Origin of the sequence: Gimesia chilikensis (genome assembly GCF_007744075.1) — a bacterium.
Lineage (GTDB): Bacteria > Planctomycetota > Planctomycetia > Planctomycetales > Planctomycetaceae > Gimesia > Gimesia chilikensis_A.
Genome location: NZ_CP036266.1, coordinates 7,961,636 through 8,076,978 on the forward strand (window position 1 = coordinate 7,961,636; position 115,343 = coordinate 8,076,978).

Below are 115,343 nucleotides of genomic sequence, written 5' to 3' on the forward strand. Positions count from 1 at the left end.
CTGAGTATCTCACCGAATATATGGAAGCAGTGGCCGATTCCTCAGTCACAGAGGTTACTCTGGACTACAACGTTGAGCGTGGCATATTTGAAAAAACATTCCGCATCCTCAATGCATCGATGGCTGAAGATGCATTTGCAATTGTAGACAAGCGTGGAAGAACACTACCGTTTGGAGTATATCATTTTGAAGCATTTTCATTAGGGTTACAACCGCATCTTGATGCACTCGATCCCGATAACGCAGAACAAATGGAGCAACTTTCTAAGTGTATTTGGGAAATTAAACGTGACGATGCATTTCGAGAAATTACAACAGGAGGAGGGAAAAACTTCCTTAATAGACTAACAGAGCGAATCGACTTTGTTTCGAATCGCCTAGGAGCAGAGAAATGGACGTAGCAGAAGTGAGGGCCGAGCTTGAGGAGGAGATGAGCCGTCGCCTTAATGAGATTCGCTTTTTTCGCAATCAGTTGAGTGAACTTGATAGTAAAGAAGAGAAAGAACGCTATTGCCAGTGCCTAGTTGTAATGCTCTATGCTCACTTTGAAGGTTTCTGGAAGGCAGCGTTTAGTATTTATCTAAAGGCAATCAATCAGGAACAAATAATGTGTAAAAATGCTGTCGAACAACTCGTTGCAGCCAGCATGAATGATCTGTTTACATCGTTATCTGATCCGCACAGGAAATGCACTTTCTTTCGGAATCCCGCACCTGATGACACAAAATTACACCGATTTGCACGGCATTCGGAGTTTGTGGCTAGGCTCGACGATGCGTTGTCGACGATTGTGTCAATCCCAATTGATGATGTTGTTGACACAGAATCGAACCTCAAACCCGTCGTAGTGAGAAAGAATCTGTTTCGGCTTGGATTCTCACACGAAGAATTCAAATCAGAGGAAGGAACCATAAACGAGTTATTGCGTCGGCGGAATGACATTGCACATGGAAGTTCAAGAATAGGAGTTCCTGTGGACTCGTATTCTAATCTTGAGTCCTCAGTTGTAGGTGTTATGAGGCGTATCGTCATACTAATTTTTGAGTCGCTCCGTGAACGTCGATTTGAAAAGCAGGTGGATTCCACGCCATCAGAAGTGGGAACGGAATTCATCTAATAGAGATCTTTGTGACATCGACTGGCAGCTTTCGGGTGTTTGAAGAAACGTCGTTGAGCAACGCAAGCTTCGTAGAAGCTCTTATCCCAGACATATAAAGTATCTGGAGAAATCTTTGTGGCCAAAAGAAATGCAATAAAAACTGTTCGAACTTTTTGCACCAGTAATGTTGGTGCCAATGAAGACACCAAAACTGTGTGGATATTTGGTGCGGGAGCTTCTCAACATTTAAATGATTTTCCAATGTCTTTTAATTTCTTTGACAAATCGATCGCTCTCTGCACAAGTAAAATGAAAACATTCTCGCGAAAAAATGACCCCAGATATATGGGGCTCTGTTTGGGAAAAACTAGCAATAGCCCACAAGTTCCAAGTATTAATAAAATCAGGAGCTTCAAAAGAGATTCACGCCTTGCTCTCTCGTACATTGACATCTGGAACTATTTAACTCCCGAACACAATGTTATGGCAAAAATACAGTACCTCTGGAATAGTTGGAAACTACTACCAACCCTACTTGAAGAAATTGGATTATCACTTACTCCTGATCAATTAATATCAAAGTATCCTGAAGAACTGATTGCAGAAGTCAGAAATATCACACCCTCATCATTAGTTAAACATCACGGTTTTTATGATTGCAAATCTGCTCGTAGAAAATTAGATGAAACGCTTGAAACACTCCAAGATATCTATTTCTATACCCTGTCCGAATATAACCAAGCTGCCCATACTAAATTTGCAAATAATAATCTGTATTCCAAACTCGTAGAAAGTTTTATCCTTGAGAAAAATGCTCGTGTCATATCTTTCAATTACGACACAATGCTTGATGAAGCTATTTTCAATTATTTTACACGAAGCTGGCATTACGGAGGTATGACAGTAGCGGGGATTAATGGGTATCCAGTATCGAGAGGGGCGAAGAGTGACTTAGTCCTGATTAAACCCCACGGATCTCTACATTTCCTTATTTGTCCTAATTGCAAACGAGCACACGTTAACTGGTTTTGGACTTTTCGCAAAACGGGACTTGGAGCATTTGCATCAGATAATAGGCGTTGTGTTAAATGCAAGAAGACGATGCCGGGGCGAAAAGAATTGCTTGAATCAATGATAGTCTCACCACTATATGATAAAAAGATTATTAAGAGATCACACCATGCTATTAAAGCAGCTTTTTCGTGGTGTGATAACATCGTAGCTATTGGATACAGCTTCCCTGAACAGGATACATACTTTTTCGAATGCATTCAAAAAGGAGTGCAATCGAGGAATGGTAGGCAAATAAAAGTTCGAATCGTTTCCCAGAATCACGGTAGTGCAAAAAAAATAAAGAAACGTTTAGACAACCAATTAAGAATTCGGGGGATTATGGCAAAGGATATAAAAGTAAAAGCGGAAATATTGAATGGATTCAAGGATGTAAAAGCTGGACTCGAGGCTATTCCCGCTTAACTCAATTGAATTAAAATATTACATGATATTTATCATCGAGTCATCGATATTGAAACTCGACACATTGCCCAATCGTGTCCATCAGCATCTGTGACGGACCATGATTTATATTCACTCCATAAATAGCCAGCAGGGATCGGGCACGAGTCATCGCCACATACAAGTTGTTGGCAAGAATATCTCCATCCCCAGTCACATACTGATCCACGCACGGAATAAAGACCACTTCTGACTCATACCCTTTGTAAGAATGTGATGTTGTCACAATCAATGTATTAGGTCGTCGTTCAAACGCTCGGTTGGTCTGGATGGATAATTCAACACCGATCTCAGACAACAGTGGTCCTAACTTGGATTCAAGAAGTTGGACGACAGATTTTGAATTGTAGATCAGGCAGATGTCACATGGCGAGATCTGCTCGACTGTGATTAAATGCTTTAAGTGTCTGAAAATAGCGTCCAGTTCAGTCTGTCGATCATCAAATGAATGAAAAATTGGATCGGGTCCGCCAATCTGGTTGTATTTGATTTTCAACCATTCTTTTGATCCATTCTGAGTTCGTTCCATCAAACCCATCTCGATCAACTCCTGCTGATCTTGTCTTTTGTCCTTCGGAGTGAGGCGATCAAGAATGTTGACTGCGAGTTCTGTAATTGGCGTGGTCGAACGGAAGCTCTCACGCATGATTGTTGAGCGACCACGCAGATCCAAGCCAAATTCTGTCCATTTCGGTGTTTTGCGACCGTAAATGTTCTGGGCATTATCGTAGAAAATGTGTGCTGAACGACTATTGGGATCTTCTGCATCAGATTGTTCCACTAGCGATAGCAACAGTTTCAATGTTGATGGTCCCATGTCCTGAGCTTCATCAATGAATAAAGCCGAACAGCGTGGGAGCATTTCAGAGTTATCATGACAATTTAGGAACTCTTCCGCTGCACGATCATAATCAAATTCGAACCGATTCATGGTCAATGAAGCAATCGGTAATATTTCTGTGAGAACATCTTTAATGTGCAAGAGAGATACTGATTCCCACGGAAAGTCACTGCGATCAAATAATTCTCCATCAGACATAGAACTCCATGCTGATTCTACTGACTCCCGTAGCAGTTTATGTAAAGAACGATTTGCATAAACCGCCCACACATGGAACTCTTTCGTGTCGCTCATTCGCTTAACAGTTTTTGCCAGCCAGTTACAAAGGACTATGGATTTTCCGCTTCCAGCTACTCCACGTACAAGACGGGGTTTTCCATCTAGCTTTAAATTTGTAAGCCGTTGTTGTTCTTCTGAAAGAATCGGTTTCATCGACTGTCTATTAGCTATTTGGCCCCCAAGCGAATTATCGGTCCCCTGCTCCTTTTGTTTTGATGGACCATGATCAGAATTATGAGTATTGCCCGCTTTAAGATCGACTTTTTGCCAGCGAACGGTTGCACCTTGCTGGGCCAGTATGCTTGGAGTCAATTCCATAGCAAGTGATTTCAGATAGGGTTCTTCTATCTCGCTTCGACTGGCAAGGACGATGAGAGCTTCTCTGGCTCGGCTCAGAGCCACATTCGTAAGCCGTTTCCACTCTTGGAATGGCCAGCTATAACTGCTGGCATTCACTGTATCAAATATTATGATATCGGTTTCTGCCCCCTGTTGACTATGAACTGTTGACGCTTCCCAGTTTGGAAGATCCCATTGTGAAAACAGTTTCGAAATTTCTTGAGCCTGTGCCTTAAATGGAGAAATAAACAATCCTTTAGTTTCCCTGATAGAAGAATCCGAGAACAACTTTTGTAATATGTCAGGAGTGATGGATCTCATCCAGCTATTGTTGCCCGGACCTCTCTTTGCACGAATCGAGATTAGATCAGAATCTTCCTCATCGAGTACATACCAGATTGTTCTGGAGTAATCTGAAATAAATGTAGGAAGTAACGATTCTCGGTCTATCGTCTCCTTTGCTGTTTTCAGAAACCCATCGTATTGGTAATGTGAAACGATTTTGCATACATCTGGGTGCATCCTTCTCTGTTCTGAAAGGACATGAACTGCTGATGGAGTTTCTTCAATGTCATCCAGATGGCTCAAACCACTGCTGGCCAGCCATGTCTGTTGTCGGGTTGTCAGAATTCTAGTAATGCGACTGATCGGTGCTAGTTGCTTCGAATCACCGACTAAAACAACTCGTTTAGCGGCGAGTAATGACAATGCAGCAACCGCTGCTCGTGATATCAAACCAGCTTCATCAATGAAGATAGTAGTGAATGGTGCTTCATTATTTTCAATCATTTTCCTGATCGTGGAATCGTTTAGAAAGCTCATCGCCTTGAAAGCTGTTGAAACAACGACTCTCACATCTGGATCGTAAAATATGAGTTTGCTCTGATCGTTTGTTTTCGACTGCAGTTCTGTGATTTGCTTTCTGATAAATGCTTTATCATCTGAGGATTCAGTTAATTTAAGCTCCTGTGTCAGCTTTTCAACTTTTGAAAGCAATTCTGACTCAGTGCCTTCCAACAGTTCTTCCAGATCATTTGCTTTGAACTTCTGGGCAGAAGCTCCCTTGCCAATTCGAAGTATCTTTCCATTCTCCAAGTAAGTTGTATCAATTGTTCTTGTTGCATTTCCAATCGAGAGTGCGACAGCATCGGTTGCTCTGTTGGTTGTCGAAACAACAAGGATACGTTCTGTTTGATCATCCAATATTGATGCGATTTGCAATCCAGTGGTGTATGTCTTACCTGTCCCCGGAGGCCCCCACAGAATACCCCAAGAGTGCTTCCATAAGTTGTTTAAATGTGGAAGTCCTTCTGAGTCTGATTCTGCAATCTGTGGATGAATATTACCTTTGGTTGCTTCTAATCTGGCTGGTAGATCTTTCCTGACTTCTCCAAATTCGGGTTCGTTGTAGACCGCATCGAGAACTGAAAGAAATTCAAAAGGTCGAACAAAGAAAGCTCCTGCGTGTGGAGGATGCTCTGGATCTCCCAGCGTAATGAATAGACAGTTATTCTGCTCATCGACTTCTACTATTTCGCCGGACCACAGAGCTTCATTTTCGTGAGCGATATTCTCGTGATAGAAGTCAGGAGAATCTTCATTGTCAGCAAGTGACTGGGGCCGAAAAGCAAAAGCCCCCTCCCACGTCCAATCGAACTCAACTGAACCATCTAAATGGATTGCATAGACTGTTCCCCGCCTCTGCTCGGATAGGATGCTGATTTCTTTGCAATAGAGTCTTTGCCATTTTGCTTGGTTTCGGAACTCTTGTCTGACGGCATAACTGGCGTCATCCAGAATAGAAGGATCTGCTTCTGGTAATTTTAGATCAGAGTTGAATCTCGCTGGTTCAAAATCAGGGATTTCCATCGATTCTGGATCGTCAAAGTCGTCACCGAATTCATCATCCATTTGAAGCCATTTTCTAAAGATCACGCTGAATTATTCTATTCAATGTGAACATTTCGATCATTTTAGTGTATTTTGATGCAATACTCGATAGTATACATTCAATACCTTTGGCACAATTATATGGACTCTATTTAAACCAGTATTACTGGCTTTTCAGTCAGTTGCTTCTATTCGAATTCAATTCCAGAACCCTTATTAATTTTGATGTGGGATGTTTTATGGTCTTGATCGCAATTTTTCTGTCTTCGTCTTCGAGTAAACAAGTGGCATAAGAATCTTTTAAGGGGCCAAAAATGAGTGGTATCTGGATGGCTTATCTAATCACATTTGGGTGGGCTTTGGTTGGATCAGTTTCGATGGGACTGGGAATTATCATCGCCATCAAAATGTTTGATCTCTCTACGAAAGATGTTGATGAGTGGGAGCTGGTCAAGCAGGGAAATATTCCAATCGCGATCATCCTCGCTTCAATGATCATCTCTTTAGGCATTGTTGTTTCTGCCGCAATTCATCCTTAGAGGAGTGATGAAATGAAGAAATTACTTTCATGGATTTTCATTTGTCTCATCGTTTCAGTGAATTTTTCTTTCGCTCATTCCGGTCGGACTGACTCAAAGGGAGGGCATTACAACCGCCGGACTGGAGAATATCATTTCCACGGGAGAGGGAGCTCTCCATCAACTTTGCGATTGGTTAGAACGGAACCAAGAACTACATCTCCATCAATTGCAAGAACCACAGCAAGGTCTTCCGTCTCAACGAAGAAAGTTGAAGTTATTAAACCTGATCCCGAAAAACTGGCTCAGGAAAAACTTGATAGAGCTCTCACTCTTTTGAGAGAAACCGTGAGTGACTACGGAAGCACGAAAGCTGGTGAAAAAGCAAAGAGGTTATTAGAAGTTGATCATCAAGTATCACAAGAACAGCAAGCCTTTGAACACGATTTGGAAGAGAAAAAAGCACAAGAGGCGTTGGACGTTGTAAAGTGGTTGATGGATAAGAATATGAATTCATCTGCCGAGAAGAGAATTCAGGATCTGATCAACGAACATCCAAATACAAGAGCCGCTACAGAAGCGAAAGAGATGCTGGAAAAGTTAAAAGAATAGAGCACACCTTTTGAGTAGAGCTCTGGCCCCCCCATCGCCATTGGGCTTCCTGTATTACAGAAGGCATGTTCAATTTCTACTGGAAATGCATCATGACACCACTGGCGATCATTGAATATTTCGTCGTCAATGAACTCGCTCATATAATTCATGCCAACCACACGGAAGTGTTATGGAAAGAAGTGGATAAGTTTCTGCCTAATTATTTAGAGCGGAAGCAGTGGCTAAGAGTGAATGGTGCTGTGATGAGTTTGTAATCTGCTCAACCAACAACGAATAAAAGGCTGTCAAATGACACTATGTGTAGCATGGATACGAACCGTTGGGGACTCTCAGGAACTTGTACTCGCTTCCGATAGTCGTCTCTCGGGGTGCGGCGAGACTTGGGATGCGTGTCCTAAAGTATTATGCTTACCACGAAGTGATGCTGCAATAGCTTTCGCAGGGTCCACTCTTCGTACGTACCCTCTAATGCTCCAACTTGTTTCTTCAATTGCATCGTTCCCAGAGTCTCGTCGTCGTATTCTGGATTTCGATGAAATGAAAGGACACACAGTTCGAGTCTTTAATTTCATACTTAGTAAAGTTGTTCACGAAGTGCATGATGGCGAGTTAGAATTCCGCCGCGAACTTGCTGCGTCTTCTTTTTTGCTATGCGGATATTCATGGAGAAATAAATGTTTCCGTGTTATTCGACTTGCATATGACGAATCCTCTGGCTCCTACTCCGCTCATAGCTATAAGGTAAAAAAACGTACTTGTGTTTTTATAGGAGATGTTGACGAAGACAAGAATATTGATATCCCACAAGAAGCCAAGAAGCGGCTGGAACAAATACTTCTTTCAAAAGATAAGTTTCCGGATGGTAATCTTGACTGGGAGCCGTTTGCGGTACTGAGAGATATAATTATTGAAGCGAACCACCGAACAATCGGCGGACCACCACAGTTATTAAAAATATACCCACACATGAATACCCAAATGTTTGCAGTTTATTGGCCATCACGATCTCAAGGAGCCCTGACAATTGGAGGTCGTGATACTCTGGATTACGAGAGAACAGACTGGCCTCGACTAGATGCAACTTCTTTAGAAGTATCGGGAATTAGTTTAGATGATTCGACATATATGTTTTAACTGTATCAATAAATATGTCAGATATGGTTCTTGGTATACCATCTACTGAAACATCTTGAGAAGTGCGAAGAAACTTCTGAGGCCGTGAGTGCTGCCTTGCAGGGAGACTCGCCGCTTTTCGAATTTCCATCGTATCGAGTAATCCAGATAGGAAAGCCAGATTTGGAGGAAAGGATGTGAAGGTTTACGGTCTTGATTTCACGAGTGCTCCAGTGATTAGTTCGCCATCACGAGTTTCTGACAAACTTCTAATGGTGGCGGAATGTGAACTGACAGGTTCAGTGTTGTTGGTAGAAAAGTTCATTCCGCTAACAGGAGATGCAAACGCACCGTTTGGGAAGCTCGAAGAGTTTTTTGCAAAACAAAATGAACAATGGATCTGTGGAGTTGATTTTCCGTTCGGGATGCCGCTTGGTGCTATTGATTACTTCGGGTGGTGTAAAAATAAAGAACCGGCAAATTGGGAGCAATACGTCAAACATATTCATAAATCTCATGATACAGCAGATGAATTCATGGTTGAGGTTGAACAATGGATGAAATTTCGGCTCAGTGGTGAAGCGGTTCGAGTATTTCTATTTAGATATGCCGACAGAATTGCTTCGTTTGGTGGAAGCACTGCGAGTAGCCCTATGAAAATCAACAAACAGTGCAACCCACCAGTCGGGAGAATGTTTTTTGAAGGATCAAAAAGGCTTCTTGACACAAGCATTTCTATTCTGCCAGTTCGGCCTACAGATGATCTCCGAATACTAATAGAAGCGTATCCACGTCTTGTTGCTGACAAGTTCATCAACGGTGGTAAGTATAAAGATGCTAAGAAATCAGATGACAAATTAAAGATCACCAATAATCGAAAAGAAGTCGTTGAAGGTCTGGAAAAGGAAAATCCATATGGCATTACTATTCGGTTTATTTGCGACAAAGATCGTGAAAAGTGCTTGAATGATGGTAAGGGAGACCATCTGGATTCAGTTCTGTGTGCGATTCAAGCAGGTTGGTCTGCTAATCAAACCACTCATGACGGTCGGTCTTCTTATGGTATTCCAGAATTTTCATTAAACTGCCTTGGCCAACAAGTTGCTCTCGAAGGATGGATTCTTGATCCATTGACTCTAGCGGCAGTCCAATGTGATTCACGTTGAATAACATTAGCAAACTACTTCTCAGCAAAGAAAAATCGATTGAGAAATCGATCAGAAAATTGTCAGAAAAAGAAACATGAGCTTAATGGAAATCTAACAATGGATATTTTTCAACTACAAAATGGGAGATATCTCCTGTATTTAGATGTACTAGGATTCAAACAGGTAGTGCAGAATCGACCTGCACATGAAGCTTACGAAATCATTAACAAGGCACTCGCTGAATTCCACCAACGAGGAATGTATATTCGAGAATTTAAGACTCTTTACTTCTCGGACACAATAATCTTTTATCAAGACCCAGTCGGCTGGGGCCGTTGGGCGTTTTCAGATATATATGCAATTGCGGGGTTAGTATGGACTGCCCTTGCAGCCAATGGTATACCATGTCGAGGAGCGATTTCGTTTGGGGAATTCTTTGTTGAGCTAGATTCGAATAAACAGCATTCAATTTTTTTTGGAAAAGCACTGATAGATGCTTATGAGACTGAATCAAACAAGATAAACAGAGAGTGGATGGGCATAACGCTCTGCCCCTCTGCATGTCAGGCTGTTGATTATGCGGAATCTGGAGTTATCGATGTATTAACAAGTGAAAGAAGGTTTTTCCAAGTGGACGAAGGTTTGCGTTTAAACCCGTTCATGAAGCTTCCCAGCAGTTATTTTGATTATCAGATTGGGGAAATAACTGATGATGATCTCAGCACGTGGGATGCACCTGATTTTCCAAACGATGTGAAAGCTTTAGAATTCATTCTGAGTAAGAAAGAGCACTACCAACAATCATCAGATTCAAACAAGCAGATTACATCGAAGTATGTGACAACAAGTCAGATGTTTACTGATATGCTCGGGCCTGAGTGTGTAGAATGGGCGAGAAACATCGCAAAGATAATATGATCATAGTTTAATATATTTATCTCACGCTAAAGTAAGAATTGAGCAACTTACTTGATTACTAGGAGTTGCAGAATTTTAATACCTGCTTTACACAAATCAGTGGTGTGGTCTCCGATTACTTTTCAACATCTGTTTAAATTATAGGTACGCATCAGAACAGAATCACAGATGGTAGAAATGGGACAACCTCAACCAAACATCATCCTCAGCTTCGGAACCAATTCATACTCGCCTTTTAGGTGCTTAGTCATATCCAATTGAGCCTCAATTTCGTTCTGAATCTGCGTTTGCTCAAACAGAGTATCTGGTGAATAACTGGTATCACTCTCTTCGATCGTGCATTCAAGGCTACCAATCACTGACTGAGAAACAGTCTGAGCCAACCCAACATCGTTTCTGCGACAACACAAAATGCACATTCCAACGCTCTGTTGCACTATCGATACGACGGGATGAATGCCTTCCATTGGTGTGTCCCATCCGTCATCGATTGCCATGAAATCCATTTCGAGGGCATTCAACTGGTCTTTCTCAGGGATTATCCCGCTCAACAATGCATCCCATAGTTCATTTAAAATATCCTGTAAAATTCGCAGATCAGATTTCGACAGATTTTCTGCGAGGAGATCGGCATGTAATGTCAGCAGATGGTCGGCACACCAGACGGAAAACAAGCATCTTTCAAAATGACGGAGCGTGCGAAGCTGCTTCGTAATAAATTCGGAATAGTCGTCAAAATCGTGGATTTGTTTTTTCATCAGCAGTGAGATTCTATGTTTCTTTTGATTGGGACTTCATTAAAGTACGAGTAGCCATCAAAAGATTATCACGAAACTCGTCATCTTCTAGAAACTTTTGAATCACTTCACTATCAGTAGAAGGAGATTCATCTTGCACGAGTAAACGTAGATCCAAATCGTTTAGATCAGACACAATATTTTCATTCATAGTTATTTCACTGGCTGGATCTAAATGATGTTTCAGACGCCGTAGAAACATCTCCGCGTGTATCTGGTGCAGAATCTCCTGATAATCATTTGGAATATCATCTGGCATTTCTATTCTCCCTGTTGGGGGCGGTTCATTTACTTGAGAATGAGATCTAATCAAATTAGAGCGTTTTGGGATGGGCATTCCATTTATGGCCCCCACCACTAAAATCATAAATACACTCTAGCCCATCCAGTGCTCTGGAAATTTCAGCAATCCGATTCAAAACCGGTTTCAAGTCATTTTCATCGTCGATGTGATTTGGATACACGCCCTGCCAGATGTCATGACATCGACGACAGACCAGAATGAGCCATTCTTCGTTGTAAAATCCCTGATCGTAACGAAGATGATGGGTATCGATTCCGGGTCTGCCACAGAGTTGGCATAGCCCGTGATCTCTCTCATAAACGCGTTCGCGGACACGTTGCCATTTTGTTGTCTTGTAGAGTGACTTCTCGTGCATATTTTATTTATACAGATGAGATCGATTTCTGATTTTAGAATCCTTCTTCGAGCCAGTTGATTTTCTCCAACTTAGATGGCCTCCGTTCCTCATAGTAAGATAGATATTCCAGTCTCACGGAAAGCTGTTCCGCATCTTCTGGTGAAAAGTGTATGTCGTTTACTGTAATGGTATCATTCCGATCAACACCAATGTTCGCTTCTATAAATGCAGTAAGTCGTGCATTCTCAATTTCAATCCGAAAATTCTGTGCCTCTTCGAAAGAAAGAATTAGTTGATCGCCTTCATCTGTCAGAATTTCAATTCTATCGTCATCTCGAATCCATGCTTGGCTACTCATCGGTTTATTCCCGTTCTAAATACTTATAATTCACAACCCAAATGGCTTCTCTACATAATTCAAGATTGCGGTCTGGAATACGTGGTACGTAATGCGATCCAGAAAAGAGAAGTTGGGATGCCAAACCATGCGATGGTTCGGCGGACGCTTTTGAGCTCAAACCAAAGAGCCGAAGCATTCCAGTAGAAGAAAGTAAATCAATGTAATTCGTGGTAATTCAGAGAGCGAATATTAGCAGAAATGAAAATTCTAATCCAGAGGAATTTCAATCATTCAGTTCTTGGAATAAAAATCTGAGATCGATTTAAAATGCGAATGTCATCCAGAATGAGATTCAGAAGAACTTTATAATTCATCCTCCCCTGCTCCACACAAAAAACATCCTTTCTTATTCCTTTCATAATTCTTCCGACTTTGTGTCCAAAAAAGATTAATGAAAACTCTACTTAATCATAGGACAGTGTTTTTGTTAAACTGCTCACTGAATTATGAAAGGAAAAGGGGGAGCCACTCTGAAAACAGCTCCCCCATAAAATAAATGATATGTCTTACAAGTATAATAGTGCTGAGAGCACAATTTCAGTCCACGTATCTGAAGTATTTCAGAACAATCTTTCAAACACAAAATCAAAAGTCCCAGTGCATGATGACTGGCGTATCGTTCCAAAGGAATACGCCACCAGAAATAGATGGACTTTGCAGTTTCGAAAAGTGAAGCCAAAACAATCCCCAGCAGCACAATTCCGAATTGTGCAAACACGTAAGCTGGAGACAGTAGATCATGAATTCGATTCTGAAAAGTACATCAGCCTGTATCACGTCAGCCAGACATCACCAGTCAAAAAGACTCCGTTGAATGTGTCACGCCATCTGTTTTACAGATGTTTCGTCGAGCCTGCTGATCGCAATAAATTAATTAAATGGACTCAAGGAGCGTGGGAACATGATGGTGACGATAAGTATTGGGATGCTGAGGCTGACAACTGGAGCTGGAGACATTTCAAGGAAAGCTTTGGTCTCCAAAATTCAATAGACCACATCTGGGGAAAAGAGATTTATGGAATCTTTGGGGCCAAAAGTTCTTATTGTTTAATTATCGATCTCGATTACCACAACAAAGGTCTTGTTTTATTTTTAAACCGTCTGAGTGCCCTTCTGGAGCTGTTTCATGGGCAACATCGATGTCATTATCAGGTTTCTGAAAACAACGCGGGAGGCGTCCATCTAATATTGTTTTTCGGGAACAATTCATCTTTAGAATCACGTCGTCGTTGGTTGTGGAGACAACTGGCTGGTGCAGACAGAAAAGACCCAGAACTGAATTTTACGAAAGGTTCTGAGTATGACCCTAAGTTCAATGTGGAGGTTTATCCAGACACTCAAAGAGGTGTTCGGTTGCCACTAGCTCGCGGCAGAACGATGTTGCTAGACAGACCACTGGATTTAATCACAAGTCGTGGCAAGGAAACACAGGATGTTGTCGGTTACATTCAGTGGTTGGGTGATTCCAACAGACAATACTTGCCCAAAGATGATGTTTACCAGTATGTTGTTGAGCGATTGGATGTTCGTCCTGCAGAAATTAAAGAACAGAAACAACAAAAGACGGTTGTTCAAAAAGCAACAAAGCCACAAAAACAGGAAAAAAGATCGTTAAAAGGAAAGACTCGTGGTGCCATTGTTGGATTCTGGAAAGATGGAAACTTGGAATATTTCATACATCTAAATTCTGCCATAAACACAACATTACATGCGATGCGTGCTGAAGGTTTGTCGGAAGAGGACGCGGTTGATGTTGTGATGTCTTACGTGGAAGGATTACCAGACAAAACAGTCAGTTCCCGGCTGGATGATTTACCGGAAGTGAGGCGAGTTGCAGAGAGGACTGCTAATAAGATCTGGGATTCGCCTGTTTCTGGTAAATGGCAAAAGTCACAAGAGCGATGGAACAACATTGGTTTTCGGGTTTCTGATAAAACAACATGGGTTGTTACATCGAAGAAGCATGAAGATGTAGTTGTAGACTGTCCCCAGTTAGAGTTTTCTGAGGAAGAAAAGTCTCAGTTAATAAGGGAAATGACTCCATTATTAGTCGGAAGTAAACAGGCCCAAAAACAGGAGAAGCAGGACGAAGTGATTCGGGCAGTTGCCTATTTTTTAAGGTATGTACGATGTTGTCCTCGTGAAATACCGGTAAGTGCCCTGCCCCATGTTCTGTGCGATTATGACATCAAGATTAAAAGTCATGACAAACAGACACAGTTTTTGCGACTATTAACTGAATGGGACTGGATTTATGTTCGTATAGAGTATTGTCATCCAGAAAAACACAGGACTAAAACGGGAAGTAATCGTGCTAGAGCATATGGTGTAGGTAAAGCATTTACGGAGCGATTACAGGCTGTTGTGGTAGAGACAGAAACTGTAATTACTAACAATACAACAAAATATAAAAGTGATCTATATACTGTCTCCTACTTTTTGAGGAGACCTGAAAGATTGAATATTTCTTCATTTGATGATCAGCTTAATAATCAGTTTTTGACTACCAATCCGCGAGTAACGCACAGGGAGTCTGTGACCTGATGAGAAATTGTATATTTTAGAACAACATTCTGAACTCAATTCAGGTTGGTGCTTTTTTCTCATTTCCATGCCGCCCCCAAACAAACACATGCTAGAGTTGGTACCACATCATTTTCCCACAAGCATCCAGCAAGAATTAGTTCACAGTACAAAAAATGCTTTACCTACAGTCATTCTATTCTGTGAACAGTTTCCGTGGCATCAACCTCCATGAAAGCGGTTAGAAGTTCGTTATTAATCGAATCCCTGATGTTTTCAGGCTGTTCAGGAATTAAAACAACAAACCCCTTGATTACAATGATAAAGCCCCTGTGAAAAATGAATTCACAGAGGCTTTTGAAACTTTAAGTTTCTCATATACTTCTCGTTGCAATCCACACGCTACGAATAGCGGATACTGCCCGCGAAGCAGGCAGAAAAATATTTTGGTCCAAAAATTACAAATGCGAATCAATGAGATTCTCAACTGATTCGTCAATCATCAAAGCAAAATCACCACCAGAAGCATCAAACGCATCACGAAAACCAAATCTGTCAAACCCGAAATACTGCTCAAGCAATATTTCAACATCAGTTGCCAGCTCGGCAGAGACTGAGTTTGTATCTGGGATATCTTCAGACATATCGCCATAAATATCAGTTCTGCCTTTATACTTTTTGGTTAAGGCTTCCAGTTCTTTTGATTTTTCGGCCCAAAAGTTTTGCATTGCCTCTGTTGTGATTTCTCTTTTAATTGTTTTTGTCATCTCAAATCCCCTTTGAGTTGAGAAAATTATGGATCAATAATGAGCGTATTTCGGTCTTAAAAATTGCGGTTGGCTCATCAACCCCAGTCAACCAAGGTAAGCTGTCGTTTGGCTTGATTGCACTTGCACAATCATCACATAGATTGATTTGCCCTCTATGCATATCATCACCTATATTTTCGAATCCTTTGTGCAAGTCTGATTTACTGCACTCCACAATGACAGATACACGTTTGTTATATCTTTTGCACCCGCAACGATAGCAGATAGATTTATTATTACTCATCTCTCAAATTCCCCTCATAAAAATTAAAGTATGATTGTCTGCCCCAAAAGCAGCAGGGCAACCTTATATCTGATCTGCCATGATGGTGCCGAGAATCATTTTTGACTTTTTGTGTCACAAAGATGCTTAGTTTTTCGAAGCATCAATTACTTCATCATTCACGATCTGCTTTATGCAGTAGATCAAATAGGATTCAATGTCTACTTTTGATAAACCGCTAGTGATCTTGTTGTAGATATATTCTTGGTCATCATCATCCAAATCAGTAGCATCCAAAATCTTAATTAAGATGACTGTTAGTTTGTCTCTGTCTGTCATCATTTCTGTTTTCCCTCACATTTTGAAAGTTTCCATGTAGAACTGATCAATCATGTCTTCCATCTCATCCATATCTGTCAACTGGTAAGACATAACCAACGCAGGGAATCTACCGGAACCAGAAGTGCGGGACGACCGAAGAAAATATTGAGTACGTCCCTCACTCTTTGAGGGAAGTTAGGTGATAACCTTTCCAGCAACTCTCGATATAATCACCGATGCCTGATTTGTGGGTAAATATCTTACGGCGAATCACATCATCGACGCGGTTGTTCACAATATATTCAGGATATTTCTTCTGCATTTCAGTCGTTGTAATCCAAGCCCCCTTGGCATCAACTATGCATTTAACAATCGCAGCCATTTCCTGATCGATATGGTAGTTCTCTCCATTCATCTGGATGATTTCTTTTTTGATATTGACTCTCGCAGGAATCTCCAGTCGTGGTTCCTCTGAATTATGCAGCCAGTCATTCCAAGCTATGACTTCACTTTTGGGAATAACTGAATTCGATTCCAGATCGAGCCCAGCTTCAACTATCCTCTCTATTGCTTCGTTCCCAAAAAATTCGAGCAATTCATTTTCAGACCAAAAATCAGGTAGACCGCCTTTGCGTCCAAAAGGTTTTACAAATTCCAGCACTTCATGTTTGCCATCCAGAACATAGTTGTTTGAAACTAATCGACCGTCTAAGTAGCTGATAAACTGAGACGGAACATTTAAAATATCCCTTAGTTTTTCGGCAACTAAATAAATTGGGTGACCGGATAACTCGAACGACGCTTCACTCGCACCATGAATAATTCTGATAGACATCGCTTTCTCCTTCTATGGAACAATTGTTGGAAACACTGAAAAGATGGGGAGCTGGCTTAAACACAAGCTCCCCATACAGCACACATCCAGCACTAATCCGTTTTCAGCAAAAATACTCTTTACGGAATAGCATTTATGCTGTGAACAGTTTCTGATCTGCCAAAGACTCACACAGCAATCATTGGTTCGCTATTAACCGACTCCCTGATGCTTTCCGACAGTTCAAGGACCAGACCAGATGCAAGAGCGGGACTGACTGCATTGATTTCAGACCAGTCTTGAAGCATTTCATTGATATCAGAACGCCCCAACTCCACAGCGTCCTCAACGTATTCAGTCAGCGATTTGGTCAACTGGAGCCGTCTGTGTCCGTTTTGCACACATTCTTCATCGATATCGCAACCGATAAATCGACGGTTCAAATTCCGGGATGCAACCGCAGTCGTAAATCCTCCGCTACATGTGTCGACGACAAAATCTCCAGCGGAAGAAAATGAACGAATTAAAAACTCAGCCTCCGTGAGTGGCTGCTGCCAGTCGTGCCAATCTTTCTCTTTTGATTCAATATGGCTAACGTCTTGAAACACACCTTTCCCGTTCATTTTCCCCTTTGAGAAAACCAAGATAGGCTTCCAACTATTGGTGATGTTGCAGTTCCCAATATTGATCTGGTTTGCATCCCCGCTCCAACAGGAAGCGATCATCCATCGGTAATCGAGATGTTTACCAAGCATTTCCATTACCTGCGGGAGCCAATACTGACCGCAGTAGGTGACTAACACGCCACCATCAACAAGGACTCGTTTTGCGAATTCTGCAAGCTCTTCGATTTGTGGAAGAAATGATTTGTCATAAGGAATGTCAGTGCAAATAAGTTGCACTGATTCAGGCTCGATTCCAGCGACTGATTCCAATTTTTGGAATGGTGTATGAAAAAGTCGAATATCATCATCTGTGACTGGAATGACAGATTCACCTTCTACCTTTCGTTTCTGTGCATTCTGATTGCGTTTGGCGTGCCGTTGGGCACTTATGACATCGTGTGTTTTCCCCGAACTCTTCTCAGGCAACTGGAGAATCATCTGACACGCTTTTTCGGTCTCCTTGGGTGTGTTCGTAATAATGCGTTTCTGCTTTTTGGGCCGCTTTACGCCATCCTTCCCACGAAGCGTTTCGTGCTTGTCAATTTGACAACTTGCCTCCAATTTCTTCCGCACACTGGCGACAGTGTTTTTGGACACCCCGATAATCCCTGCGAGGTGGTTATCTGCAATTTCTGCATCACGGAGCAGATAGTCTTCGATGAGTTTACGTTTCTGATTCTGGTTCAGGTGGCGTCGATTGCAGTTGAGGATAAGTGCCAGTTCCAGTTTTTCAGTTTCATTTACAAAATCACGAACTTCGGTTAGGCAGTCGATCCCCAACTCTTCGCATGCACGTTTTCGTTGAAATCCATCAACAACTTCCCCGGACTGATCGACGATGATGGGTACTTCGACACCTCGATCAGCAATAGAAGCTTTAAGTGCTTCGAATTCCTCTTCACTCATTACTGGGAAAAACTGAACCTTGTTTTTGTTGATCACCTTGCTCATTCATCTTCTCCTTTTTGTGTAAATTTGAATTGAGTGTCTCTTTGACACCTGACTTATGGGTGTCAGCGGGTGTCGTGGGAGTGTCAGCGAGAAAGCTTTTCCGGCGAAAACCGGGGAATTCCACATCCAAAGTTGGGGCAATTTCCCCAAAACCTGATCAAAGGCATTTTTCCATGTCTCCTGTTTCCAACGGTTTAAACTGATTATTGATGAACTCGATTTGGATCCACATATGGGTGTCAAATACAGGAAAACTCGATACAATGAACAAAATGACAGACCACCCTGCATCCAATCGATCTTCCACCTTCCACAAAAATCTGGAGGCATTTCTTCAGTATGAATTCCTTAATCAGCGGACCTTCGCTGATGAACTGGGAGTCGATTACAAGTGGATGAGAAGGCTGTGTCACCGGGGACTTGAGCGGGTAGACAGGCGAACTCAGAAAGATCTGGAGAGAATTACTGACCGCTATGGGCTCCAAATTTCTGATCTGTGGAGAGAGCAAACCACAGAGAATTTCAGTCCGATTCAAGATCAGGTATTGATCAAATGGACTGGCAGCAAACGTCTGCAAGCAGAGGAAATCATTAGTAGATTTCCCCAAAAGATAGAGACATACTATGAGCCATTTGTGGGTGGTGGATCTGTCCTCTATCGGCTCTTGAAATCCGATATCAAAGTCAATCGATATCGCTGCTCAGATACCTGCAAACCATTGATAGGGCTTTGGAGGATGGTGAAAGAGAATCCCCGGAAGCTGGTTCTCAGATATGACGAGATGTGGAGAAAGCTTCAAAAGGAAGGAGCGTCATTCTACCAGTCAGTCCGAGATGAATTTAATGATTCGCAATGCCCTGCTCTCTTCTTCTTTCTATTGCGAACATGCAGGAATGGTTTGATTCGTTTCAATCAACAGGGAAATTTCACTGCTGCATTTCATCATGGAAGAGGCGGTATGAAACCAGATACCGTAAGAAGAATCATTCTGGACTGGAGTAACTTACTTAGACAATATGATGTGCGATTCTACTGGCGGAACTACCAGCGGATTCAGGCATCAGAAGGCGATCTTTTATATCTCGATCCACCGTACAGAATCAGTCCACGTTTCGTTTTATATAACGGACCATTTGATTTTGAGACATTCTTCTGTTGGCTGAGAAAGCAATCGTCAGATTATCTTCTTTCACTGAATGGATTCTCTGGAGAGGAAGATCGTAGAGTTGATGTGCCCACTGATCTTTATGATGAGCATCTTTTGATCGATTCTGGATCCTCTTCATTGGCGAGAATGAATGGAAATGCAGGTGGTGACCTAAGAGATAGTCTTTACATTTCCAGAAAGTGAATTTTTGGAAATCTGGAAAACTGGAATCTGGCAATTTGTCAAAATGACAGGTTGCGGTTTTCAGATTTGGGTTTTGGTTTGAAAAACATCTTACAACAAGATTCAGCTAGACATTATTTTTTCATTAGAAAACCACATGTCGGAAATTCAATTTTAACCTCCCACCATCTGAGGAATTGCCTTGCCCGGTTGTATGTGTTTCGTGCAGTACCCTGACTAATATCTTCTGTTTTGATTTTCTTTAAGAGATACTTTTGCCACTTGAATTGTATCCCATCCTTGAAATGGCTTTTCCTTGTGATTTTATTTTTTGCAGTGAATTCCTTAAACCTAGCGATCTGCGGAATAATCACTCTGAAACTACCTTTTTTCTGTTCAGCTCGTTGGATGTTTATCCAAACGTCAATAGCTTCATTTAAGGTTGCTGGTATTTTATCTGGCAATTCATAGGGTTTAATTTCATTACACTGCTTGGCTAATTTATGTAACACCATTCTGTTGGCAGACTTTTGATCTCGTAGATCAAAAGCGAAGAGTTTCGGAGATGCAGGAGTTCCAAAGTTGTGATGAATTGCTGTCGTACCTTTAATCGATACATCAGCAACACCGTGGCCAATAACGAATTCTGTCATCGTCGTTTTGTTGGCCCAGAAAATCTCAACTAATGCATAGACTTTTCCGTAATGCTTTTCCGGTTTGATCCATATTTTGTCAATAGCGTCCACCATTTTACTATGGAGTCTCTGGCGTAATTCATTTTCATTCGGGCTTTTCGAGAGAAACTCTGCCATATACAACATATCAATAGCATTATTGTGCTGTTGTGATTTCAATTCAGATAGTCGTTTCTTGTATTCTTTTTTCTGTTCTTCAAGTTTGTTTAATGAGGAGACAAGAATACTAATAGGGCTACCGGCGGCATCAATCATCGCCGTTTCAACTTCTTTCATTCTTTTTTTAATATCGATCAATGCAGATTCACATTTTGAAATGTCTTTTTGTGAATTAGTTTGAGTCGGTGAGATGTCAGAAGGTTGGATCGCGAGTAATGTTTCCAAAAACATTCGATTCAGTTCGGATAAATCGACAGACACGGAGTCCGAATCATCTAATTTTCTGATATGACCATAAGAAACCAACCGTCTCTGATAATCACTTTTCCGTCTACTTCGAATCATATGCATAGAATGACGATCATTAGCATTAAAAACCAAACCCTTAAAAATATTGACATATGGATCATGTTTAGCAATGTTTGGTTTTCTTTTTCCTTTTTCATTTTGGGCCATGTACCAAAGATCTTGAGAGATTGCGGCGGGATAATAATCTTCTATTGGTTGGCCTGCTGGAACTTTCTTTCCTTTTTGGTGATCATATTCCATGGGCTGTAGTTCACCATAAGTGGCAGTATCATTTAATACTTTAGCAATGTAACTCAGGTTCCATTTTCCAGAAGTTCCGATTGGATTAATTTGCTTTTGCAATGATTTTAGGATCTGTTTTTGGCTTTGTCCTTCGGCTGTTTGCTCAAAAATGAATTGAATTGCTTTAGCTCCACTGTTGAGTACAAAACATTTTTTCTCATCATCATAGCCGATCCAAGCAGGACAACGTTTATTGAATATTTCCTTCTTATCTCGTTTATTGTTCCAACTTGATTTAAGCCGATCGCTTTTGTTTTTGGATTCGATATATGCTATATGAAAATACATAAGAGGCATTAACAGAGAAAAGAAATCCTTAATCGATTCTTTTGTGTAGAGTCTTTCATCTGGTTTTAAAACAGCGATATTAACGCCAGCAGAAAGAATTTGTTTAAACATTACAAAAGCTTCGTCAGCCCCTTCTCTTGAAAGCCGATCAAGATTTTCAACAAGCAGAATTGCACCCGGTTCAATATCACCTGCCTGACACATAGTTATGAATTTCTTGAGTGCTCCCGAGTGCTTATTTCTACCTCTAAAAGCAGATACACCCAAGTCTTGAAATTTAAGATTGCTTTCAGTGTGCTTGTTGCGAGCGATCCATTTCTGTCCGAGTTCAAGCTGTCTGCGTTTGCTGTCCCCGAGTTCTTGTTTTTTTGATGAGAATCTCAGATATGAATAAACCAATGCCATGCTATACTCTTACTTAATACTGGTATAATAGAACGAAAGGGTTAAATTCTATCAGATACTCCTAGAACTACAATATCTTGCTGTTTCTGGACGAGCTGCCCGAATTCAATCGCCGTACCCTGGAAGTGTTACGACAGCCACTGGAAGGCGGGGAAGTCACCATCTCCCGTGCGATCGGCAGCGTTACGTTTCCTGCGAACGTGATGCTGATCTCCGCGATGAATCCCTGCCCCTGCGGCTACCTGTCTGATCCGAGACGAAAATGTTCCTGCAATCCGATGCAGATCGAGCGTTATCTTTCCAAAATCAGTGGACCGCTGCTGGACCGGATCGATATTCACATCGAAGTTCCCCCGGTCCCCTTTCGCGAACTGTCAAACCAGACTTCAGGCACCAACAGTCAGACCATGCGCGAGCAGGTGTCGGCGGCCCGTGAGATTCAGGCGCGCCGCTTCGCAAATGAAAAGACGTCGCATAACGGTCGAATGACACCTCGCCAGTTGAGGAAATTTAGCCAGCTGGCCTCGGATGCTGAGGGCCTGTTGAAAACTGCGATGGAGGAGATGGGCCTGTCTGCCCGGGCACACGATAAAATTTTACGCATCAGTCGCACGATTGCAGATCTCGACCAGAGCGATCAGATTACTGCAGCGCATGTCAGTGAAGCTATCAACTACCGCACTCTGGATCGTCAGTTCTGGTCGTGAAACTCAGTCTGCCTGTTCTGATGCCTGCGGCGCGGCCAAGTGCGAGATGGTCTCCAGCAGTTTCTGTTTATTGACCGGCTTGGTTGCATAGGCATCACAGCCCGCGTTCAGACATTTTTCCATATCGTTTTTCATCGCGTGGGCCGTCAGTGCGATAATCGGACGCTTATAGCCCGCCTCTCTGAGTTTGCGTGTTGCCGTGTAACCATCCATGACCGGCATCTGCATATCCATCAGCACGAAATCATAGGGGTGCCCGGCTTCCTGGGCAGCCAGTGCCTGTTCGGCCCCGAGCTTTCCATTATCTGCCAGTTCGACTTCCATGCCCTCTTTCTTCAGCAGAAACGAGATGAGTCGCTGATTGTCGAGGCCGTCTTCCACGATCAGTACACGCCGGGAGGCCACACTCCGGCCAGACTCCATAGGATGCTCCTGTTTCTGTTCCTCTGTGGCTTTGCGGAAGGAACTTTTATCCAAGTGCAACAGACGCACTCCTTCGAGAGAGCCGGTGTTGACCGTGATGGTGAAAGTACTTCCCACGCCGACTTTACTCGAGACCTTGATCTGTCCACCCAGCATTTCGACCAGGCGTTTGGAAATGGCCAGCCCCAGACCGGTGCCGCCATATTTCCGGGTCGTTGAATTGTCGGCCTGTGTAAACGGTTGATAAATCTGAGAGAGTGCTGCTTCCGAGATGCCGATGCCTGTATCAATGACGTCGAATTGGAGTTGCGCACAGGAGTCTTCCAGGTTGATGGTCTGGATGCAGAGTTTTACGTAACCGGTCTCGGTGAATTTGATCGCATTCCCCAGCAGATTGATCAACACCTGACGCAGTCGCGTTGGATCAGTAACGATTGTTTCCGGAATCGGATTCTCAAATTCAATCTGCAGTTTGAGCTGCTTCAAGTCAGCCTTGACCTGCATCAGAGCAGCAATGTCCCGCACGATCTCTTGAATATTGACCCGTACCTGCTCGAGTTCGATCTTGCGGGCTTCGATCTTGGACAGGTCCAGAATGTCATTGATCACGCCGATCAGATACTCGCCATTGCGTTTGACAATGTGAGCTGCCTCAATATCTTCTTTCTCTTTCAGATTACCGAGCAGGATATCAGTGAAACCCAGAATGGCCGTCATCGGAGTGCGGATTTCATGACTCATATTGGCCAGGAATTCACTCTTGGCATCACTGGCAGCTTCGGCCCGTTTCCGTGCTTCGTTCAATGAGCGTTCGTATTCTTTGCGTTCGCTGATGTCCTGGATAATTCCGGTGAAGATTTCCCGGTCCGCCAGAACAACTGAACTCACCGCCAGTTCGGCGGGGAACGTTGATCCATCCTGTCGCTGGGCCACGATTTCCTGCCGCGAACCGATCGCGCGAACCAGTTGCGGATTCAAGTCTCCTTCGGAGTATTTGTGCTGCAGACTCTGGTGCAGGGGAGGAATCAGCAGGTTGATGTTCTGCCCGATCACCTCGTGATTCAGATAGCCAAACAGGTGCTCCGCTCCCAGGTTGAACTCTTCAATCCTGCCTTCCAGGTTAATCGTGATGATGGCATCCATCACGTTGTCCATGATCGAGCGGTAACGCAGCTCTCGGTCTTTTACATCCGATAACAGGACTTCCTGGGCGTCCAGCACACGGTTGTATTGATATCCCACAATCCCGGCTTCGGTAAAGTCGTCGACCTCGGCCCGAGAAGTGTTGTCCCCCTTTTCGTGGGCAATCATGGTTTCCAGCAGACTGTGCAATTCGGTAGAAGCACCATGTTCGGCCACGTTGAGACCAATTTTTTCGTCCCCCGCGGAAACCCGGATCGGCAGGAAGCGATTCAGCGTCCACATACAAACCCAGATAAAACTGAAGCTCCAGACGAAGCAGACAGCCACCCCAAGGGCTTGAATTCCCAAGAGGTGCATGCGTGTGATACCGTGCGGTACGTGCTCCATTTCAGCAAAGAGGGCGACAGCCAGGGTCCCCCAGACACCCGCGAATCCATGCACGGGAATCGCTCCCACGACATCATCAACTTGCATGCATTTTTCGAGCAGATACGTTGCTCCCAGCATGACCGCGCCGGCGATCAAGCCAATCAGAATCGCGCTGGGATAGGAAACAACGTTACAGCCCGCTGTCACAGCCACCAGCCCTGCCAGTGATCCATTGAAGATATTTTCTACCGAAATCTGTTTAGACGAGAACATTTCCCAGAGGAGTGCAAAGACGCCCCCCGCGATCCCGGCCAGAATCGTATTTAATATGATAGAGGGAACCTGTCCGTTTAATGCCAGCGTGCTCCCGCCGTTAAAACCAAACCAGCCAAACCACAGAATCAAAAATCCGAGTGCCGCCAGGGGCAGGTTACTTGCTGAGAAGCGGGATTTATCAGCGCCCGCGCCAAAGCGTCCCGTGCGTGGTCCCAGGATCAACACTGCTGCCAGCGCAGACCAGGCTCCGACGGAATGCACGACACTGGAACCGGCGAAGTCCATGAAGCCCAGCTTTCCCAGCCAGCCTGCCGGGGCACCTGCGGCATCCCGGGCCCAGGCCCAGTGACCGAACACAGGATAGGCAACCGCACCAATGGCACAAGCCAGGATCACATAGGAGCGAAACCGCATCCGCTCTGCGACCGCGCCCGAAGAGATCGTCATCGCGGTACTGCAGAACACAAGCTGGAACAGAAAGACAACGGTGGCCCAGTGAGTGGTGCTGTTGTCAGCAAAGGCGAAACCGGTCGTTCCGATCAGACCCTGAAAGGACTCGCCAAACATGAGTCCGTAACCGAAGAGCCAGAACAGGAACGTTCCGATAAAGAAATCGACGACATTCTTGGTCGCGACATTAATACTGTTTTTCGAGCGTGACAGTCCTGATTCCAGGCAACAGAAGCCTGCCTGCATCAAAAATACCAAGCTGGTACAGATTAATACCCAGATCGTATTCGTGGTTAACTCGTAAGACATTGAATGAGGGGGCCTTCAAGTCATGCAACCACAATCATTTCGAAGCACAAAATGATTGTCATATGAGGGAAATAGAATTGTTAAAATTTAGATCCACTTCAGAGACAGTCAAAAGAATTCTGAGTGGAACACCTCATATTTCGACCCGCCAGTCCGATTTGTCAGACATCCGCGTTCAATCCAGACAATCGCCCCCTTCGCCCCAGGCAGAATCCTCTGCACAACCGGAAAGAAATCATTCGCGAAAGGTCGCTGCGGAAAGCATCCTGCCAGCATGTTCTGGATCAGTGTGCCTCACCGCTGGCTGCAGCAACCGCCTCCAGCGAGAGCGGGTTCGGCGCTTCAACCGGGGGAAAGCAACCCGGCGCATTGTTTCGATACCATTGTTCCAGAACGTTCAGCCACTGGTCTGAAGTTTTGACGGCGATAAACGCATCGCGGACTGCTTTGCGCTGCGGATGCAGCTCCGAATAGAAGATGCCAAACTTGCGCATCGTGTTGCAGACTTTTTTCTCGCCGTAGAATTCACGAGCGAGTGCAAAATGCTCTGCGATTACGGTCCGCTGTTCATGAACATCGGGAGGCGTAATCGATTCCCCCCGCAGCAGGCGTTCGGTCTGTTGAAAGATCCAGGGATTCCCGATGGCACCCCGGGCAATCGAAACGCCGTCCACTCCGGTCACACGGAGCATATCCAGGCAGGCCTGGGGAGAGAAGAGGTCGCCACTGCCCACCACAATTCTGTCGCCCGCCTGTTGCTTGACCTGTCTGAGAAATTCCCACTTGCTGGAGCCGACATATTTTTGTTCGACCGTGCGGCCATGCACGGTGATCGCCGCCAGTCCCCGCGCGTAGGCACCTTCAAAGATACGAAAGAAGTTTTCTTCCGATGCAGAACTGTCATCAATGCCACGTCGCATTTTAAGTGTCACCGGAATCGAGTCGGGGACGGTATCCCGGACCCGGGAAATAATCTCCAGCGCCACTTCAGGCTGTCCCAGATGATAGCCACCCCGACAGCGGCTCATTACTTTTTTCACCGGGCAGCCAAAGTTGATATCAATCACATGAAAGCCGGCGTCAACGAGTTTCTGTGCCGCAGGCCCGAACTCTTCCGGCTCGGAGCCCATCAACTGTCCGCCCACCGGAAATTCATCCGGATGACAGTACATCATCGAGAGCTGTTTCCCCTGACGTGTCTGATTAATCAAGCGGTCAATCATCACTTCACAGAGTGTATAAGCCGCCCCCAGGCGCGCCGCAATCACGCGCATCGGATAATCGCTGTAGCCACTCAATGCCGCCTGACACAGGGGAGATTTGAGCTGGTAAGGCCCCAGGCTGACCGGTTTTATTTTCGTTTCAGACGTCATTTTCAGCTTTGTACTTTCACAGAATAATCAACGGGTAAACTGGTCTAATAATGCGCGTGTGATCTGCCCCGGCTGCTCATGCCTGCAGATCACACCACTGACGGCAACACGCGTCGCTCCGGCCTGCAGAACTTCCGGAAGGTTCTCTGCGTTAATGCCGCCGATCGCAAACCAGGGCAGGGTGATCTCGGCAGCAACCTGCTTTACGAAATCCAGTCCCGCATACTCTTCTTTGGCAAATTGTTTTGTAGCCGTGGTAAAGGTAGGGCCGACGCCGATGTAGTCGGCTCCATCCAGCACGGCCTGTCGTGCCTGTTCGATATTATGCGTCGAGACACCAATCAGGCGACGGGAACCGACGATCTGTCTGACTTCACGCACCGGCAGTTCGTCCTGTCCCACATGCACGCCATCAGCGTCTATTGCTACCGCAAGATCCGGACGGTCATTCATGATCAGAATGGCTCCTGCTTCCCGCGTCCATTCCCGGGCCCGCCTGCCATGCTCGAGCAGTTGACGATCTGACATTTCTTTTTCGCGGATCTGCACGATGCGGACACCGGCTGCGACAGCCTCACGAATTGCAGGTCCGCAACCATGATGACACATCGATTCTGTCGCCAGCAGATAGAGCTGACAGTCCTCAAGCCGGTGTTGGCTCGAGACACAGGTCAGCACGCTCTTTTCCAGAGTATAAAGTGAGTACCGCATCTGTTTAAAGATAGCGGCTGCCTCTACGGAGATCAGTTTCCCGAACTCTTCCAGCGTCCGTGCTGCTTCCTGCACCCGCTTGAGGTTGGCCTGAACCAGGTGTTCCAGGGAAGGGCGGTCAAACTCGGAAGTCGAACTGATGGCGGTTCCCACATCGTTGAGCGTATCGCGGCTGGCGATCAGGGAGTCCTGGCCGATGAACTGCAGTGCTTCGGTCAACTGATGCCGGGTGGTTTTCAGCAATCTCGTCAGATGAGCATCGTCCAGCGCGAATCGCAGAAAGTCTTCGACCACCCGCAGTCCTTCCCGCAGACGATTCGCGGCGGCATCGATGGTGCGGAATGTATTCGTCTGATCGCAGACAGTCGCGGGGACCGTGCGAAAAGCGAAATCGACATCGATCGGATCGCCTGCCTGCTGATGTTCGCCCTGAAATGATGCTGCCAGCGAATCCGAAGAAATGGCCCCCTGATTCACCAGCCAATCCGTGTGAGGTCCTTCGGTCTTCAAGACGCCCCACAACAGATGCTCGCTGCCGATTTCGACCGGCAGACTGGTCTGACTGGCCTGTTCCAGCGCTCGATTGAGAACGTCCTTTAACTGAGGAAACCGAAACAGGGCCTGGGAGAGTTCCAAGGGAACTTCTGTCATGAACAGATCGGATTTGGCCTCTGAGTCCGGCAGGGTCAGTTCAAATTCCTGCAATATCAGGTTTTGCACGATTCCATGCGACTGCAGAATCTCGGCAGCCCGGGATTCCTCATGTGCCAGAGCCGCCAGCAAATGCCGGGGATTCGTTACCTGATCATTTGAATTATTGGCGATCAGTTCTGCCAGCGCCAGGGCACGCTGTGCGCCGGCGGTAAGTAAATGTTGCATCGGTCTCAGGTATTTTCTCAAAACGGGAGAGGTAAGTAGACTTCGAAAGACGTCCCAACAGGCAATCGTAACTTATTTAGCTTAACCGATTGAATGCTTATCTTGCTACATTTGGGTATGGGTACTAGAATTAACTTTACCGGACCTGTCGAATTTGCGGATTTTGCAGGTTTCGTACTATGAAAAACTCCGTTAACCCTCATCAGGGAAGAGAGGGGGTATTTCCAATGTGACACCCGCTGAAAGTCGACGTGTTAAGATAGACAGCTTATTTTAGTAAGTTGTGATTATTCAGTTACTTCCTATGATGAACTGACAGTAGTTTGGGGAAATTCCTCGACGTTTTTTTGTGAGTGACGTATTATTCTCAGGGAACCATTCCTGAATCACTGTCAGCAACGAATCCATTCAGTGCGTTGTTTGTTGTTTAACGCCGTTCGGGTTAAATAAACAGCGTTTTTGAATTTTAAAAGACAAGAAACAATCGAATTAGCATTATAGTTTGGGAGAAATGCTCCCTGCGACTGAACCCGCCGGTTTCCAGTCAGGGGAGTCAGTGTTCATCCAACAGCGCCCGCAATGGTACTGGGCCATAGGAGAAACGAGTTATGTACGAGCGGTTTACAGATCGAGCTCGAAAAGTGATGCAGCTGGCCAATCAGGAGGCCCAGCGGTTCAATCACGAATATATCGGGACCGAACATATCCTTCTGGGTTTAGTCAAGGAAGGCTCAGGAGTCGCAGCCAATGTATTGAAAAATCTGGATGTGGATCTGCGCAAGATCCGTCTGGAAGTTGAGAAGATTGTCCAGTCCGGACCAGACATGGTTACCATGGGCAAACTCCCCCAGACGCCCCGCGCGAAGAAAGTCATCGAATACGCGATGGAAGAGGCCCGCAACCTGAATCACAACTACGTAGGTACAGAGCACCTGCTGCTCGGCCTGCTGCGTGAACAGGACGGCGTCGCCGCTCAGGTCCTGATGAACCTGGGTCTGAAACTGGAAGAAGTCCGCGAAGAAGTTCTCAACCTGCTGGGTCACGGCCTGGAAGGGGGTGAGGCTGGCGAACGGACTCCTGGTACCGGCAGCCAGAAAGCCGGCAAGAGCAAGACTCCCGCTCTGGACAGCTTTGGTCGCGACCTGACCGAACTGGCCAAGCAGAAGAAGCTCGATCCGGTCATCGGCCGTTCCAAAGAAATCGAACGCGTCATCCAGATCCTCTGCCGTCGTCAGAAAAACAACCCCGTTCTGCTGGGTGAAGCAGGCGTTGGTAAAACCGCGATCGTCGAAGGGTTCGCCCAGATGGTCGTCGACGGCGAAGTTCCCGACCTGCTCCGCGATCGTCGCATCGTCGTACTCGACCTCGCCATGATGGTCGCCGGCACCAAGTACCGCGGTCAGTTCGAAGAACGCATCAAAGCCGTCATGAACGAAGTCCGTCGTGCCAAGAATACGATTCTGTTCATCGACGAGTTGCACACCCTCGTTGGCGCCGGTGGTGCTGAAGGAGCGATCGACGCTTCTAACGTACTGAAGCCCGCCTTGAGTCGTGGCGAACTGCAGTGTATTGGTGCCACCACCCTGGACGAATACCGTAAATACATCGAGAAAGACAGCGCCCTGGAACGTCGCTTCCAGAACGTGATGGTCGAACCTCCCACAGACGAACAGACCGTTGAAATTCTGCGTGGTCTGCGGGAACGCTACGAAGAGCATCACAAGGTACAGATTACCGACGACGCGCTCGAAAAAGCCGTCGAACTCTCTTCACGTTACATCACCGGCCGTTGTCTGCCCGACAAAGCGATCGACGTGATCGACGAAGCGGGTGCCCGGATCCGTCTGAAATCAATGGTGCGGCCTCCCGACCTCAAAGAACTCGAAGAAGAATCAGAACGCCTCAACCAGTCCAAGGAAGAAGCGGTCGCTAACCAGGACTTCGAACTGGCAGCCAATCTGCGTGATCAGGCTGACAAGCTGAAGAAACGGAAAGAGACCCTGACCCAGGAATGGCGTGAAAAATCCAAAGAAGTCGACGGCGTCGTCGATGCGGAAGTCGTTGCAGAAGTGGTCGCCAAGATTACCGGCGTTCCGCTGACCCGGCTCTCCAGCGAAGACACCGTGCGTCTGCTCAACATGGAAGACGAACTGCACAGACGCGTCATCAGCCAGGACGAAGCTATCAAGCAGGTTTCCAAGGCCGTCCGCCGCAGCCGCAGTGGTCTGAAAGATCCCAAACGGCCGATGGGGGCCTTCCTCTTCTCCGGACCGACCGGGGTTGGTAAAACCCTGCTGGCCAAGACGCTGGCTGAGTTCATGTTCGGCGACGAAAACGCTCTGATTCAGATCGACATGAGTGAATACATGGAGAAGCACAACGTCAGCCGTCTGATCGGTGCTCCTCCGGGATATGTCGGTTTCGAAGAAGGGGGTCAGCTGACCGAAAAGATTCGGCGTCGTCCATACGCGGTTGTGCTGCTTGACGAAATCGAAAAAGCACACCCCGACGTCTTCAACATGCTCCTGCAGATCATGGAAGAAGGCCACCTGACCGACAGCTTCGGTCGCAAGGTCGACTTCAAGAACGTCGTTCTTATTATGACCACCAACGCCGGTGCTCAGGGTATGGCTCACGGAGATGCCTTCGGGTTCCGCAAAGCCGACGATGACACCAGCTACGATGCCATGAAACGAAATCTGATGCACGACCTGCAGAAAGAGTTCAAACCGGAATTCCTGGGACGTCTCGACGAAGTCGTCGTCTTCCGGAAACTGACCCGCGAAGAACTCAAGCAGATCGTCGACATTGAACTGGCCAAGGTTCGCAAACGTCTGAAAGAACAGGGCGTAGTCCTGGAACTGACCGACCAGACCCGCGAGTTCATCATCGACAAAGGCTCCGAAGGGGGCGAACTCGACTACGGTGCACGTCCGCTGCGTCGTTCGGTCGAACGCTACATCGAAGACCCGCTGGCAGAAGAACTGCTGCGGGGTGCCTTTGAAGGCAAGAACAAAGTGCTGGTTACCGTCGCTGAAGTCGGCGATGAAAAACGGCTCGAGTTCGAAGGTTCTTACGAAGCCGAAACCGAAGAGCTGGCAACCGTCGGTTCCAGCGAAGGCGGTTCTTCAGAAGGCGAAGGTTAAACTTCACTTTTTGAATAACGCTTGAGATAAAATTTCAGAGCCCTCACTATCACGGTGAGGGCTCTTTTTGTATCTGCATTCAACCGGAAGGAGCTGGACCATGCTTTCCCGACGACTCGAACCCGAAGTCATGGACACCCGCGAAGAGGCCCTCGGCTACAACACCATGGACAATCGCGAAGTCAATCGGCGCTTCGCGGATGAAATCCTCTCACTCATCGCGGATTCGGAATTAGATAGCTCGCAGCCGCTCACACTGCTCGACCCCGGCACCGGGACCGCGCTAATCCCCATAGAAATCTGTCAGCGTAACGCGCAGGTTCAGATCATCGCAGCCGACCTCGCCACGGAAATGCTCAAAGTCGCCACAAACAACCTGCGCAGCGCGGAACTCTCCAACCGCATCTCACTGGAACTCGCTGACGCCAGACAGCTACCCTGCCCAGATAGCTTCGTGGACGGCGTCATCGCCAACAGCCTGATTCATCACATCGCGGATCCGTTGCCCATCCTGCAGGAAATGCTGCGTGTGATCAAACCGGGTGGCTTCCTGTTTCTCCGCGATCTTGCCCGACCCGACTCGCTGGACGATCTCGAATCGCTCGTCAGACAGTATGCCGCGAATGACACACCGCATCAGCGTCAGATGCTGACCGACTCCCTGCACGCAGCCCTCACCCTCTCAGAAATTCGGGATCTGCTGCAGACCTGCGGCCTGCCCCCTGAAGCAGCACAGTTGACCTCCGATCGGCACTGGACCGTCTCGCATCGACTCGCGCAAACATAAAAACAGGGGAAAGACTGACTTCGTATCAGTCTTTCCCCTGTGGCGTTTTCAATTAGTCTTTAATTGAAATCAATCCCTGATCCGCCTGGCGAACGTCTTTGTTCAAAGCCGATCACTCGCTGGCATTCTTGGATGGCGACTGAGATGGGGTACGCTGCGCTTCCGCTTCTTTCATCGCGTTTTCACGCTGAATCGCATCATACACTTCCTGACGGTGTACTGGAATTTCTGTAGGGGCCTGGATTCCTAACCGTACTTTATCACCCCGGATATCGACAATAGTAATGACAATATTGTCACCGATGATGATGCTCTCGTCGCGTTGTCTCGACAATACAAGCATCGTAGTAACTCCTTCCGTAGATCTTATTTTTTCTGGGCCAATGAGGTGATATCTGAAGAGGCGACAAACCTCTTATCGATTTGACTAAAAGCTTGTCACCTGTTGTCATTTCGTAAGTAAGTAAAAACAATTCAGTCCGGTCGGAAGGGACTCCATCTTGGAGAACCGTGCGGTTCCTGCACGAAACTCCCGATCCGGCAATGACCCACATCCCTGCATCTGAGTAATGAGTTCCGCGGGGGTACTAACTACATCGACCTTTCCACAGAGAAGATTCCTTTTAAGATAGGATAAATGAGCACATTAAGAAAAGATGCATACCGCTCTGCCGGATAGCCCAACCGTACCGCCTGTAACGATTTTAACGCCCTGCTGGCGATTAATAATGAAATTATGAACACATGCGAATATAAACAGGACCTCAAGGGGCTAATCTGAATTGCCAATTCCCCGGCAGATGTATAACCTTGTAGGTAGCGCTCTGATTTGACGCACATCGCATCCCACCTTGATTTACTGCGGCGAAAATCAGAACCTGCCTCGTGTTTCACCCTCTGATTAAGCAGACCTTCCGGATCAAGTCCGGTCCTGACCCCCACTTTCGGGACAAACGCTGGAGTAAATGACCAATGGCCACACTGTTGATTGCTGCGGGAGCCTTTATCGGTTACATCATCGCTTACCACACCTATGGTAAGTGGCTCTCCCAGAAAATCTTTAACGTCGACGCAGATGCGGAAGTTCCCAGTAAACAGCTGCGTGACGATATCGACTTCGTCCCCACCAAAAAAGAAGTCATCTTCGGCCACCACTTCACCAGCATCGCCGGCACCGGACCCATCGTTGGTCCCGCGATTGCCGTCTTCTGGGGCTGGCTGCCTGCACTCCTCTGGGTGCTCTTTGGGTCTATTTTCGTCGGCGCCGTTCACGACTTCGGTGCGCTGATGGTGTCGCTGCGCAACCGGGGACAAACCGTTGGTGAAGTGGCCGGCAGACTGATTGCCCCCCGCACCCGTATCCTGTTCCTCTTGATCCTGCTGCTCGCTTTGACCGTGGTGCTTGCCATCTTCGGACTGGTGATTGCCATCATCTTCTCGCTCTATCCCGAGACGGTCATCCCCGTCTGGATTACTATGCCCATCGCCATTGTGATCGGCCTGATGGTCTATAAACAGAATGCAGAACTGCTCATCCCCTCGCTCGTCGCGCTGGTCGTTGTATACGCTTCGATCTACATGGGTGCCTACTACTGGCCCATCAATATCGCCACACTGTTCGGCATCCCCGACATGGGACCGTTCCCCAACGCGGTCATTCTCTGGACCTTCGTCCTGCTGGCGTATTGTGCCGTCGCTTCGGTCATGCCGGTCTGGCTGCTGCTCCAGCCGCGCGATTTCATCAACAGCCACCAGTTGGTTCTCGCGCTGGGACTGCTGCTCATCGGAGCCCTGGTCGCCGGTGCTACTGGAAAAGCAGACCTCGTCGGCTCCGCCCCCGCGGTTGCCACCAACATCCCCGCCGATGCCCCGCCCATCTGGCCCTTCCTGTTTATTACCATCGCCTGCGGTGCCTGTAGCGGTTTCCACTGCCTGGTCAGCAGCGGTACCAGTAGTAAACAGGTCGAATCCGAAATGGACGCCCAGTACGTCGGCTACGGTGCCATGCTCCTCGAAGGGGGCCTGGCTGTCATCGTGATCCTCGCCTGCTGTGCCGGCGTGGGCATGGGTGATTTCACCCGCGTCGGAGAAGGAGCCGCCTACAGCTATCAACCCACACTCGCCACAGGGACCGACACCCAACTGGCCGGACTGGCTGCCTGGGAAACCCGTTACGACGCCAGCAAAGGCTGGGGCGCGTTCGGCCTGAAAGACAAAATCGGTGCCTTCATTCACGGAGGTGCCAACTTCCTGGGTGCCATCGGCATCCCGATGAAGCTCGGCATCAGCATCATCGCCGTCCTTGTGGCCAGCTTCGCTGCCACCACCCTCGATACCGCCACGCGTCTGCAGCGATACGTCATCCAGGAACTCGCGGCGACCGTGCACATCAAACCGCTCACCAACAAATACGCAGCCACCGGATTGGCGGTCGCCCTGGGTGGCATGGTCGCCATGATGCCCGCCAGCGCCACGGCAGGTCCCGGTAGTGGCGGCCTGATTCTCTGGCCCCTCTTCGGTGCCACCAACCAGCTGCTCGCCGGCCTGGCCTTCATGGTCATCGTCTTCTACCTCCGTCGTCGCAACAAACCCATCATCTTCGCCCTGGTCCCCATGATCGTCATGCTCATCATGCCCGCCTGGGCCATGCTCTGGAACATGTTCAACGGCCAAACCGGCTGGTTCTTTAACCCGGAAAAACAGCACCTGTTCCTCTTCGGTGTCGCTGTCATCGGCCTCCAGGTCTGGATGATGATCGAAGGCCTGCTCGTCTGGTCCAAGTCCAAGGGGCACCTCGAAGAACAGCTGCCGGAACTCTCTACAATCCGCCCCGCGGTCGCTACAACCTCCGCCGGCGGTTCGAACTGAGCGTAACCAACCCGAGACAACCTGCTTAGCCGACGGGCGCTCCGCCCGTCGGTTAATTACTTTCCCGGGTGAGCACGCACGTAATTTGAACCACGCAGGGGGTGCCACTGTCGGCTCGTCCGACAGTGATCGAATCAACGTAGCAAAAAATCGCATCTCACACTCTCTCTGGAGAGTCCATCGCCCGCTCCACAAATCCCCATCGCTTAAGTTTCTGCACTGAACTTCGCCTGCACTTTCCTGAACAAACTGACCTTGATTCGCACTTCCCGAATCGTAAAGTGTCGCAATTGTGCTTCGCGCGCGAGGCGGACGATGCGTGCACCGGAACACGCGACACAAGTCACGTAAAAGCACCTGAATCGCCGTCGATTTTTGGCGTTTTTCACCGAAACAAACGGCACCGGTTCGATCTGTCTCGTACATTTTCAACTCATTTCGGAGCATACTCAGAGCACTTCGGAGCACAATCGCCGTGAACTCAAAGGAATTCACTATCATTTCACTCCCCGGATTCTGCTTGACGCCTGCGTGCCGATCGAAATAATCCTATTCCACATGACGAACTTTCCCAGGAATTGACCAAGAGAAAAACCAGCACCGGCAACACGCTCCCCCACCACCGGCGCTGATCAAGATACTACCCACTTGATGCAAGAGGAGCGCGCACTCATCCTACAGATCGGCACCAACAGGAAAAGCTGCATATCAGCCAGCACAAAAAACAGAGCGGCAAAGCGCTAGTAACTCCGATTACAAATAGTTTCCCACCAGAGCAAATTGTTGCCATTGCTTCCTGGTTTTCCTGAGTTCTCTCCATGTGCGGGGGCGTTCGACCTGCTGTTTTTTCTGTGTGCGGTGGCCGGTATACGTCCAGCGCATGGGTCGGGCCAGATGCTGGTTGAAGTATTCAATGAACCGCTGTAATTTCTCGATCAGATCCTGTTTGGAAGTGAAGCTGCCTCGACGCAGTGCGCGGCGTTTGATGATGCCGAACACGATTTCGATCTGGTTCAACCAGGAACTGTGGTTGGGCAGATACACAAAACGAATGCGATGTGCCGGGTCGGTCAGAAACTCACGCCGACTGGTCATCGTTTTCAGCACACCTTCGCGTTTGACCTTTCCCAGGGTGTCAGGATCGATACCCAACTGTTCTGCCACCAGCTTGACCAGTGGCGCGCCGCAGTGCGTATTTAAATTATCGACCACGAACACCCAGCCCGCCTGTGGATCAGTGGAGATGGTCTGTGCGATGTGTCGGGCGAAGTCATGATTGTCACGTGTTTCGGTAATCGTCGTGGCCAGGAGTTGCCCCTGGGTCACATGCCAGTTGGCAGTCACGCAGACGGTACCATGTCGCGTATATTGAAACTCTTCTCTGGCCGGCTGTCCGGGACGTGCCCGTTTTGTTTCAGCCCGCCGTTCGTTGGCCTGCAGGCTGGTCATTTCATCAATGCAGACCGTGTGCGTTTGCTGCTCGTCAGCTAACTGCTGTGCTTCCCGATAGGTTCGACAGACTGTCTCTACCTCTCGTTGAAACTTTTCAGGATCCTGTTCAGTCGTGTTGCACCAGTAACGGCTGCGATGCGGCTTCAGAGTCACTTCGCGCAGGACACGGTTAACATGGCTGGCGGAAATCGCATCGACCAGTTGGCGTCGTTGTGCTTCATCAGCCAGCTCGGCTCCCGTCCAGGAAGTCACCGGGCGACCACTGTTCTGGGGATCTTTACAGGCGAGAGCAATCAGCCCCGTCAGTTGCTCGTCAGTAAAACGTCCCGGCGATCCACTGCGGGGCGCATCACTGAGGGTGTCGATGATTGCCCGTCGGAAGGCGCTCTGGTTGAGGTCGAACTGCATCTGCAGCAGTGCCTGAAAAGAGTCACGCCAGCGACGTCTCCAGATCCCGATTGTTTTAGCGCAACGATCGACGGCAGTGGCAATCTCCTGGTTTTTCAGTTGATCGAAGCCCAGTAGTATGATCCGGGCGCGAACAATAATTGCCTGACTGGCATTCCGACTCTCAGTCAGTTGCGTTAGAATCTCGTACATACGCGTCGTCAATTCAATATGGGCAGCCTTGCCTGACATTGCTCTTCCCTGGTTCTGGTGGGTGAGGTGAGATTCCTCATCAGACCTCGGAAGAGCATTTTTGTCACCAGTAATCTGGTGGTCTACAAAAAACAGGAAGACGGCGTAAATATTCTTTCTGGTGAGAACGAACTTAAGAGCGGAGTTACTAGCGCCATTCCGCTCACATGCAGGCCATGACCAAATAAGGATCACCCTTTGCGCAGTTCCCCGAACGCTGTCTGCATCGCGTGGGTCAGCATCAGGCCATCGTTGGCGTACACGACAAGTCGGGCGCCCTGGCGGATTGTGCGCAGGGCTTGCTGGGTGGTTCCGAACCAGCAGCCTGCGGCGACGTGTTGTGCGTTCGAGACGTCGATCACTTTCTGGATCGCGGCGATGAGTTCCGGGTTGTCGTACTCGCCGGGAATGCCCATGTTGGTCGTCAGATCGCCGGGACCGACGAAGACCGCGTGCACGCCGGGTATCGAACAGATCTGTTCCAGGTTCTCGATACCGGGCACCGATTCGATCATCGGTATGAACAGCGTGTTCTCGTTCTTTTTCTCGATGTAGTCGGCCGTCTTCTGATTGACGAACTTCCCCTCTTTCAGGGCTTTCTCCAGCACAATCCCTTTCAACGGTCGATAGACGGCCGCCGCCGCCAACTGCTGTGCCTCTTCGTATGTTTCAACATAAGGCACGACCACGCCGTCAAACGTATCACAAACGCGGGCCACATCTGCAGCGTCGCGACTGTGCGTGCGGGCCAGGCAGACAATGCCTTTGGATTTCAGGGCATATCGCAGCGGCAGAAACTCCGCGAGGTCGAGCGTGGTATGCTCGGGTGTGACGATCACAAAATCGAGCGAGTTGTCGGGGATCGACTCGACCATCGCCGGCACTACCGCATGCTGAAACAGCGACCCATATACGGTCTCGCCCCGAACCAGTTTCTCTTTCAGTTTCTTCACCAGCATAACCGTATTTCCTCGACTGCAGGAACAGAGTAATCATTCGAAAGACGTTCACTCCATCATGCCGGGCGAAAAGTTGCATGTAAAGAAAATGTCGAGGTTTTGTGGAAAACAACTGTACAAACTAAGTCAAGGAGTTAACCTGAAAGGTCTCATCGAATACATCTGAAACTCACTCGCCATTTTCTATCATCTACCTTTGATGGGCATACAATACAGACAGTCGTATGAAATTCAGATCTCCCAGGAATTGTTAACCCAAACTGGAACTGATACAGCAATGAATAAATGGTTTTCTCTGTGGCTGAGTCTTGGATCATCACAAAGACGATTCCCTCAGATTCAGGTGGCTCTGGTATTCATCCTGTTCTGTCTTTTCGCTGACCTGGCATTGGCTCAACAGGAAGATCAATCCAAGGTCCAACCTCTGATCACGTTCCTTTCCCATCGTACGGGGCACAATGTCCTGTATACGATGCACCCCGATGGATCACAGATCACACCCGTATTGGGAGGTCCCGTTTCTGACCAGCCCGTATTCACAAAAGGCGTGACCATGTTCCGGTCACCACACTGGACACGACAGAGTCCCAATGGGAAATACTTTGCTTCGTGGGTGTATGAAGAAGGTCACCCTTTTTCAAAATGGCAGGGTGACCTGCGTGCCATGCTCTGGGTGGGAGATCTACAGGGGACATGGACCCGCATTCTGAATCCTGACTGCACAGAACTCTTTGCCTGGTCACCTGACAGCAGACAGATCGCCTGGTCCACGAACTTTGCAGACTCCCGGATCCGCTTCCGTCAGAAAAATCAAGCCGAGCTAAGTCGAATTTATGTGGCAGGAATTGATGGTTCACATTCCAGACAGGTGATGGAAAAAGAGGGATCGTGGCTTGTGGAAGACTGGTCGCCAGACCAGCAACGATTGTTGATTACACACCCCAGCGACGGTGCAGAACTCAATGACTCACGATGTGAACTGTATGAACTTCTTCTGTCTGAGACGTCGCCTGCGCAAGATTCCGATAGCCAGGATAAAACATCTCAATCAGAGAAAAAGATCCTGAAGAGAATTTCATTCTCTGCAGAAAATCTGGTGATCAGTTCGGCCCGTTACGCCCCTGATGGCAAGAGTCTGGCATTGGTTGTTTATAACCCGGAGAACATGTACGCCTCGAATCTGGCAGCTGATGATGAATGGGGACGCATGCGGATGATGCGTCTGCTGGGAAAGATCGCTGTCCTGTCGCTGGATACGGGTGAGGTTAAAGTCATTTTCGATCCAGACTACGGACTCCGCGGTCCTATCTGCTGGACTGCAGACGGCAAAGAAATTCTATTCTCACGCTATCTGTCACCAAACGACGTACGTGAAAAATTTCAGTCGGACAAATCACATGGTCTGGCAATCTGGGCTATCAACCGACAGGGGAAAAAACCAAGATTTATCACCACAGGCTGGAGTCCGGATTGCAGTCGTGTTGTGAACGGAAATTAATTCCATGACGGGTTATAGCGGAAACAGCGACCCATACACGGTCTCGCCCCAAACCAGTTTCTCTTTCAGTTTCTTCACCAGCATAGCCGTATTTCCTCGACTGCAGGAACAGAGTGATCATTCGAAAGACGCACACTCCATCATGCCGGGCGGGGAGGACGATGTAAAGAAAATGTGTCTGACTTCGAAAAATAGAGACGTGCATCCCACTGATTCTGATACGATGAAACTGGTTAGAAATACATTGCAGCATTTGCGAGAACAATAATGAAGGAAGATCATGACGTCGAGATGCCGTGTTGATTTGACAGGAATTCTGCTCAGCCTGTTGAGTTTAATCCTGCTCCCTGCAGGCTGTCAGCGGGCGGGTGATCCAGTACCGTTGGACGCTGCGCTGGAACTGCAGGAAACGGGACACAGTGATCAGGCAATCCAAATGCTTGCCAGGGAAGACATTGAAAAAAATCTTCATGCGTCTTCTCTGCGAACGCTGAAAATCAATGAGAACGAATTTAAAGAGTTACCCCAGTGGAAACGCGACTTTTTCTCAGAGGAATCTTTGTTACTGGTCCCCCTGCTCAAAAGAGCCGCCTATCTGCAAATTGAACAATTACAGGCAGCCGAAGATGCAGGCGCAGCGGAGAAAGAGAAAGCATTGCAATCACAACTGCAACGTCTGATCGGTTTTCTGCAGGACAAACAGAGACTTCAGCTCTATCAGCAATTGGGCGGCGGCATTCAAATGAAGCTGAAGGAAGCCACATCAGACCAGGTAGATTCATCTCAAGAATCGACGTAGAGCCTGCAAGCTAAAGAGAGAGTAGATCACTCCGGCTCATAATCCTCAAACAGCCGGTAGTCCCGTTCGCATACCCACTCGGTCAGCAGCGACTTCAGTTCCTCGTCCTGTAGCGGTCTGGTCTGTCCGCTCTGAATATATCTGATCGACCAGCCAGCGGCTGCCTCCTGCAGATAAACCGCGTCTTCCCACCCCGGGATCGGTACCGGAGAATCCGATTCCGGCAAACGTCCTACCAGGACAGCAATCGTCTCTGGTTCATCCGGCTTGTACCTGCGCACAACCACGTCGGCTCCCAGCCCCTCCAGAAACGAAATCAATTCCGCCTGCGTCATGCCTCTGTCTCGTCATCACCGTAGCGTTGCAATTTTTCTTTCAACTCCTCGTAGGCATCCCGGGCTTCGCGAATCGTGGTGCCGGGATGGAGTTCCTGGTAGATGCGGATCGCAGCGACTTCCTGTTCGTCTTTGACCGCCTGCAGTAATTCCATCGACACCTCTTTTCTGGACTCCAGACCGATGTTCGGCAAATCGGGTGACCAGTGACCCCAGTCCAGTGTCTTCCCATAGCGTCCCCAGATCTGATCATCTTCATGACAGCGAAAGCCAAAGACCGCGTGATATTTAAGATTGAAGCAGTCTCTGCATTTCTCAGGAACATACACCTTACTTTTGATATACTGATCTTCAAAGAGAACGGGATTGCAAAGCCCCGATTTGCGGCAGGGGCCGTAGTCTAGAGAGAGGTAGTCCTCTACCTGATCCATCGCCCGGACACATTCCCCTTCAAACATATTTTCACATTCCGTGCACTTTCGTGGAATATGATCTGTACTTCCAAAGTGACTGAAAGCAACCGGTTCCAGTGACCCTTCTACCTCGCACCGCGGAAATACTTTTCGATACATCTGGATCTCCCACGTCTCACTCCGGATTCAAAGCATCAAACAGCGCATCGAACTCGTCCGGTAGTGCGGAGAGGGGCTGCAGGTCTTCGGCTTCCGGGTTCTCGGGCAGTGGTTGAAAATCGATAAAACGGATCTTCAGCGTCACGTCGAATTCGCCGAGGGTCATGTCCAGCAGAACGAAGCTGGCGCCCATCATGGCTTCCCGGTTGTCTTCGGTCAGACCGGGGACATACACGATCAGATCGATGGCACCATCTTCGGTCTGCAACCAGAAGTAGAAGTCGTCCGGCGTCAGTTCCTGCTCGCCGAACTGCAGGGCACAACCCGCTAAATCCATTCGTTGTCGAAAGGGAGTGAACGTCCAGCCGGGCAGATCGGGGGCACTGTCGATCAACAGCATCACTGCAGGAAATGCCTCTTTCACTCCGTCGGCACTGATGACCAGATCGCGCACGCCCTCCTCATCGGGCATGGAGATTTCGTAGGTCAGACCTTCGTCGATCTCCTGCAGTTGTTCGCCCAGTTCCGGCAGCAGTACTTCCTGCTGGTCTTCCAGATGTTCAAAGCGATGCAGGTTGTTTTCAAACCAGAACCAGAAAGAGAGAACATCGGGCGTTGATTCCGGGTCAGTGGTCATCGGGCTTACTCACGCAAAAAGAAAAGGATTGAGAAACACAAACGCCATCATGGCAGTTGCGGGTAGAGAAGTAAAGATTTTGTTCGCTGGCATGCTATTCCAGCAGCTTCGTCAGCGCCAGTTCCAGCATGTCCCGACGAACCAGGCCGGCACGCAGAGAGGAGGGAATATTCGACTCTCCCCAACAGGCCCCCGCCAGTTGACCGCAGACCGCACCTGTTGTGTCGGCGTCGTCTCCCAGGTTCACGGCCTTCAGCACCGCTTCTTCAAACGAGTCGGCGTCGTGAAACGCCCAGAGGGCGGCTTCCAGGCTGCGGATGACCCAGCCCGATCCTTCGATTTCTGGCGGCTGCCTGCGTCGAAAGCTGCCGTCTGCGATCTCCTGTACCAGTGGATGCAGAGGCTTGATCGCGTTTAACTGCTGCAGCGTCTGCCAGTCTGCAGCGAGCACATCGTCCCGCGGTTCTCCTCGGATCAACGCTGCCAGCACACAGGCCAGGTAGCGACAGGCATCGCGGCATTGCTCACTGGGATGTGTAGGCAGGCTCGACTCTTCCGCCAGCCGGGAGAACTCAGCCAGATCGGATTCGAACAGTTCCGCATACCGCATGGGCACCGGCGCCAGTCGCATGATCGAACCATTGCCGCTGGCGTATTCATGCGAGTCACCCGACGTGAGTGCATTCCCGTTGACGGAAAATTCCCCCAGGGCCCTGCGGATCGTCATCCCGATATCAAAACAGCGGCCGTTGACCGAATAGCGGCCCGTCTTCCACCATTGCACGTAGCGCTCGGCCTGGTCGTTCAGATCCCAGCCGACGTCCGCGATACTGTCGGCCAGTGCGAGTGCCATGCTGGTGTCGTCGGTCCACGCACCCGGTTCAATCGGGTGCGGTCCACCCCCGCGATACCCGGTCACCGGCGGAAAGCTGCCCGGCGACTGGAACTCCACCGCCGCCCCCAGCGCATCACCTACGGCCAGCCCGATCAGCGTGCCTCGACTACGGTCTTCCATGTTGTGTTCCTCGTGTTGTGTATTGCAGGACTGATGTGGATCATCATAGTGCATCAGACCTCCGGTAACGACTGCAGATCGGGTTCGACGAAATTGTGCTTTGCTTCCAGGGAGATCAGCCGCTCTTTGGAATAGTAGTCGAGCAGTACCCCTTTCTTCAACATGCGGGCACAGGTGTTACAGAATTCGTCTGACGACTCGAATGGCCCCTCTTCGCGGAGGGCGTGGCAGACCAGCCGCATGAAGGCGACCGTGATGGTCTCGTGGTAGCCTCGCTCCAGTTCCTCGGGAGTATTGGTGGCTTTATTGTAAGCTTTGATGCCGGCCCGCATGCGGAGCAGTGCTTCCGGGTAGGGAAAGCGCGTGGCATAGAGATAAGCCACCCGGACATGCGCCCGGTGCGTCCACTCCTCGGAGGGCAGGGTGCAGGCTTCAAAGGCTTCCAGCAGCTGAGCATCATCCATGAGTGGGTATTCCCGGACATTGAACAGGTCGACTTCACTGGCAACCTGTGGAGGTAGTTGACGCCGATTAACGGGCACACTGTTTAGAATGGAGACACGACAGCGGACGGTCAAGTGCGTATTCGCGTGACGGACGGGCTTTCCTTAGATTACATGAAAATATCATCTCACGGTGTCACCAGACTGAACCGGGACCAGGGACGGATTAAACCAGTCTCGAGCGCAAAGGGGAACTCAATGCGTGAGAATGACGGTTCGCGCATCGACGTTAAGTACCTGGGTTCCGTTTTCGTATTCGATTAACGGCTGATCCCAGTGGGCATGTCCGCGGACGACCAGGGGACTGCGACGCGTACTCAACAGGTCTCGCACGCGGGCTGATCCCTGCTGCCGGGCATTCAGGCCGCGGGGGCCGTCGTGCAGCAGCAGGATGTCAATCCGTTCTTCCAGCAGCAGTTCCAGGGCAAACAGGTAATCTTCTTCACTGCGCCGCTGATGGCGTTCCGGATTGCCGATGATCCCGCCAATTCCTCCGATGCGGAGTCCATCGAGTTCAACGAAATCACCATCCAGGTAATGCAGATGTACGGGAAAGCGGGGTCGGGCTTTACTGTTTTCGCCATAGGTATCATGGTTGCCGGCCACTCCCGCCACCCAGGCAAATTCATCGCCAAAGGCCCGCCAGACGGCGCTCACATCGCCGGTGCCGCCCCGTTTGTCGAGCGCGGGGACCGTATAGAAGTCCCCCGCCAGCAAGACCGCGACACGCGAAGGATCGTGAATTCCGACCTCAGGCAGGACTTCCTGAACCAGGCGCAGGGGGAGTGCTTCTCCCAGCAGACGCGGCGGACCGCCGGGCGACTCCTGAAATCGCTCGCGGCCCTGCAGATCGGCGGTGACAACGACAGCATCCAGTCCCACAGGCAGCGCATCAACCCGCGCATGATGAATCGGCAGACGTTCTTCATAGAAGCCACTCCTGCGGCTACCTGCGTTGAGATACTTAATTTCTTTGAGAAGTGTTGCGGAAAAATCTATAATTTTCATATCGAGCAGACAACCCACAGCCGGTTCAGGTTCGGTGGCACATAGATCCCCGTCCCTGCTTCTTTTGAGACATCAATCATAGTATGCAATACGCACCGGAAATCATTCAACGACTCCAGTCAGCTTCTGAGGCTGCACACTGTTGAACAATTTCTTTTTGCTTCGCTGGTGCCATTCTGCTAATCTGAATCAGACTTTAACTCCCCCCCCTGAAACATCGCGGACCCGCCCATGAAGCTTCACTGCCATTTATTAATTGTCTGTCTGTGCCTGCTGGTTTGCAGCGCTGGCTGTACCGTGAACTTCAGCGTTAACGCGGAACGAGAGGAAGACCTGGGCTCGCATCATGTCATCATCCGCCCGGGAGATACGATGACCACCACGACGGAGGCCACGTTCGGCGATGAAGCGACATATGAATTTACCTGTGGCGACGTGAAGGTCCGCATCGAAAACGAAGCGCTCTCGGTGAACGGCAAATCGTATGGGATGCTGGAACCCGGACAGGAGATCATCGTCGATCATGGGACCGTCAGTGTGGCCGGTGAAGTGCGACAGCCTGTCGTGGGCAGTCAGGCTGACGCACCCCAGGCAGAACCGGCCGCGTCGCAGTCTGACTGATGTTGTGGCTGTATATTGAATCATAATCTGAAGTTCCGAAACCAGCTAAGCAGGTCCGCTTCCCAGCCGTCTCCCCGGCACGACCGTTCCAATGGGAATCGGGGGCTCCTTTCTCTCCCCTCCCGACTCGATTTCCAGAATTTTGTTGATCAAACGGGCAATATCAGTAAGATAGATAATATACAAGACATTTGCCGCCCAGGCAGGAGGTAAGCGATTCGGCGGATTGACGGAGCATTTTCCTTAATCCAGGAGCGAATCTCATGTTGGAACTGGCGACAATCAGTGTTTTCTGTCTGCTTTGCTTTGCCCTGCTCAATCTTTACTGGGGCCAGCGGGTCGCCCGCCTGTATCAGGCACACCTCGCTCAGAAATCCCACTCCAGTTACACACCGTCGGCTGCGGTCGTCTTGTCTCTGCGGGGCAATGATCCGTTTCTGGCCGACTGCCTGCAGGGTTTGCTGAACCAGGATTACCCTGCGTACCAGGTGAAAATCGTCGTGGATCACATTGATGATCCTGCTTTCGCTTTTGTGACCCAATACCTGGCAGAACACGAGCACCCCCATTGCGACGTCAGCATCCGCGAAGTTTCCAATGGAGTCTGTGGCCTGAAGAACGCCTCGCTGGTGCAGGCCATCCGGGAAGTGGATAATGACATCGAAGTCCTGGCCTGGCTCGATGCGGATGTCATTCCCCATCGCAGCTGGCTCCGCGAACTGGTCTCTCCTCTGCAGGATCCCGAGGTCGGGGTCGCTTCGGGCATTCGCTGGTATGCGCCGCGGCATGCCAACCCGGGAACCATGGTCCGCCATGCCTGGAACACCGCAGCCATGATGCAGATGGTGGCCCTGGATATTCCCTGGGGAGGTTCAATCGCGCTCAGCCGGGAGATCTTCACTCATCCGCAATTAACCAATTCGTTCTCCCGTATGCTCTGGGATGACACGGGACTGAAAGTCATCGCCGATCAACTGGGCCGCAGAGTGGCTTTCGTGCCTGCCACGACGATGGTCAACCGGGAATCGATCTCCTTTGATTCCTGTTTTCGCTACATGACCCGTCAGCTGGTGAATGCCCGCTATTATCATCCACACTGGTGGCTCGTCGCCGGCCTGGGACTGATGACGGCTGTCGCGCAGACCGCGTTGCTGGTTCTCAGTGTCCTGTTTATGCTGCAGGGGGATCTGACGGCAGCAGCGAGTTCCGCGGGAGTATTGCTCTTCGCGAATGGCTGTGTCGCAGTGGCGATCTTCCGCATCAGTCTGCTGGTTCACAAGACGGTCACAGCCCGCGGCGAGCATTTTCAGCGTCAACCGCTGCGCACGCTGGGCTACCTGGGAATCACGGTCTACATTTTCGCGGCTGCGTTACTGGCAGCCATGCGGACCCGCACCATCGACTGGCGCGGCGTGCTGTATCATGTGACCGATCCATTCAATGTGCAGATCATGCATTACGAACCGTATCGGCATCCCGAAGCGAATGCCTCTCTGCTCGAGCTGGAACACGTTTCGATTTAAAACAGATGTTCCGTTTTTCGGTGCAGTGCACCAGGTCTCAATCAGGAACACCTGCTTGATCCTGCGCGTCGACAGCGAGTAAGATAGAGCGGACTGAATGATCTTAATCCCATCTCAGGCTGCCTTGCGCGCCCGTCTCCCGATGTAAAGACCTGCTATGTTTTCTGAATCCGCCTGGAGCCGCAAAAGTATCGGCGACGTCGATGTCGTCTACCATGAAGGCCTCTATCACCTGTTTCACCTGGTGCTGCCCAATCACGACTTCATCGCGCATGCGATCAGCGATAACGGACTCAACTGGCGGCGCGTCGACAACGCGCTGTTCATCGGCGATCCCGGAGGCTGGGACGACCTGATGCTCTGGACGATGCACGTCACCCCCGATCCGCATCAACCTGGGCACTGGCGGATGTTTTATACCGGCCTCTCCCGCCGCGACCAGGGAAAGAAACAACGCATCGGGCTCGCACTCAGCGAAGACCTGTTTCACTGGCGAAAGGCGGACGTGCACTGGGAAGATCTCCGCGGCCACGACGACCCGGAGATCGTCAAGCAGACGCGAGCGAATCTGGTCTGCTCAGTCTCCAATAACATTAAGTCGAAACAGGATCTCAACAGCAGCTTTCCGCTGGAGCCGGATGCCGAATACTACGAGGCCTCGGTAGACGAAGAACGCAACTGGGTCAGCTTCCGCGATCCCTTCTATTTTCACGAGGAAGACCGCGGCTGGCTGATGATGGCGGCACGGACCAACGAAGGCCCGCTGGTTCGCAGGGGCTGCGTCGGTCTGATGGAAGAATACAAACCCAACCATTTCCGCGCACTGCCGCCGCTGCATGCACCGATGATGTATGACGACATCGAAGTTCCCAACCTGTTCCGCATCGACGGCGACTACTACCTCGTCGGCAGTCTGCGGGAAGACGCCAAGATCCGCTACTGGCACACCACAGATCCTGAGCAACCCTGGCGCAACTATTACGACAACGTGCTGCTCGCCAAGGGGAACTATGCCGGCCGCATCTGTCGAGACGACAAGGGGCTGCTGCTCTGGAACTTTTATGTCCGCGACCCCCACGACCGGATGACGAACAACATCCTGCCTCCGCCCAAGCGACTCACACGCCGGAGCAACGGACAGCTGAAAGTCCAGACCTACGAAGGCATCATCGAACGCATTGTCGATACACTCGATTCCCGCTGCCTGCACACATTGAAAGGGTCGCGGGATGAATCCTACTTCTGCATGCTCGACGATTCCCTCGAGCTGATCAGCCAGGCCGGCTTCCAGGGCTTTGTGTTCGACGAGGAAATCAACTGCTTTCGCATGCGGTGCCGTCTGACAATGAAGGGGGCCGGCAAATGCGGACTGCTGTGCCGGATCGATCCCGAAACGCACGACGGTTATTACCTTTCACTGGACCTGATGAAAGGGATCGGCCAGTTCCGCGCCTGGAAAACGGGGCCGCTCAGATCGGGCGAGCACATGATGCAGTTCGAATCGCTGCAGGATGGTTTCTGGCGGGCCAGTGAACCGCAGGATGTCGAAGTGCAGATGATCTCGTTCGGCAGCTACCACGAACTCAGTATCAATGACCACGTGGTTCTCTCACTGGCCGATGCGAACTTCAGCAGCGGAATGCTGGGCTTCTACGTGGAGACGGCCTCGTTGCACGTCTCCGATCTCGAAGTGCACCACATCAAGTCGCCCACCCAGACCGACGATCACCTGACCACCGGCTGGAGAACCAACGGCGAAGAACCGGGAACGCTTTTGCAGTAAGCTATCAGCTTGACGCGATGTTTCCGTTAACCGCCGAACAACTTCTCATATAGACTGTAGGCGGTGCGTCCTGCGAGCAGGAGCGAAGTGATCAGGCCGATAAAGCCCAGGAACTTCATCCAGAAAGGAATCGCGTTTTCGCCCGTCATGTCGGAACGGGTCGCCAGCCAGAGCATGGCGATGGCCAGCATCGGAATGCCCAGCACGGTCAGCGACTGGGCGAAGATAATCAGCCCCACGGGACTCTGTCCCATCGTCTTGGTGTAAATGGCGACGACCATCCCCATCATCAACGCACCGACGGTACACAGCTTGGGCCACTTCTCATCGATGTAGCCACCTTTGCCCAGGCCATCCGACAGGACCGAACCGCCGATCATCGCGTTCACAAGGAAGGAACTGAAAGCACCGGCGAAAATCCCCAGCGAGAAAATGATCACCCCGAAAGTCCCGAACCCGGGTTCCAGACTCTTGGCGACATCCGCGACGGAGCCCAGTGTTTTCACATCGGGATTCTGATACAGCACCTTGGCGGCGGTGATCAGCACCATCATCGTGATCAGCCCCAGCACGCAGATCCCGACAGTGGAGTCGATCAGTCCCTGTTTGAGGTTATAGCGGGTCCAGCCTTTCTGCCGCACCAGGTACGACTGATAGAAGGCCCCAGCCACAGAGAATGTCGTTGCATACAGCGCCACGACAGGTGTCATGACTTCGCTGAATTTGACTTTGCTTGTATCGAATTCAGGCAGGGAAGGAATGAACCCGGCGATCGCTGCCCCCCAGTCGGGCTTCGCCATCAGCAGGTTGATCGCGAAAGCGATAATCATGATCCCCACCAGAACCTTCATCAGGGTTTCGATCATCGCATACAGATGTTTAAAACCATACAACGCCAGAATGATGAAAATATTCATCGCAATAATGATCATGATGTCTGCGTTGCTCGAACCCATAAACGGCTCAACCGCAGCGAGTACTCCCAGATTATTACTGAACTGAAAACAGGCGGCGATCAGAAACAGGATGATCCCCGTTGCAGCGGCTACAGGGCGTCCCGCCCGCTTCGCCAGCTCATCACAGATCGTTCCGTCCAGTTGAATCCCCAGTCGCGCCGACAGCGCGGTCATCGCAATCATCATGATGACCGCAATCACCAGCACCCAGTTCATCTGATAGGCGTATGTGTGACCGATCTTGGAAGCCGACAGAATACTGCCCGGCCCCAGTACCACCGAGGCGGTAATAATCGCCGGGCCCAGGCTGCCGAGAATGCGCTTGATCAGATTTGATGGAGGCTGTTCGCTCATGGGAGATACCGTATTTTCTAAATAACCGAAAGAAATTCATCAGGCCGTATCTTAACAAACCTGATCCTCAAATTAAGGTCTTACCGGTTGCAATTATGCAAATCGATCGTAAATTACGACCTCGTCTAATGTTAGCTGCCCAGCTCGTTCATTGGCAGGTCGCAGAGCCTTCCCCACAACCACGAACATTGAGATCAGGTGGTCCTCGGGAAGATTGATCAGTTCAGCCACTTTATCAAAGTCGAAACCGTCCATCGGACAGGTGTCGTAACCCATCTCCTTGGCGACCAGCATCATGGTCTGAGCGGCCATCCCACAGGAGCGCATCGCTTCGTCCCGCTCGGCTTCGATGTTGTCTTTGTAATAGTTCAGAATCATCGGCACCAGTGCCTTCTGCACCGGTTCGGGGGCGTTTTTCCAGTAACGGTCCGGCTCTTTTTCCCAGGCCTTCATATCCGCACAAATCACGACCAGCAGCGACGCATCGGTCACCTGCGACTGGTTCCAGGAAGCGTCCCGCAGCTTCTGTCTCAGTTCTGGATCTTTCACCACGAGAAACCGCCAGTGCTGAATATTGAAGGCGGTCGGGGAAAGCATGGTATAGGAGAGGAGCTTTTCGATTTCCTCATCGGTCATGCGATGCTCGGGATCGTATGCTTTGACAGAACGTCTTTCTTCTATTGCCTTTAAGGTGTCCATTATCTTTCGCTTCTCTTGACGGGTTCGGGTAATTCACAATGCGCCAGGCACTTACTATCATAGGCAGTCTCAGCAAGGATGAACACTCTCTGCCAAAATCGGAGGCAGGAAATCAGCTGTTTTTTTAGTCTTTTCGAGCGTCTCCACCCGGATTCTTCTCTGATCAAACATTGTCGCCCGCTGAACAGACCCCTATAGTAGTTACTGAGGGCTACCGGACTTCAGGCACGGATGAGAAGGTCAACCCCCGTCTCCGGGGGCACCTGCACAACGGAATTAATCACAGGATCGGACAATGTCCCAGTCAGATAAAAAACAGACCGCCGCAACAAACAACAGTGCCGATACTCCACCGGAACAAAAGAAACGCTCCTTCGGACGCACCTTTCTGATTCTGCTGGTCATCGTCGGTATTCTCACCTGGTTTGCACCGCAGATCATCTCGCGTACCGCGCTCAAAGATTCCATTCTGCCGCTGGTTCTCAAACGCTATCCCGCTGACATCAAAACAGGGGACGTGACACTCGGCTGGGGTCAGCCGGTCTCCTTTCAGAATATTGTACTGGAAGACTTTGAAGGCCGTCCCGTGGTCCGCATCAAACAGATCCAGACACAGAAAACGCTCTGGGAGCTGGCGAAGGACCGCAAGCAGATCGGCGATGTGAACGTGACCGGCGTGGATTCTTTTACCTACGTCAACAGTCAGGGAATCGCCAACCGGGACTTCATCACGGCACTCATCAACAAAGGGACCGAGGAACATCCGGAAGGAGAACCGGGTAAAGAGGAACCGCCGAAAACGGGCCTGCGTCAATCGCTGAAACTGAACCTGACCGATTTGAATCTGTTTGTTGTCAACACAGACCAGCAGGCGAAAGAAGAGGAAACTCCCTATCTGGCCGGCATGAACATTACGGTGACCCGTCCCGGTCCGCGAACCGAACCGGTACTCGTGGAAGGAAACTGGCAGGAGAAACTAGCCGAGAATGCGGGCAGCAGCAAACCAGCGGAAATCGCCTTTACCGCCAGTGTGGTCAATGCAGACCAGCCCGATGCCTCCCGCTCCGGTTCACTCAAATTCAAATCACAATTTTTCGACCTCAAACAGTTAACGCCGATGGTGCAGGCCTTTTCCCCGGGCGCTTATATTGACGGCATTTCCAATTCCGAAATGGAAGTCAAATGGTCGGGCACAAAAGAGGCGCCCCGGTTCACCGTCAAAGGAAACTGGGAAGCGGCCCCCTTCGTCTTCAGCGCCCCTGAGCTGATCGGTAACGACGAAATCTCGACCGACTATGCGAAAGGGAACCTGGACCTGATGGCCGCCGATGGCGTGCTCTACTTTAAACAGGCCGAGGCAGAATCACAGCTGGGGAAACTGGCGCTGCAGGGCAAAATCAATCTGAAGGACCTGCAGCACGAGGATCGCCGCGAGCGTCTGGCCGGTCTGTTGTCATCCCGTCTCAAGTTGACCGGCGATCTCGACCTGGCCGAAGCAGCCCGCCAGCTGCCGGAAACCGTGCATCTGAAACCGGGAATGCGAATCACATCGGGGAACGTCAACTTCGAACTCTCCAATTATAATCCGCAGAAACCCGAAGAGGCAGCCGACCAGACCTGGCTCGTCGCTCTGAAAACTTCCGACCTGAACGGCGTAAACCAGGGACGCGAAATCCGCTGGCAGCAGCCGATCGAATTGCTGATGCGGGTCCGCCGCGAAGCCGAACAGTTCGAAATAGAATCGCTCCGCTGTGCCTCGGACTTCCTCAAGCTCAGCGGCAGCGGTAATGCCCGGGACCTCAAGATTCAGCTCGAAGCGGACCTCGATTTGCTCTCACAGCACCTGGAACAGTTTGTCGATCTGCAGGCTGTGGCCCTCAAGGGGAAACTCAAAGGGGAGGTTGATTTTCAGATCGAGAACGAGAACTGGAAAACCCAGTCTTACCTGACGTTTCAAAACCTGCAGCTGGCAGCCCCCGATCGCCGCGGCTGGAGCGAACCCAAGCTCGAACTCACCATCGATGGTGCCGGCACCACCGATGAGAAGCAGCTGCACGTCGAACGATTTATTGTCACGCTGCTCGCCGGCGAAGATTCTTTCCAGGCGAAACTCAAAGCGCCGACAACCATTGAACGACAGGCGGAAGCAGATCAGAAACAGCAGGTGCTTCCGTTCCAGGTCCAGTTACGGGGTAAAATCGCGTCTTGGGCCGATCGCGTGCGTCCGCTGGGGAGCCAGGACCTGGAGCTCGGAGGCAACGTGCAGTTCTCCTCGGCAATCTCGATTGGTGACGAGTACGTCGCGCACGAAAACACAACCCTCGACCTGACCAATCTGCATATCGCGTCTCCCTCCCTCTGGATTGATGAGCCGCACGCCGAACTCAAAACGGCCGGCAGCTGGGATGGCAAACACAAGACATTGAAACTCGCCACACTGGCCTGGCGGAGTGAGGCGGTTGCCGTCAATGGCGAAGGGATTGAAGTACAACTGCCCCATGCTGAAGTCAGCACTCCCTCGCTCGACGGGAAACTCGCCTTCAATGGCGACCTGCACCAGATGACCAGCTGGTTCCAGAATCCCGCAGAACCGCCGGGACAAAAATATTATGGAAACATCCAGGGGCAGGCCAACGTGGTCGTCAATGACCAGGGCCGGATGGCGAACTGGCGGACGACCATCAAGGACTTCGCCATCGAAGCGCCCCGGCGCCCCGATACGCGGGTCACAAAAGAACCGATTGCCAGCCAGCGCAATCCGGGCTGGGTGATCAGCTGGCAGGAACCGGAGATCCGCATCGAAGGGGACACCCGTCAGAGCCTGCAGGAAGACACTGTCGCGCTCAACCAGATGTCGATTCACTCTGATATGCTCGATCTGACAGCGAAAGGCAAAATCGACAACTGGAGTACCACCCGCAACATCCGTCTGGCGGGTGAAGTGACCTACGACTGGGAAAATCTCACACCCCTGTTGCGCAGTAAACTCGGCCCCGATGTGCAGATTGTCGGAAGAGAGACACGTCCGTTTAACTTGAATGGTCCGCTCGGCTCGCCGCAATCACAAGAAGTCGAAGCGGTGGCCCTCGACAATATCCAGCCCCGTCCGCTGTATCCGAATACGCGGCCCCTGTTCGTACCGACCACCCGTTACCAGGATCTGACCGGTGAAGCGGGTATCGGCTGGGAACAGGCCAACATTCGCGGCCTGACCAGTGGCAAGACGACCATCGAAGCCCGCATCAAAGACGGCCAGATTCATATTACCCCCATCGACCTGCAGGTCAGCGGCGGTCGACTGCGGGTGGCCCCCATCATTCGACTGGACGTCAAACCGGCGGCCCTTGTCTTTGGTAAGGGGGAAGTGATTGACCGCTTCCAGTTCACTCCCGAAATGACCCGTAACTCGCTGCGTTTTGTGGCGCCGATGATCGCTAACAGCACCAGTATTCAGGGACAGTTCTCACTGAGCCAGGACTACGCCATTATTCCGCTTGACCAACCGGCGCTGGGTGAAGCCCGCGGTGCGATGTCCATCCAGTCAGCCAGGGTGGGACCGGGACCGTTGTTCGATGCCCTCGCGGGAAAAATTGATCAGGTCCTGGCAATGATCAACATCAATCGTGACGGTCGCCTGATCGGCCCCGATGCGATCTTCATGCAGGTCAACAATCAGACCGTGCAATACCATATGATTGACGGCCGCGTTTATCACAGCCCGTTCCAGGTCAACATGAAGGGCATCACGATTACCACCACCGGTTCGGTGGGCCTCGATGAATCACTCGATCTCGTCGCCGAAGTGGGTTTCACAAACATGCTGCCTCAGGACAGTGACAAGCCGCTGATTAAGGCGCTGCTCAGCCGTCCGCTCAAACTACCCATCGGCGGCACGCTCAAAAAACCCAAGGTCGACATGAGCTCGGTGGGTAATTATGCAAAACAGATGGGCGTGAATGCCCTCGACGCCGTGCTGGGAGGCGGCATTGGTTCCCAGATTCAGAGCCTGTTCCCCGAGCGAACCCCTGAAGAAATGGAACGCATCCAGAAGGAGCGCGAGGAGCGTCGTAAAGAACGCGAAAAACGCCGCGAAGAACGCCGCCTCGAAAAGCTCAAACGCAAACAGTAACCAACGCACACCACCCGTGAGCGGAATGGCGTTCGTTTCTGTTGATCTATACTGCGCGGTTACAAATTACCGGCAGCTAGCGCTTTGCCGCTCAATTTCTGACACGCTATCACTTCCCGGAAACGGCGCTCAGTTCTTCCTTACCGCCGTGTTGCGGCAGCAGGCGTTTGGCTTCTTTCAACACGAACTCGGGATCCATAAACGGTTCGTAGCTGATATCCTGCCAGACGACGTTCCCTTTCGCATCGATAATGAAAGTGCCGTGCAGGGGCTGCTTTTCGAAATCGTCGAAGACATGGAACGACTTAAACACATCCAGCTTGCTGTTTGAAAACAGCGGGATCGGTAAATCCCCTTTGTCGTAATTCTTGATGGACGTCTTCAGGCCTTCCTGGTCGTCAGTGCTGATCGCCATCAAGGGGAAGCCGGCCTGCTCGAACTCCTTGACCATCGGGGCGAAAGCCTGCAACTGCTGCGCACAGTGCAGACAGCTGTAACCGAGATAAAAGATCAACACATGCGGCTTGCCCTTGAACTCATCGGAACTGCGGAGCTGGCCTTTCGCGTCTTTGAGCTGCCAGGTCGGAACAGGGGAGGGTTCCCAGCGGAACGGTCCCAGGGTTTTCAGATCGGGTCGATCGCCAACATCGCTGGCCAGTTTGTTTTCAATCCGCCAGTCTCCGGCATAACCGGCTGCCTCGGCGACCGGCGCCAGTCGAGTGAAGAGGGGCACATCCAGATCGATGGTGGCAGACAGCTTTCTCAGCTTGTCAAACTCTTTCTTCGCCTCTTCCTTCTTGCCGGACTGCCAGAGCAGTTCGACCAGCGTCGCCTGGGGCTGCACTTCATTCTTATGCGAACCGATCAGCTTCCGCAGGGCCTTCTCTGCTTTTTCCGCATCGCCTGATTTCCATTGAACGACAATCAGGTAAACGTCGTCGGCACCACCGGCTTTCTTCAGCAGCTCGTGTCCTTTCTTGAAGTCACCCGCTGCTATCGCCTGGTGCCCCTGCAGGGCATCGATGTGTTTCTGGACTTTCTTGATGCGGGCCACAAACGGCTTGCCCGCTTTTTCTTTCGCCGCTTTAATGTCCTTCTCGGTCGGGGCGGCTTTCTTTTTGGAATCTGCCTTCCCGTCTTTTTTTGCGTCTTTTTTCTCGTCTGTTTTGGGGTCAGACTTTTCATCCGTCTGCTTGTCGTCGGCTTTCTCGGAATTCTTAGCTTTCTGCTCTGCGTCGGCCTCCGCTTTGGTTTTCTCGGTCTCCAGAGTCTCTAACCGTTTCTGCAGTTGCGCGATCACCTGTTCTCCCTCGGGAGAGCGACCATTCTGGAAATTAGCCAGTCCCAGGTAACGCAGACGATTCAGCTGTTCGTCTTCCTCTGCGGTCGGCTCCAGGTAAGGTGTCTGGCTGAGTGCGATAATATCGTCCCACAGTTCGTAGGTGCGCAAAACCTGCAGCAGACGCATCCGTCCGTACTTGGCGCTCCCCCGTTTTTTGAGTGTGTTGTATTTAGGGTGCTGAGGCAGTGAGATCATATTCTTCGCCAGATCCACAGCATCATGCACGCGACCAATGAAAATCAGGTTGCGGATCAGCCATTCGTTGTTGTGGGCATAGTTGTGAATCTGGTCCGGCATGACCGCATCCCGCATCATGTGGGCGTGGTCCACACGGGCCGAAGCTTCCTGCTGCCAGACCGCATCCTGGTAGCGTTTGAGCCGCGAATAAATGTGACCGGGCATGTGCCACATGTGGGCGATTCCGGGGGAGGACTGACCGCAGTTCGCTGCTGAGGTCAACGCCATCTCCGGCTTGCGATGATCCCACAGATGAATTCGATAGTGGTGGGCGGGGTGCATCGGGTTCTTAGCGAAAATGTCCTGCAGCAGTGCTTCGGCAGCCACATAGCTCGTGCTGGCAGACCGCGATTGATACAGGTGCACCGCCAGGAACGCCTTGGCTTCCAGGTCATCGGGATATTCGATGATCAGGTCTTCCAGCGCTTTGGTATAAGCTTCATTGCGTTCCTTGCTCTTCTTCTTGTCGGCATTGATGTAGTCTTCCAGCGCCTTGATATATTTCTTCTCGCGCGGCGTGATCTTGTCGAGCCGTTTGTTTGCTTCTTCGATGAACCCCTTGGCCCGCTTCTCGTTTTTCAGGTTGCACATTGCAGCGCCCCAGAAGGCCATCGCACAGTCTTTGTCGAGATTGGCTGCATGCCGGAAAGAACGCTCGGCTTCCAGGTACCAGAACCCGTGCAGCTGTCCCAGCCCCTGATCCAGGAACTTCTGTGCTTCCGGATTCTTGACCGTCACATCGAAGTGTACGTCGCCGGTGCCTCCCATCAGGTAAGCCGCCCGCCGCGGTCCCTCGTTGAAGACTTCACCATGATACGAATGGCCCGCCAGCACATCGTCCGACTCGGCAGAGTCCTTCGAGGTCGACTCGGCTTCGGCTGACTTCTCTTTCTTCGCCTCCGTCTTGTCGGCACTCAATACCGGTCCGGCAGAGCAACAGAGCAGGCCAGCGACTGTGGTCAGGATAAGAAAATAACGCTGCAGGGATGCGGGGAGGGTCAAACTCATAATACTCACTCAGTTGTTGGAATGATTGAAGCTATGATTCCATCGCGGCGAAAACCGCGCACGTTACGCCATTTTACCCCCGCCGGTTTCGGAATGTCGATCCTCCCCGACGGATTCGGCGGACAATTACCGGAAAGATGCACTTTGACTGATATCATCGTTTCACACAGGAATTCTGCTTGCCTGATATTAATGTTCAGATTAGCATACCCGGGTTATGGCTCGAGTCTGTTTTACCCCCAACCTGGAACGCCACCTGGCCTGCGCTGCAGCGGAGGTCTCCGGTACTTCCGTACGTGAAGCACTGGACCAGGTGTTTGAAAATCAACAGCAGCTAAGGGGTTACATTCTCGACGACCAGAATCGGCTGCGGCAGCACATGGTGATTTTTATCGACGGGAAAACCATCGTCGACCGGGTTCATCTCAGCGATGCCGTCTCGCCTGACAGTGAAATTTACGTGATGCAGGCACTCTCCGGCGGTTAATTTAAACCTCAATTCTCAGCTCTCTGAATTCACAAAAGAAAGGTGTCGGCATGAGCGCTCGACTGCACGTCGCCACACGCAAAGGTCTGTTCCATCTCAAACGACACTCTGGACAATGGTCTATCGGTCGACACGATTTCGAAGGCGCCCACGTCTCCATGTCGTTGCATGATCCCCGTAACGGGATGACCTATGCCGCTTTGAACCACGGACACTTCGGCGTGAAACTGCACCGCAGCAGCGACCAGGGAGCGAACTGGGAAGAACTCACACCTCCCGCTTATCCGGAGGGCGCCGTGAAAGGGGCAGACCCGTTTACCGCCAATGGAGAACCGAAGCCCGCCAGCCTGAATGAAATCTGGTCTCTGGAAACCGGGGGCCGCGATCAGCCCGACCGCCTCTGGTGCGGCACCATTCCCGGCGGACTGTTCCGCTCCGACGATGCCGGCACCAGCTGGCAGCTGGTCGAATCATTGTGGAACGCTCCCGAGCGGATGCAATGGTTCGGCGGCGGCAAAGACGACCCCGGCATTCACTCCATCTGCGTGCATCCGAAGAACAGTCAGCAGGTCGCGGTCGCCATCTCCTGTGGCGGCGTCTGGGTGACCCAGGACGACGGCGCCAGCTGGAACTGTCAGACCACCGGCATGTTCGCCGAGTACATGCCCCCCGATCAGGCCGATAATCCCAACGTGCAGGACCCGCACCGCATGGTGCAGTCCCCCTCGCGGCCGGACACTTGCTGGGTCCAGCATCATAACGGCGTGTTTCGCACCACGGACGGCATTCAATCCTGGCACGCCATCGAAGGCATCCAACCTTCGAAGTTCGGTTTCGCCGTCGCCGTCCACCCGCAGCGTCCCGATACTGCCTGGTTCGTTCCCGCGGTCAAAGACGAGAACCGCGTTCCCGTCGGAGGCAAGTTCGTCATCGCCCGCATCACGGACGGCGGCCAGACCTCACAGGTCCTCACCAAAGGCCTGCCGACAGGTAAGAGTTACGACATCGTCTACCGCCACGCCCTGGACGTGGATGACAGCGGCGATGTCCTCGCCGTCGGCAGCACCACCGGCAATCTCTGGATCTCAGAAGACGGCGGCGACTCCTGGCAAACCATCTCGACGCACCTGCCGCCCATCTACTGCGTAAGGTTCGCCAAAGCGTAGCCAGTCATAGCGCAGCTGTAACAGCGTCCCGAATCCCGGTTGCCACTGTCAGCTCGCCCGACAGTAAAGCTTGGCATAGACTCAAACAACACGTAAGAGAATTAACCACGAAAAGTACAAACGTCACGAAATTGAAAAACGGGCGTAGCTGACATCTCAATAAATACCGTCTTCTTCAAGAACAGACTTTGAGATCCGGGGCAATCAATACAATCCCGGAATCGATTGTTGAAGTTGATTGAAACCAAGTTTAGTGATCTCTGTCCCTGCATGCTCTAATTGCACCAGATTTTTCAGTCCTTTGAGGTGTGTCAATCCCTGATTACTGACCCGGGTATTCTGAATTTCGAGCTGTCTGAGTTGTGAAAGTCCCTGCAGATATTTCAGGCCGTCATCAGTAATTTTTGTTTCAGAAAGATTGAGGAATTCCAGTAGTCCAAGATTCTGTAGATCATCCAGACCAGGACCTGTGATCTGCGTCCCTTTTAGGTTAAGCCAGGAAAGCGCTTGCATTCCTTTCAGATGATTCAGGCCGGCACCAGTGATCTGGGTGTCGTCCAGGTAGAGTCTGTTCAAATTCGTTAGTTCTCGCAAATAGAATAAGTCGTCATCAGTCACTTTTGTTCCAGAAAGATTGAGACTTTCCAGACTTGTAAGTTCCCGTAGAAGAACCAGATCAGGACCTGTGACCTCTGTATTCTCCAAATTGAGAGTGCGTAACTCTTTCATTCCCTGCAGATAAACCAGACCGGGGCCAGTAATCTGGTTGTCGGCCAGATTGAGCTGAATCAAGTTTGTTAATCCTTGCAGATGGGTTAAGCCAGCATCTGTAATGTTGGAACTGGAAAGACCAAGGTATTTCAGTTTGCTAAGCCCCTGTAAATGGACCAGACCTTCATCACTAACCTGGGTCTGACCAAGAGCAAGTTCTTCCAGCGAATCAAACGACTTGAGAGCTTCCATTCCCTGATCACTGAAATCCGTCTGGTACAAAGAAAGTTCCCGCAGCCCCTTCAGATTCTGCAGCGAACTCAAACCACGACCGTCAAACCCTGTTCCCGAAAGGACTAGTCCCTCTAGCTGAGTCAGCCCCTGGAGATTTACCATTCCGACATCTGTGACCCTGGTTTTAGCCAGAATGAGCGCTCGCAGGCGGGTAAGTCCTCTCAGCCGGGTTAACCCGGCGTCACTGATCTCTGTATTATGGAGACTGAGAATTTCCAGGTCTTTGAATTCAGATACCAGTTCAAGGTCGTCATCAGTGATTTTAGTATGGCCGGCACTAATTTCTGTCACAACCTCAAACCGACACATGCAGCGATGTCCCAGCACTGCCGACAGAATATTATAGCAGAACTGCGGAAGCACCGAGAACAGCTTGCCCGGACCGGTATTGATTCTGATCGATTCATTAACCGCCCTCAGCTGTTGAATCGCGCGTGCATTTGGTCGATCCGCATCAGGAAGGAAAAAGATCACCATTCCAATGACGATTGGTAGTGCCAACACGCCCCTCAGCGCGATCGAACGCCAGGCACAGCGCAAGCGGCCGGTTGGTTGAAGCGTCGGTTCTGACTGATTCATACGCTCACTCCTGAAATACAACAGTGTGCCTGCCGTAACCTTGAGTTATAATCGGTTCTCTGGACAAATACAAAATTAATCTCAGCACGTACCGCTGCCTGTTCCGAAAGAGACTCTCGAAAGTATTCCTCCCATGAAAAAAACATTGATCCTGCTTCCCGGACTGGGGAGTACCGAAGTAACCTGGCAGCATCAACTGGAACATCTGGGAGATACGCTTGAGGTGCAGTCCATCACCATGGACCAGGCCCAGAATCGCAGTGAGCTGGTCGAGACTTTTCTCAATCAGGCTCCAGACCAGTTTTATCTGGCTGGTCATTCTTTCGGCGGCTGGCTGGCTCAGGCGGTCGCAGCAGCCGCACCGAAGCGGGTACTGAAACTGATGCTGTGCAACACCTTCACGCGGCACAATCCGGATCACATCGGCCTGCTCGCACTGTTTCAGGAAAACATTCAGCGCGGCCTGCTCGACGAATCGCTGGACGCCAACCTGAAAGACATTATTCATCCCGACCGGCTGGAAGACGAACAACTCGTCGTTCCCTTGCAGGCGATGCTCAAAGGGTTCTCCCCCGACGGTTACCAAAATCAGGTGCAGGCTATGATTGATGACTACGCCACCGAACCGCTGCTGCCTGACATCACCTGCCCCACACTGGTCACCGCCGCCCGCCAGGACCTCGTCTTCCCATTACAGGAACTCCAGTACCTCGCCGACCAGCTTACGGACGCCCGATTCACCATCGTCGAAGACTCCGGCCACATGTCCCCCATGGAACGCCCCCAGGCTATCACCGCCCTGATGCGACTCTGGTTTGCTGCCTGAAGGGACGATTCAATCAGAAAGTTCCGGCAATTTCTTACGCAACCGGGCCAGGGCCGTGGGGGTGACTCGAGTGTTCTCCGTATAAAGTGAACTCAGTCTGGTCAGGCCCTCCAGGTGCACCAGACCTGCATCCGTGATCCCGGTCTGATTCAGATTGAGCCGCGTGAGATTCTTGAGAGTCTCTAATTGAACCAGGTCGTCATCAGTCACCGGCGTCTCAGACAATACCAGGATCTGCAACTGAGGAAACTTCGAGATAATTTCTAACCCTACATTCCCGGCCTGTGTTCCCCCCAGGAAAAGAAATTCCAGCTTTGTGAGCGCATCCAGTTCCTGCAGCCCTGCATCACTGATCTGCGTCTGACTAAGATCCAGGATTCGCAGTGCCTTCAGACCGGCCAGATGTCTCAGGCCTGCATCTGTGATTCGGGTCTCGTTCAGGCCAAGCTCAGACAGATTGGTTAACTCTCGCAGATGGGCCAGTCCTGCATCCGTCACTTGAGTGCCCGTCAGATAGAGCCCCGTCAGTTGCTTCAGACCCGCAAGATGGATCAACCCTTGATCGCTGACTTGAGTCCAAAAGAGTGTAATGCGCTGCAGGTTGTCAAGCCGCTTCAGATTAATCAGGCCGGCATCACTGATCGCGGTCTCATGTAAATCCAGAAACTCCAGTCGGCGCAGGTTCTTAATATGCTGCAGACCACGATCACTGATCGCGGTATTCCCCAGCACGAGAGTCTCCAACTCTGCGAACCCTTCGAGATGCAACAGTCCCGCATCATTGATACTCGATCCGTTCAGGACCAGTGCTCTCAGTTTGTGCAGGCCCGCCAGTTGAGAAAAACCCTTCTCAGAGAACGTAGCGTCACTCAAATCGATAAATTTCATATTCGTCAAGCGACCGATGGCAGCCAGGTCGGCGTCGCTGAGTGCCTGTTGACGGCAGTCGATTTCGAAGGGCCGCTGCAATGAATCCCAGACCTCTCGACTCACATGCCCCTGAATCCAGTTCTGCCAGGTAGAAGGCAACTGGCCCAATACCCAGTTCGGCTCCGATTCGATCACAATCTCCGGATTCGATTTCAATTGTTGAATTGCCCGGCTGTGCTGGATTCCAGGCACGACAAACAGCACCAGACCCGCCACAACCACCAGCCCGATCCCCCGCCAGACCCACCGCAGGCGACTCACACGCTTCTGATTGAGTTCGGGTTGGGTCATAGATTACGCTCCAGCGATAGTGTGCTGTAATGAATATCAGTTCCACCAGGTTAATCACTCAAATTCGGCAACGATTTACGGAGACGAGCAATACCTTCTTCCGTGATCTGTGTTCCGTCATATAAGATTTTTGACAGTGTTGTAATCCCTTTCAGGTGGTCCAGTCCGGCATTACTGACCTTTGTATTTTCAATTTCAAGCCACACCAGCTGTTCCAGTCCCTGCAGGTGAACCAGACCTGCGTTGGAGATTCGTGTCTTGTTAAGATAAAGATCGTACATCGCATTAAAGTCCTTTAAATGAACCAGCCCGGCATCACCGACACGAGTCTCACTTAAATTGATCGCGTAAAGTTTTTTCATCCCTCTCAAATTAACCAGACCAGCGTCCGTAATCTGGGTACCCTCCAAATAAATTTCGTACAGGTTAGTTAACGCTCGCAAATGCGCAAGCCCCTCGTCAGTCACTTGAGTCCCTGATAAATCGAGAACTGCCAGTTGATGCAGATTCTGCAGATAAACCAATCCTCGATCACTGACTTGAGTTCCCGCCAGACTGAGATACTTCAAATTCCCAAGTCCTTCCAGATGCTTGAGGCCGGCATCGCTGATTTTTGTTTCTCTCAGTCCGAGTTTTTCAAGCGAAGGAAAACGATTTAACAGCGCAAGCTGTTGGTCAGTGATGGATGAATAAGAACACTCAATCAACTTTATTCGCTGAAAAGGCAGTAGCCTCTCCTCTCCCAGTCTGTCTGTCAGCCAGTCCTGCCAGGACCGGGGTAAGGCACCCAGCAACGCATCCGGCTCAGTAGTCAACTCCACGTTTTGAATAGCTTGCAGTTGACGAATTGCCCCACCGGTCTGTACAGCAGAGACTACGAACCAGACCACCCCCGCCACAACCACCAGCCCGATTCCCCGCCAGACCCACCGCAGGCGGCTCACGCGCTTCGGATCAGGTTCGGTTTGTGTCATCGCACACACTCCCTCAAAACAGCCACTGCTGCCCTTTGCCCGTGGTCGGCGGACGGAATTGCGTAAAGTCCAACGCCGGCAACCGCTCATCCAGACCATGCTTGCGCGCGAAGACCTGAAACAGATTGCCAATCTGCTCGGAGATCTCACCGGTGCCACGAATCCGCGTGCCGAACTCGGCGCTGTTGAGCTTCCCGTCCCGGGTCTGTCGGATCCGGCTGATGACCCGCTCCTTCCGCGTGGGTTGCGTCCGCTCCAGCCATTCCAGGAACACCGGCTCCACCGTCAGTGGCAGGCGGAGCATGATATAACTGGCCGAGCTTGCTCCCGCCCCTTTCGCCGCCTGCAGAATCGCGGGGATTTCATGATCGTTCAAACCCGCAATAATCGGCGAGACCATCACCTTCGTCGGCACTCCCGCCGCCGAGAGCTCGCGAATCGCCCGCAAGCGGGCTGCTGGAATACTGGTACGAGGTTCCATCTCGCGGGCCAACTCCGGGTCGAGCGTCGTGATCGACAGGCTGACATTCACCAGCGACCGCTGCGCCATGGATTGCAGAATATCCAGATCGCGCACCACGAGCGCATTCTTCGTGACAATTCCCACCGGCTGATTCGCTTCCGACGCGACTTCCAGGCATTGTCGCGTCAGCTGGAACTCGCGTTCCGCGGGCTGATAACAGTCCGTGATGCCGGAAAAAGCAATCAGTTCGGGCTGCCACTCACTGCGGCTCAGAAAGTCGCGAAACAGCTTCGGCGCATCCCGCTTGACCATGATCTTCGTTTCAAAGTCCAGCCCTGCGTTGTATCCCAGGTATTCGTGAAAGGGCCGCGCGTAACAGTAACTGCAGCCATGCGCACAGCCCCGATATGGATTGACGCTAAAGCGAAAGTTGAGATCGGGCGAATCGTTCTCGGTTACGATCGATTTCGACTGATCGTCCAGGTATTCAATCCTCCGGGGCCGGGAGAGATATTCGTCATCCCATTCCAGCTGTTCCAGATCCGGTTCGGCGTACTTCGACTCAAACCGGTTGGGGGGATTGATGTGAGAACCGTGCCGCATGACTCGCTCGAATCAACAAAGAAAACAAAACACCTGACACTTTGTTTATAGGCGATTCACAGGTCGTAGGGAAGGATCTTTTTCTCATGATGCAAAATTGACGACGTTTAGCTCCGTAAAGTTACGACTGCTCCCGCTCACTCATCCATCTTACGACAGGGCAAAAACACATCGAACGAGGCACCGCTGTCCGACTTCGAGCTGAAACAGATTTTGCCCCCCGAAGCCTCCACCAGCGAGCGACTGAGCGACAGACCGATTCCCAGCCCCCCCTCTTTAGTGGTCGTAAACGGCGTAAACAGCTGCCCGACGAACTCGTCAGGCACTCCGGGACCGGTATCAGAAACAGTAACCCGCACCATGAATTCGCCAGCCGGCGCAACTTCAATCGTCAACTTGCGTGATACAGGTATCTCGGACATCGCGTCCATCGCATTCAGAAACAGGTTCGAAAGTACCTGCTCAATCTGCACCCGGTCCGCATAAACCACCGACATCCGGGATTCGCTCACCAGTTGCACATCGATCTGTTTCTGACGCAATTCATATTCGATCAACTGCAGCGTACTGCGGATACTGTCCAGAATGTTAAACCGCATCAGTTCCTGCGGCCGCTTTTCGGCCATCGATTTCAACCTGCGGACAATATCCCCTGATCGGTGGGAGAGAGCTTCGATCCGTTGCACCAGATCCGAAACATCCTGCCCCTGCTCAATCCGTGTTTTCATGGCCGAACTGTAATTCGCAATCGCGGTAAGAGGTTGATTCAATTCATGTGAAATGCCTGCTGTCAGTTCTCCCATGACAGCCAATCTCGATGCATGTGCCAGACTATCACGGTATTCTTGTGTTTTATGGGCGGTCTCATAGCGTTCCGTAACGTCTTGCGCACTTCCGTGCATACTTACAACCTCGCCAGCTGCATTCCGTTTCAGAAATCCCCGCTCATGCACATAACGTATAGCACCATCGGGAAGAATGATACGATGTTCGATACTGCAGGGTAAATCGTATTCCAAAGTTTGTGCTACACTGCGGTCTATCAACGCACGATCCTCAGGATGGACGGTTGCCAGAAAGGCTGGATAGGTCAGAGCAAAACTATCCGGGTTCACTCCAAAAATCCTAAAGACCTCGTCCGACCACCATAAAGTATCATCGATCAAATTCCATTCCCAGCTGCCGATGTGCGCCTGGCGTTGCGCCTCAGATAGCTTTTCGTGCGTTCGATTGAGTTCGATTTCTGCAAATTTCTGCTCACTGATATCTTCAACAATGATCAGAATCTCATCCTGCAGATAAGGCTGTACGCGGGCTCGACACCAGCGCTGCTGCCCCTTTATTATCAGCGGATAATCAAACGACTCTCGTCTCCTGTCGATATGCACCCGTTGAATCGCTTCCGTAAACGGCAATCGGATTTCTTCTGGAAGCAAGTCCCAGAGTTTGTTACCTGAGGTGAGATCACCGTCGGATAACACATACTCCGGATGTCTGTTATTGAAGTTAATTATCTCGCCTCGACGATCGACAACCAGCACCAGGTCGGGCAGCCCCTGAAAGAGTGCCTTCAACTGAGCCGTCTTGCGTGCCAGTTCTGCTGTTCGGCGTCGGACACGAGCTTCCAGTTCTTCATTTTCTCTGAGAATCGCATCCTCATCCTGTTTCCGCTGAGTGATATCCTCAATGATCCCGACCATACGGGTCACTTCCTGCTGTTCGTTGTAGACGGGAAACGAACGGGCTTCCAGCCAGCGGAAGCTTCCATCAGGATGCACGACCCGGAACTGGGGAAATTCCGTTTCGGAAAAGTCACCCTGAATTTTTCGGTTCATGCTCTGCAGTAACCGCTCTCGATCATCGGGATGAATCCGTTCCATCCAGAGATGGGGATCGTCGTAGATACTCTGACAGGGCTGTCCCCAGAAATCCTCATATTTCGGGCTGACATAATACACTTTTTGTAAATCAGCAGAGCTCACCCAGAGCAGCTCATTCACATGCTCAGATATCTGCTGAAAGATCTGCCTGCTTTCACGCAGCGCCTGCTGGTCTTCCAGTCGCTCGGTGATGTCGATGCCCACACTAAGCACACCGATTATGTTATCTGTGTCATCCCGCAAAATGGAATTGTGCCAGGCAACACGCTTCACCTTGCCCGTCGCAGTCTGGATGTCATTCTCAAAGAATTCAACAGGCCTGTTTTCCCCATGCATTAACTGGTCGAAGAGGGTTCGTACTTCCTCGCGATTACTGACGGGTAGAAAATGATCGAACCAGTTCATCCCCAGAATCACTGACTCTTCCGCCTCCAGCAATCGACAGCCATGCGGATTGATCAGCGTGATCTTCTGCTCTGCATCGATCACCAGGATCATCTCCCGCACCAGCCGAAAGTACTGTCCGGCCAGATCGATTTCCTGTTCCCCCCCTGTGACAGTCTTGCTGACTTCATTTACAACAGCCAGCAGCCCGGTAACCGCGTCTGAAGCATCCCGCTGGCACTGCCATTTGACCTCTACCGACACCCGTTTGCCGTCCTGTCGGCAGTGAACCAATTCCTGAGTGTGAGACGATATTTTTCCAGCACCCAGTTGCTCCAACGCCGCACGGCAAGCAGCACGATCCCGTTCATCGGCAACAAGGTCAGCATAATACCTGCCTGTGAGTTCGACCTGCGGATACCCATGCAACTCTGCAAAAGTGGTATTCGCAAACAGGATTGTCCCCGAAAGGTCGCATTCACAGACGGCACAAGGCAGCGCGTCGAGCAGCGAATGATCCCGACCTGTCTGATACGAAGTGACCCCCACGGGCCCCTTGGTAACAGGTGTTTCTGCAGCATCAATCCTGCGATGCTTCTGCTCCAGTTCTCCAACACGGCGGCGGAGGCGAGTCACTTCATCCAGAAGTTCCGACGTCTTAGCGTGTGACATGTTTCCCTATCATCCTTTCAGGAAAAGCCGGCTCATAAACGCTTGCGTTTTACCAATCCGTTTTTGAATTATTCCGTTGAACACGCGTGAAAGCGCATACTCAAGCGGACTCTGCTGTATCATCTGTCTCAGGTGGTAACCCGCGGCGCTGGAGCGTCCGTTCCAGCAGCAGGTCATACACAGGACGACTTCCCAGGGACTGCGCAACAATACTGGCCGTCATGCAGGTGACAATCATCGCCGGCAGTAACTGGAAGCTGGCAGTCATTTCGGCAACCAGTACGATTCCCGTCAGCGGTGCCCGTACGGTCGCAGCAAACAAAGCCCCCATCGCAGCGACCGCAAACGCAGCCGCCTGCAATTCGACCTGGGGAATCAGTTGATTCGCCAGTGAGCCGAAACTCGTTCCCAAAAGTGCCCCCAGCGCCAGCATGGGAGCGAAGATCCCCCCGGGTACACCCATGGAATAACTCAGAAAGGTCATTATCGCCCGCACCACCAGCAGTGCCATCAGCACGCCGAGCACAGGCGATTCGACAAAGATCTCTTTCACCAGCGCTTCACCTCCGCCAACATAATCCGGTGCGCTGACCATCAGGGCCCCCACAACCGCACCCACGGAAGCCGCGATCAACAGCATTGTCTTGGCACTCAAACGATCGGCGGTGTGCAGACATTTCAGCAGCACCGTATTGAAGCCCGCTCCCAGCGCACCAATCAGCGCGCCCAGCAACAGGGTCAATACAAAGGTGAGCAGCATATTTTCCGGCGGCACCATTTTAGGCAGCGAAGCCTGCAGCTGCGCCGGTAACTGGGGCAGGGTACCAAACACCTGGTCGTTTATCAGGTTCGCAGTAATACTCGCAATGATCACCGCATGCAGCGCCACGAAGCTGTACTGAAACCGGTGACGCACCTCTTCGATCATAAACAGGATCGCCCCCAGCGGCGCGCTGAAAGCCACGCTTAATCCCGCGGTGGCGCCTGCAGCCAGCAGCGTATTCAAAGTATGATTATCCGAACGCGCCCGCTCTGCCACAATCTGACCGATGCAGCCCCCCAGGTGAATCGTGGGACCTTCCCGTCCCAGGACCAGTCCCGCGCCCATCGAAAGCACGCCGCCGATAAACTTCACCGGCAACACACTCCGCCAGCGGAGCATCATCAGCTCCCCCATCACGCCTTCGATTTCCTGGATACCACTCCCCGCGGTCTCCGGTGCATACTTGCGGACCAGCACTGCCGAAAGGGCGACCATCACGGCCCCCACGACTGCTGCCACAAGCACTGTCAGCAGCGAATATCCGGAGAGAAATTCCACGATTAGTTTATAGACCTGGATGGACTGTTCGACACAATAATGAAAGGCCGCCCCCAGCGTACCGACGCCCAGTCCAATGATCAGCGCCAGCAGATAAATCCACATCGCTTGCTTGAGCTCCAGGTGCCGGCGCAGCCTGGCTTCCACCTTGTTTACATCCATTCCTCAGGCTTTCGTGAAAATCATTTCTCACTAGATACGCAACACGGGTAAGATAGCAGTTTTCGAGGCCCAATGGTACACCAGCCGGCCCTGTTTTAATAGACCCATTCCAGGGGAATCCCCTTCACGAAGACCACGTATCCGATCGTCAGCAGATAACAGACAACGGCCCCCAGACCCAGCCCCCACCAGGGATGCTTCCCCAGTACGCCTCCGGCTGCAATCAACAACCCCAGCAACAGTCCTAAGCACAACGCGGGAAGGATTTCCAGCCGGATTTGCTCGGCCACAAGCACGATATGCCACACCGCAGCCGCCAGCAGTCCCACCGCGAAAATCGTCAGCAGCCTGGAAACAGGCAGCGGGTCCCCGGCCATGGTTTTCATCCGTTCCTGGAGGTGAAGGGCGTCAATGAGCAAGCCAGCGGCAACCGATTTCGATTACCACAACTCACAAGCAGTATAACAGACCACAGCGACCTGAAACCATTTGGGACTCAATCTACCTCCACTTTTTGAGCTGCGCCATCAGTCCCCGCGCGCCAGTTTGAAATCAACATTCGTCTTCCAGAGTGGAAACGTTTCAATTCTTCAAAAATAAACAATTCCCATTGATCAGTTTTCCGTCGGATTTGCGGTTTCAATAATGCCCCAGGATGACGTTGGCACAAATGATGGCACGGAAGTTCAACACGCGAATCGAGCAATTCATCGACTCTGATCTGCCAGGCCAACATAAGGACCCGGCCTGATTCCTTTCTGTATGCGTCAACATCTGCTCTCTGTTGATCACGCTTGAATAGTTAAATTCCGTGTACCAACACGGGCATTTCTCGGCTGTTGCCAAACACATCTTGCAGAGCCACTGTTGAGATGGAAGTTCTCGTTTTTCATGTCTGCTTTTCAGGGGAAACTCAAATGACAGTTCAAAAAAGTATCAAGCTACCAGCTCCCGATCGCAAGAAATTCAAAAAAGGTAGAGAAGCCCTCAGCGTGGAAGGGCTGGAAAAAACCGCCGGACAGTTTGATAACAAAGTGCCCATCGCCTGGTTCCAGCGAGGAACCCAGGTCAGCCGAGCCGTTGCCCGCATCATTACTCCCTCCGGGCTGGGAACCGGCTGGATCATCAATGGCGGTTTTGTGATCACCAACAATCACGTCATCTCCAATGCACACACCGCCGAAGATTCACGGGTGCAATTTCAGTATGAAGATGACATCAATGGAAACCCGCTCGTCCCCCGCGCATTTGACATCGAAGAAATGCTGGTCACCAACGCTGCCCTCGATTATACAATTCTGAAACTGGCTGGAAACGCCGAGCAGGATTATGGCTTTTTCGATATCTCCCAGGCCACACCACCCCAACCGGGTGACATGAACACGCACTTCCCGGTCGTCATCCAGCATCCTGGCGGGCGAAAAAAAGAGTTCAGCGGCTTCGAAAATGAACTTGCCAAACTGAATGAAACTCTGGTCTGGTATACCAGTGATACCGAACCCGGTTCATCCGGTTCTCCGGTTCTGGGAGGAGTCGACTTCAGCCCGTTCGCCCTGCATCACGCAGGTGGCCCCCAGTTTATCAATGGGGAAACAAAGATCCTCAATGAAGGCATTCTGCTCTCTGCGATTGTGCATGACCTCGTCACAAATCATTCCGATGTCGCGGCTGAAATGGGACTGCAGAGCCATGAAGCCTTGCTGGATGACGCAGCCGTACTCTGGCTCAACCGGGGACGCGTCGCCAGTTATGTCAAAGCGGTCCTGGCTGGAGACGAAGAAGTCAGCGAAGTCGAATTGCAACGCATGAATAATGCATTTCAATGTCCAGGGGGCACACCCGGGTTCTATGATGACATCCTGACGCTGCAGAAATCATTCTCGAACCTCAGTGCCACTTGTGACCAGGAAGTCGTACCCGTGCTCGTCGCTGCCGCTGGGGTTGCCGCCGGTGCAGCAGCCGCTCACTGGGGTCACGTGACGAGTAAAGAAAACATGGCCGCCGCCGGCCCGAACGCTCTCACGACAACAGACTTCACACTCAGCATGGAAGGCTTCCGTATCAGCGGAGGAGGCACCGTCTTTACTCCGGTTGGCAGAGGAGATTTCGGCGTCGGACTTTCTGTGGAAGGATTCAGCTTTAATGGTAGCGGAGGCGTCGGTCTCGCCACACCGGTCGGCACTGTTTCGGGTGGCATTAAAGTACACGTTGAGAATGCCAACTGTATCGAATCGTTATATCGAGGCGTGCACGGTCTGTTCGATGTCACTGACCCCGACCAGCAGCGATATTTCACTACCATCCAGCCGGAAACAGAAGCCCTGCCGGTTCTCGCAGGTGTCTTCATCGCCGGTGTCGCCGCAGGTGCCAGCGCCTATAAGGCCGGCAAATAAGCAATGTGTTACCAGAAATGAACTGTCCGGATGCTGGGAGTGAGGTTGCCCGCCAGGTCTCTCAGCATCCGGACCATGTTTACCTGTCGATTCATCCCTGAATCGGCTGTCATCTGCTCACCAGCTGAGGTAATTAGTACTACCTGAGGGAATACGCACATGCCTTACCTCGACGTTCTTCGCAACGATGAAGCACTCGCCCGGGAAACACTGGGCAAACTCCGTACGGGAAGCCTGCCTGTCAGGCCCGACTTACGGTTCTCGCAGGTTTTAACCTTTGACAAAATCAGCGCCGTGATCACAGACAGGCAAGTCGTCGACCTGGGTGTCATCGAGGGTGTAACGGCTCTGCAGGAATTCATTCGCCCCGCGTTGTTTGTGCAGAATGGGAGCTATCAGGTTCCTCTCTCTGAAATCTGGAAGCAGAAGTTGAGCCAGGCGAAAGAGAACCTCGAACGGGCGATTGCCTCTACCGGTAGAATTGAAGTCAAAAATCACGACAGTCTCGCCTGGGTCGGAACCGGCTGGCTGGTCGCACCGGAGATCATGGTCACGAACAGACACGTCGCAATCGAATTCGCCCGGAAGTCAAACACAGGCTTTCGCTTTCGCAAGAACCGACAGTTAAAGCCGATGAGCGCACACGTGGACTTTCGCGAAGAACACCATTCGCCGCTTGAGGAAGAATTCGAACTCGTCGACGTACTCTATATCGAACCGGGAGATGACCCAGACCTGGCATTTTTCCAGGTACAACAGATCAACACCATGGGAGCACACAACCCCGCCACGCCACTCCGGCTGGCGGCTGCCGTCGCTCCAGGTACGGATGTCGCCGCCATCGGCTACCCGCGGGGAACCAGTGGCGAGCAGAACTGGCCGGCGATAACAGAGTTGTTCCAGGGTATCTTTGGCGTCAAACGCATCTCTCCGGGCAAAATAAAAACGGTGGAAGAGTCACAGCTCACACACGACTGTTCCACACTCGAAGGCAGCTCCGGATCGCCCGTCGTCAATTTATCGACCGGGGAAGTCGTCGGCATTCATTTTACCGGAACCTTTTCGGTCGCCAACTACGCCGTCCCCTCCACTCTCATCGCAGACCGGTTGGATCAACTGCTTTGAAAGGTTCCCGCTGGCAGAAAACGAGCACAGCGTCATTTTGAAGTAAGAACGATTCTCAAACGATCCTCAGCGGGTAAGCCCGAATGCAATTCGGGCCGAGCGCAGCGAGCACTCGGGTTAGCGGGTCCGTGCTCTCGGATATAAGCATAGATCGTCCTGATGTCCATTTCGGCCTGACGAGAAATCTCAACCCGGTAACTCATACGCTGTCAAGTACAGCCAGGACATCACGGAAAGGACGGGTACGGCCAGCTTCAATATCAGCCAGGCCTGTCTCTAAGGCCTTTAAAGAAGATTGGAGTTCTGCATCAGTCCCCACTCCCATCAGTTCCCGATGAACTTCCATCGACATCAGAATATACTTTCTTCCATCTTCGTCGATCTGCAGCATTCCATGGTGCTGCTCGAGTGCCTGTCGTTGTGCGTCGGTAAGCTGTGGTTTGATCATGGTCAGATTATAACAGCCCGCTGAAGCATTTGTTACGAACAGAATTGCAAGGAACTACTCCACAAACAGGCATCCTGTCAACAACCACATCAAGAATCGCATGCTGCTCCCCAAAAACAACCAGAAAATAATGCACTTGAATTAAGTCTAGTGGATCTATGAAAATACGTCACGCTGTTTTCTATTCCGTCTTATGTGATTCAGTTTCATTGAGTGCGATCCGTCTTTCTATGCCATTCATAGCGGATTTGTTCTAGCTTTCATTGTCCATGGCCGACCTCAAAAGCCGACAACTGATCTACCTCAAGGGATTCCTGTTCCTGATGATCCTGCTCATCGCCGGGGGACTGATTCTCTTTGAAACCCGTTCCTGGCAGATCGCGATACTGCTCCTGCTTGTCGTCTGGTCTTCCGCCCGCCTGTATTACTTCATGTTCTACGTCATCGAAAAATACGTCGATCCCGAATATAAGTTCGCCGGCATCGGCTCCTTCCTGCAGTACCTGTTTTCTCGTAATAACAAATCGTAAAGATCCGTTTGGGCATCAAGCTTTGAGGATAATCAATAGATATGGGAATCCAACCCAGCATCTACCCCATCCAGCACATCGGCACCGGCCTGCTGGCCGTCATGCCCAAGCCTGCGAGTGGCGAATGGATTGAAGACGAATTCGCCAGCATCGCCCGCTGGGGAATTACGCATATCGTCTCCCTGCTGGAAGAGGCAGAAGCCGCGGACGTCGGCCTTGCACAGGAACGCGAACTGGCCGGAAAAAACGGGATGCAGTTCACCTCGTTTCCGATCCCCGACCGCTGCTTGCCTGCAGACAGCGCTGATTTCGTCCGGCTGACAAAATCACTTTACGCAGGTATTCACTCAGGCAGCCAGACCGTCGTGCATTGTCGAGCAGGCATTGGTCGCGCAGGCATGCTGGCTGCCGGCATTCTGATTCAACATGGTCTCTCCGCAGAACAGGCGTTCGAATTCGTCTCCCAACAACGGCGCGTCCCCGTTCCCGATACTCCAGAACAATTTAACTGGATCTGCCAGTTGCAGACACAGATCAGAGAATAGAGTCACCAATGATGAACCACAATTGGAAAACACTGCTTCTACTCACCTGCCTGTCCGTCGGTTGTGGTGAGAACACCAATACCAAAGTCCCACCGCAAGCGACAGTAGAGCAGGCTCAGCCAGAAAAGCAGGTCGCATCACCACTCAGCCAGGAAGCACAGAATCAAATTGACTGGATGGTCCGTTCCGGCTTTTATGACTATTCCGATCTGTTTCGAACCCTCTGTCTCGAAGTCTTCCCAGATGAAGAGATGGATATCAAGCTGGTAAAGCAGGCTTGCGATCAACGCATCCAATCCTGGCAGAGAGAACAGAAAAACTGGCCCGCAGTGACCGACTGCGACCGTCTCGACAAGGCATTTGAAAAGCTGGAAGAGCAAGGGATCATTTCGATCCAGTTCGCCGGGAATACACAGTCAGACGGTTACGAAATTTTTGAAGACACCCTCCACATACACGATCACCCCGCTTCTGTCATCGGGTACTGTTTCTTTCACAAACAGGATCTGGAACGGGTAATGGACGGCAAAGACCTCATCCTTTCTTTCGGTCCTGTTAACCCCGAGGACGAAAAGTCCAGAGGACCGGAAATCGGAAAAATCATCCAGCAGGAACTGGAGCAGGCTGGTCTGAAGGTCAAATGGGACGGAACTTTCAACGAACGCATCCGCGTCACTGATATGGCATGGCAGAAACGCAACCCTGCTTGCAAACCCATTGATTTTGACATCTGAATCAATTTTGTCAGATTCTGATATTTTCCACGCCCTCTTATCGTATTTTTCGCGTCCCGTTGACTGGAAAAAGCAGCCGAAACTCTATAACATACCTGCTTCCCTGTGAGGCTGAGATTTTCAGCCCCATTTTCCTTGAGATTCCTTCGACATAAGTCGATACAATCACAAGGGATACACCACAGGCCCAAGTGGCGGAACTGGCAGACGCGCTAGATTCAGGTTCTAGTGTCCGTAAAGGACGTGGAGGTTCGAATCCTCTCTTGGGCACCTTAATTTAAAAGGACTTACGACTTTGTCGTGAGTCCTTTTTTCATTTCCCGCCACCCCAATCAGCCACAACAGCACTTCACCCCTGCTGACATACAGTCATCACCAACCCGGGAGCTCTCTGTCTCTGCCTCAAAAAACGGCATTCCCGAGAAAGACATCCTGTTTTTAGAGCGTGCACTGACCAGTGTCGTTTCGACCCGCCCCGAACGAAAAATACCTAAGCTGATTTTGGCATTGATTATAGAGCCACCTGTCTACTTAACTGACAGATCTGGCTTCTGACTCTGGCACACCGATTGCTTCATATATGAAGCATTCTTTTAATTTCGTTTTTTGCTCATCCCTGTTTTGAGGAGATCGCTGTGCCCAACCCGACCTTTCGACGTAAAGGGTTCACCCTGATTGAACTACTGGTGGTGATTGCCATCATCGCCATTCTGATTGCCCTGCTGCTGCCTGCTGTACAACAGGCTCGCGAAGCAGCCCGCCGCAGTTCCTGCAAAAACAATCTGAAACAGATTGGCCTGGCACTGCACAACTACAATGAAACATTCTCGGTATTTCCCTACGCAACCTCCAACCCGGGTCAGTGTGGCTTCAGCAATGTGACCAACCACAAAGGCTGGCTCTACCTGCTGCCTTACCTCGAACAGGCTCCCCTGTATAACCAGTTCAACTTCAGTGCAGCCACCGGCCAAAGAAACACCGGCAGCGGTACCCTGGCAGGTGGCGGCGCCATCGCCAGCGGGAACGCGGCTCTCACTACCACCATCCTGCAACCGCTGCTCTGCCCGTCCGACGACGGCCAGCGTTTCTATGGTGCTGCAGATACGACTTATGGCTCCGGTGTCGCAAATACTGCACGGACCAGCTATGACTTCGTTGTGAACGAAGCAAACTCCTGCCCGACCTGGGTCAGCATTTCGAAAACCACCCGTACCATGTTCGGTACGAACTCGGCCTGCCGGATTCGCGATGTCAAAGACGGCACCAGTAACACCGCAGCCGTCGTGGAAACGACACTGGAAGTGGTTGACGGCGTAACCAACTCCTGGGCCACCGCACAACACGTGGGCCTGGGGATCGATTTCGCCACACCGCCCAACCTCTACATCAACTACTGGAAATGTTGTGGCTGGGACAGTACTCCTTATGCCCGCACTCCCATCTTTGGACGCCTGGGCGAATGGGGTTCGCCCGGTAGTACTCACGTAGGCGGGATGCATATCCTCATGGCCGATGGTGCCGTACGGTTCATCAGCGAAAACCTGGATGCCACCACACGTCAGCGTCTGGCTTACATGTCAGATGGTCAGGTTCTGGGAGAATTTTAATCCCGCACGGATCTCCGTCTGATAGTTGAATCTCTGAAACTCGAACGACTGCAGTGGAATATTACTGTTCCGACTGCAGTCGTTTTTTTCATAGTGTCATCTATCAACAGAAAAACCCCTGACCGGGAAGATCCCGATCAGGGGCGTGCTGGTTTGGTTTACCTTTTCGTACCGTCACTCCGACTTAGCGGTAGTTACGCCAGTCACGATTGCTCTGCCGATGGTGATCGGAATGATCGTGGCTGTTGTCGTAGCGATCACGGTCGTACCGGTTTGAATTGTACGGGTAAGTGTTGTAGTTCGTACGGTTCCGGTAAGAAGTGTAATCCGTGAACAACGGCTTGTTCGACCAAGGATTGCTGTAGAGGCTGTTGAGCCGGTCAGTCAGCGATGAATAGTACGGAGCAGTTGTCCGGTAACGATTCAGGTAGTCGCGGCTGTTGTTATTGTAATTCGAACTGTTGTACTTCCAGTCGTCATACCGGCTGGCAGTGTAATCGTAGCGAGTATTGTTGTTGTACTTCGAGTTGTAATAGCTGCTGGTACCACAGAAAGGTTCTGCAGCAAAAGTGACATTACTTACGAAAGTCAAAGCGGCCAGTGCAGCAAATGCGATTGCGAATTTTTTCATCATTATCTCCTTTAATGTTGGGTTGTTTTAAAAGTGGCTAACTTTTTGTTGATGAAAGAATACTAATGCACTCGCCGTGCCAAACATTCCACGATTATCCTTATGTCATTTATTCATATAGACTTATATTTTTTAGGCACATCATTTCAACAACACCCAGGTGTGTCATATTTGCAATATCTGGGAACATATTACAATCTTTTTGACAACACGTTAATCTGTAATGCTTGTAATATTGATGGCGCTGGCCCGGAGAGAGAAAGATAGCGGGAGTCGGCCTGTAAGCCGGGTTATGTCGTGAGTGGCCATTTATCTGGGACAGCAGTTGCCTGCTGCCTCACGCGACCTACCCGAGAGTCGTACCGGATCGGGCCGATCCAGGTCCCGGCGAACCGGGACTGCTCTCTGCTTGGTCTTGCACCCGGTGGGGTTTACCTAGCCAGACCGGTCACCCGGCCTGCTGGTGCGCTCTTACCGCACCGTTTCACCCTTACCGGACCGGCGAACCGGACCGGCGGTTTGCTTTCTGTTGCACTTTCCCTGCCCTCGCGGACGGTGGGAGTTACCCACCACCGTGCCCTGTGGAGCCCGGACTTTCCTCCCCGAATCCGAAGATTCGCAGCGACCACCTGGCCGGCTCCCGCTATCAAACCGACCAGTATAAAGTAAGTGGAACCCTTGAACTATCCCCAATTTCTGACTTTTCTAAAGAGATTGACTTTATAATGTGTGGCCAGCGGTATAGATTAATATCGAGCGGGCAATACATGAAATTCTGGTAATTAACAGCTAATAGAGGTACCAGGTATACGTTATGTTAGGTGAACTCAACCCCTGTGGAGGGGGCGATCCCATCCCGTTGCTTTCTGAAGTTCTGCTCGTGGGCCGCCGCAGTAAATGCGACATCACGCTGCAGTTCCCCAATGTCTCTTCGCATCATTGCCAGCTCGAATTCATTAACGGCTACTGGCGTATCCGCGATATGAACAGCCGTAACGGCATCAAAGTCAACGGCCAGCGCTGCGACATGAAGTGGCTCCTGCCCGGCGACAAAGTCGCGATCGCCAAGCATGAATACGAAATCAACTACACCCCGCAGTCCGATGAACCGCCGCCGGAAGAAGAGAATCCGTTCGAAATGAGCCTGATGGAAAAAGCAGGGCTGGTCAAACCGGAGCGCCGTCCGGAACGACCCATGGCCCCGCCGGCCCGGGCACCCAAAAAGATCGAACTTCCAGATGACGAGTCTAAAATGACCGACGATGAACTGGGACTCAAATTCCTGACAGACCCGGATGACGATCAGGAAGACGCATCATGAACGTATTTCAGACGGCGCGGGGGCCGAAAACGTAGTGGCGAAGAAAAAAGGCAAAAAGATCCGGGTCGCTTTCAAAAAGAATCGTCAGAAGAAGGTCCGGAAAAACAAACTCTCCAGCCACCAGGTGGATGAACACGTCGACTCGCAGTACATGGATGCCAGCGAGCGTCTCACCGGCAAAGGGGATTTAACCCGCCACCGCACCGTAATGGGAGTCGAACAGGAGACCGAGGACGGCACCGAGATCGTCATCGACATCGATGAGTCCAACTGCCTGCCCGGACGAGTAATTCGCGCCCAGGGTCTCAACTCCGTCGTCCAGACCGCAGACGGCAACCGTTATGAATGCACCGTGCGACGTCTGGTGCGAACCATGTCCCGCGATGACCGCAATGCCGTTGTCGCAGGTGACCATGTTTTGATTCGTCCCGAAGGGGATGAGTACCAGGCGGTCATCGAACGGGTCGAGCCCCGTCGCTCTTACCTCTCGCGGGGCAGTAAACGTCGTGAACACATCCTGGTCAGCAACATCGACCAGGCAGTGATCGTCGTCTCCGCCGATGATCCCCCACTCAAGCCCTCACTCATCGACCGCTTTCTGATCAGCTCGGAAAAAGGCAACATCCACTCCATCATCTGCATCAATAAAATCGACCTGGTCGATCCCATTGAACTGCAGCCCCTGATCGGCGTCTACGCGCAGCTGGGTTATGACATCGTCTTAACCAGTGTGGTCACAGGCACCGGCATTCCGCGACTCCGTTCCCTGCTGAGAGGGAAACAATCCGTCTTCTCCGGGCAGAGTGGGGTCGGCAAGTCTTCGCTGCTCAATCAGATCGACAACCGCCTCTCACTGGAGACCGCCGAGATCAGCCAGGAAAACCGCAAAGGAAAACACACAACGCGCTCTGCAGTCCTCCTGGAAATCGCCACCGGAGGCTGGGTCGTCGACACACCCGGCATTCGTCAGCTCCAGCTCTGGGATGTGAGCCCCGAAGAAGTCGAAGGCTTCTTTCGCGAATTCCACGCGTTCGTGCCCCAGTGCCGCTTTCCCGACTGCTCGCACACCCACGAAGACAACTGCGGCATCAAACGCGCGGTCCACAACGACTTCATCTCCCGCCAACGCTATCAGAGCTATCTGAAAATCATCGCCGGGGACGACCCTCGGCCCGTCTACCACCAGTAGTACTTGACCTCTCCTCAACGGGCCAGGGCACATTTTCTTAAGCCCCGCAGTTGATCCTCTCCCACGAGTCGCTTAGACTCAATGGGGCCTTTATTAGGGTCATTAACGATCTATTCGCGTCCGCGCGATCTCGACCTCCTGCCTGTATCGATCCCGCATTGAAAGCCGTCACCATGAAACTCAGAACCTGCGTTACCATCTGCCTGGCCCTGTTCGTCCTCTCGGGACTCTGCCTGTTACCTGCCACCGATTCCAGCCAGCTGTTGAGCCAGGAACCGGCGGCCAAAGCTCCCGCAACCGGTATGAAAACCGTCCTGGACTACGGTGCGAAAGGAGACGGTCAGACCGACGATACCGCCGCCATCCAGCAGATGGTCGACGCTTCGGTCGGTTCACTCCGCTTTCCCCGCGGACAGTATCGGCTGACAAAACCCATCGTGATCGATCTGACCAAAGTCGGTCCAACCTCCATTTCGGGTGATGGCACCGCCACGATCCTGATGGAAGGCGCCGGGCCCGCATTCAAGTTCATCGGCACCCACAACGGCACCGCGAGTCCTAAAACATTCCAGCCCGTCGTCTGGGAAAAGGAACGCAGCCCCATGGTGGACGGCATCGAGATCGTCGGCAAACATCCTGAAGCGATCGGCATTCAGGCGATCAAAACCATGCAGATCACGATCACCCGGCTGGTCGTCCGCAAAGCACTGCACGGCATTCACCTGACCGAACGCAACCGGAACGTCGCCATCGACGACTGCCACCTCTACGAAAACGAAGGGGTCGGGATCTACCTCGAAAAGCTGAACCTGCATCAGGTCAACATTTCCGATTCACACATCAGCTACAATAAGCAGGGCGGGATCGTCGTTCGCGAAAGTGAAATTCGTAACATCCAGATCGGCAACTGCGACATTGAAGGCAACATGGGCGAAAAGACACCGCCCACCGCCAACATCCTGTTCGACATTTCGCAGGGATCACTGCGGGAAGGCGCGATCTTCGGCTGCACCATTCAGCACACGAACAACGCCCCCAACTCCGCGAACGTTCGTTTCATCGGCAACGGCCCTGAAGACCCCCGCAAGGTCGGTAACTTCGCGATCGCGGACAACTCCATGAGCGATGTCGCCACCAACATTCATCTGCAGCATGCCCGGGGCATCACCATCACCGGCAACACACTCTGGCAGGCCTACGAACATAACCTGCTGGTCGAAGACTGTGCCCACATTGTCCTCGGTTCCAATCTCATGGACCGCAACCCCGATTACCGTGCCAAGACGAAAGATGCAAACGTCTTCAAAGACTGCACCGACTGCACACTCAACGCCCTGAATATCCTGGCAACCCGCGACGTCCCCGCTGGACTGATCCTCGAAAACTGCGCGCGAATGAATATCACCAACTGCACCATCCGTCGCTGCCAGAACGGCGGCATCCTGCTGCAGAACGTGAAACAGTCCCGCGTCTCCGACTGCCTGATTACCGAAGGCGAAAAGAACTTCGCGATCCGCGTTTCAGGCGGCCAGGAAATTCAGATCACCGATAACCTCGTCTCCGGCGACATCGACGTCGGACCGGGCACGGAAGTCTCCAACACCATGACCGTCTATTAAGCACGGCATTAATGGATACGATCTGACTTCCACCGGGAACCAATCGATCACGCGACCGTCGTCGACTCGCCGGGCAAGATTCCGGCGAGCAGGTTCCCTGCGGTCTGCCCCGATTCGAACCGCATCAGCACGATGCGAATCCCGGCAGTGATCGGCACGGCCAGAATCGCTCCGATGGGTCCCCAGAGCAGCGTCCAGAAGGACAAGGCCAGCAGGACGGTCACGGGATGCAGTTGCAGGCCTTCGCCCATGATCTTGGGTTCAATGCCGTTGCCAATTGCCATCTGAATCCCGCCGGGTATCAGAATCACACCGGCAATCGTCCAGGGACTATCGGAGAATTGCGCCACCGCCACGGGAATCGGCAGTAAAGTCGCGATCAGCGATCCCACCGAAGGAATGAAGTTCAGCAGGAAGGTCAGAATCGCGAACACCAGCGCCAGTTCCAGTCCGAACAGCGAGAGCGTCACTCCCACCAGGATCCCCGTCACCAGCGAGATGATCAGCTTGGTTGTAATATAGCTGCGGATTTTCTGTTCGATCTCGAAATAGAGCTTATTCTTGACGACAGCCTGTGGATCACGACCCGCCAGCAGGAAGATCACAAAGATCGCCACAAAGAAAGAGGTCGTCGTAAAACTGAGCGCAGTCTGCATTGTACTGAAGGCAACCTCCTTCAGGAACTGTGTCATGTAGTCAGTGGTCATTTTCTGTAACTTATTCAGGTCCACTCCCATATTCTCAAACCAGCCGGCAGGAGGCTTCTGAGCTTCGACCGGTGCTGCGCTGATCTCAGGTCCGTCAGGAACCGTGGGTGTCACAGGAGCTGTCGGCGCTTCGGCAGTAGTCGGACGTTCTGCAACAGCCGGTTCCGCTTCAGCTGCCGAATCCTCGCTGGACTCCTCAGCCTCTTCCGGCTTGGGCTCACCGAGTTCCTTCGCCGTATCGAATGTGGAATTGATAAAGATCCCCAGCTTCTCGCTGTACTGCGTCTCCGCTTTCGCAATCACCTGCTGCGTCGAGTAGATCAGTACTATAATCAGCAGAAAACCAACCGACAGTACCAGCAACAGCGTGGCGGAGATCGCGACAATATGTGGCATTTTCCATCTCAGAACCAGCAGGTCGACGATCGGCGTCACAATCGTCACGATGAAAATGGCAATCACAAACGGGATCAACACGGCCTTGGTAATATAAAACACAAAAGCCAGGGCAATGACTGACAGCAACATCAGACAGCCCGTGATCACTTTGGCCTGCTCATCCGAAGGTTGCAGAGAATTCGACGACATGGCGGAAGCCCTTTACGGAGTGGTGCATTGAGTTCCTGTAGCTCCGGGAAACAACGTACTGAGGCCGTACGCAGTTTCCCCGATGGTATGCGCACCATACTCATAAACCATGACGTTGCAAAGAGAAAAAGCGGTATCAGCGACTGATTTGTCGCATGTAATTCAGGAATTCCTGATTGAGTCGATCCAGATCATCGCCGAACACGGACTGGAATACCTGCAGGCGTTCCTCGGGTGTCGCCCAGATCAACGGTTTCCGCGCAGCGATCAGACGCAGGTATTCTTCGTACTGTTTCCGATGCGTTTTGATCAGGAAGTAGGAAAACGCCCAGGCTTCCGCATACGTATCCAATACCGTTTCCGCATCCTGAAATCGCTGATCTGAGGCGATCAGTGTCTGCAGCGAATCGGCTTTACGCCGCGAGCGGGCATAATCGACAAACTGCCTGATCCGCCAGGGGTTCGGTCGTCCCACTGTCCGCCAGCCGGTCTTGTTTCCCAGATCGGGAGTTTCAAAGTAAGTGGCCATCCCCTCGGTCAACCAGAGCGGATTATCAGCGAACCGCGTGTGCAACCCGACATTAAAGGCGATCTGATGCGTGCACTCGTGGATCACGGTCGCAATGTTGAACGGCGACTTGCGCAGTTTTCGGATAATGTCAGCATCGGTAAAAGCGGGCCGCTCTCCGGGTGCCGCGGTCAGATCGTAGAGCACCATCCGGTTTGACTGGATCGAATAAAAGCCGTGTGTCCCGGCGGCCCCTTCGCCCAGAATCTGACTCGCATACGCTTCAAAGGCCGCGCGGTCTTTGAAGATCACCGCGATCAGGGGAACTTCCGGTTCATGCAGTGGAAGCTCCTTGCTGTCCCAGTAATTGTGCAGCACTTTATAAAGCCGCTCAAACAGGTAGCCACACCACTGGGAATACCGCTTCCCCGCCTGACTGCAGATTGTGAAATGTTTCGTCTGGGTGACTTCAAAGCCCGGCCCAAATTCGCGCGTCAGTTGCTCTGTGAGCTCTGCTTTCCCCAGGGGCGTGAACGGTTCCTCCAGGCGGCGTTTCGCTTTCAACTGCTCGGGAGTCGCAGTCAGCAGCCGACCGTCGCGGGTCTGCATCACCACACCACCATCGCGCGCCTCGACAATCAGCGCCCCTTTCAGTGTCTGTTCCTGTTTCTGCTCATCCAGAAAAGTAAACTCATACAGCGGTGGTGCAGTCTCCTCTGAGGATGAGGGACGCACACTGGTCTGCGCGGAGAGAGTCTCGGGCAACGCCAGACAGTTGCAGAGCACCACGAGCAGAGTACACACAGTGGTTGCAGCCTGTCGGATGAGGGCATCGGAACGGTAATCTCTCCAGATCATGCATAAACTTTCTACGCAGAAGTGAACGTTACTTCCAGAATAGAGGGGAGAGGTGCCGAAGTCGATCCCTATTTCTTGGCCAGCTTGTCTTTTCCTTCCGGATCCGTGATCGTCAGATAAATCACGTTGGATGCATAGTTGGTCGTGATGGAGAAGGTAATCCCCACGCGGGCCATCGCTGCAAACGGAAAGCGTTTGATCGGCTTTGCTTTGTCGGACGCTTCAATAATCAGCGTTCCTTCCAGCGTCTTCCCTGCCAGACGGGTCTTGCTCTTCTTGGAGAGGCTCACTCCGGGCGGCAGTTGCAGACCAAACTTGGAATTGAAATACTCGAAGGCGGTCGCCAGCGTCACGGGATCTTTATACGCATCACTGCGTTTGATTTTGACTTTGATCTCGGCTGATTCACCCGGCTTGAGTGTGATTTCATTCGGGGTCGCGGTGACCTCCAGCAGGTCGAGAGGCTTGGTCACACCCACGATTGAGGTGTTGATCGGCCAGCGGGCCTGTCCGCCACCACGTGACTGAATTTCCGCGGTGATACGGCCTTCGCGGACGATTTCGATTTCTTTACCATCCGGTCCGGGCACTTTGGCTTTACCGGAGATCTTCACCAGCGCGGCGTTGATCGGTGCATCTTTGGATGCCTTGAGAATCAGACCGCAGTCATTTACCCCCGAGGGCAGGGTGACTGGTTCGAAAGTCACCCCTTCCGGCAGACCTTCGATATTCATCTCAATCGGTCCGTCAAAACCATTCAGCCGTTTCACGCGGGCAAACCACATCATGTTGGTCCCGGGTGCGATCTGGGCATAATAATATTCGCCATGCACTTCAAATTCGGGGCCACTCAGTTCCGCCGAGAGGTGATAGGCAAACCGTTCGCCACCCCGGTCGTGCAGGTCGCGAACGGTCACGTAGTACTCACCGTCCGCAGGTGCCTGGAAGTAGAAATTGGCGTCTTTCGTCGAGAGGCCGTCGTCGGCTTCAGAATTCGCGCCTCCGTTGACGTAGATCCGCTGTGGCTTCGATTTATTGTCGACCACTTCCATCACGCAGTCCAAAGGCAGGTCAATCCGATTGGCCATCAGATCGAAGGTGTAGTACTGCCCCTTCTTCGCTTTAAAAGAATAAAAGTGCGTCTGTCCCTCTTCGGTTAACAGGCCGCTGACGCCCATCGGCAGAGTCAGCGGGAATGCGGTCTCCAGAGAGGTATTGGTATTGGGAGCAGCTACCTGCGGGTTCTCGCTGACCAGGGTCCAGACAGCATTCGTTTTCCCGGCAGGGGTGGTAAAAGTCCGTTGCGCCCATCCGGTTTCTTGTGCGTCAGCACCGGTGAAGGACGCTTTCGTATTTCCCTTGAGGGCAAAGCCGTGCAACTCGACGTCTTCCGTTTTCCCTTTCTGCACAGCCAGCGGGTAAGTGAAGTTCACGAACGGCGTGTCACTGACTTCAATGCAGTAAGCATATTTGGGAGTACCCACATAGCGGGCATCGCGAATCTCAAACACGTACTCGCCATCCGCGGGCAGCTTGTAAGTGATCAGTGAGTCGGATTTGTAATAGTTGTCGTTTTGCGCGACGATCTGTTTCTGCGGTCCATACAGGGTCAGGATTGAGTCCATCAGGTAAACGTTCGAGGTCTGCATCGTGTGAATCGCTTCAGTGACCCGCTGGGCATAGACCTGGATGGTGATCTCCTGGCCTTTTTTCCCTTTGAACTTGTAGCAGTCCAGATCTTCCGACTTTTCCACGAGGCCACAGACCGTCGAGGGGACTGTTACTTCCTGAGCCGTGTCGAAGGAATTATTGTCTTTCTTTTCCTCTTCTTCGATGACCGGGAAGGGAGTGACCAGCAGATGCGTCACGCTGGAGACCGCCTGATCGGTGGCGACGCGGCACTCGTAAACCCGTGCGGGCTGATCCTGGGGAACCTCAACGTCAAATGCGAAAGGCGTTCCTACCGACCCCCGGCCACGGCGTGGCGCATCCTTCGGTTTAGGCTCGGCAAAGATCATCTTGATGCCGGGTTTATCGAAAAAGACCGAGTGCGTATTATCCAGGGTGTAGCTGGAATGGAGCTGAATCTTTCGTTTATCTCCCTGCTGAACCGCGGCTGGTTTGAATGCGACCAGCTGACGGAAACCGATTTTGGAGGGAGCGTCTTTCTTTGCATCAGCGGCCTGCAACCGGGGCAGGGCAGAGACGAACAGACTGAAAGTCATTAAAGAAAAAACGAAACAGCGCATGACCTTGATCCTGAATAAACGCAATGGAGAGCCTGAAAACAGGGATGCCCCTTTGGACTCGATATCCACAGGGGCGATCTCTGTTCAATCTGTGAGGAAGGAGTACCCGAGCTTACCCCATCAGTTCCGGAATGGGTTGTCCTTCGCAGACAATCAGCGGACGCCCATCCTCGGGAGAGACAAAGTAATGATCGAGTTTCACACCCAGTTTTGAGTAAATGGTCGCGGCAACGTCTGCCGGATAATATTCGTTTCCGACCGGACGCGAACCGGTGTCGTCGGTGGCACCAACCACCTGACCGGCGGGAGTGCCGGCACCGATCATCATCATGGTTGAAGCCGTTGACCAGTGGTCACGACCGGCGGCGGAGTTAATCACCGGGGTCCGACCGAAGTCAGTCAGCCAGACAACCAGTGTGTTATCCAGCATGCCCCGCTGTTTCAGGTCGAGCACCAGTGAGGTGACGCCCTGGTCGAAGGGGGGCAGCAGCCGTTCCAGACCTTTGAAGTTGTTGGTGTGCGTGTCCCAGCCACCGCTGCTGACGGTTACAAAACGGGAACCGGCTTCGATCAGGCGACGGGCCAGCAGACAGCTCTGTCCCAGGTTGTGACGCCCATACTCGTCGCGGGTTTTGTCCGATTCCTGGCTGAGGTCAAACGCTTCCTGCGTATCAGCCGAGGTGATCATACTGAAAGCATTCTGATAGTGAGCATCAGAAGCTTCAAATGTATTCTGGTTCTGATCTGCCTGACGCTGCAGCGTGTCGATGGCAGACAGAGCCTGCTGACGACGCTTCATCCGATCAATGGAGATCCCGGAGGGAGGAGAAATATCCCGCACGGTGAAGTTCTTCGCGTTGGGATCGCCGGGGATTTCAAACGGGTTGTACTGAATCCCCAGGTAGCCACCCAGGCCGCCGTTGAAACGCCGGTCGACGTTGTTACCCAGCTGAATATGTGGCGGAATGTTGGTTTTGAAACCCTTGGTTTTCGCAATGACCGCCCCGTAGCAGGGATAGGTCACGGAAGGGTTGAACTTATGCCCTGACAGCATGAAGGCATCAGCGGTTGAGTGTGCCCCGTTCTGTGGGTTCAGGTTCCGCATGATCGAAAACTCTTTCGCATGCTTCGCGAACAGAGGCACTTTCTCAGTGAATTGAATGCCGGGCAGTGCGGTGCTGATGGCAGAAAAATCGCCACGCACGTCGGCCGAGGCGTTTGGTTTGGGATCGAACGTATCGTGGTGACTGGTACCGCCACGCGTCCAGATCAGAATACAGTTAGTGTCGTTCGAAGGATCTGCCAGTGCACCAGACTCACCCTGGGAAGCATGAGCCTGACCACGCAGCACGGAATCCAGCGAGATACCAAAAGCACTCAGCGCACCAACTTCCAGCAGAAATTGACGACGGCTTCCGGTTTCACAGTTAGAAACCTTCTCGGGGAAAAGCTTCAGCATCAGAAACTCCTTTTGTGGCAGGACCCTGAAGATCAGGGGATAAGATTAGGAGGGAAAATTGGTTGTTAGCGTTAACAATTTGGCAAGTTAACTAATATAATTGTAACCGTTTATGTAAGGTAGGCAAATATAAAATCGGTTTCGCGGTCTGATTTTTATAAGTCGGAAATTCCCTTTGCGAAATTTCACTCCTTGATTGGCTTAAATTATAGCGATAAAATAAAAGAAGCAACAGGGATTACCCCGTTTCGCACTGAACACTAAGTCACGCCACCTTGCTCCCGCCAACTTGGAAATCGTACTAAAATTCAGAGGTTTTTTTTGCAATTTCTCTATTTTTTAGTATATTTAAGTATAAATGGCTTCTTATGTTAAGCCACGATATTCCCACCTGACACCACACTCAACCTGCCAGACCCGCCTGTGCTCCGCACTGACGACTGCTGATGCCTTCGATTCCTGTTAGTTAGTTTGACCAATTTTCTAATGGATGACTGCAAGCAAAAGCGAGTTGATCTCATGATGAACTGGAAGACTCACGTGAAGAATAAAATGATGTTTCACCGCACGCTCATGGTTACCACATTTCTGTTGGGAATCTGCGCCCTGAATACATCCCGCGCCGCTGAAACGGCTCTGCAGGTGTCCCCGGAACAGATCGAACTCTCCGGTCTGCTGGATTATTTCCAGATCCAGGTCTCGGTGCTGGAAGACAAAAAAATCGTCGGCGATCTGACTCACGAAGCCAGCTACAAAAGCCTGACCCCTGAAGTACTGGAAGTGAATGCGGAAGGACTTGTCCGGCCGCTCCAGACAGGAAAAGGTCAGATCCAGGTCACACAAGGCAAAGAGCAACGCGTCATCGAAGTCGTCGTCAATTCGCGTAAGAACGGCAAGAACGTCAGCTTCGTGAAGGATGTGGTCCCGGTCCTCAACAAGGGGGGCTGCAGCCTGGGTGGCTGTCATGCGTCTCAGTTCGGGAAGGGGGGCTTTAAATTATCGCTCTTCGGTTATGCTCCGGAACAGGACTACCCCGCAATTGCCCGCGACGACCGTCAGCGGCGGGTCTCGATTTTGCAGCCCGAGCAGAGTCTGATTCTGCAAAAAGCCTCGATGGGTATGGCCCATGGCGGGGGACGCCGCTTCTCCAAAGACTCCTACGAATACCGGATTCTGAAAGAGTGGATTGCCGAAGCTGTCACTGAAATCGACGACAAGGAACCGACAGTAGTCGGCATGGAACTGACGCCGATGTCCCGTCGCTACAAGCAGGGAGACATTCAGCAGCTCCGCGTCGTCGCTGAATACAGTGACGGTTCCAAACAGGACGTAACTGCTCTGGCACAATACGACAGTCTGATTGAAAACATCGCCACCGTCACGCCACGGGGTAAAGTTGAAATCCAGGGACCGGGGCAGACCGCGGTCATGGTCCGCTTCATGGGCCAGGCAAAAATTTCGACCGTGATCTCTCCTTACAAAGAAAAGGTCAACCTGGCTGAATTCAAACCCAATAACTTTATCGACGAACAGATTAAACAGCGTTACGAAGAACTGGGGCTTGAGCCTTCGCCCCTCTGTTCGGATGAAGTTTTTATTCGTCGCGCCTTCCTCGATACCATCGGAACTCTCCCCAGCCCCAAAAAAGTCAAGTCGTTCCTGGAATCCAAAGATCCCAACAAGCGCAGCTATCTGATTGACGAACTGCTGGGTCTGACCGGCGATCCCGAACGGGATGTGTACGTCGAAGCCTGGAGTGCCTACTGGGGCATGAAATGGGGCGACCTGCTGCGTATCAATCGCAACAAGATCGGCGATGGCGGCATGTGGGCCTTCTCCAACTGGGTCCGTCAGTCGCTGCGGGAAAACAAACCGGTCGACAAATTCGTAAACGAGATCATTACGGCCCAGGGATCCATCTATCAGAATGGTCCGGCCAACTATTTCAAAATCGCAACTAACCCTGAAGACCTCGCCGAAGCCACTTCGCAGATCTTCCTGGGAGTCCGTCTGCAGTGTGCCAAGTGTCACCACCATCCCTTCGAAGTTTACAGTCAGAAAGATTACTACAGTCTGGCCGCTTTCTTCACCCGCGTCGGCAATAAAGGGAGCGTCGAGTTTGGTGCCCTGGGACAGGACACGATTATCAAAGTCAAAAACAGCGGCTCAATCCGCCATCCGCGGACCCGTAAAACCATGGACCCGACTCCGCTAATGGGTGAGCCCATTGATACCAAAACGGTCCGCGATTTCCGTCGTCCACTAGCCAGCTGGATCACGTCCCCGGAAAACCGCCTGTTCTCAAAAAATATCGTCAACCGCTTCTGGTCCTACTACATGGGAACCGGTTTCGTGGAACCGATCGACGACATGCGGGAAACCAACCCGGCTTCCAACCCGGAACTGCTCAACGCACTGGCCGATCACTTTGTCAATTCGGGCTACGACCTGAAAGAACTGATGCGGGTCATCATGAATTCCCGCGCTTACCAGCTCTCTTCAAGTCCGCTCCCCGAAAACGTGGCCAAGACACGGTTCTACACACATTACAATGTTAAGCGGCTCTCAGCCGAAGTCCTGCTGGATGCCCTGGATGACATCACCGGTTCGCAGGAACGCTTCCGCGGTGTTCCCCAGGGAACCCGGGCCATCGAACTGCCCGACCCGAACTATAACTCTTACTTCCTGGATACGCTGGGACGTCCCAAACGCGTCATCACCTGTGAGTGCGAACGCACCAGCCAGCCCAACCTGGCCCAGGTGCTGCAGGTGGCCAACGGTCAGTTGATCAACACCAAGCTGTCCGCGAAGTCTGGTCGCATTGAGCAGCTGTTGAAAGCCAAGGCCCCCGATAAGGATGTCTTTACCGAAATGTATCTGGTCGCCTTCAGCCGTTACCCGACTCAAGAGGAACTGGCCAACTGCGATCAGATCGTCAAAGCCGCCCCCAACAAACGGGAAGGCTACCAGGACGTTCTCTGGGCCATCAGCAACAGCCGCGAGTTCCTGTTCAACCATTGATCCCGGTGAACCGCGTTAAACTCAAAACAAAACAGCCCGTCTCAATTACATGAGACGGGCTGTTTTTTCATTCTGGGTAGGCCCGAAACAGCACCAGACCACGCTCAGCCCTCAACCTCCTGTTGCCTGCGGCAATCCCGGATTACATCCGGGACCATCCATGAAATAAGCGCTCTCATCCGATCGAATTTCAAGTTCCATCTTGAATAGAAAGACTCTCACCAGCCAGTTACTTCTGTCCCCGTTTCTTCTGCTGCTTCTCTTTCTCAGCCTGCTGCTGGTAATACTCCCGGATGATTTTGCCCTCATATCCTACCCGTTCCCACGCCGGCCAGATCGGTGCTTCTGCCTGGACCTCGGCGTAAATCTCCTGCATCTGCCGTTTCATCTTTTCGAAGATCTCGCGTTCACTCTCGGAACGGTCTGTGGTTTCCCCGATATCGCTGGCAATATGATACAGCTCAAACCCGGTCAGCTGTGCCCGCTTCAGATCTTTAATCTCCTCTGCGGTGATACTGCCCGAAGGCTTAGGCGTCGGCACATCGAGTCGCGCCAGCAGTTTCCATTCACCATCGCGAATGGCCACCTTGGGTTCGTTACGCGACCGGTTGAACTGCCAGTACAAAGGACGCTTCCGCTGCAATGCCTGCCCCTCGAACAGCGGCAGGATACTCGTGCCGTCCAGCACGCGATCGGTGGGAGCGGGGATCTTCGCGACCTCACACAGTGTTGGCAGGATATCGACACCACAGATCGGCACATCGCTGGTGGTTCCTGCTTTCACATGACCGGGCCACTGAATAATCCCCGGCACACGAATCCCACCCTCGTAGGTATAACCTTTCTTATCCCGCAAAGGGCCCGCGGATCCATGTGGATGACGCCCGGTAATCGCCGGACCGTTGTCGCTGGTGAAAATGATCAGTGTGTTCTCGCGGAGTTTCTGATCATCGAGTGTTTTCAGGATACGACCAAAGGCATCGTCCATCTGCGTCACGTTCCCGTGATGGGCGGGCAGTGTCGAGCCCTCCGGTGCGGTATACAATTTGCGGAAGCGTTCTGCACTCGCAATCGGTTCGTGCGGTTCATGAAAACAGACGAACATGAAGAACGGTTTTGCCTTATCCCTGAGATTGACCAGCCAGTCCTCCGCCTCATCAGCAACCAGCTGTGATGCATAACCTTCCAGTCTCCCGACGGGCTTCGCGTTTCGTACGAAGTTAAACGGATTCTCATGCGTGGGCAGGGCGTTGTTCTGGGTCGCGAACCAGTGATCGAAACCGTGATCCGACGGTTGAGGCTGCCCCACCAGATTGAACATCCCGTTCAAGTGCCATTTGCCGACATGACAGGTGGCATAACCCGACTGACGCAGCAGGGTCGCGATGGTAATCTCCTGCTTGCGGACATGCATGGGAGAATACATGGGAATCCAGTTATACACGCCCACGCGAAACGGGGTCCGGCCCGTCATCAGTCCTGTACGGGAAGGAGAACAGTTGGGATGGGCGGCGTAGCAGCTCGTCAGCTTCAATCCCTCTCTCGCGAACCGGTCGAGATGGGGACTTTGAATCACCGGATGACCGTAACAGGCCAGGTCACCATACCCCAGATCATCACAGAGCACCACCATGATATTCGGCCGTCCGGGCACTGCAGAGGAAGGCGCTTCCTGGGCAGAGAGCAGTAGAGGAGTCAGGGACAGGGCCAGCAGGAATGTGAACGAGAGCTTCAGGTTCGACATGGGGAGTAACCTTTCCGGATCGATGCGCCGTCTCCCATTCGAGACTGCACAGGGAAAATCGTGGGCATGTGCTGCAGTACTACTTAAAAACATCCCGATTCGAAAAGCAACTCCATTCGTGTCATTCAACGAAAAGAGCCCCTGGCATGAAGGTTCACACCAGGGGCATCTTCGGTTCACTCTTGCCTAAAGAATGTATCGTGTGATGTAATCAGCGGCGGATTACAGTGCATCCAGGCTGGTGCCGTTAGCGGCTGTACCAGAGTTGTTCCCTTTGATCTGACCGGTAGCAGGATTGTAGATCCAGCCGACCGTTTCAGTACCGTCTTTCGCGGTTTCATCAGGAGTGGTCCCTGCAACATCGGTTACGATCATCACACCCCGACCACCGGTGAAGGGGTTCGGAGGCAGACTGCCGATGAGGTAAGGTCCCAGTGGTTTGGTACCGACAGCACCCGTGGTGCCATCTTTGTCGCTGGACAGCAGCAGCGAATCACGGAAATCATCCGGATCGGTCGAACTGTCCGCCGGGAATTTTCCATCGTGCTGGAATTTGTACAACTGAATCTGACTTCGCAGAGTCTGCAGGTCCTGAACCAGAACCGACTCGCGAGCGTCATCGTTAGATGAAGTAAATTGTGGCAGCACTGTCGCAGCCAGGATCCCGAGGATCACGACCACAATCAGCACTTCGACGAGGGTAAAACCTGCTCGTCTTGGTTGTTTTCGTGTAGTTTTAATCATTGCCCTTCTCCGAGATTAAACGAATGTGCCTGTCACATCGCCTGATGTTAGTTACAAATTGATTTGTATCCGGGTAACCAGCTTAACTCAGGAAACAAATGAATTCCCGGATGCATTCAGAACCAGTTCCGTTTCACCTGAGCACTGTGAAACTTCATTACCGATTCTTACTTACATGGCCCTGTTCAGAAGGGACGCCGACTGACTGGCCACCAAAATCTATGTTGTTCCCCAAAGGAGTCAATTTTATTTCAGGAGAATCTCTGCGTATACCAGCCTCCCTGTATCGAATACAACGATTGCAGAGATTTACAAAAGAGTTCTCCCACGAAATCGGCCAAAAAGCGTTAGAATCAGTGGATGATTCACCACTACTTGTTCCAGAGCAAAGCTGTCCTGCCAGGCAAGCCGGGCCGGTTTTGAGGATTTTTCCAGATCTGATTCGTAGCAAGCAGAGGTCCATCCGAGAGCTTTTTTCAGTTTCTCTGACTGGATGTACCGCAAGCACGATACTACTAAACAACATCCTTTCCCTCCCGGCGGGCAATCTCAGCTTGAATTCCCTCCTCGGCTGCGAGAAAATAAAAAGTAGTGTCCTCTCTCACAAAACTACTTCAGGCGGAAGGCGGGTTTGTAATGACTGGTCGATGGAGTTTTCTGGTCCTGTTCCTGCTCTGTCACGCCACAGTCCGAGCAGACTCTCTGGTCTGCTGTGATCGTTCTCAGACTTATCAGATCGCATTAGATAAAGAATCGAAAGTCGGAGAAGCCAGTCTCCGCGAGCACACCATCGTCTGGCATCCCGCTAAGAAGAAGTATTATCTACTGGCCGACGTCGTCCCGCTCACCAGCCAGCACCATCCGAATACCTATAATACGGAGATTCATTTATTCTCCAGTCCGAACCTTCAGAACTGGACTTACCACGGCGTCGCAATCCCCAAAGGAGCGAAAGCCGGCCGCTTTGATCGCTTTGGCGTCGCCAGTCCTGCCTCCGCGACTTTTCACAATGGACTCATCTACTGCCCCTACAGTGCCCGACGCACCAGTCATTTTACTGAGCGCAGTATCGGCCTGGCCTGCTCGCATCCGGACCCCGAGCAGCTTCCCTGGCAAAAAACGACACGCCCCATCGCGGACCTTACCGGCGAAGATGACGACGCCGCCCTGATCAGCGATCCCTCCGACAATCATCTGCATCTCTACTTTCGGACAGCCAGTTCGCAGGGATATCACATCCTCCACTCGCAGTCATCGCATCCACTCAAGGAAGATTCCTGGTCGAAACCGGTCGTAATCTCCATTAAGCCGGAAGGGGTTCGGGCTCAGGAGCTCACGGGTGCCGCACTGCTCAACGGCGAATACCACCTGTTTGTAATCGAACACTTCTACCAGGGAGGAGCGCAAGTCGCACATCTGGCGTCCCCTAACGCGGAAGGTCCCTTTCACGAATTCGACAAAGAGCAGCGATACCTGCTCCCCGAAGAACAACCGCCCAACATCGTCTACAGCGGGCACATCACTCCCGTTGTCAGGGAAGGAGCCATCAAAGCCTTTTTCTGGACCGTCTCCCAGACAGGGAAACGCTACGGGCTGTTGGGACATCCCGTACTGAAACCTTCAACAGACTGATTCAAAAAAACAGGCCACCCGGAAAACATCCGGCTGGCCTGAATCTACTTCGTTCGTTTTTTAAATCAGTGCACGCGCTGTCCTGGTACGGCGCCTTCATCGGGAGACAGCAGGAACACGTCCTTGCCACCAGGCCCTGAAGCCAGCACCATTCCTTCGCTGGTTCCGAACCGCATTTTACGCGGCTTCAGATTCGCACAGCAGATCACCAGCCGACCGATCAGATCTTCCGGCTCGTAGGCTGCTTTGATACCGGCGAATACATTCCGGCGTTCATCGCCACCCAGGCTGAGTGTCAGTTGCAGCAGCTTGTTCGCTTCGGGAACCGAGTTGGCTTCCACGATGCGAGCCACACGCAGATCGACTTTCACGAAATCATCGATCGTGCACTCTTCCGACATTGGTTCCGCTTCCAGGGCTTCCCCACTGTCGTTCCACTGCGAAGCCGCAGCTTCACTCTCAGCGGCTACCGCATCTTCTTTTGCTTCTTCAGTCATAGCGTCTACCTGTTTTTCTTCAATTCGTTTAAACATATGCTGGAACTTACTGACAGAGGTCCCCGTCAGCGGCGTCTGAGCCTGGTCCCAGCTGGTAATGGGATCATTCAGTAATTCGCCCGTCTGTCCTGACAGGCGGGGCAGTACGGGAGTCAGATACACCACAATCTGCCGGAACAGGTTCAGGGCAATCGTGCAGATGTCCTGCAGTTCCTGCTGACGATCTTCGTCTTTCCGCAATTCCCATGGCTTCTGATCTTCAACGTATTTGTTGGCCCGATCTGCCAGCGCGAGGATCTCTCTCATCGCGCCGTTGTAATCGCAGTTCTCGTAGGCCGTCGCGATGGCTTCGCTGCGACTGGCACCATATTCGAACAGCCCCCCGTCATCCGGGTAAGCAGAGGAGAGCCCCGTCTGGGCGACGAACTTCGCACTCCGGCTCGCCAGGTTGACGACCTTCCCGACCAGATCCGAATTCACTTTCTGTACGAATTCGTCGAGGTTCAGATCGAGATCATCCAGTCTCGACCCCAGCTTGGAAGCGTAATAGTAACGCAGGCAGGCAGGATCGAGGTGGTTCAGATACGTGGCGGCTTTGACGAAGGTCCCCTTGGATTTGGACATTTTCTCGCCATCCACGGTCAGGAACCCATGAATGTGCACTTTCTCGGGCAGATTGAAACCCGATGTTTTGAGCATGGCCGGCCAGAAGAGGGTATGGAAGTAGGTGATATCTTTGCCGATGAAGTGATGCACTTCGGTTTCGGGATTTTTCCACCACTTGTCGAAGTCTTCGTTATTGTTCTCACACCATTCGAGTGTGGAAGCGATGTAACCGATGGGCGCGTCGAACCAGACATACCAGTAATTCCCCGGGCTGTCCGGAATTTCAAAACCGAAGTAAGGGGCAGGGCGGGAGATATCCCAGTCCCGCAGCGGGTCACTCAGGAAATGACCTTTGAGATAATTGGCCACTTCAGACTGCAGATGATCGCCTGACTGCGTCCATTCATCGAGAAAGTCGTGCAGGTCTTCAATCCGCACGAACAGATGGCTGGCGGTCCGTAGTTCCGGTGTCGTGTTGGACAGCGTGCTGACCGGATCGATCAGATCGGCGGGTGTGTAAGTGCTGCCACACTTGTCACAGTTATCGCCGTACTGGTCGGTCGCCTTACACTTGGGGCACGTCCCCTTTACAAAGCGGTCTGCCAGGAATGTATTCTCCTGCACGTCGAACAGCTGCGTGACTTCCTTTTCGTGAACCAGTCCCGCTTCGCGCAATGACGACCAGATCTGATGACAGACCTTGCGGTTCTGTTCGCTGTTCGTGCTGCCGTAATTATCGAACTCAATATTGAAACCAGTGAAGTCGGCAATATGTTTCTCGCGGACATCAGCAATCAATGCTTCTTCCGAGCGGCCTTCCTGGCGGGCGCGAATCATAATTGCGGTGCCATGCGTATCATCGGCGCAGAAGAATCGACATTCATGGCCGCGCAGCTTCTGAAACCGCACCCAGATATCGGTCTGGATGTATTCCACGAGGTGGCCAATATGAATGTCACCATTGGCGTAAGGCAGGGCCGCGGTGACCAGGATGCGACGTTGTGGCATAATATTCCCGACTGAGGTTAATGGAAATCAGACAAAATTCACTTACTGTAATCAGAACAGACACCTGATCCCTCCCGGGGTTCAGCTGAAACAGCAGCGCAGCACCCGAAAACGTGGAATTCTGTACCGGCAGAGGGCCTGTTCTCTCAGAGGGCGTCGATTGTACGGCGCCGGGCACAATCCCGCAATCCACTCATTTTGGGCCTGCCCCACACGGTTTAGAACGTCGAACCAGTCATCAGCAGGGGGCCATTCGAAGAACAGAGGGCCCGCACCAGGTCCAGCTGGCTGACGATGCCGATCTGCACATTATCTTTATAGATCGCACCAAAAGCGGAAGAGGAATTTCGCATCACATACAGTGCCTCAAGCATGCTGTAATCGATCTGAAGTCGAGGCATATTATAGACGGCGGGAATAATCGGAGAGGGCGACGTGATCAGATCCACCAGCTTGATATAAGAGGTCCACTCACTCTGATGCGCAGCGCGAATCGGAATGAAGGAAATCTGGTTCTGCTGTGCCATCTGAATAATGTCTGCGGTATCGGTACTCCGGGTGACTCCCTTAATCTCTGCCTGGGGAATCATGACCTTCCGCACAGACTGGGCCGCGGTATTGAACATACCCCGTACCAGCTGTTTCTGTGCATTACCCAAGATCCCCTCGAGGTGCCCCTCTTCGAGCACCTTCACCAGCCGCTTTCGTCCCAGCACCAGCTGGGCGGGTTTGTTACGATCCGGTGAGAACTGTTCCAGCAGCCGGGTGATCGCCACCAGGGGAACGCTCACGAGCCAGAATGCACGATAAAAGAAATCGAACCAGCGGCAGTAGCGTCTGAGCAGCATGGTCGGGGCCCGGTAATACAGGTTCTTAGGCACCAGCTCCCCGAAAATGAAGATGAGTGGCGTAAAGAGAATCGTCGTCACAATCTCTGCCCTGCCGCTGGACTCCTGAAAGACCGCAGCAATGCCCATCGAAATCGCAATGGTGACGAGGTCGTTCGCCAGGTTATTGCCAATGAGTGTTGTCGCGACAAAGTAGCTGGGGTTTTGAGCGAACCAGCAGAGCCGCTGGGCAATCGGATCGCCTTCGTTGGCATCGATATTCAGACGCAGGAAACTGACACGGTAGAAGCCGGTCTCGGATCCACTGAACAGGGCTGACAGGCGGAGGCCGATCGCAAACAGTGCCAACGCGCCAAGAATGGGAAGCCAGTTCAACTTAGGAATCAACCTTCAACACAAAACAGAAACGACGTACTCCCCCTGGAGACATCATAAAACTGGATTCTCTTGAAACACGTCTCATCTTGCAAGAGGTGCTATGAATTCCTCACTGAAAATCAACCACTATTTTCCGGCGGACCCACGCCGATGACTTACATTTTCCTGATCTATGACCTATGTTTTAGTAACAACACGATTGCCCAGTCTGCTCATTTTGACAGAGTAGCACAGTGGCGGGCCGGACAGCATGCTTTCTCGATGTTCCCAACGGGGCGGTGTTACCTAAGTCGCTTGGAATCAGGAATTTAAGCACGTTCACTTCAGATAAGTAAGATCCGATGAAAGTTCAGCAATTTTTAGATCACCACGGGATCAAGGAAAACCCCTTTGGTCAGGAAGACGCCCAGAGCGATCACGTTTTCAAGGAATTCTGTCTGAACGGCACCCACCACCCGGTCTGGGATAAAATATTTTCCAATCCCGCCAACCCTTCCACTTCGGTTGTGTTCGGCGAAAAGGGAGCAGGAAAAACCGCCATCCGGATGCAGATGATCGAACAGCTGCAGAAACACAATGCCCAGCATCCGGAAAACCGCGTCTTCGTCATTGAGTACGATGACTTCAATCCGTTTCTGGACTGCTTCCGCGAACGGTACTCGGGCCGCAATCGCCGCCCCGAACGACTGCTCTCCCACTGGCGACTCTGGGACCATATGGATGCCATCCTCTCACTGGGGGTGACCCAGTTGATCGGCGAAATGATCGAGCCCGACAATACGGAAGAGAACAATATCCGCTCGGTGACCAAGGCCCAGGTTAATAGCCTGACCCATCTGGAAAAACGGGACCTGCTGCTGCTGGCTGCCTTTTATGATCACAGTCTGGATATGCCGGCCGTCCAGCGCTGGAACCGACTCCGCAAACGTTTGAAATTCAGTTACTGGAAAACTGAATGGGAACGTGGCCTCGGTTTCCTGGTGACCATCGTGACGGTCGCCCTGGTCTTCTACCTCGGCAACTGGAAAGACTTCCAGAAATGGTGGATCTGGCTGATCATGTTTGCCGGCTGGACTCCCTGGCTCTGGAAACAGCTCACACTGATGTGGAAATCCTGGCGGGTTTCACGCGAGGTGCGGGTCTTTGAGCATCTGTCAAATGCCTTGCGTAAAATCCTCTCGCGCATCGAACGCCGAGAACTTGCCGGTCAACCGATTCCCTGCCGGGATCGCAGCGATGACCGCTACGAACTGCTCACCAAGTTTCAGACGATCCTCAAAAAAATGGGATTCGAAAATATCGTGATCCTGGTAGACCGGGTCGACGAACCTCACCTGGTTAACGGCTCCGCAGAACGCATGCGGGATCTGCTCTGGCCGATGTTCGATAACAAACTGCTCAAACATCCGGGAGTCGCCTTCAAACTGCTGCTCCCTTCAGACGTGGTCTACTACCTGCAGCGCGAAGAGAAAGAATTCTACGAACGCTCGCGACTGGACAAGCAGAACCTGATCACATCACTGGACTGGACCGGAGAATCGCTGTACGACGTCGCCAGCGACCGCGTGCGGGCCTGCACGACGGATCATGGAGCAAATATCTCCATCCGTGACCTGTTTGATGAATCCATTTCAGAACAGGAACTGATCGGTCAGTTCGCCCAGTTACGGGTCCCCCGGCACCTGTTTAAGTTCCTGTATCGACTGCTCGTCGATCACTGCAATCGCTATACGGTTGATAATCCCAGCTGGAAAATCAACCGGGAAACGCTGCATAAAGTGATGAGCCTCTTCCAAAGGGATCTGGATGCCTTCGATCGAGGCATGGGAACAGGTTGAAAATGGTCACTCCTTCCGGTAGTTTTAAGGGGTGATCTTACCCTGCAACAGGCCCTCCGGAACCACCCCCATGCAAACCAACCTCAATCGACGTGAAATGCTGGCTGCCACAGGCGGTCTGCTGGCCGCTGGTCTTACCTCCACACCCGCTCTCGCCGGGAAGACGGAACGCCAGCGATCTGCGGCTGAACCGTTCGCCTACTGCTTTAATACCAGCACCGTCCGCGGTCAGAAACTGGGGATCGTCGAACAGATCAACCTCACTTCCACTGCCGGCTACGATGCCATCGAGCCCTGGCTGCGGGACATCGATCAGTATGTAAAAGAAGGGGGTTCACTCAAGGATCTCCGCAAACGGATTGAAGATGCCGGCCTGACAGTCGAAAGCGCGATCGGCTTCGCCCAGTGGATCGTCGATGATGACGCGCAACGCAAAGCGGGTCTCGAACAGGCCAAACGGGATATGGACACACTCCAGCAGATCGGCGGCATCCGCATGGCGGCCCCGCCTGTCGGCGCCACCAAACAATCGGATCTGGACCTGTTCGCCGCTGCCAAACGGTATCGTGCACTGCTTGAACTGGGCGATCAGATGCAGGTCGTTCCGCAGGTCGAGGTCTGGGGCTTCTCCGAGTCCCTCTCGCGGCTGGGGGAATCGATGTTTGTCGCCATTGAAAGCGGCCACCCCAAGGCCTGTCTACTCCCGGACGTATATCACATCTACAAAGGGGGCTCCGACTTCGCCGGACTGGGGCTGCTCAGCGGGTCGGCCATCCAGGTCTTCCATGTGAATGATTACCCCGCCGTTCCTCCACGCGAAACCATCAACGACGCACACCGCGTTTATCCCGGCGATGGCGTGGCACCGCTCACCAACATCTTCCGCATGATTCACCAGGCCGGCTTCCGGGGTGTGCTCTCGCTGGAACTGTTTAACCGCGAGTACTGGGAACAGGACCCGCTGGAAGTCGCGAAAACCGGCCTGCGGAAAACACGGGAAGCAGTTCTCAAGGCGCAACTCGACCAGCTCCCGAAAGCAGAATGAGACGTGAAGCAGATCGCACTCCTGTTTGAGTTCGGTTCTCTGAACGGAGGCGAACATTCCATGCTCGCCATGCTCCAACTGTTGCATGGCCGGTCATTTGAATTCACCGCCTTCTGCCTCGCCGACAGTCCCCTGCAGCACCGACTGACATCGCTCGACATCCCCTGCCATCCGGTCCAGTTTCACGACGAACAGGGGCTGAGACTGCCGCGGGAAGCGGTGCTGGAACAGTTACTCCCCGTCCTGCAGGCGCAGCACTTCGATCTGCTGCACGCCAACAGCCTGTCCATGGCGCGACTGACCGGCGCCTTCGCCGAACAGTTGCCGGTTCCCTGCTCGGGGCATTTGCGGGACATCATCAAACTGAGTCGCGCTGCCATCCGGGATCTCAACCGGAACCGCAGACTGTTCGCGGTCTCCCATGCCACCCGCGATTTCCATATCAAGCGGGGCCTGAATGCGGAGACTGTCAGCGTCTGCTATAACGGCGTCGACACCGAACGGTTTCAACCCCGGCCTGCCACGGGTGCACTGAAACAGGAACTGGGGCTCCCAGCCGACACGCGTCTCTGCCTGACCATCGGCCAGATCGGCTTACGTAAGGGACAGGACGTTCTGGCAGAAGCAGCCCGACTGCTGACAGAGCAGGGGGATCAGCAGACGCATTTTGTCCTGGTTGGAGAACGGCATTCACAGAAACAGGAAAGCATCGATTTCGACCATGCCCTGGATACTACATTTGCACAACCCGGTCTGGCAGGTCGCCTGCACCGGCTGGGATACCGTGATGACATCCCCTTTCTGATGAACGAAGTGGATCTGCTCGTCCATCCGGCCAAACAGGAACCACTGGGACGCGTCCTGCTGGAAGCGATCGCCAGCGGTCTGCCTCTGGTCGCAACCGACGTGGGTGGGACTTGTGAAATCGTTGACCACGAACGCTCTGCACTGCTGGTACCTCCCGGCGAGGCAACGGCACTTGCAGGAGCGATACAGCGTTTACTGCATGATCAGAGTCTGAGTCAAAGCATTGCTCAGCACGCGCGACAGCGAGCAGAAGAACGCTTTACCAGCGAACGGGCCAGCCGCAACATGGATGCCTGCTGGCAGGAACTCTGTGACTGATCGTCCGGGTGCTTAGCTGCCCTGACGGGGATGAAACTCTTCCCAGCGTTTCCAGGCGTAGTCCCATTCCATCCAGAGCCGCAATACGGACCAGAGTGCTCGCAGTTTTCCCAGCTGTGCGGGCGGAATTTTCGACTGGGCAGCCATCGCATCCTGGGTCACTTCTGTCAGTCCCCACAGTGCAGCCAGTTCACGACAAAGGTTATCAGCCGTGAGATCAATTTCCGCATCTTCGGCGACGAAGCCTGCGGCGTCAGCCATCACAAACAGTTCGAACAGCTGACCGCGATACGGATCCAGTTCCAGTGGCTTGGTGGCTGCTTCGGCTTCACCAACGACATTAGCAACGCGGCGGACAATATCATCCGCCAGGTCATGTGAGGCGGAAGAAACGTGGTTCAAAGAATCGCGGGACATGGGACGAAGTTCACTCTCTGAAACAGAACAGCTCGAAGCATAGATAAAACAAAAACACATCCTGACCGATTGAGTCAGGATGTGTTTAGAGAATATCGAATTGCTGCTGCTTCGGCAACTGCCGACGCTCGCTTGAGGAACTCTGCTTCAGCTTACGGCAGGATAAAGATCAGACCGGTTGCTGTAAGTCCCTCTGTGATGGCGGCTTTGGTATTCCAGGGAACACCGTTGATCCGCTTGGGAGTATTCGGTTCGCCCGGACGGTAGAATCCCAGGGGATACATACGTTTGCGGAGCGGGTCGATGCTCATCTGGTAAGGCAGCGCGATCAGCTGACCGGTAAACCGTCCCATGGAAACAAAGGGCTGCACAAGATCGCGACGGGAAAGACCGTAACGCTCCAGATTGGGATCTTCGAAGTACAGCGGATTGTAGTTCACGTTGGAAGCTTCCCAGGTATAGATACTTTCAGAGAAGTTCCGTCCCGGGTAAGGAGCATTGCTCAGTTTGAATTCCCGCGGGCACTCCAGAATCGCGCCCCCTTCTTCATCCGAGGCTTTACAAGGTTTGCCATCGGGGCGGGGACACAGGTTCCGGCAGGGTTCGTTCTTGGCGATCTTCGGATCGGGTTCGTAGTCGAAGAACGGCTTGATGTTGGAGATGCGTTTCAACAGGTGCGGTGTTTCGTCTTCCAGATCTTCCGGTGCGGCAGGCAATCCATCCACATTGGGAATGTCATCGCCCAGCCCGTCATAGCTCTTCTGGGTCATGATAAAATTACCGCTGTCGTCATCCGCTTCCGGAAAGACAGGTACCAACTGCTTTGACGGCGTGGCTGCCGGAGCGGGTGTCACACTTTTGTATTGTACGTTCTGAGCCTGAGGCGCTGAGGAGTTCTCTTCCAGGCCAATGGTTTTAAACGGCTCGACTGCAGGTGCCGGGCTGACAGGGGTACTGGGACCGGCAGACGCGAAAGGATTCACTCCCGTGGGAGCAGCCTGGACCGCGGCGGGCGCAGGTGCCACAGGCATGTCATCCGGGATCGGACGGAAGGCCGGCGTCTGTTCCAGTTCGTCGTTTTTGCCCTGCTTACGCTGTTCGCGGCGTTCTTTGCGTTCCTGTTTTTTCAGTTCGCGTTTATTGTCGCGCGACAGGGTCTCCCAGCGCTGCTCCGGAGAACGGCTTTTCAGCTCTTCCCACGTGCTGGCAGGCACAGGATTCTGTCCGAGGAAGGGGTCCTGATCGGCGGACGCTTCCTCGACCATCGTAAATGGTGAGAGCCCCAGAACCAGGGCCAGGCTCAGCAGATATCGCTTACCCGAACTATTCCATGGGTGAATGTTCGGCTGTGTAATTCGGTGCTTCCTGAGTGACTGCAATATCATGCGGATGGTTCTCCCTGACCGTTGCGGCTGAAACCTGAATGAATTTGGCTTCGGTTCGCATTTCCGCGACAGAATGGACTCCCAAATAACCCATACCAGCCCGTAGTCCACCTACAAGTTGATAGAGTAGATTCTGCAGCGGACCTTTGTAAGGTACGCGTCCCTCTACTCCCTCTGGTACCAGTTTCTTGGCGGAATCCTTTCCGTCTTGTGGAACTGAACTTTGACGGTAGCGTTCGCTACTGCCTTTGACCATTGCTCCCATCGATCCCATGCCACGGTAACGCTTGAAACTGCGTCCCTGATAAAGAATCAATTCACCCGGACTTTCGTCCAGACCGGCGAGCAAACCTCCTAACATTACCGTATGAGCGCCGGCTGCCAGAGCTTTGGCAATGTCACCACTGTAACGAATTCCCCCATCGGCGATGACCGGAATACCTGTTCCTTCCAGTGCCTTGGCAGCATTGGAAATCGCAGTTAACTGCGGCACACCGACGCCTGAGATAATTCGCGTTGTACAGATTGAGCCAGGACCGATGCCGACCTTAACCGCGTCCGCTCCCGCATCCGCCAGGTCTCGGGCACCCTGTTCGGTCGCCACATTACCGGCAACCACATCGATGTCCCATCGCTTTTTGATTTCTCTCACGGTCTGTACCACATTGCCGGAATGGCCGTGGGCACTGTCAACAACCAGGAGATCCACCCCTTTTTCAATCAGTAAAGCAGCACGATCATAATCTCGGACACCCACAGCAGCTCCAACTCGCAGCCGCCCCCGTGAATCTTTGGAGGCCAGCGGGAACTGCATCGTCTTGTCGATGTCTTTGATCGTAATCAGCCCCTTCAGTTGATAATTTTCGTCAACCAGCAGAAGTTTCTCGACCTTATTTTCCAATAATATCCGCTGAGCCACTTCAAGCGTTGTATCTTCCGCAGCCGTCACAAGTTTTTCTTTCGTCATGACTTCAGATATCTGGGTGTCGGGAGAATCGAGAAACCGCAGGTCACGGCTCGTCAAAATCCCCACAAGCTTCCCATTTTGTGTCACGGGGACCCCGCCGATGTTTCTCCGCTTCATGATTTCGGCAGCTTCTGCCACTGTAACCTCGGGAGGCAGTGTGACCGGGTCCACAATCACGCCGTGTTCGCTCCGTTTTACCAGATCCACCTGCATTGCCTGCTGTTCCGGCGTCATGTTTTTGTGGATGACGCCGATGCCCCCTTCCTGGGCCATGCCGATCGCCATATCGCTCTCAGTCACGGTGTCCATGGGGCTGCTGATAATCGGAACATTGAGAGGGATATTTCGGGTAAGCTGGCTGGCAACACTGACTTCCGAAGGCATGACTTCGCTGTAAGCTGGTTGCAGCAGAACATCGTCGAAAGTAATTCCCTGACAGATAATGCGGTCTTGCATTGGGCCTCTCCTTACGGGTCTCTTTAATGTATTTTCTGTTTTGTGTTCGAAATCGATGATATATTTTTTTGAAACATTGTAGGCAAATTACCCGCCGACGGGGCAATCTGTTTCAAATGTTTGCGTTTCGTGTGATCTGTTCCTGGAACGCATTCGCCAGTTCGATCATCTCGGGCACCGTCAGTTCTTCCGCCCGGGTTTTCTCCCGCTCGTAACCGTGCGCCTCCAGAAGTGCGTCCACTTCCGCTTTACTCAACTGTTTGCTGTACATCCCCACCAGCGTGCTCCGCATCAGTTTCCGCCGATGCTGGAAGACGCGCCGCAGGAAATCCTGAAAGAAGACCCGGTCCTCGATCTTCTGTTTCAGGGGCGGATTCGGCGTCAACTGGACAATCGCCGAATCGACCTTGGGCCGGGGCCAGAAGACGGTAGGTCCCACTTTCTTGAGCAGCTTGACGAAGCACTGCGACTGCAACCAGACCGACAGCGCCCCGTAATTTGAAGTCGCGGGCTTACACGACATTTTCAAACCGAGCTCGTACTGAATCGTAACCACCATCCGGTTCCAGGGCAGATCCGAGGCAACCAGATTCGAAATAATGGGCGTCGCCACGTTGTAAGGCAGGTTGGCCACCAGCTTCAGGTGACTGCCCGGGTTCGCTTTGAGCTGCTGGTCAATCTCTTCCAGCACGATGGGGTTGAGCCGGTTTTTGTTCTTGAGCGCGTCGCAGTTCAGCAGGGTGATATTGTCGTACTTCTGCGTGGCCTCGCTGGCCAGGGTATGCATGTTGCGATCGTACTCGACGGAGATCACATGCCGGGCTTTCTGGGCCATGAACGTGGTCATGCCCCCGGTTCCGGTTCCCACTTCCAGCACGATGTCAGTGGGTTTAATGTGTCCCTGTTCAACGACGTACTCGATGATATTCAGATCGATCAGAAAGTTCTGGCCCAGATCAGAGCGCGGGTTAAAGCCATGCCGCTCAAAGAGCCGCATTAAATAAGATCGAGTCTGCCTTTCATCTTCTTTCATTGATACCATCAAGTGTTAAGGGAACCAGCTTTGACACATACTTCCCGAGAATATCGGTTTCAATATTCACAATACTGCCCACCTGCTTCTGCCCCAGCGTCGTCACTTCCAGTGTATGTGGAATCAGCGCGATACTGAAGGAGGATGCTTCGCAGCCCACTATGGTCAGGCTGATGCCATCCACGGTGACCGATCCCTTGGGAACCATCTGCAAAGCCAGTGCTTCCGGAACTTCGAACCACATCGTGATCCATTCGCCGTCCCGGTCGATCGATTTGATCGAACCCACGCCGTCCACATGACCTTGAACGAAGTGACCACCCAGCCGTCCGTTTGCTGCCAGCGGGCGTTCCAGATTCACGGCATCGCCCACGGTTAACAGCCCCAGGTTGGTCTTCGCCAGGGTTTCCGCGCCCGCCTGGAACTTCAGAGAGTTCTCGGCGATCTCCACCACCGTCAGGCAACAGCCATTGATGGCCACACTATCACCGATCTGGGCCTCATGTAAAATGAGTTCCGGAATCTTCAGCGTCAAATCGATGGAGGAACCGTTCTTTTCGAGAAGTTGAACGGTACCCTGCCCCTCGACCAGTCCCGTAAACATCGGCGACAGTACCTTCGGCGTTCTAAAAACAGGGGAATTAAACGAGTCAGTTTCTCAAATTTCTCTGGATTTGTATAGTCGTCCAGAGATAACTTCTTCCCAAAAAGCCCGAATTGGGGACGAAAACGCGAAATAACAGAACAGGACCGGGACCGCCAGCTCCTGCACCAGAAAGATCAGGGCCAGCGAAAAGACGAGCTGAATCACATGCCGCCGGCTCCGCTGGCCAGTGAACAACTGGTTAAACACATGCGGATAATGCACGCGTGAGACCATCAGTGCCGCGACCCCCAGTGTGATCAGCGGCAGGGCCCAGCCGATGCCGGTAATTAACCACTCCGACAGGGACTGCATCGATCCATTTTTCGTCTCTGCCAGCTTGTAGAGGCCGCGCATCGCGATTGGAAAGGAAGCCACGACGCCGGCTGCCGCCGGTGAGGGGAGGCCGCTGAACCCTTCGTGTGAATCATCTTCATCCGTTTCCACGTTGAAGCGTGCGAGCCTCAAAATGGTACAGACCGCAAACAACAGCGCGATCACCCATAGCAGACGCGGATGATAGATCTGGGTACGAAACTGAATCATCTGCAGCATCAGAAACGCCGGGGCCACTCCGAAGCTGATCGCATCGCACAGACTGTCGAGCTGCGCACCGAATTCCGTGGTCTGATTCGTCCAGCGGGCGGCACTGCCATCCAGGGCGTCGAACAGCATCGCTACAAAGATCAGCACTGCAGCGATAAACAGGTGTTGATTTTCAAAAGAGTTATAGACCCCCGGTGCAGTTCCCAGCATGCGGGTCAGACCACCGCTGGTCACGTGCCCCATATATTCCGGTCCGACCTTGGCCGCATAGGTAATCGCGCCAAAACCACAGGCGGCATTACCCAGCGTCAACAACGTCGGTAGAACGGCAATCAGTTTACGCTTCTTCATTGGAGGCCTCAGTAGGGGACTCTGCATATTTCGCGAGAGTGGTCGAACCGGCTTTCAACTTGTCACCCGGCTTCGCCAGGATTTCCAGTCCTTCTTCCTGGGGGAACACAATCACGGTCCGGGAACCCAGTTTAATCATACCAAACTGCGCCCCCTTGGTTAATTCATCGCCCGGCTTCAGGCGACAGACAATCCGCCGCGCTATCGCACCGGTGATCTGCTGCACCAGCATCGGTCGGTTGGTCGGCTCGGGCATCTGCAGATAGACTTCCAACCGCTCGTTTAACCGCGTTGACTCCGGTCGCAGCGCGTTCAAACATTTCCCGGGTCGATACACAAGTTTGATAATCTTACCGGCAACCGGCATGCGGTTGATGTGCACATTGAAAATCGACAGGAAGATGCCGATCTCGATCGCCGGGCCGCCGATATATTCGTGATGCGCGATCTCTTCAATCGTATCGAAGGTCCCGTCCGCAGGAGACACAATCACACCTTCACCCGCAGGGATCGCCCGCTGGGGGTTCCGGAAGAACCAGACGATCTCCATGCCAAACAATACCAGCGTCAGCACCAGCAACCAGCCGATGTAACTGAGCACACCGGTAACGACGCCGGATAAAATCACGCCGGTGAGCAGGGCGGCACCACCGAAAAACAGCGTTGAGAGAACAAACAGTTCGGCCAGCCCTTCGCGGGCAAAGGGGAGTCGGCTGCGATACGCAAAGGGGTCGTCCGCTTCCTCCCAATAGTAGCCTCCCTGGTTCTCATGATATTTAAGGTCGCGGGGATCGAGCACATCATGCGGACAGGGATTGAAGTCCCCCTTTCGTGTGCTCTCCATTTTTTTCACGTAACCGGGGCGAAACGTCTTCAACCAGAATCGCCGCCAGCGGCCCCAGAGCATTTCCAGATTGATAATAATTCCCCCACCCGGCTGAATGGTCGTCAGCTGCGGATCCATGGGCTGGACTTCCCGTCGGGAATAAGGCTGACCGGTGGCAGGTGGATTGACGTCTGATGAAGTTGAACTCATAAGGTCTTGAATTTCGGAAATTGCGTGCTGCTGATCATTTCGGGAACGGTTTCAGAGACCGAACTGGTCCCTGCTTTAGAACGTCCCAGTTTAACAGGATCCCGGCTGGCTGACGAGATACGCCCTCGTTCATCACTATTTTTAATCTGTTTTCTTCGCGGGCAACGGGTCGAATCGAAAAAATCCGTGCAGCGTCTCTGTTTGATACTTCTGGCCGAATCCGGGTCTGCCTGCGATTTACTGATCGGGCAGGGAAGCCACGTTGCATCTGTAAGCCTGGTCAGAGTTTGAGCACATTCCAGACAGGCTGGTATCCACAGCTCGGGTAAAGATTCATTTAATCTAAACGCAATCGTTTGAGGTTACTCCGGCTTTCTGCTAAAAATATGCTGCTTTACGCCAAATAATATCAAATTATGTTGATGTGTTGCGAAATCAACAGATCGAGTTCATCCTGTCGAACTTTTAGAGGAAACAAAACCGATGAGTATTGCCATTAGTTCCGTTCATGCCCGTGAAATTCTTGACAGTCGCGGGAATCCCACTGTGGAAGTGGATATCGAGCTGGAAAATGGAGTTGTAGGCCGAGCCGCTGTTCCCAGCGGTGCCAGCACAGGGATGCACGAAGCCTGTGAACTGCGCGACGCCGATAAAAAAGACCGCTTCCTGGGCAAGGGTGTCCAGCAGGCCGTTCAGAATGTGAACACCGAAATTGCCGACGTACTGGTTGACCTGAATGTCTGCGATCAGCTGCTGATCGACCGTGTCATGCTCGACCTGGATGGCACCGAAAATAAATCACGCCTGGGTGCGAACGCCATTCTGGCCTGTTCGCTGGCCGCCGCACATGCAGCAGCTGCTTCTTCCGACCTGCCCCTGTTCCGTTACCTGGGTGGCGTTGGTGCCAACCGTCTCCCCGCCCCGATGATGAACATCATCAACGGTGGTGAGCACGCCAGCAACGGTATCGACCTGCAGGAATTCATGGTCATGCCCCTGGGCTTTGACAACTTCAGCGACTCTCTGCGTTGCGGAACCGAAATCTTCCACTCGCTGAAGAAAGTGCTCTCCTCCAAAGGTCTGAGCACCGCCGTCGGCGACGAAGGGGGATTCGCTCCCGATCTGCCCAACAGTGAAGACGCCATCGACGTCATTCTGACCGCGATCGAAAAAGCAGGTTACAAAGCCGGCGATCAGGTCAAAATCGCCCTCGACGCCGCTTCTACCGAATTCTACAACACAGAAACCGGTATCTACACCGTCGAAGGTCGCGAATTCGATTCCGCAGGTATGGTCGACTTCCTCGCCTCATGGGTTGAAAAGTACCCGATCTGCTCCATCGAAGATGGTCTGGCAGAAGACGACTGGGAAGGCTGGAAAGCACTCACCGAACGGATCGGCGACAAAGTCCAGCTGGTCGGCGACGACCTGTTCGTGACCAACCCCAAACGTCTGCAGCGGGGGATTGACGAAGGGGTTGCCAACAGCATCCTGGTGAAAGTCAACCAGATCGGCACCTTGTCCGAAACCATCGAAGCAGTTCAACTGGCAGGACGCAACGGTTACACCGCCGTCATGAGCCACCGTTCCGGCGAAACAGAAGATACCACCATCGCCGACCTCGCGGTTGCTCTCTGCACTGGTCAGATCAAAACCGGTTCCGCCAGCCGGACCGACCGGATCTGCAAATACAACCAGTTGCTGAGAATCGAAGAGATTCTGGGAGAGGAAGCCACCTTCGGCGGTACCATCTCCTGAATTGATTCCACTCAACTCTGAGACGAACAGCTCCCCCCGGAACATGTTTCCGAGGGGAGTTTTTTATGCGCGGATATGAGTTGCAGGATGCGATTCGCCGCCCCGTCTCATTTCATTTCTGCTGAGTACAAGCCAACCGGCACCATAGACACAGCCGCGACAATCGCCACAGCTTAACAGGGTCTGGAGAAACCTGTGCAACCCTGTCGATTTTGATGAGGTAGCTCTGCGCCCGACGTCTGCAGAGATCGTGTCCCTTTTGTATCGGCCATCAACATCGTGACTCACAGACAGCACCAGCACGAAGAATCCGGGATCGGCTGGATGATCTCGTTGACATTCTGGCTGCTGTTATTCCTCGCCGCGAGTCTGTTCGCTGCGGTTGTCCTTTCGCCGCGGTACCTGGCCTACCTTGAGCTACGGAATGAGTATCTCTCGAACCAGGTCCAGCTGGTGACGCTGGAAAATCAGGTTGAATACCTGAAACAGATCGCCCATTCGCTGGAGCATGATCCTGAGTTTCGCTCTGAAGTCGCGCGGGTCGACTTTGATGCCGTCCGACCAGGCGAAGAGCGGATTGCCGTCGACCCCGATCTGGCCCTGGATCTGCCTCAATGGAATCCGCGTCAGAAAATCCCGGTCACCAGTCGCGCCTGGTACGTACCCATGTTGAGCATGGTCAGTGAAAATCACAAGGTGCGCTCCTCTCTGCTGCTGACCGCCGGGGTGATCGTACTGCTGTCTTTTACGTTTCTGCATGAATCACAGTCCCATCAGCTGGAGCACGTAACCCGTTCCACTAAAGACTTTGTGTCGCTGTTCCTCTCTCGATACCGCGTCTCGGAATCGGAAGCTGATGAGGACTGACCCCAGTTCCGACTGTAAGGAATAACACGAATGCAGCAAACGCCACGTCTGCAACACCTGATCTCGTTTTTGTGATCCTAGCCTTTCTTCCCAGGAACCACGTTGTTCGGATTTTTTCTGGAATAGCTTCTCTGTCGTTCTATCTCGCTGAAAGCCGGCAGCAGAAATCAAATTCAGTTCGGACAATCCCGAAGCCGCGACGATTTGATTAGTAGTTATTTCATGACGTTTCAACCCTGAAGGGCATCACAGAATGGATACAGATAAGCAAGCCAGGACTTCTCTGTTAACGGAATTCAGACTGAGACGCTGGGCGCGGATGCACTACGTTTCAGCCGATCAAAGAAAAGCGACCTGGAATCCCATCGTTCTCGATGAAATGCAGAATAAGGATCAGGAAATGCACGAAGCAGAAGAAAACAGCATGAAGGCCCGTGTTTCATCCATGTATGTGCCACTGGCACCCGGGATCATTACCCGTATAGATCAGTCACACGAAGAAGCCGCTGCACCTCACATCCTCAAAATGCAGGATCGCTCCTCGCGCAATCTGCAACGTGTCGCTGATCAGATGCTGGGCGAATAAGCTCACTCAAGCACACGTCCAGTTTCTCTCGACCTCCGTACTATTTGCGGGGGCCGACGTAGTCATCGACAAACGCGTCCAGCAGCAGCACATCCAGACGGTCCATCTGCTGCGTTTTCTCATCCCCGGTCTGCAGAGGAGGCTCGTAATCGGCGGCAGCGGTAATGCGAATCCGCTTGGCCTCGATTCCTTTCTGGATCAGATAGAGCATGGCCTCTCGCCCCCGCTGGTAAGTCAGTACCAGTTTGTCATTGTAGTGGCCATCCTGAGGCAAAGGTTTCACCGACGTATGAGCCCGCAGCTCGATCTTGTTCGGTTTGCCCGCCAGCTCCGGAATCATCTCGTCCAGCTTCGTTTTACGTTCCTCGTCAAGGTCTACCTGGGTCTGACCGTAATACAGGGTCTTCCCAACAGGAACCGGTACTCCTTCCCGGAAGCGATAGATACGCACATCCTTGCCTTCGAGGGCCTTCGTCTTAATTCCCCCGCGTCCCCGTTCCCGGCTGTCGGTATACGCCCCCAGCATACTCATCTGCTCGATCATCGAGTTCATCGGAAAATATTTTCCGGGAGGCGAAATGGGGCCGGTACGATAACCCGTGTAAGACTGAATCGACTCCAGGATCGACCGGAATTTTTCATCATTCACGATTTCACTCAGTGAAACCAGCATGATGAAGAACGTCAGCAGCAGCGACATCATGTCACCGTAAGTCACCACCCATTCGGGGACTCCCGGTGGACCATCGTCTTCCATGACTGTCTGCTCCTGAAAATGAGTGAAGATAAATAGATTCGGCAGAATCTGCCGCTCACGCGGAATTCCAGCGCCGCTTACCACCAGAATCGTCATGCGGCGCCGCGAAACTTGGCGGATTTTTCTCAAACCGGCCCTGTTCAGCGGGTTTACAGGCCCTCCCCGTCACCTCCGGCGGGGGTCTGCAAATCCCCTCCCTCGAACAAAATGCCCCTTAGATCATTGACGAACACAATAAATATCTACAACATTAGGAGTTAAGTAAGCAGCAACCGATCAGAACATCAGCGCCAGAGAAATCCGGGAATTTCTGGAAAAAGAAAAGGAAGTGGTCAAGGAATGTCGAGCCCCCTCATTGTGCAGCAGTCGGAATTGGTCGCACTCTGTGATCAGATTCAGGATGCGGGCATCGTTGCATTCGATACGGAATTCGTTTCCGAATTCACTTATCGCCCTGAACTTTCCCTGCTGCAGTTTTCCTTCGAAGGACGCACGGTCGCCGTCGATCCCTACGAAGTAGATGATCTGACTCCCTGGTGGGACATCATGACCGACGATACCACCACGGTGGTCGTGCACGGCGGACGCGAAGAAGTTCGTTTCTGCCGCCACTTCTCCGGCAAGAAACCACAAAAGCTGATCGACCTGCAAATTGCCGAAGGGCTCCGCTCGCGAAGCTTTCCCATCTCCTATACCGCACTGGTCGCCCGTGTGCTGGGAGAGAAAGCGGGCAGTAAAGAGACCCGCACGGACTGGCGCCGCAGACCACTCACCGACCAGCAGATCAAATACGCTCTCGACGACGTCAAATACGTCCTTCGTATCTGGAAGATCCAGGAAAAAGAATTAACGGACCTGGGCCGTCTCGAATGGGCCCAGGCGGAATTTCAACGGATGATCGATGAAGTCGATTCCGAATTCCACCGCGAAAACTGGCGCCGCGTTTCCGGGTTGCACAAACTGAAGCCGCGGGAACTGGCCATCGTCCGCGAACTCTTTGACTGGCGCGATGAAGTTGGCCAGGACAAGAACCAGCCGGTCCGTCGGATTCTCCGCGACGACCTGTTAATCGAACTGGCCAAACGCAAACCCAAGACACCACAGGACCTGACCGCCACCCGCGATCTCAATCGCAAGAACATGTTCAAGCTTGCTCCCCAGGTCATTCAACGAATTGAGAAAGCCCTGCAGCTTCCCAATGACCAGCTTCCGCAATTGGAGGAAAATCCCAATACGCAGCAGAATCAGGATGAGCAGGTGATCGGTAAACTGCTGGGAATCGCCCTGGCAAACCGTTGTGCCGAGATGAATGTTTCCCAGACGCTGGTGGGAACGACATCCGATTTAAGGCACCTGGTCCGCTATCATGTGTATGGAGAGCAGAGCGACGACAGGCCTCGCCTGATGACAGGCTGGCGGGCGGAAGTCTGCGGTGATCTGCTCACTGACGTATTGGACGGCAAGATCTCCATGCGTGTCGCCGATCCGGAATCGGATCATCCGCTGCATTTCGAAAGACTCAGCTAGGCACAATCAGCTCAAACCTGTACAATCGCCACGTTGTACCGGTGGTCTCCTCACTCTGCCGGTGGATCGTTTCATTCTACCAGGAACAGAGTCAGGAATGCCGATGAAACTCCTTCGCATACTGCCCCTCATACTTATGCTGGCTTCGCCCCTCCTGGGAGCGGAACCCGCGCCGGAAGATGACTATCAGGCTGTCGCAGGAAAATGGGTCCGCAATGATCAGGCCGGCAATGGGTCTCCACTGCAGGTGGAACAGGAAATCATCGGCAAGAAATCCATCGTGCGGGTATTTGACCTGAATGGCAAACTGATCCACGAGCACCAGGCGCAATTCCGCTTACAGCGGATGGAAGATGTCAACGTCTTCGTTTATTTTGATCTGGAAGTGACCGCCGGTCCGAACAAAGGGAAACGGCAGCCCCAGCCACGATCATTCGCCTATCGCATCCGGAAGAATCAATTCATCCAGGTGGAAGGACTTCTCAGAGAAGATCCCTCACCGGCCCGCATGCTGATCTGGCTCAAAAAAACGCCACCCCAACCGGACGTGTAAGAACGCGTCCGGCTGCGATTACAGCGCGTTCATGATTTTTGTTGCCGCACTCTTCCGTTCGTCCGGTTTTGACGTGGTCATCAACTTCTGAAAATCCTGTTCGACCGCCTTCGCTTTTTCGGGCGCCTGCTGCTGGAGCAGTTCGTACTGAGACCGCAATAAGTCCAGACCGCTGCCCCCCTCACCAGTATCAACCACGACTTTCAGGTTATCCTTAAAGCCGCTGATAATCTCATCCGCGCTGGATGCCTGTGGTGTTTCTTCTCCGGAGCATCCACTGGCCAGAGGAGAGATCAGAAATAAACAGGCCAGAAGGGCAAATA

At 52.0% G+C, this 115,343-nt stretch carries 93 protein-coding genes, 1 tRNA gene, 1 other RNA gene and 2 pseudogenes (2 of these 97 running past the window's edge); 44 read left to right on the forward strand and 53 right to left on the reverse strand.

The features are described from left to right. The 3 genes from HG66A1_RS30355 to HG66A1_RS30365 form a co-directional block, all read left to right on the forward strand. On the forward strand, window positions 1–401 hold the 3' portion of the coding sequence (locus HG66A1_RS30355; RefSeq protein WP_145193103.1) for a DUF262 domain-containing protein. 724 nt of this gene lie to the left of the window's left edge; only the last 401 of its 1,125 coding nucleotides appear in the window; its start codon lies off the left edge, out of view; it ends in the stop codon at window positions 399–401. Beyond that, window positions 392–1,117: an MAE_28990/MAE_18760 family HEPN-like nuclease gene (locus tag HG66A1_RS30360; protein ID WP_145193105.1), complete on the forward strand. Its 726-nt coding sequence runs from the start codon at window positions 392–394 to the stop codon at window positions 1,115–1,117. Before HG66A1_RS30355 ends, HG66A1_RS30360 begins: the two co-directional genes overlap by 10 nt. A 117-nt stretch (window positions 1,118–1,234) precedes the next feature. Beyond that, window positions 1,235–2,575 (forward strand): hypothetical protein, encoded by a 1,341-nt coding sequence (locus HG66A1_RS30365; RefSeq protein ID WP_145193108.1) that lies wholly within the window; start codon window positions 1,235–1,237, stop codon window positions 2,573–2,575. Window positions 2,576–2,615: 40 nt separating this feature from the next. Here the strand turns inward: HG66A1_RS30365 and HG66A1_RS30370 are convergent, their stop codons facing one another. Then, window positions 2,616–5,984 carry an AAA domain-containing protein gene (locus tag HG66A1_RS30370; RefSeq protein ID WP_197996885.1) on the reverse strand — a complete coding sequence of 1,123 codons (3,369 nt, stop codon included), beginning with the start codon at window positions 5,982–5,984 and terminating at the stop codon, window positions 2,616–2,618. A 293-nt stretch (window positions 5,985–6,277) separates the two neighbouring features. On the opposite strand from HG66A1_RS30370, the gene HG66A1_RS30375 reads away from it, so the two are divergent. The 6 genes and pseudogenes from HG66A1_RS30375 (at window position 6,278) to HG66A1_RS30400 (ending at window position 10,275) form a co-directional block, all read left to right on the forward strand. Beyond that, a complete protein-coding gene (locus HG66A1_RS30375; RefSeq protein ID WP_145193110.1) occupies window positions 6,278–6,502 on the forward strand; it encodes a DUF350 domain-containing protein in 225 nt (74 codons plus the stop codon). A 12-nt stretch (window positions 6,503–6,514) separates the two neighbouring features. Then, the gene (locus HG66A1_RS30380; protein ID WP_145193112.1) at window positions 6,515–7,093 is read left to right on the forward strand and encodes a YHYH domain-containing protein; all 579 of its coding nucleotides are present in this window, start codon (window positions 6,515–6,517) and stop codon (window positions 7,091–7,093) included. 44 nt (window positions 7,094–7,137) lie between these two features. Then, a pseudogene (locus HG66A1_RS30385) lies at window positions 7,138–7,350 on the forward strand (M48 family metallopeptidase); the annotation flags it as partial. Between the two features lie 214 nt (window positions 7,351–7,564). Next, window positions 7,565–8,230, forward strand: a complete 666-nt coding sequence (locus tag HG66A1_RS30390) for a hypothetical protein (protein ID WP_145193117.1) — start codon at window positions 7,565–7,567, stop codon at window positions 8,228–8,230. Between the two features lie 176 nt (window positions 8,231–8,406). Then, window positions 8,407–9,375, forward strand: a complete 969-nt coding sequence (locus tag HG66A1_RS30395; RefSeq protein ID WP_145193119.1) for a DUF429 domain-containing protein — start codon at window positions 8,407–8,409, stop codon at window positions 9,373–9,375. Between the two features lie 99 nt (window positions 9,376–9,474). Then, a complete protein-coding gene (locus HG66A1_RS30400; protein WP_145193121.1) occupies window positions 9,475–10,275 on the forward strand; it encodes a hypothetical protein in 801 nt (266 codons plus the stop codon). A 188-nt stretch (window positions 10,276–10,463) separates the two neighbouring features. Here the strand turns inward: HG66A1_RS30400 and HG66A1_RS30405 are convergent, their stop codons facing one another. Genes HG66A1_RS30405 through HG66A1_RS30420 form a run of 4 tightly spaced genes read right to left on the reverse strand, consistent with a single transcriptional unit; the run spans window position 10,464 to window position 12,071 of the window. Continuing rightward, window positions 10,464–11,033 carry a DUF416 family protein gene (locus HG66A1_RS30405; protein ID WP_145193123.1) on the reverse strand — a complete coding sequence of 190 codons (570 nt, stop codon included), beginning with the start codon at window positions 11,031–11,033 and terminating at the stop codon, window positions 10,464–10,466. A 13-nt stretch (window positions 11,034–11,046) separates the two neighbouring features. Next, entirely contained in the window at window positions 11,047–11,331 is a 285-nt protein-coding gene (locus HG66A1_RS30410; protein ID WP_145193126.1) for a hypothetical protein, read from the reverse strand. A 55-nt stretch (window positions 11,332–11,386) separates the two neighbouring features. Then, entirely contained in the window at window positions 11,387–11,731 is a 345-nt protein-coding gene (locus HG66A1_RS30415; RefSeq protein WP_145193128.1) for an HNH endonuclease, read from the reverse strand. Window positions 11,732–11,765: 34 nt separating this feature from the next. Next, window positions 11,766–12,071: a hypothetical protein gene (locus tag HG66A1_RS30420; RefSeq protein WP_145193130.1), complete on the reverse strand. Its 306-nt coding sequence runs from the start codon at window positions 12,069–12,071 to the stop codon at window positions 11,766–11,768. A gap of 639 nt (window positions 12,072–12,710) precedes the next feature. Here HG66A1_RS30420 and HG66A1_RS30425 point away from each other — a divergent pair. Next, on the forward strand, window positions 12,711–14,657 hold the full coding sequence (locus HG66A1_RS30425; RefSeq protein WP_197996886.1) for a hypothetical protein: 1,947 nt from the start codon (window positions 12,711–12,713) through the stop codon (window positions 14,655–14,657). A 437-nt stretch (window positions 14,658–15,094) separates the two neighbouring features. Here HG66A1_RS30425 and HG66A1_RS30430 read toward each other — a convergent pair whose 3' ends face one another. The 4 genes from HG66A1_RS30430 to HG66A1_RS30445 all read right to left on the reverse strand — a co-directional run bounded on the left by HG66A1_RS30430 (window position 15,095) and on the right by HG66A1_RS30445 (window position 18,419). Further along, window positions 15,095–15,403, reverse strand: a complete 309-nt coding sequence (locus HG66A1_RS30430) for a hypothetical protein (protein WP_145193134.1) — start codon at window positions 15,401–15,403, stop codon at window positions 15,095–15,097. 1 nt (window position 15,404) lies between these two features. Beyond that, window positions 15,405–15,689: a hypothetical protein gene (locus tag HG66A1_RS30435; protein WP_145193136.1), complete on the reverse strand. Its 285-nt coding sequence runs from the start codon at window positions 15,687–15,689 to the stop codon at window positions 15,405–15,407. A gap of 478 nt (window positions 15,690–16,167) precedes the next feature. Then, complete coding sequence (locus HG66A1_RS30440; RefSeq protein WP_145193138.1) at window positions 16,168–16,824, reverse strand: hypothetical protein; 657 nt, start codon at window positions 16,822–16,824, stop codon at window positions 16,168–16,170. 167 nt (window positions 16,825–16,991) lie between these two features. Continuing rightward, a complete protein-coding gene (locus HG66A1_RS30445) occupies window positions 16,992–18,419 on the reverse strand; it encodes a DNA methyltransferase (protein WP_145193140.1) in 1,428 nt (475 codons plus the stop codon). A 263-nt stretch (window positions 18,420–18,682) separates the two neighbouring features. On the opposite strand from HG66A1_RS30445, the gene HG66A1_RS30450 reads away from it, so the two are divergent. Beyond that, on the forward strand, window positions 18,683–19,771 hold the full coding sequence (locus HG66A1_RS30450) for a Dam family site-specific DNA-(adenine-N6)-methyltransferase (RefSeq protein ID WP_197996887.1): 1,089 nt from the start codon (window positions 18,683–18,685) through the stop codon (window positions 19,769–19,771). 113 nt (window positions 19,772–19,884) lie between these two features. Here HG66A1_RS30450 and HG66A1_RS30455 read toward each other — a convergent pair whose 3' ends face one another. Beyond that, window positions 19,885–21,888, reverse strand: a complete 2,004-nt coding sequence (locus HG66A1_RS30455; RefSeq protein WP_145193144.1) for a recombinase family protein — start codon at window positions 21,886–21,888, stop codon at window positions 19,885–19,887. A gap of 68 nt (window positions 21,889–21,956) precedes the next feature. Between HG66A1_RS30455 and HG66A1_RS30460 the strand changes: the two are divergent. Continuing rightward, window positions 21,957–22,595 (forward strand): annotated as a pseudogene (locus HG66A1_RS30460) (ATP-binding protein); the annotation flags it as partial. Window positions 22,596–22,598: 3 nt separating this feature from the next. Here the strand turns inward: HG66A1_RS30460 and amt are convergent. From amt to HG66A1_RS30475, 3 genes are all read right to left on the reverse strand, one after another. Next, window positions 22,599–25,565, reverse strand: a complete 2,967-nt coding sequence (gene amt, locus HG66A1_RS30465) for an ammonium transporter (RefSeq protein ID WP_145193146.1) — start codon at window positions 25,563–25,565, stop codon at window positions 22,599–22,601. A gap of 284 nt (window positions 25,566–25,849) precedes the next feature. Further along, window positions 25,850–26,938 carry a tRNA dihydrouridine synthase gene (locus HG66A1_RS30470; protein ID WP_145193148.1) on the reverse strand — a complete coding sequence of 363 codons (1,089 nt, stop codon included), beginning with the start codon at window positions 26,936–26,938 and terminating at the stop codon, window positions 25,850–25,852. Between the two features lie 27 nt (window positions 26,939–26,965). Beyond that, window positions 26,966–28,528 carry a thiamine phosphate synthase gene (locus HG66A1_RS30475; RefSeq protein WP_145193150.1) on the reverse strand — a complete coding sequence of 521 codons (1,563 nt, stop codon included), beginning with the start codon at window positions 28,526–28,528 and terminating at the stop codon, window positions 26,966–26,968. A gap of 608 nt (window positions 28,529–29,136) precedes the next feature. Between HG66A1_RS30475 and HG66A1_RS30480 the strand changes: the two genes are divergently transcribed. Both HG66A1_RS30480 and HG66A1_RS30485 read left to right on the forward strand, forming a co-directional pair. Further along, window positions 29,137–31,674, forward strand: a complete 2,538-nt coding sequence (locus HG66A1_RS30480; RefSeq protein WP_145193152.1) for an ATP-dependent Clp protease ATP-binding subunit — start codon at window positions 29,137–29,139, stop codon at window positions 31,672–31,674. A gap of 100 nt (window positions 31,675–31,774) precedes the next feature. After that, on the forward strand, window positions 31,775–32,461 hold the full coding sequence (locus HG66A1_RS30485; protein ID WP_145193154.1) for a class I SAM-dependent methyltransferase: 687 nt from the start codon (window positions 31,775–31,777) through the stop codon (window positions 32,459–32,461). 112 nt (window positions 32,462–32,573) lie between these two features. On the opposite strand, the gene csrA is transcribed toward HG66A1_RS30485, so the two are convergent. After that, the gene (gene csrA, locus HG66A1_RS30490; RefSeq protein WP_145045449.1) at window positions 32,574–32,804 is read right to left on the reverse strand and encodes a carbon storage regulator CsrA; all 231 of its coding nucleotides are present in this window, start codon (window positions 32,802–32,804) and stop codon (window positions 32,574–32,576) included. 629 nt (window positions 32,805–33,433) lie between these two features. Here csrA and HG66A1_RS30495 point away from each other — a divergent pair. Beyond that, window positions 33,434–35,329 (forward strand): carbon starvation protein A, encoded by a 1,896-nt coding sequence (locus HG66A1_RS30495; RefSeq protein WP_145193156.1) that lies wholly within the window; start codon window positions 33,434–33,436, stop codon window positions 35,327–35,329. Window positions 35,330–36,082: 753 nt separating this feature from the next. On the opposite strand, the gene HG66A1_RS30500 is transcribed toward HG66A1_RS30495, so the two are convergent. Continuing rightward, window positions 36,083–37,420: an IS630 family transposase gene (locus HG66A1_RS30500; protein ID WP_145193158.1), complete on the reverse strand. Its 1,338-nt coding sequence runs from the start codon at window positions 37,418–37,420 to the stop codon at window positions 36,083–36,085. 191 nt (window positions 37,421–37,611) lie between these two features. Next, window positions 37,612–38,379, reverse strand: a complete 768-nt coding sequence (locus HG66A1_RS30505) for an HpcH/HpaI aldolase family protein (RefSeq protein WP_145193160.1) — start codon at window positions 38,377–38,379, stop codon at window positions 37,612–37,614. Between the two features lie 277 nt (window positions 38,380–38,656). Here HG66A1_RS30505 and HG66A1_RS30510 point away from each other — a divergent pair, with 277 nt between their 5' ends. Beyond that, a complete protein-coding gene (locus HG66A1_RS30510) occupies window positions 38,657–39,877 on the forward strand; it encodes a hypothetical protein (protein WP_197996888.1) in 1,221 nt (406 codons plus the stop codon). Window positions 39,878–40,157: 280 nt separating this feature from the next. Then, entirely contained in the window at window positions 40,158–40,676 is a 519-nt protein-coding gene (locus HG66A1_RS30515) for a hypothetical protein (RefSeq protein WP_145193164.1), read from the forward strand. Window positions 40,677–40,702: 26 nt separating this feature from the next. On the opposite strand, the gene HG66A1_RS30520 is transcribed toward HG66A1_RS30515, so the two are convergent. The 6 genes from HG66A1_RS30520 to HG66A1_RS30545 all read right to left on the reverse strand — a co-directional run bounded on the left by HG66A1_RS30520 (window position 40,703) and on the right by HG66A1_RS30545 (window position 44,746). Continuing rightward, window positions 40,703–41,011, reverse strand: a complete 309-nt coding sequence (locus tag HG66A1_RS30520; RefSeq protein WP_145193166.1) for a hypothetical protein — start codon at window positions 41,009–41,011, stop codon at window positions 40,703–40,705. After that, window positions 41,008–41,583 carry a hypothetical protein gene (locus HG66A1_RS30525; RefSeq protein ID WP_197996889.1) on the reverse strand — a complete coding sequence of 192 codons (576 nt, stop codon included), beginning with the start codon at window positions 41,581–41,583 and terminating at the stop codon, window positions 41,008–41,010. Before HG66A1_RS30525 ends, HG66A1_RS30520 begins: the two co-directional genes overlap by 4 nt. A gap of 16 nt (window positions 41,584–41,599) precedes the next feature. Next, complete coding sequence (locus HG66A1_RS30530) at window positions 41,600–42,220, reverse strand: hypothetical protein (RefSeq protein WP_145193168.1); 621 nt, start codon at window positions 42,218–42,220, stop codon at window positions 41,600–41,602. Between the two features lie 94 nt (window positions 42,221–42,314). After that, window positions 42,315–43,235 carry an ADP-ribosylglycohydrolase family protein gene (locus HG66A1_RS30535; protein WP_145193170.1) on the reverse strand — a complete coding sequence of 307 codons (921 nt, stop codon included), beginning with the start codon at window positions 43,233–43,235 and terminating at the stop codon, window positions 42,315–42,317. Between the two features lie 53 nt (window positions 43,236–43,288). Then, window positions 43,289–43,813, reverse strand: a complete 525-nt coding sequence (locus HG66A1_RS30540) for a hypothetical protein (protein WP_145193171.1) — start codon at window positions 43,811–43,813, stop codon at window positions 43,289–43,291. A gap of 120 nt (window positions 43,814–43,933) precedes the next feature. Continuing rightward, window positions 43,934–44,746, reverse strand: coding sequence for a metallophosphoesterase (locus HG66A1_RS30545; RefSeq protein WP_145193173.1), 813 nt, complete (start codon window positions 44,744–44,746; stop codon window positions 43,934–43,936). Between the two features lie 231 nt (window positions 44,747–44,977). On the opposite strand from HG66A1_RS30545, the gene HG66A1_RS30550 reads away from it, so the two are divergent. The 3 genes from HG66A1_RS30550 to HG66A1_RS30560 all read left to right on the forward strand — a co-directional run bounded on the left by HG66A1_RS30550 (window position 44,978) and on the right by HG66A1_RS30560 (window position 48,673). After that, on the forward strand, window positions 44,978–45,367 hold the full coding sequence (locus tag HG66A1_RS30550) for a hypothetical protein (protein ID WP_145193174.1): 390 nt from the start codon (window positions 44,978–44,980) through the stop codon (window positions 45,365–45,367). A gap of 263 nt (window positions 45,368–45,630) precedes the next feature. Next, window positions 45,631–46,890, forward strand: coding sequence for a glycosyltransferase (locus tag HG66A1_RS30555; RefSeq protein WP_145193175.1), 1,260 nt, complete (start codon window positions 45,631–45,633; stop codon window positions 46,888–46,890). A 157-nt stretch (window positions 46,891–47,047) separates the two neighbouring features. Further along, on the forward strand, window positions 47,048–48,673 hold the full coding sequence (locus tag HG66A1_RS30560; RefSeq protein WP_145193176.1) for a glycosyl hydrolase: 1,626 nt from the start codon (window positions 47,048–47,050) through the stop codon (window positions 48,671–48,673). Window positions 48,674–48,699: 26 nt separating this feature from the next. Here HG66A1_RS30560 and HG66A1_RS30565 read toward each other — a convergent pair whose 3' ends face one another. Both HG66A1_RS30565 and HG66A1_RS30570 read right to left on the reverse strand, forming a co-directional pair. Further along, window positions 48,700–49,983 (reverse strand): Nramp family divalent metal transporter, encoded by a 1,284-nt coding sequence (locus HG66A1_RS30565; protein ID WP_145193177.1) that lies wholly within the window; start codon window positions 49,981–49,983, stop codon window positions 48,700–48,702. Between the two features lie 93 nt (window positions 49,984–50,076). Next, on the reverse strand, window positions 50,077–50,682 hold the full coding sequence (locus tag HG66A1_RS30570) for a nitroreductase family protein (protein ID WP_145045457.1): 606 nt from the start codon (window positions 50,680–50,682) through the stop codon (window positions 50,077–50,079). A 295-nt stretch (window positions 50,683–50,977) separates the two neighbouring features. Here HG66A1_RS30570 and HG66A1_RS30575 point away from each other — a divergent pair, with 295 nt between their 5' ends. Then, entirely contained in the window at window positions 50,978–54,811 is a 3,834-nt protein-coding gene (locus tag HG66A1_RS30575; protein ID WP_145193178.1) for a hypothetical protein, read from the forward strand. 109 nt (window positions 54,812–54,920) lie between these two features. Here the strand turns inward: HG66A1_RS30575 and HG66A1_RS30580 are convergent, their stop codons facing one another. Then, a complete protein-coding gene (locus HG66A1_RS30580) occupies window positions 54,921–57,398 on the reverse strand; it encodes a peroxiredoxin family protein (RefSeq protein WP_145193179.1) in 2,478 nt (825 codons plus the stop codon). A gap of 217 nt (window positions 57,399–57,615) precedes the next feature. Here HG66A1_RS30580 and HG66A1_RS30585 point away from each other — a divergent pair, with 217 nt between their 5' ends. Then, a complete protein-coding gene (locus tag HG66A1_RS30585) occupies window positions 57,616–57,885 on the forward strand; it encodes a MoaD/ThiS family protein (RefSeq protein WP_145193180.1) in 270 nt (89 codons plus the stop codon). Window positions 57,886–57,935: 50 nt separating this feature from the next. Further along, window positions 57,936–59,051 carry a WD40/YVTN/BNR-like repeat-containing protein gene (locus HG66A1_RS30590; RefSeq protein ID WP_145193181.1) on the forward strand — a complete coding sequence of 372 codons (1,116 nt, stop codon included), beginning with the start codon at window positions 57,936–57,938 and terminating at the stop codon, window positions 59,049–59,051. A 204-nt stretch (window positions 59,052–59,255) separates the two neighbouring features. Here the strand turns inward: HG66A1_RS30590 and HG66A1_RS32290 are convergent, their stop codons facing one another. Next, window positions 59,256–60,044: a leucine-rich repeat domain-containing protein gene (locus tag HG66A1_RS32290; protein ID WP_197996890.1), complete on the reverse strand. Its 789-nt coding sequence runs from the start codon at window positions 60,042–60,044 to the stop codon at window positions 59,256–59,258. 724 nt (window positions 60,045–60,768) lie between these two features. Between HG66A1_RS32290 and HG66A1_RS30600 the strand changes: the two genes are divergently transcribed. Then, the gene (locus HG66A1_RS30600) at window positions 60,769–61,461 is read left to right on the forward strand and encodes an alpha/beta fold hydrolase (protein ID WP_145193186.1); all 693 of its coding nucleotides are present in this window, start codon (window positions 60,769–60,771) and stop codon (window positions 61,459–61,461) included. Window positions 61,462–61,470: 9 nt separating this feature from the next. On the opposite strand, the gene HG66A1_RS30605 is transcribed toward HG66A1_RS30600, so the two are convergent. From HG66A1_RS30605 to HG66A1_RS30635, 7 genes are all read right to left on the reverse strand, one after another. Continuing rightward, window positions 61,471–62,682, reverse strand: a complete 1,212-nt coding sequence (locus tag HG66A1_RS30605) for a leucine-rich repeat domain-containing protein (protein WP_145193188.1) — start codon at window positions 62,680–62,682, stop codon at window positions 61,471–61,473. Window positions 62,683–62,732: 50 nt separating this feature from the next. Continuing rightward, window positions 62,733–63,656 carry a hypothetical protein gene (locus tag HG66A1_RS30610; RefSeq protein WP_197996891.1) on the reverse strand — a complete coding sequence of 308 codons (924 nt, stop codon included), beginning with the start codon at window positions 63,654–63,656 and terminating at the stop codon, window positions 62,733–62,735. A gap of 13 nt (window positions 63,657–63,669) precedes the next feature. Next, on the reverse strand, window positions 63,670–64,722 hold the full coding sequence (locus HG66A1_RS30615) for a PA0069 family radical SAM protein (RefSeq protein WP_145193192.1): 1,053 nt from the start codon (window positions 64,720–64,722) through the stop codon (window positions 63,670–63,672). Between the two features lie 137 nt (window positions 64,723–64,859). Next, a complete protein-coding gene (locus HG66A1_RS30620; protein ID WP_145193195.1) occupies window positions 64,860–67,658 on the reverse strand; it encodes a PAS domain S-box protein in 2,799 nt (932 codons plus the stop codon). Between the two features lie 100 nt (window positions 67,659–67,758). Further along, window positions 67,759–69,141 carry a H(+)/Cl(-) exchange transporter ClcA gene (gene clcA, locus HG66A1_RS30625; protein ID WP_145193197.1) on the reverse strand — a complete coding sequence of 461 codons (1,383 nt, stop codon included), beginning with the start codon at window positions 69,139–69,141 and terminating at the stop codon, window positions 67,759–67,761. 95 nt (window positions 69,142–69,236) lie between these two features. Beyond that, window positions 69,237–69,527, reverse strand: coding sequence for a hypothetical protein (locus HG66A1_RS30630; RefSeq protein ID WP_145193199.1), 291 nt, complete (start codon window positions 69,525–69,527; stop codon window positions 69,237–69,239). A gap of 110 nt (window positions 69,528–69,637) precedes the next feature. Beyond that, window positions 69,638–69,877, reverse strand: coding sequence for a hypothetical protein (locus HG66A1_RS30635; protein ID WP_145193201.1), 240 nt, complete (start codon window positions 69,875–69,877; stop codon window positions 69,638–69,640). A gap of 181 nt (window positions 69,878–70,058) precedes the next feature. Between HG66A1_RS30635 and HG66A1_RS30640 the strand changes: the two genes are divergently transcribed. Further along, the gene (locus HG66A1_RS30640; protein WP_197996892.1) at window positions 70,059–71,534 is read left to right on the forward strand and encodes a trypsin-like serine peptidase; all 1,476 of its coding nucleotides are present in this window, start codon (window positions 70,059–70,061) and stop codon (window positions 71,532–71,534) included. A 159-nt stretch (window positions 71,535–71,693) separates the two neighbouring features. Then, the gene (locus tag HG66A1_RS30645) at window positions 71,694–72,659 is read left to right on the forward strand and encodes a trypsin-like serine peptidase (RefSeq protein WP_145193205.1); all 966 of its coding nucleotides are present in this window, start codon (window positions 71,694–71,696) and stop codon (window positions 72,657–72,659) included. 199 nt (window positions 72,660–72,858) lie between these two features. Here HG66A1_RS30645 and HG66A1_RS30650 read toward each other — a convergent pair whose 3' ends face one another. After that, window positions 72,859–73,107 (reverse strand): hypothetical protein, encoded by a 249-nt coding sequence (locus HG66A1_RS30650; protein ID WP_145193207.1) that lies wholly within the window; start codon window positions 73,105–73,107, stop codon window positions 72,859–72,861. 269 nt (window positions 73,108–73,376) lie between these two features. On the opposite strand from HG66A1_RS30650, the gene HG66A1_RS30655 reads away from it, so the two are divergent. The 5 genes from HG66A1_RS30655 (at window position 73,377) to HG66A1_RS30675 (ending at window position 76,523) form a co-directional block, all read left to right on the forward strand. After that, window positions 73,377–73,637, forward strand: coding sequence for a hypothetical protein (locus tag HG66A1_RS30655; RefSeq protein WP_145193209.1), 261 nt, complete (start codon window positions 73,377–73,379; stop codon window positions 73,635–73,637). A 41-nt stretch (window positions 73,638–73,678) separates the two neighbouring features. Continuing rightward, entirely contained in the window at window positions 73,679–74,182 is a 504-nt protein-coding gene (locus HG66A1_RS30660) for a dual specificity protein phosphatase family protein (RefSeq protein ID WP_145193211.1), read from the forward strand. Between the two features lie 8 nt (window positions 74,183–74,190). Continuing rightward, window positions 74,191–74,916 (forward strand): DUF6891 domain-containing protein, encoded by a 726-nt coding sequence (locus HG66A1_RS30665; protein WP_145193213.1) that lies wholly within the window; start codon window positions 74,191–74,193, stop codon window positions 74,914–74,916. 185 nt (window positions 74,917–75,101) lie between these two features. Beyond that, a tRNA-Leu gene (locus HG66A1_RS30670) sits at window positions 75,102–75,186 on the forward strand. Window positions 75,187–75,551: 365 nt separating this feature from the next. Next, window positions 75,552–76,523, forward strand: coding sequence for a DUF1559 domain-containing protein (locus HG66A1_RS30675; protein ID WP_145193215.1), 972 nt, complete (start codon window positions 75,552–75,554; stop codon window positions 76,521–76,523). 184 nt (window positions 76,524–76,707) lie between these two features. On the opposite strand, the gene HG66A1_RS30680 is transcribed toward HG66A1_RS30675, so the two are convergent. Further along, a complete protein-coding gene (locus HG66A1_RS30680) occupies window positions 76,708–77,157 on the reverse strand; it encodes a hypothetical protein (RefSeq protein ID WP_145193217.1) in 450 nt (149 codons plus the stop codon). Window positions 77,158–77,419: 262 nt separating this feature from the next. Beyond that, an RNA gene (rnpB, locus tag HG66A1_RS30685) (RNase P RNA component class A) lies at window positions 77,420–77,795 on the reverse strand. 173 nt (window positions 77,796–77,968) lie between these two features. Here rnpB and HG66A1_RS30690 point away from each other — a divergent pair. The 3 genes from HG66A1_RS30690 (at window position 77,969) to HG66A1_RS30700 (ending at window position 81,283) form a co-directional block, all read left to right on the forward strand. Further along, window positions 77,969–78,475 (forward strand): FHA domain-containing protein, encoded by a 507-nt coding sequence (locus tag HG66A1_RS30690; protein WP_145193218.1) that lies wholly within the window; start codon window positions 77,969–77,971, stop codon window positions 78,473–78,475. Further along, window positions 78,450–79,664 carry a ribosome small subunit-dependent GTPase A gene (gene rsgA, locus HG66A1_RS30695; protein ID WP_232106714.1) on the forward strand — a complete coding sequence of 405 codons (1,215 nt, stop codon included), beginning with the start codon at window positions 78,450–78,452 and terminating at the stop codon, window positions 79,662–79,664. Before HG66A1_RS30690 ends, rsgA begins: the two co-directional genes overlap by 26 nt. A gap of 173 nt (window positions 79,665–79,837) precedes the next feature. After that, complete coding sequence (locus tag HG66A1_RS30700; RefSeq protein WP_232106715.1) at window positions 79,838–81,283, forward strand: right-handed parallel beta-helix repeat-containing protein; 1,446 nt, start codon at window positions 79,838–79,840, stop codon at window positions 81,281–81,283. 47 nt (window positions 81,284–81,330) lie between these two features. On the opposite strand, the gene HG66A1_RS30705 is transcribed toward HG66A1_RS30700, so the two are convergent. The 4 genes from HG66A1_RS30705 to HG66A1_RS30720 all read right to left on the reverse strand — a co-directional run bounded on the left by HG66A1_RS30705 (window position 81,331) and on the right by HG66A1_RS30720 (window position 87,652). Further along, window positions 81,331–82,578, reverse strand: coding sequence for an AI-2E family transporter (locus tag HG66A1_RS30705; RefSeq protein ID WP_145193222.1), 1,248 nt, complete (start codon window positions 82,576–82,578; stop codon window positions 81,331–81,333). A gap of 136 nt (window positions 82,579–82,714) precedes the next feature. Further along, a complete protein-coding gene (locus HG66A1_RS30710) occupies window positions 82,715–83,944 on the reverse strand; it encodes a DUF1570 domain-containing protein (protein ID WP_145193225.1) in 1,230 nt (409 codons plus the stop codon). A gap of 68 nt (window positions 83,945–84,012) precedes the next feature. Next, the gene (locus HG66A1_RS30715; protein WP_145193227.1) at window positions 84,013–86,193 is read right to left on the reverse strand and encodes a hypothetical protein; all 2,181 of its coding nucleotides are present in this window, start codon (window positions 86,191–86,193) and stop codon (window positions 84,013–84,015) included. 112 nt (window positions 86,194–86,305) lie between these two features. Then, entirely contained in the window at window positions 86,306–87,652 is a 1,347-nt protein-coding gene (locus HG66A1_RS30720; protein ID WP_145193229.1) for a DUF1501 domain-containing protein, read from the reverse strand. A gap of 540 nt (window positions 87,653–88,192) precedes the next feature. Here HG66A1_RS30720 and HG66A1_RS30725 point away from each other — a divergent pair. Beyond that, complete coding sequence (locus HG66A1_RS30725; RefSeq protein WP_232106716.1) at window positions 88,193–90,673, forward strand: DUF1549 and DUF1553 domain-containing protein; 2,481 nt, start codon at window positions 88,193–88,195, stop codon at window positions 90,671–90,673. Window positions 90,674–90,902: 229 nt separating this feature from the next. Here the strand turns inward: HG66A1_RS30725 and HG66A1_RS30730 are convergent, their stop codons facing one another. Continuing rightward, window positions 90,903–92,417: a sulfatase-like hydrolase/transferase gene (locus HG66A1_RS30730; RefSeq protein WP_145193233.1), complete on the reverse strand. Its 1,515-nt coding sequence runs from the start codon at window positions 92,415–92,417 to the stop codon at window positions 90,903–90,905. A gap of 222 nt (window positions 92,418–92,639) precedes the next feature. Beyond that, complete coding sequence (locus tag HG66A1_RS30735; protein ID WP_145193235.1) at window positions 92,640–93,161, reverse strand: type II secretion system protein; 522 nt, start codon at window positions 93,159–93,161, stop codon at window positions 92,640–92,642. Window positions 93,162–93,797: 636 nt separating this feature from the next. Here HG66A1_RS30735 and HG66A1_RS30740 point away from each other — a divergent pair. Continuing rightward, entirely contained in the window at window positions 93,798–94,793 is a 996-nt protein-coding gene (locus HG66A1_RS30740) for a hypothetical protein (RefSeq protein WP_145193237.1), read from the forward strand. 65 nt (window positions 94,794–94,858) lie between these two features. Here the strand turns inward: HG66A1_RS30740 and metG are convergent, their stop codons facing one another. After that, entirely contained in the window at window positions 94,859–96,904 is a 2,046-nt protein-coding gene (gene metG, locus HG66A1_RS30745) for a methionine--tRNA ligase (RefSeq protein ID WP_145193239.1), read from the reverse strand. Window positions 96,905–97,122: 218 nt separating this feature from the next. Then, window positions 97,123–98,127, reverse strand: coding sequence for a CNNM domain-containing protein (locus tag HG66A1_RS30750; RefSeq protein ID WP_197993723.1), 1,005 nt, complete (start codon window positions 98,125–98,127; stop codon window positions 97,123–97,125). A gap of 344 nt (window positions 98,128–98,471) precedes the next feature. On the opposite strand from HG66A1_RS30750, the gene HG66A1_RS30755 reads away from it, so the two are divergent. From HG66A1_RS30755 to HG66A1_RS30765, 3 genes are all read left to right on the forward strand, one after another. Continuing rightward, window positions 98,472–99,968 carry a hypothetical protein gene (locus tag HG66A1_RS30755; protein WP_145193243.1) on the forward strand — a complete coding sequence of 499 codons (1,497 nt, stop codon included), beginning with the start codon at window positions 98,472–98,474 and terminating at the stop codon, window positions 99,966–99,968. Between the two features lie 70 nt (window positions 99,969–100,038). After that, complete coding sequence (locus HG66A1_RS30760; RefSeq protein WP_145193245.1) at window positions 100,039–101,013, forward strand: sugar phosphate isomerase/epimerase family protein; 975 nt, start codon at window positions 100,039–100,041, stop codon at window positions 101,011–101,013. Window positions 101,014–101,016: 3 nt separating this feature from the next. Then, on the forward strand, window positions 101,017–102,138 hold the full coding sequence (locus tag HG66A1_RS30765; RefSeq protein ID WP_145193247.1) for a glycosyltransferase family 4 protein: 1,122 nt from the start codon (window positions 101,017–101,019) through the stop codon (window positions 102,136–102,138). Between the two features lie 12 nt (window positions 102,139–102,150). Here HG66A1_RS30765 and HG66A1_RS30770 read toward each other — a convergent pair whose 3' ends face one another. From HG66A1_RS30770 to HG66A1_RS30800, 7 genes are all read right to left on the reverse strand, one after another. Further along, window positions 102,151–102,555 (reverse strand): hypothetical protein, encoded by a 405-nt coding sequence (locus HG66A1_RS30770; protein WP_145193249.1) that lies wholly within the window; start codon window positions 102,553–102,555, stop codon window positions 102,151–102,153. Window positions 102,556–102,707: 152 nt separating this feature from the next. Continuing rightward, complete coding sequence (locus HG66A1_RS30775; RefSeq protein WP_145193251.1) at window positions 102,708–103,940, reverse strand: hypothetical protein; 1,233 nt, start codon at window positions 103,938–103,940, stop codon at window positions 102,708–102,710. Beyond that, on the reverse strand, window positions 103,879–105,363 hold the full coding sequence (guaB, locus tag HG66A1_RS30780; RefSeq protein WP_145193255.1) for an IMP dehydrogenase: 1,485 nt from the start codon (window positions 105,361–105,363) through the stop codon (window positions 103,879–103,881). Before guaB ends, HG66A1_RS30775 begins: the two co-directional genes overlap by 62 nt. 112 nt (window positions 105,364–105,475) lie before the next feature. Continuing rightward, window positions 105,476–106,396: a 16S rRNA (adenine(1518)-N(6)/adenine(1519)-N(6))-dimethyltransferase RsmA gene (gene rsmA / locus HG66A1_RS30785; protein ID WP_145193257.1), complete on the reverse strand. Its 921-nt coding sequence runs from the start codon at window positions 106,394–106,396 to the stop codon at window positions 105,476–105,478. Next, a complete protein-coding gene (locus HG66A1_RS30790; protein WP_145193259.1) occupies window positions 106,383–107,000 on the reverse strand; it encodes a riboflavin synthase in 618 nt (205 codons plus the stop codon). The genes rsmA and HG66A1_RS30790 overlap by 14 nt, the downstream gene beginning before the upstream one ends. Before the next feature lie 54 nt (window positions 107,001–107,054). Further along, window positions 107,055–107,936, reverse strand: coding sequence for a CDP-diacylglycerol--serine O-phosphatidyltransferase (gene pssA, locus HG66A1_RS30795; RefSeq protein WP_145193261.1), 882 nt, complete (start codon window positions 107,934–107,936; stop codon window positions 107,055–107,057). Next, a complete protein-coding gene (locus HG66A1_RS30800; protein WP_232106717.1) occupies window positions 107,923–108,972 on the reverse strand; it encodes a phosphatidylserine decarboxylase in 1,050 nt (349 codons plus the stop codon). Before HG66A1_RS30800 ends, pssA begins: the two co-directional genes overlap by 14 nt. Before the next feature lie 483 nt (window positions 108,973–109,455). On the opposite strand from HG66A1_RS30800, the gene eno reads away from it, so the two are divergent. From eno to HG66A1_RS30815, 3 genes are all read left to right on the forward strand, one after another. Further along, window positions 109,456–110,730, forward strand: coding sequence for a phosphopyruvate hydratase (eno, locus tag HG66A1_RS30805; protein WP_145193263.1), 1,275 nt, complete (start codon window positions 109,456–109,458; stop codon window positions 110,728–110,730). Window positions 110,731–111,054: 324 nt separating this feature from the next. Next, window positions 111,055–111,597, forward strand: coding sequence for a septum formation initiator family protein (locus HG66A1_RS30810; protein ID WP_145193265.1), 543 nt, complete (start codon window positions 111,055–111,057; stop codon window positions 111,595–111,597). A 253-nt stretch (window positions 111,598–111,850) separates the two neighbouring features. After that, window positions 111,851–112,183, forward strand: coding sequence for a hypothetical protein (locus tag HG66A1_RS30815; protein ID WP_145193267.1), 333 nt, complete (start codon window positions 111,851–111,853; stop codon window positions 112,181–112,183). A gap of 40 nt (window positions 112,184–112,223) precedes the next feature. Here the strand turns inward: HG66A1_RS30815 and HG66A1_RS30820 are convergent, their stop codons facing one another. Further along, a complete protein-coding gene (locus HG66A1_RS30820; RefSeq protein WP_145443282.1) occupies window positions 112,224–112,940 on the reverse strand; it encodes a flagellar motor protein MotB in 717 nt (238 codons plus the stop codon). A 339-nt stretch (window positions 112,941–113,279) separates the two neighbouring features. On the opposite strand from HG66A1_RS30820, the gene HG66A1_RS30825 reads away from it, so the two are divergent. Both HG66A1_RS30825 and HG66A1_RS30830 read left to right on the forward strand, forming a co-directional pair. Next, window positions 113,280–114,467 carry a ribonuclease D gene (locus HG66A1_RS30825; protein ID WP_145193271.1) on the forward strand — a complete coding sequence of 396 codons (1,188 nt, stop codon included), beginning with the start codon at window positions 113,280–113,282 and terminating at the stop codon, window positions 114,465–114,467. Between the two features lie 103 nt (window positions 114,468–114,570). Further along, window positions 114,571–115,020 carry a hypothetical protein gene (locus HG66A1_RS30830; protein WP_145193273.1) on the forward strand — a complete coding sequence of 150 codons (450 nt, stop codon included), beginning with the start codon at window positions 114,571–114,573 and terminating at the stop codon, window positions 115,018–115,020. Between the two features lie 18 nt (window positions 115,021–115,038). Here HG66A1_RS30830 and HG66A1_RS30835 read toward each other — a convergent pair whose 3' ends face one another. After that, window positions 115,039–115,343 carry the 3' portion of a hypothetical protein gene (locus HG66A1_RS30835; RefSeq protein ID WP_145045584.1) on the reverse strand. 10 nt of this gene lie beyond the right edge of the window, so only the last 305 of its 315 coding nucleotides appear in the window; the start codon falls outside the window, past its right edge; its stop codon occupies window positions 115,039–115,041.

What these genes read in the sequence shown, in the direction of transcription:
- HG66A1_RS30575 (WP_145193178.1), top strand. Translation starts at nt 50,978, where the DNA reads ATGTCCCAGTCAGATAAAAAACAGACCGCCGCAACAAACAACAGTGCC.
- metG (WP_145193239.1), bottom strand. Translation starts at nt 96,904, where the DNA reads ATGCCACAACGTCGCATCCTGGTCACCGCGGCCCTGCCTTACGCCAAT.
- HG66A1_RS30775 (WP_145193251.1), bottom strand. Translation starts at nt 103,940, where the DNA reads ATGATATTGCAGTCACTCAGGAAGCACCGAATTACACAGCCGAACATT.
- HG66A1_RS30650 (WP_145193207.1), bottom strand. Translation starts at nt 73,107, where the DNA reads ATGATCAAACCACAGCTTACCGACGCACAACGACAGGCACTCGAGCAG.
- HG66A1_RS30390 (WP_145193117.1), top strand. Translation starts at nt 7,565, where the DNA reads ATGCTCCAACTTGTTTCTTCAATTGCATCGTTCCCAGAGTCTCGTCGT.
- HG66A1_RS30455 (WP_145193144.1), bottom strand. Translation starts at nt 21,888, where the DNA reads ATGGCATTGGTTTATTCATATCTGAGATTCTCATCAAAAAAACAAGAA.
- HG66A1_RS30555 (WP_145193175.1), top strand. Translation starts at nt 45,631, where the DNA reads ATGTTGGAACTGGCGACAATCAGTGTTTTCTGTCTGCTTTGCTTTGCC.
- HG66A1_RS30475 (WP_145193150.1), bottom strand. Translation starts at nt 28,528, where the DNA reads ATGCAACATTTACTTACCGCCGGCGCACAGCGTGCCCTGGCGCTGGCA.
- HG66A1_RS30400 (WP_145193121.1), top strand. Translation starts at nt 9,475, where the DNA reads ATGGATATTTTTCAACTACAAAATGGGAGATATCTCCTGTATTTAGAT.
- HG66A1_RS30605 (WP_145193188.1), bottom strand. Translation starts at nt 62,682, where the DNA reads ATGACCCAACCCGAACTCAATCAGAAGCGTGTGAGTCGCCTGCGGTGG.
- HG66A1_RS30615 (WP_145193192.1), bottom strand. Translation starts at nt 64,722, where the DNA reads ATGCGGCACGGTTCTCACATCAATCCCCCCAACCGGTTTGAGTCGAAG.
- HG66A1_RS30375 (WP_145193110.1), top strand. Translation starts at nt 6,278, where the DNA reads ATGAGTGGTATCTGGATGGCTTATCTAATCACATTTGGGTGGGCTTTG.
- HG66A1_RS30415 (WP_145193128.1), bottom strand. Translation starts at nt 11,731, where the DNA reads ATGCACGAGAAGTCACTCTACAAGACAACAAAATGGCAACGTGTCCGC.
- HG66A1_RS30645 (WP_145193205.1), top strand. Translation starts at nt 71,694, where the DNA reads ATGCCTTACCTCGACGTTCTTCGCAACGATGAAGCACTCGCCCGGGAA.
- HG66A1_RS30830 (WP_145193273.1), top strand. Translation starts at nt 114,571, where the DNA reads ATGAAACTCCTTCGCATACTGCCCCTCATACTTATGCTGGCTTCGCCC.
- HG66A1_RS30810 (WP_145193265.1), top strand. Translation starts at nt 111,055, where the DNA reads ATGATCTCGTTGACATTCTGGCTGCTGTTATTCCTCGCCGCGAGTCTG.
- HG66A1_RS30580 (WP_145193179.1), bottom strand. Translation starts at nt 57,398, where the DNA reads ATGAGTTTGACCCTCCCCGCATCCCTGCAGCGTTATTTTCTTATCCTG.
- amt (WP_145193146.1), bottom strand. Translation starts at nt 25,565, where the DNA reads ATGTCTTACGAGTTAACCACGAATACGATCTGGGTATTAATCTGTACC.
- HG66A1_RS30755 (WP_145193243.1), top strand. Translation starts at nt 98,472, where the DNA reads ATGAAAGTTCAGCAATTTTTAGATCACCACGGGATCAAGGAAAACCCC.
- HG66A1_RS30825 (WP_145193271.1), top strand. Translation starts at nt 113,280, where the DNA reads ATGTCGAGCCCCCTCATTGTGCAGCAGTCGGAATTGGTCGCACTCTGT.
- HG66A1_RS30715 (WP_145193227.1), bottom strand. Translation starts at nt 86,193, where the DNA reads ATGCGCTGTTTCGTTTTTTCTTTAATGACTTTCAGTCTGTTCGTCTCT.
- HG66A1_RS30450 (WP_197996887.1), top strand. Translation starts at nt 18,683, where the DNA reads ATGAACAAAATGACAGACCACCCTGCATCCAATCGATCTTCCACCTTC.
- HG66A1_RS30530 (WP_145193168.1), bottom strand. Translation starts at nt 42,220, where the DNA reads ATGACCACTGACCCGGAATCAACGCCCGATGTTCTCTCTTTCTGGTTC.
- HG66A1_RS30380 (WP_145193112.1), top strand. Translation starts at nt 6,515, where the DNA reads ATGAAGAAATTACTTTCATGGATTTTCATTTGTCTCATCGTTTCAGTG.
- HG66A1_RS30565 (WP_145193177.1), bottom strand. Translation starts at nt 49,983, where the DNA reads ATGAGCGAACAGCCTCCATCAAATCTGATCAAGCGCATTCTCGGCAGC.
- HG66A1_RS30815 (WP_145193267.1), top strand. Translation starts at nt 111,851, where the DNA reads ATGGATACAGATAAGCAAGCCAGGACTTCTCTGTTAACGGAATTCAGA.
- HG66A1_RS30370 (WP_197996885.1), bottom strand. Translation starts at nt 5,984, where the DNA reads ATGGATGATGAATTCGGTGACGACTTTGACGATCCAGAATCGATGGAA.
- guaB (WP_145193255.1), bottom strand. Translation starts at nt 105,363, where the DNA reads ATGCAAGACCGCATTATCTGTCAGGGAATTACTTTCGACGATGTTCTG.
- HG66A1_RS30770 (WP_145193249.1), bottom strand. Translation starts at nt 102,555, where the DNA reads ATGTCCCGCGATTCTTTGAACCACGTTTCTTCCGCCTCACATGACCTG.
- HG66A1_RS30665 (WP_145193213.1), top strand. Translation starts at nt 74,191, where the DNA reads ATGATGAACCACAATTGGAAAACACTGCTTCTACTCACCTGCCTGTCC.
- HG66A1_RS30560 (WP_145193176.1), top strand. Translation starts at nt 47,048, where the DNA reads ATGTTTTCTGAATCCGCCTGGAGCCGCAAAAGTATCGGCGACGTCGAT.
- HG66A1_RS30470 (WP_145193148.1), bottom strand. Translation starts at nt 26,938, where the DNA reads ATGACGTCTGAAACGAAAATAAAACCGGTCAGCCTGGGGCCTTACCAG.
- HG66A1_RS30610 (WP_197996891.1), bottom strand. Translation starts at nt 63,656, where the DNA reads ATGACACAAACCGAACCTGATCCGAAGCGCGTGAGCCGCCTGCGGTGG.
- HG66A1_RS30630 (WP_145193199.1), bottom strand. Translation starts at nt 69,527, where the DNA reads ATGAAAACCATGGCCGGGGACCCGCTGCCTGTTTCCAGGCTGCTGACG.
- HG66A1_RS30520 (WP_145193166.1), bottom strand. Translation starts at nt 41,011, where the DNA reads ATGACGCAGGCGGAATTGATTTCGTTTCTGGAGGGGCTGGGAGCCGAC.
- HG66A1_RS30480 (WP_145193152.1), top strand. Translation starts at nt 29,137, where the DNA reads ATGTACGAGCGGTTTACAGATCGAGCTCGAAAAGTGATGCAGCTGGCC.
- HG66A1_RS30820 (WP_145443282.1), bottom strand. Translation starts at nt 112,940, where the DNA reads ATGGAAGACGATGGTCCACCGGGAGTCCCCGAATGGGTGGTGACTTAC.
- HG66A1_RS30485 (WP_145193154.1), top strand. Translation starts at nt 31,775, where the DNA reads ATGCTTTCCCGACGACTCGAACCCGAAGTCATGGACACCCGCGAAGAG.
- HG66A1_RS30430 (WP_145193134.1), bottom strand. Translation starts at nt 15,403, where the DNA reads ATGACAAAAACAATTAAAAGAGAAATCACAACAGAGGCAATGCAAAAC.
- HG66A1_RS30590 (WP_145193181.1), top strand. Translation starts at nt 57,936, where the DNA reads ATGAGCGCTCGACTGCACGTCGCCACACGCAAAGGTCTGTTCCATCTC.
- HG66A1_RS30800 (WP_232106717.1), bottom strand. Translation starts at nt 108,972, where the DNA reads ATGAGTTCAACTTCATCAGACGTCAATCCACCTGCCACCGGTCAGCCT.
- HG66A1_RS30440 (WP_145193138.1), bottom strand. Translation starts at nt 16,824, where the DNA reads ATGTCTATCAGAATTATTCATGGTGCGAGTGAAGCGTCGTTCGAGTTA.
- HG66A1_RS30620 (WP_145193195.1), bottom strand. Translation starts at nt 67,658, where the DNA reads ATGTCACACGCTAAGACGTCGGAACTTCTGGATGAAGTGACTCGCCTC.
- HG66A1_RS30710 (WP_145193225.1), bottom strand. Translation starts at nt 83,944, where the DNA reads ATGATCTGGAGAGATTACCGTTCCGATGCCCTCATCCGACAGGCTGCA.
- HG66A1_RS30550 (WP_145193174.1), top strand. Translation starts at nt 44,978, where the DNA reads ATGAAGCTTCACTGCCATTTATTAATTGTCTGTCTGTGCCTGCTGGTT.
- HG66A1_RS30435 (WP_145193136.1), bottom strand. Translation starts at nt 15,689, where the DNA reads ATGAGTAATAATAAATCTATCTGCTATCGTTGCGGGTGCAAAAGATAT.
- HG66A1_RS30660 (WP_145193211.1), top strand. Translation starts at nt 73,679, where the DNA reads ATGGGAATCCAACCCAGCATCTACCCCATCCAGCACATCGGCACCGGC.
- HG66A1_RS30790 (WP_145193259.1), bottom strand. Translation starts at nt 107,000, where the DNA reads ATGTTTACGGGACTGGTCGAGGGGCAGGGTACCGTTCAACTTCTCGAA.
- HG66A1_RS30420 (WP_145193130.1), bottom strand. Translation starts at nt 12,071, where the DNA reads ATGAGTAGCCAAGCATGGATTCGAGATGACGATAGAATTGAAATTCTG.
- HG66A1_RS30500 (WP_145193158.1), bottom strand. Translation starts at nt 37,420, where the DNA reads ATGTCAGGCAAGGCTGCCCATATTGAATTGACGACGCGTATGTACGAG.
- HG66A1_RS30600 (WP_145193186.1), top strand. Translation starts at nt 60,769, where the DNA reads ATGAAAAAAACATTGATCCTGCTTCCCGGACTGGGGAGTACCGAAGTA.
- HG66A1_RS30690 (WP_145193218.1), top strand. Translation starts at nt 77,969, where the DNA reads ATGTTAGGTGAACTCAACCCCTGTGGAGGGGGCGATCCCATCCCGTTG.
- clcA (WP_145193197.1), bottom strand. Translation starts at nt 69,141, where the DNA reads ATGGATGTAAACAAGGTGGAAGCCAGGCTGCGCCGGCACCTGGAGCTC.
- HG66A1_RS30545 (WP_145193173.1), bottom strand. Translation starts at nt 44,746, where the DNA reads ATGAAAATTATAGATTTTTCCGCAACACTTCTCAAAGAAATTAAGTAT.
- HG66A1_RS30740 (WP_145193237.1), top strand. Translation starts at nt 93,798, where the DNA reads ATGACTGGTCGATGGAGTTTTCTGGTCCTGTTCCTGCTCTGTCACGCC.
- HG66A1_RS30760 (WP_145193245.1), top strand. Translation starts at nt 100,039, where the DNA reads ATGCAAACCAACCTCAATCGACGTGAAATGCTGGCTGCCACAGGCGGT.
- eno (WP_145193263.1), top strand. Translation starts at nt 109,456, where the DNA reads ATGAGTATTGCCATTAGTTCCGTTCATGCCCGTGAAATTCTTGACAGT.
- HG66A1_RS30730 (WP_145193233.1), bottom strand. Translation starts at nt 92,417, where the DNA reads ATGTCGAACCTGAAGCTCTCGTTCACATTCCTGCTGGCCCTGTCCCTG.
- HG66A1_RS30635 (WP_145193201.1), bottom strand. Translation starts at nt 69,877, where the DNA reads ATGTTGGCCTGGCAGATCAGAGTCGATGAATTGCTCGATTCGCGTGTT.
- HG66A1_RS30700 (WP_232106715.1), top strand. Translation starts at nt 79,838, where the DNA reads ATGAAACTCAGAACCTGCGTTACCATCTGCCTGGCCCTGTTCGTCCTC.
- HG66A1_RS30515 (WP_145193164.1), top strand. Translation starts at nt 40,158, where the DNA reads ATGACGTCGAGATGCCGTGTTGATTTGACAGGAATTCTGCTCAGCCTG.
- rsgA (WP_232106714.1), top strand. Translation starts at nt 78,450, where the DNA reads ATGACGATCAGGAAGACGCATCATGAACGTATTTCAGACGGCGCGGGG.
- csrA (WP_145045449.1), bottom strand. Translation starts at nt 32,804, where the DNA reads ATGCTTGTATTGTCGAGACAACGCGACGAGAGCATCATCATCGGTGAC.
- HG66A1_RS30640 (WP_197996892.1), top strand. Translation starts at nt 70,059, where the DNA reads ATGACAGTTCAAAAAAGTATCAAGCTACCAGCTCCCGATCGCAAGAAA.
- HG66A1_RS30720 (WP_145193229.1), bottom strand. Translation starts at nt 87,652, where the DNA reads ATGCTGAAGCTTTTCCCCGAGAAGGTTTCTAACTGTGAAACCGGAAGC.
- HG66A1_RS30410 (WP_145193126.1), bottom strand. Translation starts at nt 11,331, where the DNA reads ATGCCAGATGATATTCCAAATGATTATCAGGAGATTCTGCACCAGATA.
- HG66A1_RS30680 (WP_145193217.1), bottom strand. Translation starts at nt 77,157, where the DNA reads ATGATGAAAAAATTCGCAATCGCATTTGCTGCACTGGCCGCTTTGACT.
- HG66A1_RS30525 (WP_197996889.1), bottom strand. Translation starts at nt 41,583, where the DNA reads ATGTATCGAAAAGTATTTCCGCGGTGCGAGGTAGAAGGGTCACTGGAA.
- HG66A1_RS30495 (WP_145193156.1), top strand. Translation starts at nt 33,434, where the DNA reads ATGGCCACACTGTTGATTGCTGCGGGAGCCTTTATCGGTTACATCATC.
- HG66A1_RS30585 (WP_145193180.1), top strand. Translation starts at nt 57,616, where the DNA reads ATGGCTCGAGTCTGTTTTACCCCCAACCTGGAACGCCACCTGGCCTGC.
- HG66A1_RS30655 (WP_145193209.1), top strand. Translation starts at nt 73,377, where the DNA reads ATGGCCGACCTCAAAAGCCGACAACTGATCTACCTCAAGGGATTCCTG.
- HG66A1_RS30445 (WP_145193140.1), bottom strand. Translation starts at nt 18,419, where the DNA reads ATGAGCAAGGTGATCAACAAAAACAAGGTTCAGTTTTTCCCAGTAATG.
- HG66A1_RS30705 (WP_145193222.1), bottom strand. Translation starts at nt 82,578, where the DNA reads ATGTCGTCGAATTCTCTGCAACCTTCGGATGAGCAGGCCAAAGTGATC.
- HG66A1_RS30505 (WP_145193160.1), bottom strand. Translation starts at nt 38,379, where the DNA reads ATGCTGGTGAAGAAACTGAAAGAGAAACTGGTTCGGGGCGAGACCGTA.
- HG66A1_RS30535 (WP_145193170.1), bottom strand. Translation starts at nt 43,235, where the DNA reads ATGGAAGACCGTAGTCGAGGCACGCTGATCGGGCTGGCCGTAGGTGAT.
- HG66A1_RS30360 (WP_145193105.1), top strand. Translation starts at nt 392, where the DNA reads ATGGACGTAGCAGAAGTGAGGGCCGAGCTTGAGGAGGAGATGAGCCGT.
- HG66A1_RS30570 (WP_145045457.1), bottom strand. Translation starts at nt 50,682, where the DNA reads ATGGACACCTTAAAGGCAATAGAAGAAAGACGTTCTGTCAAAGCATAC.
- HG66A1_RS30405 (WP_145193123.1), bottom strand. Translation starts at nt 11,033, where the DNA reads ATGAAAAAACAAATCCACGATTTTGACGACTATTCCGAATTTATTACG.
- HG66A1_RS30735 (WP_145193235.1), bottom strand. Translation starts at nt 93,161, where the DNA reads ATGATTAAAACTACACGAAAACAACCAAGACGAGCAGGTTTTACCCTC.
- HG66A1_RS30510 (WP_197996888.1), top strand. Translation starts at nt 38,657, where the DNA reads ATGAATAAATGGTTTTCTCTGTGGCTGAGTCTTGGATCATCACAAAGA.
- rsmA (WP_145193257.1), bottom strand. Translation starts at nt 106,396, where the DNA reads ATGAAAGAAGATGAAAGGCAGACTCGATCTTATTTAATGCGGCTCTTT.
- pssA (WP_145193261.1), bottom strand. Translation starts at nt 107,936, where the DNA reads ATGAAGAAGCGTAAACTGATTGCCGTTCTACCGACGTTGTTGACGCTG.